The sequence below is a fragment of the Staphylococcus sp. 231237_7MaSpsaltlick genome, assembly GCF_043107035.1.
On sequence record NZ_JBICNX010000002.1, the window covers coordinates 519,045 to 614,101 of the forward strand.

Annotated in this window: 80 protein-coding genes and 2 riboswitches (1 of these 82 only partly in view); of the genes, 51 read left to right on the top strand and 29 right to left on the bottom strand. The window is 32.7% G+C overall.

Annotated features, from left to right (window positions below):
- The 4 genes from ACF91D_RS05515 to ACF91D_RS05530 all read right to left on the bottom strand — a co-directional run.
- On the bottom strand, positions 1-590 hold the 5' portion of the coding sequence (locus ACF91D_RS05515) for an ABC transporter ATP-binding protein (RefSeq protein ID WP_107548552.1). Its footprint begins 253 nt before the window's first position; the window shows 590 of its 843 coding nt (coding positions 1-590); it begins with the start codon at positions 588-590; its stop codon lies off the left edge, out of view.
- A 26-nt stretch (positions 591-616) separates the two neighbouring features.
- Entirely contained in the window at positions 617-1,336 is a 720-nt protein-coding gene (locus ACF91D_RS05520) for a DUF3169 family protein (protein WP_039068196.1), read from the bottom strand.
- Positions 1,333-1,536, bottom strand: a complete 204-nt coding sequence (locus ACF91D_RS05525) for a helix-turn-helix transcriptional regulator (RefSeq protein WP_039068195.1) — start codon at positions 1,534-1,536, stop codon at positions 1,333-1,335. The genes ACF91D_RS05520 and ACF91D_RS05525 overlap by 4 nt, the downstream gene beginning before the upstream one ends.
- Before the next feature lie 159 nt (positions 1,537-1,695).
- Positions 1,696-2,910, bottom strand: coding sequence for an MFS transporter (locus tag ACF91D_RS05530; protein ID WP_101094171.1), 1,215 nt, complete (start codon positions 2,908-2,910; stop codon positions 1,696-1,698).
- A gap of 542 nt (positions 2,911-3,452) precedes the next feature.
- Here ACF91D_RS05530 and ACF91D_RS05535 point away from each other — a divergent pair.
- From ACF91D_RS05535 to ACF91D_RS05545, 3 genes are all read left to right on the top strand, one after another.
- Positions 3,453-4,667: an MFS transporter gene (locus tag ACF91D_RS05535; protein WP_039068193.1), complete on the top strand. Its 1,215-nt coding sequence runs from the start codon at positions 3,453-3,455 to the stop codon at positions 4,665-4,667.
- 495 nt (positions 4,668-5,162) lie between these two features.
- On the top strand, positions 5,163-5,516 hold the full coding sequence (locus ACF91D_RS05540; RefSeq protein ID WP_039068192.1) for a hypothetical protein: 354 nt from the start codon (positions 5,163-5,165) through the stop codon (positions 5,514-5,516).
- Between the two features lie 437 nt (positions 5,517-5,953).
- Positions 5,954-7,660 (top strand): ABC-ATPase domain-containing protein, encoded by a 1,707-nt coding sequence (locus ACF91D_RS05545; RefSeq protein WP_107548551.1) that lies wholly within the window; start codon positions 5,954-5,956, stop codon positions 7,658-7,660.
- A gap of 745 nt (positions 7,661-8,405) precedes the next feature.
- Here the strand turns inward: ACF91D_RS05545 and ACF91D_RS05550 are convergent.
- Entirely contained in the window at positions 8,406-9,014 is a 609-nt protein-coding gene (locus ACF91D_RS05550; protein ID WP_069793374.1) for a GNAT family N-acetyltransferase, read from the bottom strand.
- 363 nt (positions 9,015-9,377) lie between these two features.
- On the opposite strand from ACF91D_RS05550, the gene ACF91D_RS05555 reads away from it, so the two are divergent.
- Positions 9,378-10,640, top strand: a complete 1,263-nt coding sequence (locus ACF91D_RS05555) for a putative glycoside hydrolase (protein WP_069793375.1) — start codon at positions 9,378-9,380, stop codon at positions 10,638-10,640.
- 111 nt (positions 10,641-10,751) lie between these two features.
- Here ACF91D_RS05555 and ACF91D_RS05560 read toward each other — a convergent pair whose 3' ends face one another.
- Entirely contained in the window at positions 10,752-11,933 is a 1,182-nt protein-coding gene (locus tag ACF91D_RS05560; RefSeq protein ID WP_107548550.1) for an MFS transporter, read from the bottom strand.
- A 525-nt stretch (positions 11,934-12,458) separates the two neighbouring features.
- Here ACF91D_RS05560 and ACF91D_RS05565 point away from each other — a divergent pair.
- Complete coding sequence (locus ACF91D_RS05565) at positions 12,459-13,406, top strand: glycosyltransferase family 2 protein (protein WP_327620836.1); 948 nt, start codon at positions 12,459-12,461, stop codon at positions 13,404-13,406.
- Between the two features lies 1 nt (position 13,407).
- Complete coding sequence (locus ACF91D_RS05570; RefSeq protein ID WP_327620835.1) at positions 13,408-14,895, top strand: DUF6056 family protein; 1,488 nt, start codon at positions 13,408-13,410, stop codon at positions 14,893-14,895.
- Positions 14,896-15,071: 176 nt separating this feature from the next.
- Here the strand turns inward: ACF91D_RS05570 and ACF91D_RS05575 are convergent, their stop codons facing one another.
- The 3 genes from ACF91D_RS05575 to ACF91D_RS05585 all read right to left on the bottom strand — a co-directional run bounded on the left by ACF91D_RS05575 (position 15,072) and on the right by ACF91D_RS05585 (position 17,020).
- Positions 15,072-15,245 carry a hypothetical protein gene (locus ACF91D_RS05575; RefSeq protein WP_327620834.1) on the bottom strand — a complete coding sequence of 58 codons (174 nt, stop codon included), beginning with the start codon at positions 15,243-15,245 and terminating at the stop codon, positions 15,072-15,074.
- 69 nt (positions 15,246-15,314) lie between these two features.
- A riboswitch (SAM riboswitch) is annotated at positions 15,315-15,425 on the bottom strand.
- Between the two features lie 119 nt (positions 15,426-15,544).
- Positions 15,545-16,699, bottom strand: a complete 1,155-nt coding sequence (gene chrA, locus ACF91D_RS05580) for a chromate efflux transporter (protein WP_392436631.1) — start codon at positions 16,697-16,699, stop codon at positions 15,545-15,547.
- Between the two features lie 18 nt (positions 16,700-16,717).
- Positions 16,718-17,020, bottom strand: coding sequence for a PadR family transcriptional regulator (locus ACF91D_RS05585; protein WP_069793380.1), 303 nt, complete (start codon positions 17,018-17,020; stop codon positions 16,718-16,720).
- A gap of 270 nt (positions 17,021-17,290) precedes the next feature.
- Between ACF91D_RS05585 and fadH the strand changes: the two genes are divergently transcribed.
- Together fadH and ACF91D_RS05595 are read left to right on the top strand one after the other, a co-directional pair.
- On the top strand, positions 17,291-18,055 hold the full coding sequence (gene fadH / locus ACF91D_RS05590) for a 2,4-dienoyl-CoA reductase (protein ID WP_327620832.1): 765 nt from the start codon (positions 17,291-17,293) through the stop codon (positions 18,053-18,055).
- Positions 18,056-18,384: 329 nt separating this feature from the next.
- Positions 18,385-19,224 carry a YitT family protein gene (locus ACF91D_RS05595; RefSeq protein ID WP_039068182.1) on the top strand — a complete coding sequence of 280 codons (840 nt, stop codon included), beginning with the start codon at positions 18,385-18,387 and terminating at the stop codon, positions 19,222-19,224.
- Between the two features lie 193 nt (positions 19,225-19,417).
- Here ACF91D_RS05595 and ACF91D_RS05600 read toward each other — a convergent pair whose 3' ends face one another.
- The 7 genes from ACF91D_RS05600 to ACF91D_RS05630 form a co-directional block, all read right to left on the bottom strand.
- Entirely contained in the window at positions 19,418-20,455 is a 1,038-nt protein-coding gene (locus ACF91D_RS05600) for a galactitol-1-phosphate 5-dehydrogenase (RefSeq protein ID WP_069793382.1), read from the bottom strand.
- 36 nt (positions 20,456-20,491) lie between these two features.
- Positions 20,492-20,647, bottom strand: a complete 156-nt coding sequence (locus ACF91D_RS05605) for a hypothetical protein (protein WP_172643878.1) — start codon at positions 20,645-20,647, stop codon at positions 20,492-20,494.
- A 51-nt stretch (positions 20,648-20,698) separates the two neighbouring features.
- Positions 20,699-21,730 carry a zinc-binding dehydrogenase gene (locus tag ACF91D_RS05610; protein ID WP_069793383.1) on the bottom strand — a complete coding sequence of 344 codons (1,032 nt, stop codon included), beginning with the start codon at positions 21,728-21,730 and terminating at the stop codon, positions 20,699-20,701.
- A 20-nt stretch (positions 21,731-21,750) separates the two neighbouring features.
- Positions 21,751-23,010: a PTS galactitol transporter subunit IIC gene (locus ACF91D_RS05615; RefSeq protein WP_039068179.1), complete on the bottom strand. Its 1,260-nt coding sequence runs from the start codon at positions 23,008-23,010 to the stop codon at positions 21,751-21,753.
- 128 nt (positions 23,011-23,138) lie between these two features.
- Complete coding sequence (locus ACF91D_RS05620; protein WP_017724017.1) at positions 23,139-23,417, bottom strand: PTS sugar transporter subunit IIB; 279 nt, start codon at positions 23,415-23,417, stop codon at positions 23,139-23,141.
- 74 nt (positions 23,418-23,491) lie between these two features.
- Positions 23,492-23,959, bottom strand: a complete 468-nt coding sequence (locus ACF91D_RS05625) for a PTS sugar transporter subunit IIA (RefSeq protein WP_069793384.1) — start codon at positions 23,957-23,959, stop codon at positions 23,492-23,494.
- Positions 23,960-23,978: 19 nt separating this feature from the next.
- The gene (locus tag ACF91D_RS05630) at positions 23,979-26,099 is read right to left on the bottom strand and encodes a BglG family transcription antiterminator (RefSeq protein WP_081325038.1); all 2,121 of its coding nucleotides are present in this window, start codon (positions 26,097-26,099) and stop codon (positions 23,979-23,981) included.
- A 307-nt stretch (positions 26,100-26,406) separates the two neighbouring features.
- On the opposite strand from ACF91D_RS05630, the gene ACF91D_RS05635 reads away from it, so the two are divergent.
- The 3 genes from ACF91D_RS05635 (at position 26,407) to eutH (ending at position 29,730) form a co-directional block, all read left to right on the top strand.
- Positions 26,407-27,825, top strand: coding sequence for a sensor histidine kinase (locus ACF91D_RS05635; RefSeq protein WP_256093222.1), 1,419 nt, complete (start codon positions 26,407-26,409; stop codon positions 27,823-27,825).
- A 1-nt stretch (position 27,826) separates the two neighbouring features.
- The gene (locus ACF91D_RS05640) at positions 27,827-28,393 is read left to right on the top strand and encodes an ANTAR domain-containing response regulator (protein ID WP_069793385.1); all 567 of its coding nucleotides are present in this window, start codon (positions 27,827-27,829) and stop codon (positions 28,391-28,393) included.
- A 98-nt stretch (positions 28,394-28,491) separates the two neighbouring features.
- Positions 28,492-29,730, top strand: a complete 1,239-nt coding sequence (gene eutH, locus ACF91D_RS05645) for an ethanolamine utilization protein EutH (protein ID WP_039068176.1) — start codon at positions 28,492-28,494, stop codon at positions 29,728-29,730.
- Between the two features lie 310 nt (positions 29,731-30,040).
- On the opposite strand, the gene ACF91D_RS05650 is transcribed toward eutH, so the two are convergent.
- From ACF91D_RS05650 to ACF91D_RS05660, 3 genes are read right to left on the bottom strand one after another with little or no spacing between them, the layout of a single operon-like run.
- A complete protein-coding gene (locus tag ACF91D_RS05650) occupies positions 30,041-30,808 on the bottom strand; it encodes an SDR family NAD(P)-dependent oxidoreductase (protein WP_039068175.1) in 768 nt (255 codons plus the stop codon).
- A gap of 37 nt (positions 30,809-30,845) precedes the next feature.
- Positions 30,846-32,237, bottom strand: coding sequence for a glutamine synthetase family protein (locus ACF91D_RS05655; protein ID WP_081325039.1), 1,392 nt, complete (start codon positions 32,235-32,237; stop codon positions 30,846-30,848).
- 22 nt (positions 32,238-32,259) lie between these two features.
- A complete protein-coding gene (locus tag ACF91D_RS05660; RefSeq protein ID WP_327620831.1) occupies positions 32,260-33,699 on the bottom strand; it encodes an NAD-dependent succinate-semialdehyde dehydrogenase in 1,440 nt (479 codons plus the stop codon).
- 223 nt (positions 33,700-33,922) lie between these two features.
- Here ACF91D_RS05660 and ACF91D_RS05665 point away from each other — a divergent pair, with 223 nt between their 5' ends.
- The 10 genes from ACF91D_RS05665 (at position 33,923) to ACF91D_RS05710 (ending at position 42,431) form a co-directional block, all read left to right on the top strand.
- A complete protein-coding gene (locus tag ACF91D_RS05665; protein ID WP_069793387.1) occupies positions 33,923-34,996 on the top strand; it encodes a M20 family metallopeptidase in 1,074 nt (357 codons plus the stop codon).
- Between the two features lie 108 nt (positions 34,997-35,104).
- Positions 35,105-35,548 carry a VOC family protein gene (locus tag ACF91D_RS05670; RefSeq protein WP_327620907.1) on the top strand — a complete coding sequence of 148 codons (444 nt, stop codon included), beginning with the start codon at positions 35,105-35,107 and terminating at the stop codon, positions 35,546-35,548.
- Between the two features lie 93 nt (positions 35,549-35,641).
- Positions 35,642-36,151: a YfiT family bacillithiol transferase gene (locus tag ACF91D_RS05675; protein ID WP_069793388.1), complete on the top strand. Its 510-nt coding sequence runs from the start codon at positions 35,642-35,644 to the stop codon at positions 36,149-36,151.
- Positions 36,152-36,473: 322 nt separating this feature from the next.
- Positions 36,474-36,917 (top strand): DM13 domain-containing protein, encoded by a 444-nt coding sequence (locus ACF91D_RS05680; RefSeq protein ID WP_069793389.1) that lies wholly within the window; start codon positions 36,474-36,476, stop codon positions 36,915-36,917.
- A gap of 84 nt (positions 36,918-37,001) precedes the next feature.
- Positions 37,002-37,454 (top strand): DoxX family protein, encoded by a 453-nt coding sequence (locus ACF91D_RS05685; protein WP_238347245.1) that lies wholly within the window; start codon positions 37,002-37,004, stop codon positions 37,452-37,454.
- Complete coding sequence (locus ACF91D_RS05690) at positions 37,429-38,112, top strand: response regulator transcription factor (protein WP_039068167.1); 684 nt, start codon at positions 37,429-37,431, stop codon at positions 38,110-38,112. The genes ACF91D_RS05685 and ACF91D_RS05690 overlap by 26 nt, the downstream gene beginning before the upstream one ends.
- Positions 38,113-39,141, top strand: coding sequence for a sensor histidine kinase (locus ACF91D_RS05695; protein WP_069793391.1), 1,029 nt, complete (start codon positions 38,113-38,115; stop codon positions 39,139-39,141).
- A 416-nt stretch (positions 39,142-39,557) separates the two neighbouring features.
- Positions 39,558-40,271, top strand: a complete 714-nt coding sequence (locus ACF91D_RS05700; RefSeq protein WP_107548543.1) for a transglycosylase family protein — start codon at positions 39,558-39,560, stop codon at positions 40,269-40,271.
- 614 nt (positions 40,272-40,885) lie between these two features.
- The gene (locus tag ACF91D_RS05705) at positions 40,886-41,632 is read left to right on the top strand and encodes a transglycosylase family protein (protein ID WP_107550234.1); all 747 of its coding nucleotides are present in this window, start codon (positions 40,886-40,888) and stop codon (positions 41,630-41,632) included.
- Between the two features lie 220 nt (positions 41,633-41,852).
- Positions 41,853-42,431 carry a dihydrofolate reductase family protein gene (locus ACF91D_RS05710; protein WP_039068163.1) on the top strand — a complete coding sequence of 193 codons (579 nt, stop codon included), beginning with the start codon at positions 41,853-41,855 and terminating at the stop codon, positions 42,429-42,431.
- A gap of 205 nt (positions 42,432-42,636) precedes the next feature.
- Here the strand turns inward: ACF91D_RS05710 and trhO are convergent, their stop codons facing one another.
- Both trhO and ACF91D_RS05720 read right to left on the bottom strand, forming a co-directional pair.
- A complete protein-coding gene (gene trhO / locus ACF91D_RS05715; protein ID WP_039068162.1) occupies positions 42,637-43,590 on the bottom strand; it encodes an oxygen-dependent tRNA uridine(34) hydroxylase TrhO in 954 nt (317 codons plus the stop codon).
- A 318-nt stretch (positions 43,591-43,908) separates the two neighbouring features.
- The gene (locus ACF91D_RS05720) at positions 43,909-44,127 is read right to left on the bottom strand and encodes a hypothetical protein (protein ID WP_039068161.1); all 219 of its coding nucleotides are present in this window, start codon (positions 44,125-44,127) and stop codon (positions 43,909-43,911) included.
- 145 nt (positions 44,128-44,272) lie between these two features.
- Between ACF91D_RS05720 and ACF91D_RS05725 the strand changes: the two genes are divergently transcribed.
- From ACF91D_RS05725 to ACF91D_RS05750, 6 genes are all read left to right on the top strand, one after another.
- A complete protein-coding gene (locus ACF91D_RS05725) occupies positions 44,273-44,743 on the top strand; it encodes a peptide-methionine (S)-S-oxide reductase (protein ID WP_069792677.1) in 471 nt (156 codons plus the stop codon).
- 188 nt (positions 44,744-44,931) lie between these two features.
- Positions 44,932-46,011 carry a GntR family transcriptional regulator gene (locus ACF91D_RS05730; RefSeq protein WP_039068159.1) on the top strand — a complete coding sequence of 360 codons (1,080 nt, stop codon included), beginning with the start codon at positions 44,932-44,934 and terminating at the stop codon, positions 46,009-46,011.
- 143 nt (positions 46,012-46,154) lie between these two features.
- Positions 46,155-47,777, top strand: a complete 1,623-nt coding sequence (locus tag ACF91D_RS05735; protein WP_069792675.1) for a xylulokinase — start codon at positions 46,155-46,157, stop codon at positions 47,775-47,777.
- On the top strand, positions 47,755-48,450 hold the full coding sequence (locus tag ACF91D_RS05740; RefSeq protein WP_069792674.1) for an L-ribulose-5-phosphate 4-epimerase: 696 nt from the start codon (positions 47,755-47,757) through the stop codon (positions 48,448-48,450). Before ACF91D_RS05735 ends, ACF91D_RS05740 begins: the two co-directional genes overlap by 23 nt.
- Before the next feature lie 12 nt (positions 48,451-48,462).
- Positions 48,463-49,884, top strand: a complete 1,422-nt coding sequence (gene araA / locus ACF91D_RS05745; RefSeq protein WP_069792673.1) for an L-arabinose isomerase — start codon at positions 48,463-48,465, stop codon at positions 49,882-49,884.
- Between the two features lie 71 nt (positions 49,885-49,955).
- A complete protein-coding gene (locus ACF91D_RS05750; protein ID WP_039068155.1) occupies positions 49,956-51,359 on the top strand; it encodes a sugar porter family MFS transporter in 1,404 nt (467 codons plus the stop codon).
- Positions 51,360-51,462: 103 nt separating this feature from the next.
- Here ACF91D_RS05750 and ACF91D_RS05755 read toward each other — a convergent pair whose 3' ends face one another.
- Together ACF91D_RS05755 and ACF91D_RS05760 are read right to left on the bottom strand one after the other, a co-directional pair.
- Positions 51,463-51,594 (bottom strand): beta-class phenol-soluble modulin, encoded by a 132-nt coding sequence (locus tag ACF91D_RS05755; RefSeq protein ID WP_017723991.1) that lies wholly within the window; start codon positions 51,592-51,594, stop codon positions 51,463-51,465.
- Between the two features lie 488 nt (positions 51,595-52,082).
- Complete coding sequence (locus tag ACF91D_RS05760; protein ID WP_069792672.1) at positions 52,083-52,649, bottom strand: TetR/AcrR family transcriptional regulator; 567 nt, start codon at positions 52,647-52,649, stop codon at positions 52,083-52,085.
- Between the two features lie 139 nt (positions 52,650-52,788).
- On the opposite strand from ACF91D_RS05760, the gene ACF91D_RS05765 reads away from it, so the two are divergent.
- Entirely contained in the window at positions 52,789-53,517 is a 729-nt protein-coding gene (locus tag ACF91D_RS05765; protein WP_069792671.1) for an ABC transporter ATP-binding protein, read from the top strand.
- On the top strand, positions 53,514-54,608 hold the full coding sequence (locus tag ACF91D_RS05770) for an ABC transporter permease (RefSeq protein ID WP_069792670.1): 1,095 nt from the start codon (positions 53,514-53,516) through the stop codon (positions 54,606-54,608). Before ACF91D_RS05765 ends, ACF91D_RS05770 begins: the two co-directional genes overlap by 4 nt.
- Before the next feature lie 69 nt (positions 54,609-54,677).
- Here the strand turns inward: ACF91D_RS05770 and ACF91D_RS05775 are convergent, their stop codons facing one another.
- A complete protein-coding gene (locus tag ACF91D_RS05775) occupies positions 54,678-55,223 on the bottom strand; it encodes a PadR family transcriptional regulator (protein ID WP_069792669.1) in 546 nt (181 codons plus the stop codon).
- Positions 55,224-55,315: 92 nt separating this feature from the next.
- On the opposite strand from ACF91D_RS05775, the gene ACF91D_RS05780 reads away from it, so the two are divergent.
- The 7 genes from ACF91D_RS05780 (at position 55,316) to ACF91D_RS05810 (ending at position 62,064) form a co-directional block, all read left to right on the top strand.
- A complete protein-coding gene (locus ACF91D_RS05780; RefSeq protein WP_039068150.1) occupies positions 55,316-55,849 on the top strand; it encodes a phenolic acid decarboxylase in 534 nt (177 codons plus the stop codon).
- Positions 55,850-56,004: 155 nt separating this feature from the next.
- Positions 56,005-57,105: an amidohydrolase/deacetylase family metallohydrolase gene (locus tag ACF91D_RS05785; protein ID WP_039068149.1), complete on the top strand. Its 1,101-nt coding sequence runs from the start codon at positions 56,005-56,007 to the stop codon at positions 57,103-57,105.
- Complete coding sequence (locus tag ACF91D_RS05790) at positions 57,083-58,189, top strand: DgaE family pyridoxal phosphate-dependent ammonia lyase (protein ID WP_039068148.1); 1,107 nt, start codon at positions 57,083-57,085, stop codon at positions 58,187-58,189. Before ACF91D_RS05785 ends, ACF91D_RS05790 begins: the two co-directional genes overlap by 23 nt.
- Positions 58,189-58,938: a 2-dehydro-3-deoxy-phosphogluconate aldolase gene (dagF, locus tag ACF91D_RS05795; protein WP_039068147.1), complete on the top strand. Its 750-nt coding sequence runs from the start codon at positions 58,189-58,191 to the stop codon at positions 58,936-58,938. Before ACF91D_RS05790 ends, dagF begins: the two co-directional genes overlap by 1 nt.
- The gene (locus ACF91D_RS05800; protein ID WP_327620830.1) at positions 58,931-59,947 is read left to right on the top strand and encodes a sugar kinase; all 1,017 of its coding nucleotides are present in this window, start codon (positions 58,931-58,933) and stop codon (positions 59,945-59,947) included. Before dagF ends, ACF91D_RS05800 begins: the two co-directional genes overlap by 8 nt.
- Before the next feature lie 7 nt (positions 59,948-59,954).
- On the top strand, positions 59,955-60,680 hold the full coding sequence (locus ACF91D_RS05805) for a GntR family transcriptional regulator (RefSeq protein ID WP_069792668.1): 726 nt from the start codon (positions 59,955-59,957) through the stop codon (positions 60,678-60,680).
- Between the two features lie 49 nt (positions 60,681-60,729).
- Positions 60,730-62,064 carry a GntT/GntP/DsdX family permease gene (locus ACF91D_RS05810; protein WP_327620829.1) on the top strand — a complete coding sequence of 445 codons (1,335 nt, stop codon included), beginning with the start codon at positions 60,730-60,732 and terminating at the stop codon, positions 62,062-62,064.
- Between the two features lie 106 nt (positions 62,065-62,170).
- Here the strand turns inward: ACF91D_RS05810 and xylE are convergent, their stop codons facing one another.
- From xylE to xylR, 4 genes are all read right to left on the bottom strand, one after another.
- A complete protein-coding gene (gene xylE, locus ACF91D_RS05815) occupies positions 62,171-63,643 on the bottom strand; it encodes a D-xylose transporter XylE (RefSeq protein ID WP_327620828.1) in 1,473 nt (490 codons plus the stop codon).
- Between the two features lie 20 nt (positions 63,644-63,663).
- Positions 63,664-65,154 (bottom strand): xylulokinase, encoded by a 1,491-nt coding sequence (gene xylB / locus ACF91D_RS05820; RefSeq protein WP_327620827.1) that lies wholly within the window; start codon positions 65,152-65,154, stop codon positions 63,664-63,666.
- A gap of 5 nt (positions 65,155-65,159) precedes the next feature.
- Positions 65,160-66,482 carry a xylose isomerase gene (gene xylA, locus ACF91D_RS05825; protein ID WP_327620826.1) on the bottom strand — a complete coding sequence of 441 codons (1,323 nt, stop codon included), beginning with the start codon at positions 66,480-66,482 and terminating at the stop codon, positions 65,160-65,162.
- Between the two features lie 209 nt (positions 66,483-66,691).
- Complete coding sequence (xylR, locus tag ACF91D_RS05830; protein WP_039068141.1) at positions 66,692-67,843, bottom strand: transcriptional repressor XylR; 1,152 nt, start codon at positions 67,841-67,843, stop codon at positions 66,692-66,694.
- Between the two features lie 573 nt (positions 67,844-68,416).
- On the opposite strand from xylR, the gene ACF91D_RS05835 reads away from it, so the two are divergent.
- The 3 genes from ACF91D_RS05835 to ACF91D_RS05845 all read left to right on the top strand — a co-directional run bounded on the left by ACF91D_RS05835 (position 68,417) and on the right by ACF91D_RS05845 (position 71,208).
- Positions 68,417-69,850: a YhgE/Pip family protein gene (locus ACF91D_RS05835; protein WP_069792664.1), complete on the top strand. Its 1,434-nt coding sequence runs from the start codon at positions 68,417-68,419 to the stop codon at positions 69,848-69,850.
- A 22-nt stretch (positions 69,851-69,872) separates the two neighbouring features.
- Positions 69,873-70,325: a MarR family winged helix-turn-helix transcriptional regulator gene (locus tag ACF91D_RS05840; protein WP_039068139.1), complete on the top strand. Its 453-nt coding sequence runs from the start codon at positions 69,873-69,875 to the stop codon at positions 70,323-70,325.
- 316 nt (positions 70,326-70,641) lie between these two features.
- Entirely contained in the window at positions 70,642-71,208 is a 567-nt protein-coding gene (locus tag ACF91D_RS05845) for a DUF4064 domain-containing protein (protein ID WP_107548838.1), read from the top strand.
- Between the two features lie 85 nt (positions 71,209-71,293).
- Here ACF91D_RS05845 and ACF91D_RS05850 read toward each other — a convergent pair whose 3' ends face one another.
- Positions 71,294-72,115: a helix-turn-helix transcriptional regulator gene (locus ACF91D_RS05850; protein ID WP_069792662.1), complete on the bottom strand. Its 822-nt coding sequence runs from the start codon at positions 72,113-72,115 to the stop codon at positions 71,294-71,296.
- Positions 72,116-72,448: 333 nt separating this feature from the next.
- Here ACF91D_RS05850 and ACF91D_RS05855 point away from each other — a divergent pair, with 333 nt between their 5' ends.
- From ACF91D_RS05855 to ACF91D_RS05910, 12 genes are all read left to right on the top strand, one after another.
- Complete coding sequence (locus ACF91D_RS05855; RefSeq protein ID WP_327620825.1) at positions 72,449-80,281, top strand: GA-like domain-containing protein; 7,833 nt, start codon at positions 72,449-72,451, stop codon at positions 80,279-80,281.
- Positions 80,282-81,020: 739 nt separating this feature from the next.
- Positions 81,021-81,944 carry an AEC family transporter gene (locus ACF91D_RS05860; protein ID WP_101050539.1) on the top strand — a complete coding sequence of 308 codons (924 nt, stop codon included), beginning with the start codon at positions 81,021-81,023 and terminating at the stop codon, positions 81,942-81,944.
- Between the two features lie 101 nt (positions 81,945-82,045).
- Positions 82,046-83,533: a xylulokinase gene (gene xylB / locus ACF91D_RS05865; protein WP_327620906.1), complete on the top strand. Its 1,488-nt coding sequence runs from the start codon at positions 82,046-82,048 to the stop codon at positions 83,531-83,533.
- A gap of 136 nt (positions 83,534-83,669) precedes the next feature.
- Positions 83,670-83,779: riboswitch (TPP riboswitch) on the top strand.
- A gap of 59 nt (positions 83,780-83,838) precedes the next feature.
- Positions 83,839-84,432: a thiamine phosphate synthase gene (locus ACF91D_RS05870; protein WP_392436667.1), complete on the top strand. Its 594-nt coding sequence runs from the start codon at positions 83,839-83,841 to the stop codon at positions 84,430-84,432.
- Positions 84,425-85,537 carry an NAD(P)/FAD-dependent oxidoreductase gene (locus ACF91D_RS05875; protein ID WP_327620905.1) on the top strand — a complete coding sequence of 371 codons (1,113 nt, stop codon included), beginning with the start codon at positions 84,425-84,427 and terminating at the stop codon, positions 85,535-85,537. Before ACF91D_RS05870 ends, ACF91D_RS05875 begins: the two co-directional genes overlap by 8 nt.
- Complete coding sequence (gene thiS / locus ACF91D_RS05880) at positions 85,527-85,727, top strand: sulfur carrier protein ThiS (RefSeq protein WP_011304055.1); 201 nt, start codon at positions 85,527-85,529, stop codon at positions 85,725-85,727. The genes ACF91D_RS05875 and thiS overlap by 11 nt, the downstream gene beginning before the upstream one ends.
- A gap of 1 nt (position 85,728) precedes the next feature.
- The gene (locus tag ACF91D_RS05885; RefSeq protein WP_327620824.1) at positions 85,729-86,496 is read left to right on the top strand and encodes a thiazole synthase; all 768 of its coding nucleotides are present in this window, start codon (positions 85,729-85,731) and stop codon (positions 86,494-86,496) included.
- On the top strand, positions 86,496-87,494 hold the full coding sequence (locus tag ACF91D_RS05890; protein ID WP_327620904.1) for a ThiF family adenylyltransferase: 999 nt from the start codon (positions 86,496-86,498) through the stop codon (positions 87,492-87,494). The genes ACF91D_RS05885 and ACF91D_RS05890 overlap by 1 nt, the downstream gene beginning before the upstream one ends.
- 229 nt (positions 87,495-87,723) lie before the next feature.
- The gene (gene nrdD / locus ACF91D_RS05895) at positions 87,724-89,574 is read left to right on the top strand and encodes an anaerobic ribonucleoside-triphosphate reductase (protein WP_107549874.1); all 1,851 of its coding nucleotides are present in this window, start codon (positions 87,724-87,726) and stop codon (positions 89,572-89,574) included.
- On the top strand, positions 89,571-90,107 hold the full coding sequence (gene nrdG / locus ACF91D_RS05900; protein ID WP_069793015.1) for an anaerobic ribonucleoside-triphosphate reductase activating protein: 537 nt from the start codon (positions 89,571-89,573) through the stop codon (positions 90,105-90,107). Before nrdD ends, nrdG begins: the two co-directional genes overlap by 4 nt.
- A gap of 385 nt (positions 90,108-90,492) precedes the next feature.
- Positions 90,493-91,476, top strand: coding sequence for a choloylglycine hydrolase family protein (locus ACF91D_RS05905; RefSeq protein WP_039069722.1), 984 nt, complete (start codon positions 90,493-90,495; stop codon positions 91,474-91,476).
- A gap of 185 nt (positions 91,477-91,661) precedes the next feature.
- Positions 91,662-95,057: GA-like domain-containing protein (locus ACF91D_RS05910; protein WP_392436653.1), on the top strand; the 3,396-nt coding region annotated here is incomplete at its 3' end.

Sequence of the window (95,057 nt, forward strand, 5' to 3'; positions counted from 1 at the left end):
AGCTGTTCTATGTCTTCTGAAATATGGGATGAAATTAGAATACCGTTACCTTTAGCAACGTAATCTTCTAAAATTTCAATGACTTCTTCACGACTAGAAACATCCATACCTGCAGTTGCTTCGTCTAAGATAAGAACCTTACTATCGTGACTTAATGCGATTGTTAAAGCAGCTTTCATGCGCATACCTCGAGAAAAAGAAGCTATTTCATTTGTAGTAGGTAATTCAAAATTTTTAATAATAGCGAAGAATTTCTCCGAGTCCCATGTTTTGTAAATTCTAGAAAAGACTTTATCTATATCTTGAATAGTTAATTTGTTTGGAACGCGTAAATCATCAAAGACGACACCAATATGCTCTTTATGTTGGTTATCATTTGCTGCTATAGGTTTATCAAAATAACGTATTTCTCCTGAATCTTTAAAACGGTTACCGACCAAGGTATTAATTAATGTAGATTTACCAGATCCGTTTTTACCAATTATGCCAATCACTTCATTAGGTTCAAGCGTTAATGAGATATCAGAAAGTTGAAAATCTGATTTTTTATATGATTTATTAAGATTCTGAATTTCTAATAAATTTTCCATAATATCCTCGCTTCCAAAATTTATTTTTATTTATAAAATTTACTGACTTTTAACAAATATCCAAAGGCATTGTAGATAAATAAGACAATCAGTATAACCAGGCCAACAAATTGATTGATTCCTGAAACCATAGAAAATATGCCTAAAATAATAGCTCCTATTATAATTAAAGTAAGGTTTACGTGATAAGTTTTGTACATAGAAATTAATGTAATGTGACGTTCACCTTCATCCATTATTTGTAAAGTTTTTTCAGTATATTGTGCTTCGCCTTGTTTAGGATAACGAGAATCATATTCTCTAACAAAGAAGCCAATCATTAGAGAAGGGAATATCGTAATTAAATAAGGAATAATAGCATAAAATGTCACTGTACTATCGGCGTCGACAGATACAATAACAAGCAGTGTAACTAAACTAATTAATACTTGAATATAATAAATAAAGCTAGAACGCATAAATTTTAAATTTGCTTTTTCTTCCAATTCGTCTGTTTGATAACCACCTAAATTTTCTTTCATTTTAGTCTTATATTTAAGCGCATCCTTGTGAATCTTATGAAGAAAAATGGTTAGTATTATATTTAGAATTGAAGCAATAATTGATGTGATAATGGCGATGTTATAACTTGGTAATTCAAAATTTAAGAAGGTTCTTGTACTGTCATATAAACCAATGAAAATACCTATAACACCTCCAACAATACCCCCTAATAAAGTTAATAGTAAATATCGTCCTACTTTCATAAATCCCTCTCCTCTATAATGAAAATATTTTCGACAGGTTCATCAAATATTCTTGCAATTTTAACTGCAGTTAAAATAGATGGCATAAAATCATTTCTCTCAATTAGGGAAATGGTCTGTCGTGAAACGCCTGCCTTTTTAGCAAGTTGTGTTTGATTATAGCCATCACGAGCACGCAATTCTTTAACACGATTTCGCAAATATTATCAACTCCTTGCGTACAATATATAATACTTTGATATATTTGACAACCATATTTGTCAAAATGACGTATATAGATGTCTTTTTCGAACAGTGAAAAAGCTACTAAAAGCACGTAGTATAGCCTTTAGCAGCTTATTAAAAAAATAAATTTAATCTTAGCAAGTTTGCTTATATTTTTCTTTTAATAATATAGTACATATAAATCCAATGATTAATAATCCAGCAGCGAGATAAAAACCAGTTGCCATAGCACCAGTTAAATCCGTTAAATAGCCAGTCACGTATGGAGCAAGTATAGATGCCGTCATCCCTATGAAATTATAAACACTAAAAGATGTACTTAGTGCATTTTTAGGAGCGTTATCTGCAACTACAGCTATTAAGACGGGGTTTGTACTTATCTTCCCAACAATTCCATAGCCAATTAAAGCAATATATAAAATCCATAAATGATCAAACATAACGATGGAAATTGTAAATATAAATGCTAAAGGTATCATTACTAATAATACTGGACGACGACGACCTAATCGATCAGAAAGCCAACTAAAGAATAGTGAGCCAGGTATAGCAGCCCAAGGAACTAATGAGGCTATAAAGGCTACTTGGGCGCCATTGATACCACGTTCGGTTTCTAAGTAATATGGTAACCACGTAATAATCATAAAGAAACCATAAATTGAGCAGAATATAATAATGTACGCCAATATCAAATTTCGATTTTTGAATAAACTAATGAATTTAAAAGGTACTTGTTGCTCAGTATGTGTTTGGATAAACCTAGGGCGTTCTGTAATTACTTTATACATTAACAAAGCTAGCAGAAGTATAGGTATTGCCATGATGAAAAAAGGTATATGCCAATTCATACCATATTCCTGAACGGTATAACTTGAAATAAAATAACCAATTGAAGTACCAAATGCCATACCACTATTGATTAATGCACTACCGAGTGTGATATGTTTTTCAGGAATGGCTTCTGAGGATAATGCGTATTGAGGACCGTAAAACATTCCTTGTGCTAACCCAACAATAAGCCAAGATAGCATAAATAGGAAAAATGTCGGCATTATACCAGTAATAACCATAAATACCCCAAAAACTATCATACTCGGGACAAGCATTTTCTTTCGGCCAATTTTATCTCCTAATATACCTGAAGGGATTTGAGTTAAAGTATAGCCAATAAAGAATACACTCATGATAATACCGAGTTGTGCATTGTTTAAAGAGAAAGTGCTTTTAATATCACCCATAATTGGGTTCAATATAGTACGTGCAGCATAGATCACTAACCATCCTAATGTAAAGATAGTAACTAATTTAATCCAGTAATGTTTACTAAGTTGTATTGATTCTTGTTGCATATCTCATTACTCCTTCCAAATACATAAATTCACAATTATAATAGCCCGAAATTCAGTAAAATACCTTGTTAAAAATGCCAAAAATAGACAGATGTTTTGATGAAAATGCTGAGACTAAAAAAGTGTGAAAATGATGCTTAACAACTTAGATTATATAGCTTAAATGTATCGGATTTTCCAAAAATGGTGGAGTATCAGTGTTGTTGAAATTAGAATAGTTAATGTGACGATTAGTATTCTGGCAGAAGAATTAATATAGATATAAATTTTAAGTAGATATATTTATAACTATATTGTTTTATTCTTTCTATTTTTTCTTCCTAGAATAAAAAGTGCAAATATAAATTATAAAATATAGATAATGTTTGTTATAATTATAACATGATAAATAAATTTAATAATAAAAAATGTGTAATTATAGTATTTGTCCTTTGAAATAGAATAAATAAGCCATACATGAGCAATTTAAATAAGCATCAAGATCTATTGGATTACATATCGAGAAACGGACAACATCTAATTGCAATTTAGGAGGAATAAAATTGACAACATCTAACAAACTTATATTCAATCGTACATACATGCTCATGTTAGCAGCAGGTATTTTTGCCATGATTGGATTTAGTACAATTTTAACAACGATTACATGGTATGCAGTTAAAGAATTACAATCGTCCATGGCATTAGGTTACATATTAGTATCGGCTACGGTGCCTAGATTACTAATGATGACATTTAGTGGTATGGTAGCTGATAAATTTAAGAAAACAACGATTATGTATTATTCAAATATTGCAGAAGCTGCTGTTTTGGTGATCCTCTATTTTCTTATTATTAATAATCAACTTTCATTAATTCCTTTAATGATTTTAGCTGCTTTTTTCGGTATGTTAGACGCATTTTTTGGTCCTGCATGTACCTCATTGATTCCTAAAGTAGTTAAACAAGCGCAACTCCAAAGAGCTAATTCTCTTTTCCAAGGGGGTACTCAAATATCATTTATACTTGGACCAATTGTTGCAGGTATGATTATGGAAAACTTTTCAATCGCAACAAGTTTTTACGTCGCGCTAATCTTTGTATTTTTATCAGCGATATTCGTTTTCCCGTCCTTTATCAAGGAAACGGAAGTACCAGAACGTTCCAATGAAACGCCGATTAAAGATATTATTGAAGGGTTCCGTTATGTAAAATCATCCCGTTTTTTAATTACAGGAATTATTATTCTTGTTACTGCTAACTTTTTTGGTCTGGGAGCTTTAAGTGTAGGTATACCTATATTAGTAGAAGCTTCGGGAGGTACGCCTATCAATTTAACTTACTTACAATCGAGCTTAGGTGTAGGTATGCTTTCAGGAACAGTATTACTAAGTATCGTCACTTTAACTAAAGTTAGAGGGAAAATAACATTATTTACATTATTAGCTATGCTTTTAATATTCTTAGCATTTACACAAGTAACAGATTTAATTTGGCAAATAGTATTATTATTCTTAATAGGGTTTTCATATACAATTGTTTATATTCCGTTTATTACCATGGCTCAAGAATTTTCAGATGAAAAGGTGACAGGCAGAGTCATGAGTTTAATCTTCCTTGCAATGACTGGTTTCGATCCAATTTCATATGTTGTTATTTCAGGATTAAATACAATGGATATTTCAATTTTTAATGTTTTAGCAATTTCAGCCACAGCCAGTATCGTCGTATGGTTGTTTATTCTAATGAACTCTAAAGTATATAGAACAATTGATTAATAAAGATTTGATTATCATAAAATTTTATATATAAGCGAGAGCCTCTCACTAATTATAATAGTGGGAGGTTTATTTTATGTTAAAAGTATTGTTAAAACAGTTGATTGTTCGAAATAGGTTTATTGAAAATATATGAATGTGTATTTGATAAAGATGATAAAAAATTTTAATTCTTATTAGGTTTCATTTAACAATAATTAATTTATTCGTTATAATACATTTTCGCTTTATTTATGTATAAATTTATACTATATTGAGTATTGTGTGTATTTCGAGGTGTATAAATACACAATAAAATGTGACATAAAACTTCAAAACTTACTGACGAGTACTTTTAAATTTAGAGGAGGAAAAGCAATAAGAACATTGACTTCTTAATTGATGTACTGCGAAAAATTAAAACCAACGACTTAATAATAGAAAAGTAACTATGGCATATATGATTTAAATAGTGAAAATAAAGAGAATAAAGAACAACAGACAAGGAGCTTGATTATGCTTAAATCTACAATTGAAAATGTAGAAAATGAAAAATATAAATTACAACCAATGAACACACATTACTTGAAAAGAATAGAAAAAATAAATCTAGAAGAGGTTTACTTTTGTATTGAGAAAAGTGATGTTGTAACAATAGAAGCTTTAGAAACACATATACAGCAGTCCAAAAAAGCAATCGCATTGATTGGTGAAGACAATGTGAGAACGACACTTCAAGATTGTGGCAACGGTTTATATCAAGCTACAATAATTTACTTTGAAAAATCACTTGATTCGCTCATGGATGCAACGAAACATTTAACGCTTTTAGAAACACAAGAGGCGAACAAATATATACTAGTAGATTAAAATAAAAACACTTTCGCATGATTTCATTTTAAAGATGAAATAAGCGAAAGTGTTTTTATTGTGGTTGGATAGCTACTAACATATGTGATTTTATTTTTTAATTATGCAGAAAATAGCGTTGTGATATGATGAAAAGTCTTTATATATGTAAAGTAATATATGGTGATAGATTCATATAACATAAAAAATAAAAAGCCACTTTTAAGATGACTTAAAGTAATTGTTCTTCTATCGGATCGCTGTAAATTGCATCTTTTCTTTCAACAATACTTTTTAAAAACAAAATATTGTGAATAGCAGAATAGGTTTGAACGTAATTGCAAATAGTTTTAGCATAAGATTAATTTTATTGTACACATCAATTTCATTGTCTTATACTTATCTTAAAATTATTTTGGAAATAAAAAATTCGTCTAACCACTTTAGGAGGTTTTCTAGTGAAAAATGCAACGGAGTTAGCGCAAATATTGAAATCCTTAGATGGACAGAAATATGGTGCTTATAAAAGACTTAAAGGTATATATCAATTCAAACAGTTTCGACTTGCGATAGACCATACCCAAGTGGATCCATACGCGCCTCCATCTAAAATGAGGGTAGTGATGAGTAGAGACACAGCGAATATCCCTAACAACTTATTGGACACCAAAGATAAAGTTATCGCCGTAGCAGACTTTTTAACGCGAACTTTTAATGAAAGTATAAGTTCATTTAAGCGAAACAGCCAAAATGCAAAAGCTGCATCAAACATTGCTATAGATCAATGTGGCCAAGAAATTTTAGAACGCACAGCTGTAGTAATCAATGAACATAATATCGAAGTAAGACTTGAAATTAGTTTGCCAGCGGCAGGAAGAAAAATTTTAGGGAAAGCTGCGGCAAATACATTAGTAGAAATACTGCCCAACATTGTACATGAAGCGTTGCTCTATAAAAATATTGATCATGCGAAATTAGATACACAGGTTACGTTAATGCTAGATCAAGCTTTTATTCGTGAGGAACTTGAACGTCGAGGTCTTGTTGCATTTATTGCGAATGGTTCGATATTACCGCGCAAAAGTGGCGTTTCAGATAAGCATTTAGCTAATGCAGTTGCGTTTACAAGTCCTAAAAATGTGGAAGTACAAATGGCTATGCCAAGTGGAAAGACAGTCACTGGAATGGGGCTACCTAAAGGTATTACATTAATTGTTGGTGGAGGCTTTCATGGCAAATCTACTGTACTTGAAGCGCTCGAGCGTGGTATCTATAACCATATTGATGGAGATGGTAGAGAATATGTTATTACATGTCATGATGCCATGAAGATTCGAGCTGAAGATGGTCGCCATATTGAGAAGGTAAATATTAGTCCATTTATAAATAATTTACCGGGAAATAAAGATACGCATCAGTTTTCCACTGAAAATGCGAGTGGCAGTACATCTCAAGCAACGAATGTTATGGAAGCATTAGAAGCGAGGACCTCACTATTATTGATTGATGAAGATACTTCAGCTACTAACTTTATGATTAGGGATAGCCGTATGCAACGCTTAATTGCGCCCGAAAAAGAACCTATCACACCATTTGCAAGTAAAGTAAAACCGCTGTATGAAGATCATGATGTTTCTACTATTTTAATTGTAGGCGGCTCAGGTGATTATTTTGAGGTTGCTGACCAGGTATTAATGATGGATGAATATGTCTTAAAAGATGTCACTGAAAACGCTAAAGCGATTGCCCAAACAACAGATAATACAACAAAGGCTACAAATAATAGCGAATTTGGCAATCTTCCTGCTAGAGTGCCGTTAAAATCTAGTTTTAATAAAAAAGGAAAAGACAACCGTTTCAAAGTAAAAGGACGTTATTCCATTTTATATGGCAAAGAGCTTATCGATATTTCCGGTTTGGAACAGTTGGTGGATACAAGTCAAACTCAATGTTTAGCAGCAATGATTAATTATTATCAAAGTCACTTGTTAAATGAGCAAGATACGTTATCTCAAGCTGCAGATAAATTATATACAGTTATTCAAGACCAAGGTTTAGATGTAATATCGTCATTTGAAGGGCACCCGGGTAACTTAGCGCTACCAAGAAAACAAGAGTTTTGTGCAGCACTTAATCGTTACCGTGGACTAAAAGTGAAAAATTAATAATTATAAAAAGGGTTGCCATTGTTAAATATTACGATGGCAACCCTTTAAAATTATAATAACTAGAGTAATAAAACGTGCAGCACATAAAAAAATATAACTCTAACTATGTATTTTTTATTTAAATTAAAAGGCTCAAAAATTAAACGTTTGAAAATATTATAATTAAAATAAAAAAGTTATGCTATATTTAAAATGAGTTATATTGATAGTTTTTTACTTAGAGGTGATAGTATAAATGACAAATAATTTTGTGGAATTTGGAGAACCGACAGCAAATGATAACCAATTAAAAATTAAACGGCAGTTATACTTTACAGCGAATAGCAAATAAGGTTTGAAAATTTATTTGAGTCCTAGAGATGTAAAATATGAATTTTCTTATATCTCTGAAGTAATAACTTGATTTTGGAAGTTTGCAATTATGAAAATAAATATTCTTATTATTTTGTTATGCATAATTATTAACTTTTCGTATTCAACATATATTTTTAGGACAAAGAATATTAACATTATTGCCTCAATTGAAGCAGATAGAGTTCCAAAACATAAAGTTAATCGTTTAGTTAAAATTTTTGTTTGTTGCCTGACTTGTGCCACGCTTATTATTATATGCTCAATACTTGTAATTGAGCAAAATTTTATATTATCGATGTTCTTGGTTTTTCTAAGTTTTATAGTACTTAGTTTTATTTATATATATTATTTAATGATTAAAAAGTAATAATGGTTGAAAATAGGAGTATTACTTAACCATTTTACGCATTTTATAAACTTTAGCATTACTATTTCCAGATTGACCGATAATTTTAAAGCCTTGTTTAGCATATAAGTGTTGGGCAGTAATGTTTTCAACTTCAACAGTTAACGAAATTTTTGTATAACCTTTATGTAACGCAAGTTGTTCAGCGTATTCAAGTAAAGCACGTCCCACACCCATACCTCTGAATTGAGAAAGTGTTGCTAACATACTCACATGATACTCATCTGTATTGCCTTCATCTAATCTTATAAGGGAGATTATATCTTTAAATGCATGTAAGAACTGAGGGACTAACTGCAACTTTTGAATTTTTGCAATTTGCCATACAGTAGTAAATGTTTGTTGCTGAAGATCATTGTAAGGCAAGCAGGATATAGCTCCTGCCACTTGCCCATCAATCATTGCAAGCATTGTATTCTCATAACTAAAACGGTTCCCAGGTTGTTCCCATAACTGCTGCATCTTTTGAATAAGTATTTTAGTGTCTTGTGTATAAAATAAAACTTTTGCCATATCATCTATGGCTAGTAGGTGAAAATAGCCACCATCTTGTAATTGTGGATAAGCTGGTATAATTTTTGAATTGTTCATTATTTATGCTCCTTAAAAAATAATTGTAATAAACTTATACCCATCTAATTAAAAAAATTTAGTGTAATTAATTAAGTTAGTATACTAATTTAAGAAGTGATTCATGTTGAGTTGATGCGAGGTAGTCATCGGGATGCGTGAAGGCACTCTTCTATACCCTGTAAAATAGAGTAGTGTCATTCATATTAGTTGTTTTATTTATTGGCGCTTATTAAATAAAATTAAGTAAGGTATACAGTCATAAAATTTCATTAATAAATATTGTTTTTAAAAAGACGTTTACAATACAAAGTACGTTAGTTAAACTTGGAATGTAGACGAATTAAGTGGCACAATATATATTAATTAAGGAGCTTATGCTAAATGAAGGGTAAATGGATTTTATCAACAGTTTTAACTGGTGCATTGGTAATCACGGGTTGTTCCAATAACGATACGAAAAATGAAGACAACGAAGCGAATAAAGAAAATAAGAAGAGCCAATCTGCTAAAAGCAGTAATGATGTGAAATATCCGAAAGATGGAGTGAGAGGGATATATGTAAGTGCCGATGCGACCAATGGTGAAAAATTTAAAGAGCTTACAAAGTTTATTGATGAAAGTGATTTAAATGCAATGGTGATAGATGTTAAAGATGATTCGGGTAACGTTACTATAAACTTTAACACTGGTAATAAAGAAATTGATAAACATACATTAGATATCGTAGATGCGAAGCCGTTACTTAATAAAATGAAAGAAAAAGATATTTATCCTATTGCCAGAATTGTTACTTTTAAAGATAAAAATTTAGCAGAAAGTCATCCTGAGTGGTCATTTAAGCAAACAGATGGTTCAGTATGGGAAAGTGATGGTGGCGATAAATTTGTTAATCCATTTGTGAAAGATGTATGGAAATATAACATTAATGTCTCTAAGGAAGCAGCAAAAGCAGGTTTTAGAGACATTCAATATGACTATGTAAGGTTCCCAGAAGCGTTTGAAAATGTAGAAAGCAACTTGACATATGATAAAGGCGACTATAAAAATAGTGAATTAAGTGATGTTGACCAACGTGTAGATACTATTACACAATTCCTAAAAACTGCTCGTAAAGAATTAAAACCTTATGGTGCTGAGATATCAGCTGACGTATTTGGTTATGCAGCAATGGTTGAAGAAGCGCCAGGTATAGGCCAAAGTTTTCCTAAAATAGCCGAAAATACAGATGCTATTTCATCTATGATTTATCCATCACATTGGAGCTCAGGTGATTTTGGTTTAGAAGCGCCAGATAAGGAACCTTATGAAGCAGTTGATCATTATTTAGATAAAGAAACGTCTGTTTTAAATAAATTAGGTGATAAAAAACCGAAGTCTCGCCCGTGGTTACAAGACTTTACAGCACGATATTTAGGTGAAGGTAAATATATAGAATATGACAGTAAAGCTGTTGAAGCACAAATACAAGCGCTTAAAGATCATGGAATTAAAGAGTACCTATTGTGGAATGCGGCCAATGATTATACTCAAGGTGTAGATTATACTCCTGAAGCAAATAAAGAAAAACTAGAACAGAATAAAGAAGAGTTAAAGAAAGAGGACAAGGACGAAGAAAGCAATAAAGACAATAAAAATGAAAAGTAATTTAGCCAGATAAAAATCTAGCTAGAACAATCATCTCACATTAAATTAAATACACATTAATAAAAAAGGCGCAGCACGTTCAAATTGATTTCAACGTGTTGCGTCTTTATTTTATATATTTAATTTTTTGTTTTGAATTAAGAAGAAGTACAGTATTCCAGTAATTATTATGATTATACCCATGATAGCATACATATTTCCATAGCCAGTTAAAGGCGTTACATAACCTAATAAGTATGGAGAGAGGCCTAAACCAGCATCAAAAAAGATGAAATAGGTTGACGTCGCAATACTTATACGAGAAATTGGTGCAGATTTAACTGCTAGAACTTGTGTTGCAGATTGTAAGTTACCGAAACCTAATCCCATAATGGCGCTAATTAATAGTAATATAATTCCGCTTGTAACTTGACTTAACATAAACATACTAATCGCGTAGAAAATGATTGCTGGATATACAACGATGTGGTTTCCTCTATTATCCATGAGTTTACCGGCAGCTGGGCGTGTTAGTAAAACAACAATGGCATAAACAACAAAGAATAAACTTGCTATACTTGTTAAATTTAATTGACTCGCATATAAATTCAGGTAAGTTAATACCCCAGAATATGCAAAACTTAATAATAAAATGATTAAACCAACAGGTATGACTCTTGGCTCAATGATATTTTTAAGAAACGATGTACCTTTTTCTAAATTAACGGAAGCCGTTTTGAATTCAGAACTTTTTGGTGCTTTAATAAAAATGCTCATGATTAAAGCGATACACATTATGATAAAACAAAAGCTGAATAGTATGGAAAATGAAATATAATGAATCATTAATATACCAAGAAAAGGGCCGAATGCAGTTGCTAAAGTCGTACTCATACTATAGTAGCTAATACCTTCAGATTTTCGAGATTCTGGGATGATTTGTGTAGCAATTGAGCTAATGATTGTTAATGCCATTCCATGAGGAATTCCATGTAGTAAACGTATTAAAATCAGGAATTGAACGTTGGTATTAATAAAATAAATACTGATGATAGCTAAGCAGATTATGATGGTGATTAGTAACAAGCGCTTAAGCCCGAACCTATTAATAAAATATCCAGCAAACAGCCGACCAATAACACCACCGATAATAAATATACCGCTGACGAGTCCTGATTGACTTATCGAAGATTGATAATGATTAATTGCAAAAGTTGCAATGGTAACCATAAGTAAGTAAAAGACTAAAGTTAGTAGAAAGTTAATCAACGATACACTGATAAATTGTTTAGTCCAAAGTTTATTGGTTTGCATAATGAATGCCTCGTTTCTATAAGTTTAAATTTAAAATTTATCAAAATTAACACAAAAAAGACACTTTGGTAACCAAAGTGTCTTTATATAATATATTGTTAAAATATACCAATCCAAGCAGGCATTGATAAAGATTTCAATAATAAAAATTGGTCACTGTCTTTGTATATATTGAATTAAAAAATGATAGACTACTCCCGAAACCACAGGTTTTTCATGTCTTAAATAATTTTTTAATCTAATAGGTTTTAAATATACAGTTACCATTGTTAAGTTGTCCTTTTAATAAAAATTTAATAACTAAATGATACATTCCCAAAACTCAAATAACAATACAATATATGATCAATTTAGAGAACTATTACATAAATCTAACTTCCCCCCGTTTGAATATTATTTTTCGAAGCGTCAAAAATTAAATGCAATATAATGTAAATAAAACTACATTACTGTATAAACGTATTGTATAATATAAAATAAGTTAATTTTAATATAAGTAAATATAAATGAGGAGCACGTTATTTTATGATTAGAATTTTAGTTCCGTGTTTTAATGAAGCAAGCGTTATTGAAAAAACATACGCTGAATTAACAGAAATTATGCAACAAGACAGTCGCAACAATAATTATAAATATGAATTGCTTTTTGTAGACGATGGGAGCAAAGATAACACTTTATCTATTATTCGACAATTGGCACAACAAGATTATGCAGTAAAATACATATCATTTTCAAGAAACTTCGGTAAAGAGTCTGCAATGTATGCTGGATTGAAGGCCAGTGTAGAAGCTGAAGCTTTAATTATTTTAGATGGCGATTTACAACATCCACCAACACTAATTCCACAAATGATTAAGTACTTTAGAGAAGGTGAAGATCAAATTGTGGCCAAAAGAGATAGAGCAGGTGAAAATTTAATTCGTAAACGCGTGTCACAATTATATTATACAATCATCAATAAAATGGTTGATGTTACATTAGAAGATGGTGTTGGTGATTTTAGATTATTAAGTCAGCGGGCAGTTAAAGAAATTGTGAATATGGGAGAGTATAATAGGTTTTCTAAAGGCTTATTTGCGTGGATTGGTTTTGAACCGAAAATCATTGAATACCAAAATGTAAATCGCGTAGATGGAGAGTCTAAATGGTCATTTAGCTCATTATTAAATTATGGTATAGATGGTTTGATTTCATTTAATAATAAGCCATTGCGTGCCATTATTTATTTAGGTCTTTTTATTTGTGGGATGAGTTTTCTCTATATTTTATTTAACTTTATTTACACGATAAATTATGGTGTTTCTACACCAGGATATTTTACAACAATTTTCTCTGTATTATTTTTAGGCGGGGTACAGTTAACTTCACTAGGAGTGATTGGAGAGTATATCGGAAGAATTTATTATGAAGTGAAACAACGACCACTCTATATTGTTCGTCAAACAAATTTGAATGAACAAGAGGTGGAATAATATGAAACCGATTAAGGTAAAAAAATCGTATCTTACAGTAACAGTTCTATTTATATTTTATATTTTTATGGCAATATTTACGCCATTAACACATGACGATTGGGATTGGTATAGTCATTATGGGATTCAAATGCTTCAAGAACACTTTGCAAATTTGAACGGGCGTTATTTAGGTAACATGTTAGAAATTATTGCTGTTCGGTTTGATTGGTTTAGATGGCTGACTTATGCCATTTTTAGCGCTTCGATTATATGGATAATTGGACGTTTTGTGAATGATAACAAGCGTGTTTATTATTATTTGTATGCATTTATCCTAATGGTTACGATACCAAGTGAAATATATAAACAAACTTATGGTTGGTTCGCCGGATTTTATAATTATGTTCCTGCAACTTTTTGTGTGCTGTTTATTATATGGTATATCTCAACAATTTTATTTAAGCAGAAAAGTTTAGATCCTGTAACTAATATTTTGTTTTATTGTGTCTGTTTTGTTGGACAATTTTTTATGGAAAATACAACATTATTCAATACGATGATTTTATTTTTAGCAATCATATTAAACGTATTACTTTATAGAAAGTTGAACCCTAAATTCCTAATAGGTTTGGCAATTTCATCACTAGGGATAATTTTGATGTTTATAAATCCTAATTACCGCAAAATATTTTTTGAGGGCAGTGATTATCAAAAAGTATCTAGTGACACCGGCATCGTTGATAAAGTGACAAACACAGTAACAACCGTACTGCCAGATTGGGTGGTTTTTAACCAAATAATGATAATCTTAATGATTATTGGTGTTGTTATTACGCTATTATTCAGAAGTGGTACGTTATTTACACGCTCTAAATTATTGCAAGTATTTGTTATAACTGGATTATTATTTTTGCCAATATACTACTTCTTTATTTATGAACAATTTGAGTTACAAAATTTTCATATACTTGTTATTGCTAATATAGTTAATACATTAGTTTGTATATGGTTTTTATGTGCGTTAATTTTAGCAATTCATATAGTGATTGAGCTGAAGGAAATAAAATATACATTATATTTATTACTGGCAGCTATTTTGTTAGTATGTGCGCCATTAATTATTGTATCTCCTTTAGGGCCAAGAAATTTTTATACAGCTTCTACATTGTATGTCATTATCTTATTGCTACTATTTTCACAACTAAATATTACTAATCAACTTTGGAAACAAATTGCGGTTGTGTTAGCAGTTGGTTGCGGAACCTTATATCTAGGAACGTTTTTCTATATTTATCAAAAAAATGAAACGCGTATTATACAGTTAAAAGAAGAGATAAAAGCGCACCCTAAAAACGAAGTTTATACGATGGAAAAATTACCTTTCGAACATTATTTGCATCATGCTACGCCTACAAGTGCAAGATACCAAGCATTATTTAACCAATATGAAGGTATACCAAAAGACACCAAAATAAAATATGTGCCTTTTGGTGGTAAACATAAATAGGATACTTAAGCGGAAAAGATATAAATACCAATCATAAATACAAAAAGGGAGTGGGTAGAAATCATATGTTATTGAAATGATTTCGTCATGCCACTCCCTTTTGTATTTCTATAACTTTTTAGTTATCAAAATATAAGTCAGACGAGAAATTTAGCTCGAGACAAAATAGTCATATTTTATAATTCTTTTTCCAATATAATTGCTTTATAGTCACGAATATCTATACGGCCCAAAATTTCACGCTTTAACTTTTTGATATGTTCTAGTTTAGCTACGTTACTCATCATGTTATTAGGTACATGATTTTCCCAACGTTCAAGTTCTATGAATAATTCGTGCAATGATTTCATAAAATTACCACCTTTTATTTTTTTACAAATAAAATAGCCCTTCTTAGATAAGAAGAGCTTCCGCACATCTTCTCATCTGTCAGTTCGTAAATTAAAAACTGTTGGATTTAGCACATCGCTCGTTTGAGCTGTTGCTGGAGTTTCATAGGGCCAAGTCCCTCCACTCACTCTTAATAAGAGAACTATTCTATTTTAAAACATTGTAACGAATGTTCACTCAATTAGCAAATAAATATATCGTAGAAAAAATTTTTATGACGGTATATTTATTTTAAATAGTCAAAGAACACACTTTTTAATTAATAAAAGATTAAGCCGATCAATAAACCTAAAATTACAATTAACCAAGATGGTGCTTTGCAATATGCCAATAATCCAAACAATGTAGCAGCAAATGCAAAGTCCATATTTGATTTTATTGAGGATGTGAATATTGGATCATAAAAAGCTGCAATTAAAATACCTACTACGCCAGCACTGACCGCTTTTAACATTGATTTTGCATAGCGGTTTGATTGTACGTGTTCCCAAAAAGGTAAAACGCCAACTAATAATAAAAAGGCAGGTAAGAAAATAGCTATTGTTGCAACTATTCCCCCTAAAACACCAGACATAACAGTTCCAATATATGCAGCAAAAGTAAATAACGGTCCTGGAACTGCTTGTGTTAATGCGTAACCTGATAAAAAGTCATTAGCACTAATCATATCAGTTGCTACAAATGATTGTTCTAACAAAGGTAAGACAACATGTCCGCCACCGAATACAAGTGCGCCAGAACGATAAAAGTTATCAATCATGTTAATCCATGAATTGTTAGTGACAAAATTCAATATAGGTAAGATTACTAAAAGACTAAAAAATAGTATAAGAGAGATGGCACCTACTATTCTTGGAATATTAAATATTTTTATCGATACTTTATCTTCATCGGTTTGTTTGAAAAGCGCTAATCCAACTATAGCCACTGCAATCAACGCACCTAATTGCGATAGTGGATGAATAACTGTTATAGCTACTACTAATGTGAACAACGCTAAAATTTTTGTTTTTAAATCGGGTAATAATTTTTGTCCCATGCCAATAATTGCATTTAGTACAATTGCAACGGCTACTAATTTTAGGCCGTGCGTCCAACCTAAATCATTGCTGTAAGCTAAGAGAAAAGTTGCGCAAAGCATTAGTACAATCACTGAGGGAAGTGTAAATCCAATAAATGAAATTATACCGCCGACCAAACCTACTTTAGTTATACCAATACCGAATCCAACTTGGCTGCTAGCAGGTCCGGGTAAAAATTGGCATAATGCTACTAAATTGGTGTATTGTTGTTCTGTAAGCCATTGCCTTCGTTTTACGTATTCATCATAGAAGTAACCAAGGTGTGCTGTTGGACCACCAAATGAAGTGCAGCCTAACCTTAGAGCTACGAGAAATACTTCAAGATATTTCATAACAAATCCCCTCCTAGATTAAATTTCTCCGACGATTTCTTTTAATTTCTGATGACTTTTTTCTAACATTTGCTTACCAAATGGAGTGATTTTATAGTTTTTACGTTGCTTACCGGCAACAACAGTTTTTTCACTAACAAGTAATGACTCATCTTCCATTCGGTGTAAGAGAGGATATAGTGTTCCAGCACTTATTGTATAACCATGTGTTATTAACTCTTCCATCATCCAGCTACCATAAATAGGATGTTCATTAGCATGATGCAAAATATGGATATAAATGAAACCAAGAAACATACGTCTTTCTAATTTAGAGTCGATATCAACCAGCCCCTTTAATAATTAATAACATAATCCGATATCGGTTTTCGATATCAAGGACAATATAGCATGTATCACGATGCTTTTGGCTAAATTTACATAAATTTTAAAAACTTATAATAATTATCAATTTATATATTTTTATAAGTGAAATTAACAACAATTAAGATGATTTACTAATGATAGATAAGTAAGGTACAATTATGTGTAAACGCTTACTTTAGAAATTTGACGTGTTGGTTTAAATCAGTTTTTAAAAGGAGAATGCACATGAAAGACAAAGTGATAATTGTGACAGGCGGTAGCATTGGGATGGGAAAAGCAATGGCGACAAGATTTGCGGATGAAGGGGCAAATGTAGTCATTACTGGTCGTTCTTTAGAGCGGTTGGAAGCGGCCAAAGCTGAAATGGAAAAGTTTGAAGGACAAGTGTTATGTATAGATATGGATGTGAGAGACCCTGAAAGGGTTCAATACACAGTAGATAAAACAATAGCAACATTTGGAAAAATCGATGGTTTGGTGAATAATGCGGCAGGTAATTTTCTATGTCCGGCAGAAGATTTATCACTCAATGGTTGGAATTCTGTTATAGATATTGTCCTTAATGGGACTTGGTACTGTACACAAGCTGTAGGTAAAGAATGGATAAAAAATGGCCAACAAGGGCGCATTATCAATATGGTGGCGACCTATGCATGGAGAGCTGGCGTTGGAGTAGTGCACTCAGCAAGTGCTAAAGCTGGTGTATTATCCATGACTAGAACGCTCGCAGTAGAGTGGGGAAGTAAATATGGCATTACAGTCAATGCAATTGCGCCAGGTCCGATTGATAATACAGGTGGATCAGGAAAACTAAGTTTATCAGAAGAAGCTAAGCAACAAACGCTTGATAGTGTTCCGTTAGGTAGAATGGGACAACCAGAAGAAATAGCAGGTTTGGCTAAGTTCCTATTATCAGAGGAAGCCAGCTATATAAATGGTGCCTGTATGGCTATGGATGGCGGCCAATGGCTGAATCAAAACCCATTTTAATTAAGGTATGACAAGAATAACTAATTAATATATACCATAAAACTAATTGTGAATATCGTTCTTACAGTATTTTAGTTAGCACATAGAACTAAAATATAAATTAGTTAACCGATACAATTTTAATTTAACCTCATTCAATTGAAATTACTGACCTTTTCTACTATGATATAGACTTGTGTTAAAAATTAATATAGAGCTTTAATTTACGAAACTTTTTGGTTCAATAACTAGAAAGTTTCTTTTTATATCGTCTAATTTTTTTAGAAAAAATGTAATACTGATAGATGTATGTGTGTTTTTAAATAATTGAGAAAAGAGGTGTTTAAGGGATGTGGTATAAAATCCATTTTAAAAATATATGTTTTTGTATTTTAGGTACGTTTCTTATTAGTATAGGTATCAATGCGTTTGTCATTGCTTCTAATTTAGGGGAAGGGGGGACAGTTGGTATTTCATTAAACTTAAAATATACATTAGGTTTATCGCCGGCACTTACTTCCTTGATTATAAATATGATATTGATTGCGATAGGTTGGAAATATTTAAGTAAAACTACTGCTATTTATACTTTAATCACTGTTATTTCGAGTTCAGCATTTTTAGGATTGACTGAATCATTTAATATGAATCTGGAATCTGATTTTATCAATACTGTATTTTCTGGTGTGTTAATTGGGATTGGAAGCGGACTAGTGATTTCCGCACGAAGTACATTAGGTGGTACTTCTGTCATCGCTAAAATTATTAACAAATATAGCGAGATAAAGACATCACAGGCATTGTTTATTTTAGATTCAATCATTGTATTATCTTTCTTAATTGTACTTCCGGTCCAAAACGTATTGTATACGATTGTAATGCTTTTTATTGTTGAAAAGAGTATGACATTTATTATAGAAGGGTTTAATCCGAAAAAAGCGATTACGATTATCTCAGATTATAATAAAGATATCAGTTTAGATATTAATAATGAAACAGGTAGAGGGTCCACACTATTAAATGGTGTGGGCGGCTATGAACGTAAAGAAACGAACGTACTTTACGTTGTCGTACCGCAAAACCAATTAGCTAGAATTAAAAAAATTGTTAACGCACATGATGAAAATGCATTTCTAGTTATCCATGATGTGCGCGACGTCTTAGGTAATGGATTTATGAAACTACAATAAATTTGGCATTGTAAAGCGTAAATCAACTTTTTATAAAACGATTGCGTTGTTTCAACTAGTTATTTATTGCTTATATGGTTCATATTTAGAAGACCCGTGGCTTATGTCGAAGCCTCGGGTCTTTTAAAGTTAAAAACAGCTGTAAATAAATCTATTGGTATAGATCTCATTACAGCTAAAGTTAATGTATTAATTATGGATGGAAAATCACCTTGTTAAAATGTTTCTTGTTATTTACTATTGCATCAAATATTGCAGGGCCTTGCGCCAAATCTAGATAATCTGAAATCATAGCATGTACTTTGATTTTCCCAGTAGACATATAATGTAGTGATGCATGCCATTCTTCGCCTGGAAATGGCGCAGATAAGCCATTCCAAGAACCAATCACATTGAGCTCATTACGTAATATTTTTTCAAAGTGTTCACGGTTTATTTCAATATCTGAATAAGGTATACCAAGTAGTAAGACTTCCCCGCCTTTAGATGGTAATGTTAAGACTTGTCCTATAGTAAATGGTGAGCCAGCTGATTCCACGGCTACATCTATGTTATAAGGGAGTGTTTTAATAACGTCATTTAAATTTTCCTCTTTAGAGTTAATTATATAATCAACACCAAGTGTTTTAGCAATTTCTAGTTTGTTGGGGTCTATATCTATAGCAATAGTCTTAGCAGCACCAAATATTTTAGCCCATTGTAATGCCAGTAATCCAATACTTCCGCAACCGATGACAGCCACAGTCGCACCGGGCTTCATAGTTGTTCTATAAAACCCATGTGCTACCACTGCAGACGGTTCAACCATAGCGGCCGTATCAAAATCTACATTATTAGGTAACTTTAAGACGTTATGAGCTGGGAGTTTAACGTATTCTGCAAAACATCCGGGTTCATAAGAACCTATGACATATAAATTTTCACATCTAGAATACGCACCTTTTTCACATTGTTCACACTTGTGGCATACAATCGCAGGGCATCCTGTCACGGCATCACCAATAGATAAATGTTTTACATCATTCCCTACACTATGAACAGTACCTGAGAACTCATGGCCAAATGGTGTACCTGCTCGGTAAGGTCCTAATTTTTTATAACGCGAATTGTCGGAACCGCAAATGCCCGTTGCTACTACTTTGATAATAACATCATTGCTGTTGTCAATTTCAGGTGGTGTTGTTTCTTCATATCTTAAATCTTCAATGCCATATAAGTTTAAAGCTTTCAAATGTTGTCACCTCTTAACTTGTAAATATGAAATGAATTAACCTTGCTCAGAAGTTGTTTTTCTCTTTTTAAAAAATTTAACGACAAAGTAACTGAGAATGACGATGGTATTCGCGTATAGTAAGTTGTTCATATATAAATCTGTAATATTTCTCAAGGGTCCAAGCATGAAATCCAACATTAGTTCTACCATATTTTTACGCTCCTTTTATCGTTTGTATATTAACGATGACTATTTTGAGAATTATTCGATAGGGCGAAGTAATACTTTGATACCTTCACCACTCTTTATATGGTCGTATCCTTCTGTCCATTGTGTAATATCAAGTTCGTTTGTAATAAGAGATTCTGCGTCGACTTCTCCACAGCTTAGTAGTTGTAAAGAAGGCTCCCAATCTGCTGGTTTTTGGCTTCTAGTACCTACAACACGTAATTCTTTTTGAACTATTTGCTCTAAATTGAATGGGATTTCGCTATCTTTAAAGATACCAACTTGAACATATTGTCCTTTTTTACGTAAAATATCTAATCCTTGTTTGGCGGCAGGTATTGCGCCAGAACATTCTAATACGACATTTGCACCATAACCATTAGTGACTTTATTTACATATGATTTCAAATCAGTATTTTGAATATTAACTACATGGTCTAAGTTAAGCTCATTTGCTTTATTTAATCTTGCTTGATCATTATTCAATCCAGTGATTATAACTTTAGCGCCTTTACTTTTAACAACTTGAGCGACTAACAATCCAATAGGACCAGGGCCAATAACAACGACAACATCTTCAGGTTGGATGTCAATTTTAGAGACGGCATGGTGCGCGCAGGCTAAAGGTTCAGTCATCGCAGCAGCTTTGTAAGAAACATTGTCGGGTATGTGATGGACGCTAGTTGCTGGAGTAATTAAGTATTGCGTGAAACCACCATTTTGTTGAGTACCCAAGCCTTTACGATGATTACATAAGTTATAATCACCGTTTTGGCAATAGTCACATTCCCCACAAATGTAATATGTTGTTTCTGAAGTAACACGGTCTCCGATTTTAAAATTTGTAGTATTTGTACCGACTTCTACAACTTCTCCTGAGAATTCGTGGCCTAGTATAACAGGAAAATTCACTTTATAATGTCCTTCGTATGTGTGAATATCTGTACCACAAATACCTGCATAATGGACTTTTATTTTTATTTCATCTTCATTCGGGGAAGGCGTTTCTGTATCTAATAATTCTAGGTTTCCAAAACCTTCTTTAGTTTTAACGAGTGCTTTCATGTTTAGTCAGCTCCTATAAGTTAATTAAATAAGCCAAAGAATTTGAATATAATATAGTTTAAGATGTTACCGCCTTGGTCTATACTTGAAATTTGTGATGAACCGGATGGCATTTTCACATTTGTACCTTCTGCCATACTTGTGAATATCGGTGCGACATCAGTTGCGATATATAAGGAAACTGCAATCATGATTGTGCCAACAATAACTGAGTGTATAATGTTTCCTCGAGCAGCACCTACAATAAAAGCGACAACAAACGGAATGGTTGCTAAGTCACCAAAAGGTAGCACTTGGTTACCAGGCAAAATAACAGCTAACAATACGGTGATAGGTACTAGAATTAAAGCGGTTGCGATAACTGCTGGATGGCCTAATGCAACAGCTGCATCTAAGCCAATGTAGATTTCGCGATCACCAAAACGTTTGTTTAGCCATGTACGTGCGGATTCTGAAACAGGCATTAAACCTTCCATCAAAATCTTAACCATGCGAGGCATCAGCACCATAACTGCAGCCATTGACATACCAAGATTTATCACGTCGCCAGCGTTGTAGCCTGCTAATAAGCCAATTGCTAAACCTAGTACTAAACCAACGAATATAGATTCACCAAATGCACCGAATCTTTTTTGAATCGTTTCAGGATCTGCATTTAAGTTTTTAATTACAGGTACTTTTTGCAATCCTTTTACTAAGAAAATACCTGGAGCATATGAAATGGTACTACCTGTTGCAATAGACACGCCAGGTAAGTCATAAAACTTACTCATCATTGGCGCAGTCCAATCAGCCACTTTTAGACAAACAATTTGGAATACTGCAGCGGCTATTAAAGATTGCCAAATACTGCCAGATATTGCATAAACCATGGCACCCATAAAGGTATAGTGCCAGAAATTCCAGATATCTACGTTCATAGTACGTGTTGTTTTTGTTAATAACATTGCGATGTTAACGACAATGCCTAAAGGAATAATAAATGCAGCAATTGTAGAGGCCCATGCAATAGAAGACGTTGCTGGCCAACCTACATCAATGACATTTAAACTAACCCCTAAGTTTTTAACCATGGCTTGAGCAGCAGGGCCAAGGTTGTTAACTAGTAAGTCAATAACTAAGAAAATCCCAACAAATGCAACACCAATTGTCAGGCCTGACCTGAATGCTGCGCCCACTTTTTGCCTAAAGAACAATCCTAATAGGAATATAACGATAGGAAGTATAACTGTTGCCCCTAAATCTAAAAAAGCTTGAATAAAATCTACAAATCCACTCATCCCTTACACCATCCTCTTTATATAAAGTACTATTGGTATAAATTAAGATGTCACTTTGTTATAACTATAAAAAAATTGTTACGGTATTTATCCCAACAGTTCGTATGATTATTTTAATAAATGGTTCATTAGCTTTGTAATGCATCTAAAATTTCTTTTTTAGTGTCTTCAACCCCAATACCAGTTAAAAAGTTACGTGCATTAATAACAGGAAAATCGTATTCTTTTTGCGTCATAGCAGTTGTAACTAATAAGTCTGCTGTATCAACATACGAACCTACCTCAGAAATCTTTATTTGTTTTAAATCTACTTTGATGTTGTGTTCTTTCGCCATTTCTTCAATTGCACTGTTCACTACCGTTGATGTTGCAATACCTGCACCACATGCTACTAATACTTGTTTCATAATAAATTCCTCCTAATTTTTGATCTTAACTTTTTAAATATATCCTTAAAATGTTTCATTTTTTTAAAGGGTACTTATACTTCTTTGATTTCATGTTCAATAATATTTATGATTTCATTGCCATCTGCTGAATTTGCAATGGCTTCAAGTATTTTATTGTTTTGAAAAATTCCCATTAACTTTTGGAGTAATGATAGTTGTGCATCTTCTTTATCCATTGCGAGCATAAAAATTAATTTTACATCTGTTGTTGCTTCAAGTTCCCCCATAATGACAAAAGGTACGGTTTCTTTAAGTACAGCCACGCCGATAGACTTTGAATTAACGTGTTGAATGTCCGTGTGTGGAATTGCTACCGAACAATACACTGTAGGTAAGCCTGTAGCAAAGGATGCTTCTCTTTCAATAACTGCATTTTCATAAGACGCTTTTACGTACCCATTGTTGTACATACGTTTTGCTAGTTGACTTAATGCATCTTCTTTTGTCGCAGCCTCTAATCCAATAATGATGTTAGATGTATCTAATTTTAAACTTTCCATATGGCCCAACCCCTTTGATTTACTCTATAATTGAAAAGTGTTTAATGACTTCGAAAACTTGTGATTTTGAATCAGTTTTTATAATTTTTTGTACCATTTCAGTGTCTTGAGCCAAGTCTCGTAATTGTAATAGAGGTCTTAAATGTTTAAATTTATCTGTTGCTGCAATAATTACAAATATATTTACATTATGTCCTGTTTTTAGTGTTAATGGTTCATCTAATACCAACATACTCATAGAGGTGCGATTCACATTTTGTTCGTTTTCTGCATGTGGTATTGCGATATTTTGATTAATAACCATGTACGTTTCATCGAAATATTGAATCATAGAATCAATGTAATTAGCATCTATATAATGCTGACTATAAAGTGGTTTAGCAGCAACTTGTATGGCTTCCTCTATACTTTCAACGTGCGAGATTAGTTGAATATGATTTATAGGTAACAAATCCTGCAAATTTAAGTGATAATCTAACGATATTGAAGACGATTCGATTGATGTATAAGCATGAATCGAATCGAACTGTTGTTTAATTTCATTCAATAAGCTGTCCTCATTATGAATATCAGCGTGTTCACGTATCATTGCTACCATTTTTTGAGCGTATATATCAGTGTCGAACGTATTATTAAGTTGACCAAATACGTGTTGACGTAGATGATGTTTTTCTTTAGCGGTTAATATCGTTTTAGTAATATATAATCTCTTATTCGTCATGATGTGCATTGGAGAAAAGACTACATCAAAATCGAGAGTATAGTGGTTAAACTCGCGTAGTGATAACGCATCTAAAAATATAAATTCAGGAAATACACTTCGTAGTTCTTGTAACATTAATTGAGAAATTGAGGTTCCTTGTGTACAGACAACAACTGCTTTCACTTTTTTATCAATGTCTTCATCTTGCCTTCTTAAAATGCCCCCGATAATAATGGTTAAGTATGCAATTTCATTATCGGGCAGAGGTTGTCGTAATATTTTTTCCATTGGTTTAGAAGAGAGTTTTACAAGGTGAAACAATTCTTTATAATCATCTTTCAGAGTATTCTGTAAACTTTCGACGTCAGATAATTGATATCTAATTCTGTAAAAAGCTGGCTTCATATGAAACATTAATTGATTAAGTAATGTTTCACGCTCTTTAAAGGTGATAAAAGTGATTTTTTCAAATTGATCAAGCATAGACTGAAGTGCTACTTTTAATTCTGGTAAAAACGTTGAATCATCTAGTTCTGACCATTGCACACTTGTTGATAAAAGTTGTAATGCTATAAACAGTTTTTCTTGTCGAGGTATATCAGAGTAATTTGAAGTAAGTATTTCTGTTGCTCGATATTCCTCAGTGTCAGAGAGATCATCATAGCCAATTGAGAAGGGTGAAACAATTTTATTATGTTGGATTCTTCTAATAATAAAATAGAGTTTATAACGTAACGTTTGTGTACTTTGATCTATAAAATTGCTCTCTAAATACTGTTCGATTTTATTAATTTGTGTATCGATTATTTGAAGTTTGTCTTTGTGTAAGCCTAAAACATCCAAAATATCATCATTTAAAATGTTTAGTGTATATGCTTTATCAATTAAATTAGTTAAAAGTTTTCTTATTTCAAATTCATTACCTTTTAAATGATAGCCCTTTTGTCGTGAGTATTTCAGCGTAATATTATATGGTTCTAGTAGTGACTTTAATTGTTTTAAATCGTTTAATACAGTGTTCTTACTAATTTTTAAATCGATAGAAAAGTGATTTAACGATAACATTTCATCTTCTTTAAACAACATCAGTAAAATGAGGTGCGCGCGCTGCCAAGCAGTATATACTTGCTCATTTTCCTGTGGTAAAGGCTCAATATATACATTAAGAAAATGCTTTATTGCGTCATCAACGATGAAGAAGCCTTGGCTAGTACGCTCTATCGTAGGTAAATTTTGTTCAGTTAACCATGTATTGATTTTTTGGATTCTATAGCCAAGTTGTCTACGAGATATATTGAACATTAATTCGAGATCTTTGCCTTTAAGCCTAGGGTTTTTAATCAATTCTGTAATGACGCTAAAGTTTTCTGTCTGTATATTGAATCCCTCCCTTGTTGTTGATTCTAATTTAGCACATAGCATCAAAGAGTTGTACATTCATCAGACACAAATCCAATTTCATTTTATGTACATCATTGTGATAAACATTGCAATATTCAATGAACATCATTGGTCTAAGATTTTCATTAGATTGTGAAATTAATAAACATATAAAGAGTTTTCTGTATTTATGAGCAGTGGGAGAGGTGTTTTAATGATTGCAAGGATGACATATTCATCGCCTAGTGTGAAATTACTATAAAATTTTGAATTATTGCGTTTTGAATTGACATATTTTTGACAAAATTTCATAATAGTATATGAATATAAAAATCAAAATATTCACATAAATATGTTTGGAATGATGCATATCGATGAAGTAAGCATAAGATGTAAAGCAAGGACAATGTTGTCAGAGGCAGCAATAAATAAGATTTCAGAGGTATCAGAACAATTACAAATGATTGCCAACTTGAATCAGGCAAACGTTTTTATTGATTGTCCAATAGAAAAGCATGGTGAAGTTATTGTTGTTGCAGAAGCAGTTCCGGTGAATTGTAAAAGCTTGTATCAAGGGTCTGTAGTAGAAGCTAATGTTTATGAAAAGTTTGAGCCAGCTGTATTTGAAGTACTTTCAGGTAGTGAATTTGCACAACATCGCGCTATTTCGCAAGAGGGTAAAGTAGTAGAACAGAGCGCTACGCCAATTAAATTAGCTAATGAAATTATTGGTATTCTAATAATGGAAATAGATGTCAGTAATAAAATTATGGAAGAAAAAAGATTGAAAGCATTAACACAAGCAACCAGTACTTTAAGTGATTTGGTGTCGAATTCAGAGAGTGATCCAATTTTTGTACCAGACATGATTGAGGAAAGCTTGTTTGATTTAGATAATGAGTTGAACATACGTTACTTTAATTTAGCAGGAGAAGCAATGGTAAGTGAACTTTTACATTTGGACTGTGAAGCAGGATTGAATTTCATAGAATTGTTTCCATCTATCGAAAATATGTTAACAGATGGACGAATTATCACAATTGAAGAGCGTGCTCTAAAAGGACATTATTTTCAAATTAAATGTATACAGTTGCTTGAAGATGGTGTGATGACCGGTCATTTAATTTTGTTAAAAGATATTACAGATTTAAAAGAAAAAGAACGTGCATTAATATCTAAATCAGTCGCTATCGGTGAGATACACCATCGTGTGAAAAATAATTTACAGACTGTTGCTAGTTTATTGCGTTTACAGATGAGACGAGGATTACCCAATGGAAGTGAAAAGTATTTCCAAGAAAGCCTTAATAGAATTTTAAGTATCGCATCTGTTTATGAAGTGATACTAGATGAATCATCCACAGACTCTGTAAATATTGATAAATTAATTAAAAAAATTGGAAATATGATAGTTTATAACGAAACTCCTAATAAAAGGATACATATTGATTATAAAACAGATGAAAACATCCACTTAGTTTCAAATATTGCAGTGTCTATCGCATTAATTGCAAATGAACTTATAACGAATTGCTTAACACATGCTTTTAATGGACAAACAAAAGGGGTAATCACAGTTTGTCTATCATACAATGCTCAATATGAATTAATTAATTTAAATGTACAAGACACGGGCAAGACTGCGTGTGAATTCAAACAATCATTTGGTTTGAAAATTGTAAACACAATTACGGAAAATGACTTAGACGGGGCATTTATAATTGAACGTAACAGTGTTGGAACGAATGCGAGAGTGGAGTTTCAATACAAAGGGGAGAATTAAAATGACATCTATTATAGTTGTTGAAGACGAGTCAATCGTTAGGATGGATATCGTAGAAATGTTGGCAGCTGCGAATTATAATGTAGTTGCTGAAGTTGGTAATGGAGAAAAAGCATTAGAAGCTACTGATAAGTTTCGGCCAGATTTAATCATTATGGACATTAAAATGCCGAAAATGGATGGTTTAAAAGCAAGCAAAATCATTTCGAAAAAATATAATATTCCAATATTGCTACTGACGGCATATAGTCATTGTGAATATGTAGAAGAGGCGAAACAAGCTAATATAGTAGGCTATATTGTGAAACCTATTTCCGAAGCGCAATTATTACCAGCTGTTGAGATTGCAATGAGGCAAGCTCAAAATATTGCTGAATTAAGATTTGAAGTGGATCATACTAAAAAACAAATGGACGATAGGAAACTTGTTGAAAAAGCAAAAGGCATGTTGATGAAGCAATTAAATTTAACAGAAGAAGCAGCTTATCAGAAACTCAGGCGAAAGAGTATGGATAAGCAAGTGGGTATTGAAATTGAAGCTTCTAAAATCATAGAAAAATTGAGATAACAAAACAAGTGAATATAAAAAGCAAAGGTGCTTATTTGAATTAATCAAATAGGTACTTTTTTGTTTTTTTTATAGCCTTTAACAATGGGGGAATCATCATGGAGCATATTGGAACGGTAATTATTTATATTATTATGGCATGCGCAGTGTTAGGTGCATTTGGTGCGATTCGTAATGCAGATAAAGGTATAGGTAAAGAGTTTATGGAAGGAATTTATACTATTGGGCCTATTTTTGCTAATTCAGCAGGTATCATGGCATCAATTCCTTTTATTTCAAAATTCATAGAACAAGTTTTTGGACCACTATTTGACAAGATTGGTGCTGATCCAGCAATCGCAGCTACCTCTATACTTGCAACAGATATGGGAGGATATCAACTTGCAGATGTTTTAAAGCAAAGTTATGAAGGATGGATAATGGCGATGATTGTTGGTTTTATGGCAGGGGCAACGATTGTGTTTACAATACCGCTAGGGTTGCCAATGCTAGATAAACGAGATCATAAGTATATGGCGTTAGGAATATTGTCAGGGCTATTGGCTATACCATTTGGTGTTTTTATTTCCACGGTAATAATTCTATTAAGCCATACAAAAATTAGAACAGTTATTGATACAACAAGTGCAGCAACACATATATTTCAAATTAGCATGTCTACGGTATTTATTAATCTGTTACCATTAATTCTATTTGTATTAATCACAGCAATAGGGTTGTATTTCTTTTCTGACATTATGATTAAAATATTTATTGTCTTTGGTAAAGTTCTAGATACATGTATTAAATTAGTATTTGTCTTTTCTGTAGTAGAAATATTTACAGGTTTGTTTACCACTATATTTGGTAGTTGGGGATTTGATCCTATTATGGCTGATAAGCAAGACAATTTTAGAGCATTAGAAAATGCAGGTAATATCGCTATTATGTTATCAGGCGCTTTTCCGATGGTATATTTAATTCGTAAATATTTTTCTAAAGGACTGCACAAAGTTGGAAGTAAAGTAGGGTTAAGTGAGGTAGGAAGCGCAGGTTTTATTGCAACAATTGCGAACATTTTAGCAATGCTAAAACTTGTAAGAGATATGCCACCAAAAGATAAGGTGCTCAATATTGCATTTGGTGTATGCTCGGCATTCTTGTTAGGAGATCATCTTTCTTATACAGCAAATTTTCAACCTACACTGATACCTGCTGTAATGATTGGTAAGTTGAGTGCAGGTATTATTGCGATTATATTTGCATATATATTATGTATTCCAAAAGCTAAAAAACTAGAGGAAATTGATAGACGTGCCGGCATTATTGGTGAAAATGAATACCTAAAAAATAAGTAATAGTAATAGCTCGAGTCTATAAATCCAGAATTTTCATTATTCAGGATGATTGTTTCGAATATAATTCTTACAAAGTTGATAAAAAAATAAGAATGTCACAGTTATTGTATATAAAATTAAAAATCCCGAGACTTATAATGTCTCGGGGTTAATTTATGTCTTATTAAGCAAATTTGATTGAAAATACTTTAAGTTAATAGTTAACTTAAAGTATTAGTGTATGTCTATTTCTAAATGTGTACTAAAAGGCCATGAAGTACATGGTTTTTTACGTAAGCATTCTAAAGTATTTATATCAATGTGTAATTATTTAAAAGTAGTTTGCAGTGATACCACCATCTACGTTAATATTTGCGCCGTTCGTCCAGTCTGATTCATCTGACGCCAAGTATAACGCACAGTTTACAATATCTTCTGGTTTCCCGAAGCGGCCAGTTGGTTGTCTGTTTAATCTAGTGTTTTTAGCTTCTTCATCTGAGACTAACCACTCCATTAGTAATGGTGTTTCGATTGGTCCGGGACTTATTGCGTTAGTTCTAATACCTTTAGGCCTAAATTGTATAGCTAAGGATTTAGTTAAAGAAACAACAGCGCCTTTTGATGCGGTATAAGCATCTTGTGGTACAGAACAACCCATTTCGGCGACAAATGATGCAATATTAATAATAGAACCAGAATTACGTTTCTCCATTTCAGGAATTACATACTTTGTCATAAAGAAAATGCCTTTAACATTGATATTCATGACTAAGTCCCAAACATCTTCACTTGTATTTACTACAGAATTATCTGCTTCAGGCATAACACCTGCATTATTGTATAGTACATCAATTTTTCCATAAGATTGAACAGTGTCTGCAACTGCATTTTTAACATTCTCTTCGTTTGCAATATCTACTTTGAACAATGTAGCTTCGCCACCATTGTCTTTAATTATTTGCACAGTTTCAAGACCAGCTTGCTCATCTCTTTCAAAGACTGCAACTTTAGCACCTTCTTTGGCAAAGGTTTGTGCTGCAATTTTCCCCATACCGCCACCTGCACCGGTAATAATACATACTTTATCTTTTAGTCTCATAAATTGTTCCTCCTTATAATAATAGTTTTGCATGGTATTAGCTCTGTTCAAAATAACGTGAACGTTCCCAAGTAGTGACGTAAGAATCGAAATCATTTTGCTCTGATTGTGCAGCTTCTAAATAGTGATTTGCGACATCTTCACCTAATACTTCTGTGACAACTTCACTATTTTTCCATTGCAAGATAGCTTCATGTAATGATGATGGAATTCGAGTGATACTGTCTTGTTCATAGGCATTACCAAGCAATTCTTCGCTTAAAGGAATCTTGTTATCAATACCATATAGTCCTGCTCCTATAAGTGCGGAATATGCTAAGTAAGGATTCATATCTGCACCTGAAATACGTGATTCAAAGCGTAATGAATTGCCATCACCAACTACACGGTAACCTGCTGAGCGATTGTCTCTGCTCCATGCGATGCTAACAGGCGCCCAAGAGTTAGGGGCGAAACGTTTATATGAATTGACGTAAGGTGCAAACATTAAAGCAAAATCTTTAGTATATTTTAAAATGCCAGCTAAGAAATGTTGCATGATTTCAGATTTAGGTTCGTCGGCGTCATCACCAGCGTAGAAGGCATTTGTTTTTGTTCCTTTTTTCATCATGCTGAGATGTATATGACCACTCGATCCAGTCCACTCTTCGTAAGGTTTGGCCATAAAGGTTACGGATTTATCATTTTGTATACAAATTTCTTTCATTCCATGTTTGAACATGATGTGTTGATCAGCTGCATTTAAAGCATCAGAATATTTTAAATTGATTTCATGCTGTCCTTTGTATGCTTCACCTTTTGAAGATTCGACAGTGATTCCCATGAGGTGCATTTGGTGTCTTATTTCTTGATAAATAGGCTCGTTTTTACTGCCTTGTAGTAAATTGTAATCTTCATTTAAATGTCCAGCAGCTTCCAAATTGTTGTAACCTTGTTTTGAAATTTCTTCGAAAGAATTATTGAATAAGTAGAATTCTAATTCACTAGCCATATGTGGTGATAAACCATGTGATTCAGCCTTTTGGATTTGATGTTTTAATATATTTCTTGGTGCAATACAAATAGGTTCACTACCATCTACGGAATAGACATCACAAAAGACCATGGCAGTTTTTTCTAACCATGGCACAACTTTTAACGTATCTAAATCAGGTACTGCTAAATAGTCGCCATAGCCTTTATTCCAATTCATAAATTCAAAGTTTTCATTTGTATCCATTTCGAAATTTGTACCTAGTAAGTAGTTACAAAAGTGTGTGCCATCTGAAATATCATTTTCTAAAATAAAGTCTCCTGTAATTCGCTTACCCATGAGCCTTCCTTGCATATCACAAAATCCCATGATTATAGTGTCAATTTCATCTGATTTGACTAATTCAATTAATTTATTTTTTGTTATATTTCCAGTTACTCTATTTTTGTTTTGCATGTGTGACATCCCCTTAGCTATTTTATTTAAGTAAAGATAGTGAAATATATTTTAATTCTAGGAAGCCATCTAGACCGAAGTGACTACCTTCGCGTCCCATCCCGCTTTCTTTAATACCGCCAAATGGTGCTTGAGGTACACTTAATTGAGTTCCGTTAACGCCAATCATTCCAAATTCTAATTGCTCACTAATTTGATATACTGTATTGATGTTATTAGAGAAAAAGTAAGCTGCTAGTCCATAAGGTGAGGCATTTGCTATTTCTATTGCTTCTTTAGTAGATTCAAAAGTAATAATTGGCGCTACTGGTCCAAAAATTTCTTCTTGAGCGATCGACATAGTTGGCGTGACATCGGTTATAACAGTAGGTTGATAAAAAAGTTTAGATCCTGCTATATCAGCTTTGTGGCCACCTGTTTGAATAGTTGCACCATTTTTCTGAGATTCTGCTACTAATTTTTCAACTTTTTCAATAGCCTGTTGGTTAATTAATGGACCAACTTGTGCACCGGATTCATTACCAGGAGCTACTTTTAATTTATTGACTCTACTAATGATTTTTTTGGTCATTTCTGATTTGATATCTCTGTGTACGAGTATGACGTTAATTCCATTACACATTTGACCACTATTTTCAAATTTATTATCGACTATAGCGTCGGCTGCGTTATTTAAATCAGCGTCGGGTAATACGATTGCAGGCGCGTTACCACCAAGTTCTAGAGATATATGTTTTATTTGTTTGGAAGCTTCGCTCATTAAGGTTTTTCCAATTTCGGTAGAACCAGTGAAGGACATTTTTTTAACACGTTTATCGCTAAATAGTTTGTCAGATATTAATGAAGAGCTACCTGTAACAATATTAGCAACGCCTTTATCGATGCCAGTAGCTATTAGTTCTTCAAAAATAGCAATAGCAATTCTAGGTGTTTCACTAGACGGTTTCACAATAACTGTACATCCTGCAGCTAGTGCAGGCGCAACTTTACGTGCCACCATTGCACCTGGGAAGTTCCAAGGTGTAATTAGGCCACAAATACCTACGGGTTGTTTAATTACTGAAATACGTTGGTTTTCAGATGATGGTGGAATAATTTCCCCATATATACGTTTACCTTCTTCGGCAAACCAGCGAATGAATTTAGCACATACACCAATTTCACCAAATGCTTCGTTATATGGTTTGCCTTGTTCTTCACTCATAATAGCTGCAAGTTCTTCCTGTTTGTTAAGCAAGTTCACTGCCCACTTTTCTAAAAATGATTGTCTAGTTTCAGCAGTATAATTAGACCAACTTTCAAAAGCATTAGCAGCGCTATCAATTGCTTTTTGAACGGTTGAACCATCTACACTAGGAACTTCTCCAATAGTTTTACCACTTGCAGGATTGACAACTGATAAAGTTTTTTCAGTTTGAATTTGCTTCCCATTTATCCAATTGTAATTTAAATTTCGTGTCATAAAATCGCCCCTTAACGTGTAAAAAGGCGCTTATATACACAATCAACGAGATTGAGATATAAGCGCCTTTGCTTAATTTATATTTACTTGTGAAAATTCAAAATAATATTACCTGTTACTTTTATATATTGATATAAATAAAGATTACTAAAATTTTTAAATCTTGTCAATATTCAGATAATATATTATACTTTTTCACAATTAAAGGCAGGGGGTATGGTCAATGCAAGATATATTAGATTTACTAGAACATTTGATTCAATTTGATAGCTCTAGTCAACATACTGCAAATGAAACGATAGACTACTGTGCGGAATGGTTACAAAAAGAAGGTTTGGAATCAGAAATAATAATAAATAATGGTTATAAGATGCTTGTTTGTAACGTAGGAGAAGGTAATAAAAAACTTGTTTTAAATGGTCATGTTGATGTTGTTAGTGGTAAAAAGAACCAATTTACACCACAAATTGAAGAGGGCAAGATTTATGGGCGGGGCTCAGCAGATATGAAAGCAGGTGTCGCTTCATTTATGGTAGCGATGCGTGATTTGAAGAATATTAACTTAGGGGATGTCTGTGTTCAGCTTCAATTAGTAACGGATGAAGAAATCGGAGGATATAATTGCGCTTCATATTTAACGGATCAAGGTTATTTAGGTGATTTTGTAATTTGTGCTGAACCAACACAAATAGGGATCGGTTTTCAAGCTAAAGGTATTTTGCAATTTGATATTCAATTTAAAGGGAAATCAGCTCATGGTAGCAGACCTTGGGAAGGGGAAAATGCAATTGCTAAAGCAATGGAAGTTTATTATAAGATACTCGATTTGCCCTTTGCTAAAGAGTCTACTGATATATTTGACGCGCCTTCAATTAACCTCGCAAAAATTAAAGGTGGTGAAGTATATAATAAAGTTCCAGACGAGTGTTTGATTTCATTTGATATACGTTATTTACCGAATCAAGATAAAGAAGATATTTTAGCACAAATTAATGATGTTACTGATGGTGAAATTTCCTTGAACTTGACTGGTTCAAGTGTTAAAAACGAAATAAGCAATCCTTATATTCAAAAACTGATACAACATATAAAAACTGTTGGAGATAAAAATCAAGTTGAGTTGTTTGGCCAACATGGTTTTGCAGACACAAGGTATTATTCAAGGTATGATGTTCCCGCTATTGAATTCGGCCCATCCGGTGGAGAGTGGCATGGAGATGGTGAATATGCAATTATTGAATCATTAGAGACATATAAAGACATTATTATTTCATTTAGTAAGAATTTTGCTCATTAAAAAAGAATAACTTATTGATTGCGAGGGTAAAGTCTTACTGTAACGAAAATTAATTATAACCCTGGAAATAATATGCAATTAAATTACAATAATAAATGAGGAGATTTAATAAATAGAATCAATTTAATCACGCTAGGTGTTAAAGATTTGAAGACATCACTTCAGTTTTATAAAAATATTGGTTTTAAAAGAACTGCCGAGGTAACAGATGACAATTTAGCAATCGTGTTTTTTAATAATGACGGTACAAAATTAGAAATTTTCCCTATTGAAGAATTAGCAAAAGATATTAATGCAGATAATCCTCCTACAATAACCACGGGTGGTTTTATAGGTATTACTTTAGCTTATAACGCCAAATCTAAAGAGGAAGTCGATTCAATTTTAGAACAAGTCGAGACATTTGGCGCAATAGTTGTTAAAACAGCTCAAGATTTAGATTGGGGCGGTTACGGTGGTTATTTTACAGATATCAATGGTTACTATTGGGAAGTTGCATATGGAGATATGTGGGAATTTGATGAACAAAATATGTTGATTATACCGGATTAAATTTATGAGATTTGGTAATACAACTATTGAGGATAGAATTTATATAGTAGTCATAAGTAGAATCAAAAATAACTAATAATTAGGTGATTTAATATGGATGTAAAATTTCCGAGAGGTGAATTAGATGTGCCAGAAAATGTAACGCTAGATGATGTTCAAAAATGGCTAGTAGAAATCGACAATTATACACATCGTTTAAGAGATGTAGTTGGAAATATCACCAAAGAAGAATTAAATAAAACATATCGCGAAGGAAGTTGGAATGTACGACAATTGGTCCACCACATTGCAGACTCACAACTCAATATGTATCAAAGATTGAAATTAGCATTGACGGATAATAATCCAATAGTTCCGCCGTTTGATCAAGAAAAATGGGTGAAGTTGGAAGACAATTCAGTATCCATCGATTATTCTATTCAAATGTTAGAGGGTATTAATGCTCGTATTGTGGCCTTGGGTAAGCATATTGATAAAGATCAATTAGAACGTAAATTCACGCTTAAAGGTAGTGGCGAAATCACAGTTGCTACAAAATTAGCTAAATTGTCATGGCATGAAAACCATCATTTAGCGCACATAAAAATTGCATTATCTAAATAACTGCTAATATAGTCATTGGTAAATGAAAGAGACATCAGCTAACTTTATAAATTATCACATTTATCATGAAAAAAGAAGCGCTATGGAATCAATTAAATCAGTTGATTTCATAGCTTTTTTATATGCGCTTATTTAGAAAACGGCTAGACAACTATAAGTTTAATTGCCTAGTAATTTAAATATTTATATTAAAGTCTTAACTGAAACTTTCATTATATTTAAGAAAGAGTTAAGAAAGGTTAATAATCAGTTAATGTTAAATGATTTATATGCGCCGTATTATTAAACTATGAAAAAAATAAATTGAGAGTAGGTATATATTATGAACATAAAAACATTATTTATTTCGGGAACGGTAGCGACATCATTATTACTAGGAGCATGTAATAATATGGACACTAAGAAAGAAGATATGGAAGAAGAAACAAAATCTGAGACAAAAATGGATAATAAAGATATGGGTGAAAGTAAAAGCATGAAGGAAGGTATGTTTAAAGGCGAAAATAAAGAAAAAGTGGAAGGTAAGGCGATGATTCATGATAATAAATTGATGTTAAAAGATTTCCAATCATCTAAAGGCCCAGATTTACATGTATATCTCACTAACGATGGCGATATTAAAAAAGGGAAGAAAATCGACAAAGTTGATTATGATAAATCAGAGCAAACATTTGATTTAAAAGGTATTAATACTGATGAATACAATACCGTAACAATTTATTGCGATAAAGCCCATGTAACCTTTGGCTCAGCAGAACTAAAATAATAATTGGTTAGTATGTGGATTGGCTTCTAGAATAGATGACGAGTCAATCCACGTAATATTTTAAAGGAGTGGATTAATGAGATGATATCGAAAATTATATTGCTTATCATTCGATTAGGATCAGGCTTTTATATGCTATTCCAAGGCTATGAAAAATTGACAGGCGGTTTTGCAATAGATGGATTAGTATCAGTAATTAAAGAAAACCAAGATTCTCCGAGGTGGTTTAAATTTTTCTTTGAGGCTGTTGTGGCGAATCATTTAGAAATATTTAAATGGATGGTGCAACTTGGAGAGATTGCTATAGGCCTTAGTCTGATTCTTGGTGTACTTTCATATACAGCAAGCTTTTTTGGTGTTTTTATAATGTTAAATTATATTCTTGCAGATATGATTTTCACATACCCAATTCAATTGTTTTTCTTTATAATTATATTAATGAATAAAGAGATAATAAATTCAATAAGCTTAAATCATTTTATAAAAAGAAAACAATTAAGGAATGATGAAAATGACTCACATACTTATAGCGGATGATGAAAAAGATATTAGAGAAATCTGTAAAACTTATTTTGAATTTGAGGGGTATCAAGTGACGCTTGCAGAAAATGGTAAAGAAGCACTTGAATTCTTAGATGAAGCTATAGACTTATTAGTGTTAGATATTATGATGCCTGAAGCGGATGGCTATGACGTAGTTAAAGAAATGAAAGCTCAACAGCTAGACATTCCATACATTTATTTAACGGCTAAAACAAGCGAGTCAGATACAATTTTTGGGCTAATGTTAGGCGCAGATGATTATGTAAAAAAACCATTTAGTCCACGAGAACTTGTGATACGAGCGAAAAATTTATTGAATAGAGTAACAACTAAACCTACAAGACATGAAGTTATCAATTGTGGAAATCTTAAATTAAATAATATGACTAAAATTGTAGAAATTAATAGTAAAGTTATACCGTTTCGTATTAAAGAGTTTGAGTTACTTTGGTACTTTGTGACGCATGAAGATGAAGCTATTTCAAAAACTTCATTAATTGAAGAAGTTTGGGGTTATGAATTTTACGAAGATGTCAATTCACTTAATGTCCATGTTCATCGTATTAGAGAGAAATTGGAAAGTAATCATTTTAATGAGTATACTATTTCGACAGTTTGGGGACTTGGTTATAAGTTTCAAAGGAGTGTTTAAATGACGATTCGAAAACAATTAATTTATTCATTTATGGGGTCATTATTTATAACGACACTTCTAGTTTTTATATTATACAAATTAATGTGGTTTGACGTTCATCAAACTATATTACTCACACTTTGTTCCTTTGTATCGAGCTTGATGACTATGGCCATCGCAATATTCTTCTCTGTTCCAACGATTCACAAAATTGAAAGATTAAATGATCGTACTGATCAAATTGCCAAAGGAAATTATAAAGTAGAAGGTTTAAACATTCAATCACCGAAAGAATTAAAAGAATTAAGTGATGCTTTTAACCAAATGACCATAAGAATCGACAAACAAATGAATCAAATTAAAGCAGAACAAGATGAAAAGTTATGTATGGTTCAGAATTTAGCGCATGATTTAAAAACGCCGTTAGCTAGTATTAAGTCATATTCAGAAGGACTTAATGATGGCATGATTTATACTGAATTGGCTAAGCAAGATGCTTATCAAGTGCTTATTAGACAAGCAGGCCGTTTAAATCAAATGTTTGATGACTTAACAGATGTCATGTCTGTAAATAATAAACGTTCCGATACGCGAATAAATATTGATCAATTGTTAATGCCCATTTTAGAATCATATCAACAGTGTTTGAAAAAGAATAAGCGACACATAGAAATTAATATTTCTCCTAATATAAAACCTTTTTATCAAGATAAAATTGCATTAGAACGGATTATTACGAATTTTATAGATAACGCATTGAAATTTTCAGATACTGATAAAGTAGTGACAATTACTGTATTTGAACATGAACGTAATATGCTAGGAATTTCAATAAAAGATGAAGGTATAGGTATAAAGCAAGTACATTTAAAATATATTTTTGATAGAACTTATAGAGTAGATAACTCGAGAAATAAAGAAACTGGTGGTTCGGGGTTAGGTCTTTACATTGCGTCGACATTAGCTAAACAAATCGGGGGAAGAATTTCTGTTGATAGTAAGTTTGAAGAAGGTACGACGATGACAGTCTATTTTCCGATAAATTAAAGCATTTAATTTATATAGTCATTCGACAAAAGGTACGGTGTTTAGATAACTAAAGCAACGTACCTTTTGCTATGTTTATTCAAATATAAATCGATATTCTAGTCTAAAAAAGACCCGAATTTTCGCACTAATTACATTAATATTACAAAGGTATAAATTGGTAGATAAAGTATATGAACTTTCATGACAGTTTTTTAAAAGGATTTTATAATAAAAATAACTTTATTGTATGTAATTAGGATGTAAAAAAGACGTCGTTTATTTTAATTTCATTGTAACCTACAAGAGTTTTATGGATGTTATAGTACTATTTGTGAATTCATTGAAGCAGTAAATTATCTTTGTTTAGATAATTGAAATTCAATAACAATTTTAAAAATAAAAACGAAAATTATCTTCTGGGAGGATTATTAATAATGAAAAAAACAGTAGTAGCATCAACATTAGCAGTAGGATTAGGTGTAACAGGATTAGCAGCAGGAAATTCAGCAGACGCTTCAGAGCAAGGTGTAGATAAAGCACAATTAGCTCAACAAGCACAAACTAATCCAGAGTCATTAAACGCAGCGCCAGTACAAGAAGGTGCTTATAACATTGACTTTAATCATAATAATTTAAACTATAGCTTCCAATCAGACGGCCAATATTGGACTTGGAGCTATGGACAAGGTAATGCTTCAGCAGAGCAACCAGCACAAGCTGAACAACCAGCACAATCACAACAAACAGAGCAAACTCAACCACAACAAACAGAGCAAGCATCAACTGAGCAACCAGCTCAACAAGCTGCTCCACAAACTGAACAAACTCAACAACCAAAACAAGAAACAACTACACAAGCTTCAACTTCTTCAAATGAGTCAAGCTCAAGTGAAGCTTCAGAAGGTTCATCAGGTGTGAATGCACACTTACAACAAATCGCGCAACGTGAATCAGGTGGCGATATTCATGCTACAAACCCATCATCAGGTGCTTCAGGTAAGTTCCAATTCTTACAAAGTACATGGGATTCAGTAGCACCAGCTGAATATCAAGGTCAACCAGCTGCTAATGCACCAGAAGCAGTACAAGACGCTGCAGCACAAAAATTATATGATGAAGTTGGCGCTTCACAATGGGTTACTGCATAATATAATTGAAATTCAAATTTTAACTATATAAATTTTAAGAGGTTAGACATTAATAAATGTTCTAACCTCTTATTTTTTATGTTTAGTTAATGGGTTTATTGAGATAAATTTTATTTAAATATTAATGAATGGTTTAGTTTTTCAATATATAGAAGGAGATTATTTTATGATTTGGTATTTTTAAATATCATAAAAATGTTTTGTGAAAAATTAATGTTTAAATAGTTTTATAGTTAGACAGAATGAAACATTCTATCTATCAGTATATTCTAAAATGATTTATCTTAAATTTGTGAAAAATAAAAGTTATATACGTTTAATTTTCACACTAATTACAAGCATATTACACAACGCAAAAGTGTATTTATACACCTTTGTACCTCCATGAAAGTTTTCCACCGCTAATCTACATATGTTTATCATGCTTTTTAACGTAATGACGATGTAAAAAATCGATTGCTTTTTTAATTTGGCTGTAACCTACGCGCTTTTTATGGGTGTTATAGTAGTAATTACAAATTAGTTGTAAAAAGTAAACAACTTCAATTGTTGAAATTGCGATCTAATTTTTAAATTTAAAATATGGAAATTATCTCTTAGGAGGATTATTAATAATGAAAAAAACAGTAATTGCATCAACATTAGCAGTAGGATTAGGTGTTACAGGATTAGCAGCAGGAAATTCAGCGGATGCATCAGAACAAAATTTTGATCAAGCAAATTTAGCGCAACAAGCTCAAAATAACCCAGAACAATTAAATGAATCAGCATTACATGATGGTTCATATAACTATAATTTTAATCAAGACGGATTAAATTACAATTTTAATTCAGATGGTGAAAACTTTACTTGGAGCTATGGTGAAGGATCAGGAGAAGGTTCAACTAGTTCATCAGCACAAAGTGCAGACAATAGTGGACAACAAAACGGACAAGCGTCACAAACTGAACAAGCTTCAAGTGAACAGTCTGCTCAAGCACAACAATCAACTCAACAAAGTGCACCACAACAAGAGTCAACAAAACAACAACAACCACAACAATCACAACAACAAGAAGCAACTACACAATCTTCAGCTAGCTCAAACGAATCAAGCTCAAATGAAGCTTCAGAAGGTTCATCAGGTGTGAATTCACACTTACAACAAATCGCGCAACGTGAATCAGGTGGCGATATTCATGCTACAAACCCATCATCAGGTGCTTCAGGTAAGTTCCAATTCTTACAAAGTACATGGGATTCAGTAGCACCATCTGAATATCAAGGCCAACCAGCTGGTAATGCACCAGAAGCAGTACAAGACGCTGCAGCACAAAAATTATATGATGAAGTTGGCCCTTCACAATGGGTTACTGCATAATATAGATATTCAGTAACAAAAATAGTATAAATTTTAATAATGAAGATAGCGGTTGGGGCATTTAAATGTCTCAGTCGTTATTTTTTATTTTGATAAATTCTTTAAATATCGATAAATCATTGATGTAAATATGGGTATACATAAAATAATAAAGATTGTAGTTTTTAATGAAAATTTCAAGCAACATAAATATTTGGGAATTTAGTTAGGGGCAATTAATATGAGAAAACTTGTAGTGTTTTTACACAGTTCTTTGGATGGATTTGTTGAAGGTTCTCAAGGTGCTATGGATATTGATTGGATTGCTTATAATAACGAATTAGAAAATTTTGCTGATGAAGTGTTGCAAACTGCTGACACAATTGTTTGGGGGCGCAAAACCTATGAAATGATGTATGATTACTGGCCGACAGTTCCATCAGATAAACATGCTTCTGAACATGAACTGAAACACGCTAAATGGATTGAAAATGTTGAAAAAGTCATATTTTCAAAAGCTTTGAATAGTGTCGATTGGCATAATTCACGTTTAGTTAAAAAGAATGTTAAAGATGAAATTATCCAGATGAAGCAACAAGAAGGTAAAGATATTGTAGTATTGGGAAGCCCTCGACTCGCACATTATTTGATGCAATTAGATATAGTGGATGAATATAAAATTACCATTTCGCCTACATTGATTGGTAAAGGATTGCCATTATTTCAAAATATACATGAACGAGTAGAATTGAAATTACTTGATAGTAAAACATTTAAATCGGGTGCTTTAGGCCTTATTTATCAAAAAAATAAAGAATAAACAAAAGGTAGAAGTTGGCTAAGTTGCTGACCTCTATTTTGAAAAATAACTATACAAATATAAATAAACCTTAGGTGAACCATCGCCTAAGGTTTGTTTCAGCTTCAAATAACGATATTAAAAAAGTCGATTAAGTTGAAAACATACTTATAGTTAGTCTGTCAGTTCAATCGATTTTTTAGTACGTGTACGCGCTTAATGAGATTTATTGATTTACTAGTTCTTTAAAATTATCTAAGCGATTCGCTTTTTCTTCGTCACTAATATCATGTTTTTTTACGTAACGATTATTTTCATGAGCTGCACATTCATGAGAGCAAGCACCTAAGTAACGTGCTTCATTTTCTTCTGATACTAGTATTTGTTTATTACATTCAGGATTGCTACAGTTTATATAACGTTCACATGGCGTGCCGTCAAACCATTCTTTACCTACAACTGTTTTATCTACATGGTTTACTTCTACACTGATACGTTCATCGAAAACGTACATTTTACCATCCCAGAATTCACCTTTTGTTTCTGGGTCTTTTCCATAAGTAGCGATACCGCCTTCAAGTTGACTCACATTTTCGAAACCTTCTTTTAATAAATAACCTGAGAATTTTTCGCAACGAATACCACCAGTACAGTAAGTTACAATTTTTTTATCCATAAATTGGTCTTTGTTTTCTTTAATCCAGTCAGGTAAATCTCTAAATCTTGTAATATCAGGACGAACTGCACCACGGAAATGGCCAAGGTCATATTCATAATCATTTCGTGCATCAATGACGATTGTATCGTCGTCTAATAACGCTTCTCTAAATTCTTTTGGAGATAAATAATCACCTGTTAGCTCTCTTGGATTTACGTCATCTTCAAGATCTAAAGCTACAATTTCTTGTCTTGGGCGTACATGCATTTTCTTGAAAGCATGTCCTTCAGCTTCATCGATTTTAAAAGTAATGTCTTTAAATCTTTCGTCAGATTTTAATGCAGCCATATATTTATCGGTAGCTTCAATCGTACCAGAAACTGTACCATTAATGCCTTCTGTCGATACTAAAATACGGCCCTTAAGTTCTAACTCTTTACAAAAATCTAAATGTTCTGTGGCAAAAGTTTCGGGGTCTTCAATAGTTGTATAATTATAATACAATAATACTCTGTAATCCATAATACTATTCTCCTCTAATTGATTTTTTCTCTTATAGTTTTTATATAAAATTATTAGTTTGACGATATTCGTGCGACAGTAGTTCATAATAAATATGGTTAAATTAACATCGATTAATTATTTTTATAAAATGACGAAATTATCCTCACTATATTGTAACAAAAAAAGGACAATATTCAATTTAAAAATTTCGCAAAATCAAATATTTATATAACCGTTTTAAAACTATATTTATGTAACCAATATGAAAAAATGCTCTGTTCAAGCATAGCATCTTCAAAAGATGATAATTGAAAAGAGCATAAAAATGAATATGAATTATTTATTTTTATTAGTAAATATAAGTGACACGATTAAACTAATTGTACTGACTGCAAAAACGATATTCATAATTGCTAATATCTCTATAATAACAACATCTTTACCTAATCTTTCAAAAGCATTTTCTTGCAGTTCTTTCTCAGAATTAAAGTTACTATCAGTTCGAGAAGGTTTTTCCTCGATATCCTCTAATAATCTTTCTTTAACCTTAGGCATATAATACCTCCTTATCGTCTATTTAATTTTCCCTTTTTAAATTAAAATCAATCATCTGAAAATATGAAACATTGAATTGTGTAACTATGGTTACTATACTTTCATTAACTGACGGAAAAAATAAAATTAAACAGGAGAGATGAGTATGGAAACAGTATACTTAGCAGGTGGATGTCTATGGGGTGTACAAGCCTTCGTCAAAACACTTCCTGGTGTTGTTAATACTGAGGCGGGTAGAGCTAACGGTATTTCGAATACGTTAGATGGCGAATATGACGGTTATGTTGAAGTTGTTAAGACGGATTTTGACACCGAAAAAGTAACAATAGCAAAGTTAATGGAGTACTTATTTGAAATTATTGATCCATACAGCGTAAATCAACAAGGGGAAGATATTGGTTTAAAATATAGAACTGGTTTATATAGTGAAAATCCTAAACATTTGAAAGAAGCTCAAGATTTTATTGATTTATATGAAAATAATCATTTAATTGCAACAGAAGTGTTACCTCTAACAAATTACGTAAAAAGTGCGACAGAACATCAAGATCGTTTATCAAGATTTCCAAATGATTATTGTCATATACCTAAAAAACTTATGGCTAAATACACTTAGTTGAGTAGTTATAAAGTGCATTTTGGAGATATAAATATGAATACTAGACATGTGGATATTTTTAGTTTATCTATATAATAAATGGCACAATTATATTTTTTTATAGCGAATGATTCAGATAATGAATTAGACGTATGCTATAATATACGTTATTACTAAATATTGGTGCGATTAGGAGATTTTTAATTATGAATAAGCCCAAATATCAAATTGTAGCGAATGAAATAAAGGAAAAAATAATAAATAAAACGTATCAAGTCGGAATGTTGTTACCGACAGAAAAACAATTTCAGGATAGATATAATGTAAGTCGCTATACGATAAGACAGGCGATGGATCTACTTGTTAAAGAAGGATTTATAAGAAAGAAAAAGGGTTCAGGGTCTTATGTAAGCTATAGTTATTTAAATACACGCCAAGCGAATGAAACTAAAAAAATAGGTGTCATCGTGACGTATTTATCGGACTATATTTTTCCGAGTATTATTAGAGGTATAGAAAATGTATTTAGAAAAAATGGCTATTCCTTAATACTAGCAAGTACGAATAATAACCACGAAGAAGAACGTAAATGCTTAGAAATGATGTTGAATCAAGGTGTGACTGGACTAATTGTAGAACCTACTAAAAGTAACGTTTATAATCCAAACCTATCTTATTATTCACTATTTAAACAACGTGATATTCCAATTTTAATGATAAATGCAAAATATGATGAATTGAATTTACCTTATACAGCAATTGATGATGTGAAGTCTGGTTATTTAGCGACTAAATATTTGATAGATCATGGGCATGAGCACATTGCATTGATTACGAAAATTGATGACAATCAAGGTAAACTAAGAATGAAAGGGTATTTTAACGCTTTTGAAAGTAATCATATTTTATTTAAAGGTGAACATATCTATACATTTGATACTGAAAGTAAACCACAGGTAATTGAACAAATTGTAGAACATATTTGCAATAAAAAAATTAACATAACTGGCTTAGTTTGCTATAACGACGCTATCGCATATGAGGTCATGCAGGAATTGAAAAAACGAAATATGCGAATACCGAATGACTTATCTGTTGTAGGACAAGATAATTCAGTGTTAAGTAAATTGAATGAAATGGATTTAACAACAACGTCTCATCCGCAGGAATTGCTAGGTAGTAGAGCAGCTGAATGGATGATTAGTACGATAGATAAAGATAAACAACAAACCTCGCAACTCATAGATACATATATTATAGAACGTAATTCAGTGAAAAAAATTTAAATACTGGCTCAAATCAATAATTACATTGGTTTGAGCCCTTTTTATATCCTTTAATATGTACGGACATAATATAATTTTTGTTGACATGTACGGACAAATAATATAAGGTGTATTTGAAAACGGTTTCAAAGGGGCGATAAAACATGAATGATTTGAATCGGAATTTAAAAAGTGAAGATATTTCAATAGGTATTGAATTAGGCTCTACTAGGATTAAAACCGTAGCTATAGATCAGAATTTGAGCACAGTTGCATCTGGCCATTTTGAGTGGGAGAACCAATTCATCGATGGATATTGGACATATTCGATTAATGATATTTGGGTAGGGTTGCAGAAGAGTTATAGTGCAATGACGACGGAAATAAAAGAAAAGTATGATTTAACCCTAAGAAAAGTGAAGTCTATTGGGGTGAGTGGTATGATGCACGGTTATCTGGCTTTTGATCAAAACGAAGACTTGCTGGTGCCATTTAGAACTTGGAGGAATGGAAATACAGCTAAAGCGGCAACATTACTTAGCGAAGCATTTCAATTTAATATACCTGAACGCTGGAGTATTGCACATTTGTCTCAGGCTATATTAGATAATGAGTCACATATAAATCGAATAACTTATTTAACTACATTAGCTGGATATGTACATTGGTACCTAACTGGTGAAAAAGTTTTAGGTATTGGTGATGCTTCAGGCATGTTTCCGATAAATATTGATACAAAGGACTATAGGATAGACTTGTTAAATGAGACAAATAACATATTTAAAGCAAAGGGTTTTGGACAGTCAGTTGAAAAGTTATTACCTGAGGTTAAATTAGCAGGGGAAAGTGGAGGGATACTTACAAAAGATGGTGCAACGTTATTAGATCCTTCTGGTAACCTTGAAGCTGGCATTTTGATGTGCCCACCAGAAGGAGACGCTGGTACAGGTATGGTTGCAACAAATACGGTTGCTCAGAATACAGGTAATATATCTGCTGGCACAAGTGCGTTTGCCATGATTGTATTATCAAATACTTTGAAAGATATGTATCCGGAAATTGATGTTGTGACGACTCCTGATGGCAGCGAAGTAGCTATGATTCATACTAATAATTGTACTTCAGATATTAATGATTGGATGAATTTGTTTGGTGAAGTATTAAACGTCATGGGTGTTGATTTTTCATCAGATGAGTTGTACGGACATATTTTCGAGCGTTCATTAAGTAGTGATGATAACATAGGCGGTCTGCTTTCATATAATTATGTATCTGGAGAGAATATTACAAATGTACACACAGGCTATCCATTATTTATCCGCGAACCTAATTATCAGTTCAATTTAGCAAACTTTATGAAAATGCATTTATTTAGTGCATTTAGTACTTTGAAAATTGGCATGGATTTACTTAAGGAAAATGAATATATCAACATAGATAAATTGATTGCTCATGGTGGAATATTTAAAACGAAAGACGTTGCTCAACAGATACTAGCTTCTGCACTTGAACAGCCCATAACGGTTATGGAAACTGCAAGTGAAGGAGGGGCATGGGGCATTAGTGTTTTAGCGTTTTATGCCGCATTAGATACTGAAGTACCGCTAGATGAATTCCTTAATGAATCCGTATTTATAAATACGAGAGCTAGCACATTACACCCAGTAGAACAAGAAGTTATTAATTTTAATAATTATGTAGAAAAAATGAAAAAAGGATTATCGATTGAACAATCCATAACTAAATATTTAGGAGGCGATATGAATGCTCGAAGCGTTAAAAGCTGAAGTATATCAAGCGAATTTAGAATTGCCTAGTAGAGGCCTAATTAAGTATACCTGGGGTAATGTTAGTGCGTTCGATCCAGAATCACAGTTATTTGTTATTAAACCAAGTGGTGTAGATTATGATGAAATGAAGCCTGAGGATATGGTTGTTTGTAACTTAGAATGTGAAGTTATTGAAGGGGATTTGAAGCCATCTTCAGATATGCCAACACATGCAGTGCTGTATAAAAAATTTGATGGCATTGGTAGTGTGGTCCATACACATTCACCTTGGGCTACTACTTGGGCACAATCTGGGCTGCCTGTGCCTGCAATGGGTACTACACATGCGGATACATTTTATGGTGATATTCCTTGCGCAAGATTTTTAACAACAGCAGAAATAAATAAGGATTATGAGTATGAAACAGGTAATGTCATCGTTGAAACATTTGATGAAAAAGGGATAAATCCACATGAAGTACCTGCTGTTTTGTTACATGGACATGCACCATTTATATGGGGAGAGAATTGTGACAAGGCTGTTATGAATGCAGTTGTTTTAGAAGAAGTATGTAAAATGAATATATTTACGCGACAGTTAAATCCTTTTGCAGAAACATTGCCTAAAGCAATACTTGATAAGCATTTTGAAAGGAAACACGGAAAAAACGCCTATTATGGTCAAAATTAAGGGGGAAGTAAAATGACAAATGTTAAAAAATTCTGGTTTGTAGTTGGATCACAAGCACTATATGGTGAAGAGGCTTTAAATCAAGTTAAGCAAAATGCCCAAAATATCGCTGATGGGTTGAATGAAAGTGGGCAATTACCTTTTGAAATTGAATTACAACCGAAATTGGCAGTTTCAGCAGATGTGATAACTGAAATTATGAAAGAAGCTAATTATCGTGACGATATTTTAGGTGTTCTTACTTGGATGCACACATTTTCGCCAGCAAAAATGTGGATAAGAGGTACTAAATTACTACAAAAACCGTTATTACATTTAGCGACACAATATAATGAAGATATTTCCTGGGAAAACATCGACATGGATTATATGAACCTACATCAATCGGCACATGGTGATAGAGAATACGGTTATATTAACCGTCGCTTGAATAAAAATAATGAAGTTATATTTGGGCACTGGAAAGACACAAACGTTCAACAGCAATTAAGAGATTGGATGCTTATAGCCAATGCTTATAGCGAAAGTTTTAATTTAAAAGTCGCTAGATTTGGTGACAATATGCGCAATGTGGCAGTAACAGAAGGAGATAAAATAGAAGCGCAAATTCAATATGGTTGGACTGTTGATTACTACGGTATCGGTGATTTAGTTGAATATATTAATCAAGTTACTGATGAAGATGTAGCTGCATTATTTAAAACATACGAAAACTTATACGAATTTGATTATAGAGATTATAGTAAAGCGGCATTTAACAGTTCTGTAAAAGAACAAATTAAGTACGAAATAGCGATTAAGCAATTCTTAGATGAAGGTGGCTATACTGCTTTCACTTCAAACTTTGAAGATTTACATGGTATGCAGCAATTACCAGGTTTAGCAGTACAAAGGTTAAATGGACAAGGTTATGGATTTGCTGGTGAAGGTGACTGGAAGACAGCAGCTTTAGATCGTTTATTGAAAATTGCTGCAGAAAATGAAGCAACAGGATTTATGGAAGATTATACGTATGATTTAAGAAGCGGCCATTCACATATTCTAGGCTCACATATGTTAGAAGTTGATCCGACACTTGCTGAAACGAAACCTAAACTTGTTGTGAATCCGCTTGGTATAGGGGGTAAAAATGACCCGGCAAGATTAGTATTTGATGGTAAATCTGGTGAAGGCGTTGTTGTAACGATGCTCGATTTAGGGACACGCTATAAATTTATTATTAATGAAATAGAAGCTAAAAGCCTCGATGAACCAGCTCCTCATTTGCCTGTAGCTAGAGTGCTTTGGGAAGTGAAACCATCATTAGAAAAAGGTGTAAAACGTTGGATAGAAGAAGGCGGCGGACATCATACTGTACTTTCTCTAAAATTAACACGTTCACAAATAGAAATACTATTGAAAATGTTTGATGCCGAATACACACTAATTAACTAATTTTCAAAAAACGTTTGTCGTAAATCTATGCATAGGTGATTAAGTTTTTCATTAAAAAGAGGGTGAATGGGATGAAAGTTAATAGTAAGGTTTCAAATCGTTTTATCTATTTCTTCGGAGCTTTTGGTGGTATATTATTTGGTTATGATATTGGGGTTATGACAGGAGCGCTACCGTTTTTAAGAGAAGACTGGGGTATTGAAAGTGGATTTATTATAGGTTTAATTACATCTTCAGTTATGTTAGGTGCGATATTTGGTGGTATTTTAGCTGGCAAACTGTCGGATAAACTAGGTAGAAGAAAAATGATATTAATTTCAGCGATTATTTTCGTTATTGGTTCAATCTTGTCAGGTATTGCGCCACATGATGGTAATTACTTTTTGATTATATCTAGAGTTATACTTGGTTTAGCAGTGGGTGCAGCATCAGCTTTAGTTCCTGCTTATATGTCTGAAATGGCACCAGCAAAATATCGTGGTCAATTATCAGGAATGAATCAAACTATGATTGTATCTGGAATGTTATTATCTTATATTGTTGATTATTATTTAAGAGGATTACCTATGGAAATTGGTTGGAGACTAATGTTGAGTATCGCAGCAATTCCGGCACTGATTTTGTTTTTAGGTGTCTTAAAACTACCAGAATCCCCAAGGTTCTTAATTAAAAATAATAGGTTTGAAGAAGCTAAACTTGTATTAAGTAATCTTAGAAATAATTATAAAGTCGATGAAGAATTTGAAGAAATTAAAAAAACAATTCAAAAAGAGAATAATGTGAAAAATAATCAGTCATTAGCCACATTATTTAATGGTAAATATAAATATTTAGTAGTTGCAGGATTAGGTGTAGCAGCATTTCAACAGTTTCAAGGGGCGAATGCAATATTTTATTATATTCCATTAATTGTAGAACAAGCCACTGGAAATTCTGCGAGTGATGCACTTATGTGGCCTATTATTCAAGGTGTCATACTTGTATTAGGATCATTACTCTTTATTTGGATAGCGGATAAATTTAATAGAAGAACATTGCTTATGCTAGGTGGTACCGTAATGGGATTATCGTTTATATTGCCTGCTATTATTCATATATTTTTACCCAATGCGAATCCGATATTGATAGTAATCTTTTTAAGTATTTATGTTGCCTTCTATTCCTTTACATGGGCACCACTTACATGGGTTATTGTCGGTGAAATATTCCCGTTAGCAATTAGAGGTTTTGCTTCGGGTAGCGCATCATCATTAAATTGGATTGGTTCTTTCTTAGTTGGGCTTCTATTCCCAATTATGACAGCTTACTTTTCACAACAAATTGTTTTTGCAATCTTTGGTGTTATCTGTATTCTCGGTGTATTATTTGTGAAAAAATTTGTTCCGGAATCAAGAGGGCGTACGCTTGAAGAGATTGAAGCAATTGGAGAGTCACGCGATTCGAATAAGGTTAATGCGCAAGTGAAAAATATATAATAATTTAAATGGAAAACAATCTGGTAAATAATAAAAGACCTTTTCTATGAAACTCCTCAATTAAGAAGGGGTTTCTAGAAAAGGCCTTTTTTCATGCATATGTTTATTTAAAGAAACCTAAAATGAAGTCTACACCTTTACCTAAAACCTCTGCGATGCTTACGCCCATTGTAGCCCAGTCATGTGCTAAACCTGCATTTACTGCGTTGCCAATTGCTTCTACGATTCCTGCCATGTGAAACACTCCTTTTTTTAGAAATTTAAAATTAAAACATTTGCTTTAATTTGTTAAATACAATATAACTTGTTTTATTAATTAATTGCATAAAAATGCCTAACTAAACGTTTTTTATGCCTAAGTGTAATAATAGTTTTTTTATAGGAATTGTAAGTATAGTATACAAATTTTAATTATTTGTAAAATTTTTAATATTGCGTAGCACTTTTATAGAGACTGTGGCATAATGGTAAGTTATGCAGCTGAGTTTATAGTGAATAAGGTTGAAGTTAATGTAGTGAAGTATAAAAAATAGGAGTAGGGCAATGGAATCATATTTTCAAAAATCGGTTCCGTTACCTCTTTTGTTTTTGTGAAAAGTGGTGGGAGAATTTTTAACATTGTTGTTAGTGAACATATGATTAGTATTAAATGTGCGTGGTTGGAGACGATGATTTTATTAAATAAAGGTCTAGATAGCAATAAGAAAGGAGGGCAGAAAAATTTCAGCCCAACAACGAAGCGGGGATAATCTTATTAATAATAATTGATAGTTCCTCTATAGTTTCTGGTTTTCCGTTATCTACCCAGTCTTGAATAATACCAAAAATCGCATTGCTCAAAAAAATCACAAAATAATGTTGTTCTCTTTCACTTAAATTAATCGTTTTTACTGAAGGTAGAATATTTTTTTCTGCATTTTTTTGCAACATTGATTTTACTTGATTTTGAATTTCCGTAGAGCCATTTTTAGATATGAGCAATAATAAAAGTTCGGCTTCATTATTCCAAAAATTAAGCATGTGATAAAAAAATAAACGACGGTCTGAGTTTAAAAATTCATGAATTTTCTTACTGCCACTTTTTATAATTTCTGTCTGATATTGATGGACTAAATCATATTTATCTTTGTAATGTAAATAAAAAGTTCCTCTACTTACATTAGCTTCATTACAGATATCTTTTACCGAGATATCATCGAATCTTTTAGTTTTTAAGAGCGTTATTAAAGCTTCGCGAGTATTTTTCTTCGTCTTCAATATGCGGGCATCGGTAAATAATTCTTTAGTCATTCGTTTCACTCCTAATATTATTAGACATATTTTTTAAATGTGTTCAGTAACGATAACCTTTTTATTGTTTTTATATTTTATAGGTATATAATCGCATTATGAATGATAATTGACACTTTGTCTAATAAGGGGGCTAAACATGTCTGAAGTTGCAGCTAAACTAATAAGTGCGACAAAATGTTATGGCAAAAAGAAAGTTTTAGACCATATTGATATTGAATTACCATTTGGAAAAATTTTAGGGTTAATAGGCCCAAGTGGTTCGGGTAAAACGACGACGATTAAGTGCCTTATGGGTATGGAGAAATTGGATAAAGGTCATGCTCAAATATTCGATACTAGTATACCTAACCGTAAAATTCTTCATGAAATTGGTTATATGGGGCAAAGTGATGCGCTATATGAATCGTTAACTGCTCGAGAAAATTTAGTGTTCTTCGGTAATTTGATGAGTTTAGGTGGCGCTAAGCTAAAACAAGCAATTGATAAGAATATGAAGCTAGTTAATTTAGAGAATGAATTACATCAAATTGTGAATACATTTTCAGGTGGCATGAAGCGCAGATTGTCTTTAGCGATTACGCTATTGTCAAATCCTAATTTAATTATATTAGATGAGCCAACAGTGGGTATTGATCCGAACCTTAGAAAAGATATATGGAAACAACTTAACATACTCACAGAGGAAAATAAGTCAGTAATTGTGACAACGCACGTCATGGGAGAAGCGGAACGCTGTGATTACATTGGATTGATTATGGAAGGCCGTTTATTCACTATGGGAACGCCAAAAGAACTGAAAGAAAAATTCGGTGTAAATTCTATAGAAGAAGTGTTTATAAAGGCTGAAGCGGAGATGAAATCATGAGATTTAAAGCCGTTTTTATAAGAGTTGTTAATGAATTGTTAAGAGATAAAAGAACATTGGCTTTAATGTTGTTCGCACCGATTTTAGTATTAACATTGCTGTATTTCGTTTTTGATACAAATTCAGAAACAAATTTGAAAATAGGTGTTACTGACAATGTGCCTAACAAAATTGTAAATGAATTACCTTCAGATAAAGTGGATATAGAGAAGGTTGATTCATTAGATTCTGTAAAAGATACGATGGTAGATTCAGAGCTGGATAGTTATATTACGAAAGATGGGTCTAAAATAGAAGTAACATATGCTAATGAAGACCCTAGTAAAACTGATGCTACGAAACAGTTACTTGCTAGTGCACTTCAGAAAAATAAAATGCAAGGTATGATGAAAATTGTAGAAAAAATTCCAGATAATATGCAACAAGGAAATAATCAAGCCTCAGAGAACGTGGAGTTGGATAATCATTATCTATATGGTGATGCGGATAGTACGTACTTTGATAAAATGTTCCCAATTTTAATTGGTTTCTTTGTTTTCCTTTTCGTATTTTTAATATCTGGTATTGGATTACTTAGAGAGCGTACTAAAGGTACACTTGAACGTTTATTAGCAACGCCGATTAAAAGAAGTGATATTGTGTTTGGCTATTTAGCAGGTTATGGTTTGTTTGCTATATTACAAACGTTACTCATCGTGTTTTATGCGATTATTATATTGAATATAGAACTTGCAGGTAGTATATGGTGGGTATTATTGGTTAATATTTTAATCGCATTGGCCGCATTGGCTATGGGAATATTCGTTTCAACTTTTGCTAATTCTGAGTTTCAAATGATTCAGTTTATACCAATTGTAGCAATCCCTCAAATCTTTTTCTCAGGTATTATTCCTTTAGAAAATATTGCTAATTGGGTAAGTTTCATAGGTTATCTATTTCCTTTAAGATATGCAGGTGATGCATTGACGCACATTATGATAAAAGGACAAGGATTGGAATATATTTGGTTTGATATTTGTATATTATTCGTCTTTATTATTGTGTTTACCATTTTAAATATTATTGGGCTTAAACGTTATAGAAAAGTTTAATTTTATGTTAACTTGAAAAATCAAAAGCTCCTTTCTTAACAGTGTTACTGTTTGGAAAGGAGTTTTTTTTTAATGCTTAAAATTTTGGTGACAAGCTTTCAACCAATTGATATTATGTGTTTCTCTTTCAATAGCATAATCTAATACAAGGTAATGCCCGTAATGTTGTTCTTGAGATGCTTCATTGCTAAATAATGCTACACGTCTTTCTTTTAAATGTTCTAACTTTACTTCATGTAAATGAATTTGCTCGTCGAACATTACTGGTAATATAGGGTCATTTTTGTCATTGATAAAATACAATTTTAAATTGAATTCATTTTTATGAACTGACAACTCAGGTGTTGGGGAAACTAGCCAATCATTTAGTAATTGTCGTCCTGCATCTGTAATAGCATATATCTTTTTTTCTAACTTTTCTCCTGTTATTTCAATCGTTTTATCAATTAAACTACGCCCGTATAATTTTTTTAATTCAGGATAAATTTGACTGTGATTTGCTTGCCAAAATTCACCAATATCACGTTCAAAAGCTTTCTTTATGTCATAACCAGACATGTGCTCATTTTTCAAAAGGCCTAACAGTACATATTGTAATATGTTTTTTTGTGCCATAACATCCTCCTTGACGTTTTATCGAATAAAGTATAGCATTTATATGTAATCAAAAACATGTAATTAATTACATGTTTGGAAGGAGCTTTTTTATGACTAATAATTTTGAAACATTAGAAGATTTTTTAGGTACACATCTTATATATACTTATGATAATGGTTGGGAATACGAGATGTATGTGAAAAATGAAAATACGATTGATTATCGTATACATGGTGGTATGGTAGCTGGTAGATGGGTTAGAGACCAAGAAGCTAATATCGTGAAATTAACTGAGGGTGTCTTTAAAATAACTTGGACTGAACCAACAGGTACAGATGTAGCATTAGATTTTTTACCTAATAAACAGATTATGCACGGTACAATTTTCTTCCCTAAATGGGTTGAAGAACATCCAGAAATTACAGTGACTTACCAAAATGATCACATTGATTTAATGGAAGCATCCCGTGAAAAATACGATACTTATCCTAAATTAGTCGTACCTGAATTTGCGAAGATTTCATATGTTGGTAACGCAGGGCAAAATAATGAAACTGTTGTTAATGTCGCGCCATATGAAGGCATTTTAGAAGATATTAGAAGCGGTAAGTTTTTTGATGAAAATTATCAACATTCAAAATAGTAATTACATTAATTAAATAAGAAACATTAAATACTGATTCTGTCTTTTTAAAGAGAAGAATCAGTGTTTTTTATTAAATTTAATCATTATAACGTTATAATGATTGCGCTTACAAACATTATAATGTTATGATGTTTTTCGAGAGGTGAAATACATTGAAAAGCACAGGTATTATTAAAAACATTGAAACTTTAAATAAAAAAAGAATTGATATATTGCTTGAAAAAGGGGTTATTAAAGAAATTTCAGATGGAAATACATTACAAGGAAAAGTAATTTTCAATGGTTCAAATTCTTTTGTTTCAACTGGTTGGATTGATTTACATGTTCATGCTTTCTCTGATTTTAGTCCTTATGGAGATGAAATAGATGAAATAGGCGTTAAACAAGGGGTTACTACAATCGTAGATGCAGGGAGTTGCGGTGCTGATAGAGTTAGTGAGTTACACGAAAGAGCGCAACAAAGTTTAACTAATGTATATTCATTTTTAAATATATCTAAAATAGGACTTGAAAGAATAGATGAATTATCAAATTTGAGTTGGATAAATCAACAAGCGTGTATTAAAGCTGCTCAACAATTTGAAGATATGATTATCGGATTAAAGGCGCGTATTAGCAGTAGTGTAGTTAAAGATAATGGTGTAGTGCCTTTGGAGAGAGCTATAAAAATTAGCGAGCAATTAAAATTACCAATTATGACACATATTGGATCCGCACCTCCTAAAATACAAGATGTAATTCCGCTACTTAGAAAAGGCGACATTATTACACATTTTTTAAATGGTAAGTCTAATAATCTATTTGATCAAAATGGAGAGCCTTTAACAGTTTTAAGAGAAGCCATAAGTCGAGGAGTGAAGTTAGATGTTGGTCATGGTAATGCAAGTTTCTCATTTAAAGTAGCACAACAGGCGCAACGCAACCATATTCAATTTAATAGTATAAGTTCAGATATTTATAAAAAAAATAGAATAGAAGGTCCAGTATTCAGCTTATCTAATGTACTTACTAAATTCTTGTACCTCGGTTATACATTAGAAGAAATTATTAAAGGTGTCACAGAAAATCCAGCCCAAATTATAAATAAACCTGACTTAGCAAAACTTAAAGAGGGAATGACAGCTAACTTAACCTTATTTGACGTTATAGATTCGCAGCAAAATATTATAGATTCACATGGACACGAAATTACAATTACAAAAGTAATTAAAGAAAGAGGCGTGGTAACAAATGGAAAATTCATTGAATTATAAATACGACTTAAAACAAGTTATAAATGCAAGTGGGAGAATGAGTATTCTGGGTGTGTCTTCTCCAACAAACTCTGTAATGGATGCTATGAAATTTGGAGGACAAAACTATGTAGAAATTGCAGATTTAGTTGATAAATCTGGCGCTTATATTGCTAATAGAATTAATGCTGAAGATGCTGTAGTCGTAAATTCAGCGTCTAGCGGAATCGCATTATCTATTGCAGGTGTTGTTACTGAAGGAAATGAACGTAAAAGTCAAAAGCTTCACAACGAAAGCATAGATAAAAATGAAATCATATTATTTAAAGGACACAATGTTCAATATGGTGCACCTATTGAGACAATGATTTACTTAGGTGGCGGTCGTGCAGTTGAAGTAGGGTATGCAAACGAAGGCAAAGAAAATCATGTACAAGAAGCAATAAATGAAAATACAGCAGCCATTCTTTATGTGAAATCGCATCATGCGGTGCAAAAAAATATGGCCTCTGTTGAAGAAATATATCAAGTAGCTCAAAACTATAATATCCCGTTAATTGTGGATGCTGCTGCAGAAGAGGAGCTGACGAAATACATCCAGTGTTCAGATTTAGCCATTTATAGCGGTTCAAAAGCAATTCAAGGTCCAACCACTGGTATAGTCGCTGGTAAAAAACAATTGATTGAATCTGTGAAAACTCAATTACATTTTATAGGACGAAGTATGAAAGTAGGAAAAGAATCAACTTTTGGGTTATTACAAGCATTAGATGAATACTTCGATAAAGTTGATAATTCAGAAGCAGAAAAAAGTGAATTAGAGAAATTGTCACCCATTAACAACTATGAAGGTATTCGATTAGAAATTGTTCAAGATGAAGCAGGAAGAGAAATTTATAGAACACGCGTACATGTAGATTCATCTATTTTAAATATGTCTGCAGAAAAATTTGTTGGAAAATTGAAAAATGCTGATGTTGCAATTTATACACGCGATTATGGAGTGAAACAAGGGTTCTTTGATATTGATCCAAGGCCATTAAAACAAGGTGAAATTGAAATTATTTATGAAACAATTGTTCAAATTATACAGGGGGAAATTTAATGAAAATACATGATAGATTTTATAAAGATAGAGTTGCTTTGAATGTCTTAGCTAAAGGGGAAGAGAATATCAAAGCAGTATATCAAGCAGCTGATGAAAATATCGTCATAGGTGTGTTATCGAAAGATTATGATGATGTAAATAGTGCGGTTACAGCGATGACACAATTTGGAAAGGAGGTTGACGACGCTATTTCGATTGGCTTAGGTGCTGGAGACAACCGACAAGCTAAAGTAGTAGCTGAAATCGCAAGATACTATCAAGCTGCACATATTAACCAAGTATTTACCGATGTAGGACAAACAACTGCCAAAAATAATGAACAATCTTGGGTCAATGCATTAGTCTCTCCCACAGGTAAACCAGGCTTCGTAAATATTTCTACTGGTCCTATTAGTAGTGAAGGAGAAGAGAAAGCAATTATACCTATTGAAGCAGCAATTAATTTAATTAAAGATATGGGGGGCTCTTCAATCAAGTTTTTCCCTATGAAGGGCTTAGAAACAGTTGAAGAATATAAAGCAGTAGCCGAAGCTTGTGGAAGAGCAGAATTTGGGTTAGAGCCAACGGGTGGCATCACTAAAGATAATTTTGAAGATATCGTGAAAATTGCTTTAGATTGTAAAGTTCCGAGAATTATACCGCATGTTTATTCATCTATTATTGATAAAGAAACAGGTCTTACAAATATAAATGATGTAGAATGGCTTACTTCTAAAATTAAGCAATTAGTGGATTTATATGAATAAGCACATTGCAGCTTATGGGGAAATTATGATGCGGTTAGAAGTCCCCGATAATCTGTTATTGAGACAGGCGGAAAATTTAAAATACTCTTTTACTGGAACAGGAGTTAATGTTACGGGATTATTGTCACAATTTGGCTATGACACGAGCCTAATCAGTGCGGTACCAGAAAATTCAATTGGTACAGCTGCTATTGGTGCGATAAGAAGATTAGGTATTCACAGTGATTTTATTATCAAAAACAATGATAACTTGGGTATGTATTTCTTAGAGCAAGGGTTTGGTAATCGTCCTAGTAATGTGACATATACAAATAGACAGCAAAGTAGCTTTAACACAACAGATATCTCAGAATATGATATTGTTCAATCCATGAAAGGCGTTGATGTGTTGCATATTTGTGGTATATCTTTAGCTATGAATAATCTAACTCAGAACAATATTCTTACTATTGTGAAAGTGGCAAAAGAACAAGGTATTAAAATTGTTTTTGATTGTAATTTTAGGCCTTCTTTATGGGGTGATAATGGTAATCAGCGTGCAAAACCATACTATGAAACCATTTTAAGAGAAGCAGATATTGTAATTATGAGTGAAAAAGATGCAATTAACACACTCAATTTAACAACTACTAAGGAAAGTAAAGAAGAACAATTAGAAGAATTATTACTTGTTGTAGCTGAAAAATTTAATATAGATATTATTGCTGGTACTATCAGAACAATTCAAGGAAGTAATAAAAACAACATCAAAGGATATTTATTAAAAAATGGAACAATGTATTATTCGGAATCTTTTGAAGTTAATATCTTAGACAGAATTGGTACTGGAGATGCGTATACATGTGGCGTAATCCACGGTGAATTATCAAATATGGATCCTCAAGAAATGGTTACATTTTCAACCGCAGCTTGTGTATTGGCACATACAATTTCCGGAGATACACCATTATTTGATACTGATGATATAATAAAAATCGTAAATGAAGAAAAAAATGATATTGAGAGGTAATTGATTTATGACGAAATTATCATCAGATAAAGGTCCATTATATTTACAAATAAAAGAAATTATTGAAGACCGTATTATTCATGGTATCTATACTATTGGAAACTATATACCAACTGAAATTGAATTTGAAGAAGAGTTTAATGTAAGTAAAGTAACAGTTAGAGCGGCTATTAAAGAATTAGTTACGCTAGGCTACTTGGAGAGAAAAAGCGGTAAAGGTACAACAGTCATTAACCACAAACAAATGAGTAATGAGACCAATAATAAAAATTTCACAGAAAAACTTGTAGAACAAGGAAATAAAATTCATAAACTTATAAAAGACATTGTAGTAGAGACACATGAAAAAAATAGTGAGTTATTTCAAATGTTTGGCGAGAAATCTTATAAAATTACAAGAGTCTATTTATTAAATGATAAACCATACATTCTATTTAATCATTATTTACCACATCCATTAAGTAGTTTGGACGAGTATGGAGAATTAAAGGAGAATAATGATCTTTCTATATATAAAATTTTAGAAGATGAGCAAATAGAAATAAAAGATATTGAGGATAACTTCTCTGTAGGTTTCAATGAACAAGCCACAGCGTACTTGAATCTTCAAACATCAAATCCTTTACTTGTAAGGGAGAGAGTGTCGTATTCAGAAAATCATCAAATTGTTGAATACAGTATAGGTTATTACAATAGTGAATTGAAAAAATATAGTATCAGTTTGAAAGGATAAGCAATCTCTTGTTATTTATTGGTAGCGCCAACATAATTGGGGGAAAAAGATGGATTCTAATATATATTTATTAATCATTACGCTACTTTCGATCGTTATTGTCATATTAGGCGTTGCATGGTGGAAATGGCATGCATTTATAAGCTTAACAGTGGCAGGTTTATTTTTAGCTATCATGGCAGGTTTATCTCCTGAAAAGATAGTTACAGCATATGAAACGGGTGTAGGAGATGTTTTAGGCCACTTAGTAGGTATTTTAGCGTTAGGAACAATTTTAGGAAAACTAATGTCTGATTCTGGAGCAGGTATGCAAATATCTGATTATCTTGTCAAAGTCTTAGGTTATAAAAAATTACCATGGGCTATGATGCTATCGGGCTTTATTATCGGAATACCTGTATTTTTTGAAGTGGGGATTGTAATTTTATTACCACTTGTGATTTCAATTCATAAAACGACTAAGACGAATATATTACTTATTGCTATACCACTATTAGCAGGATTATCAATTGTGCATGGTATTGTACCACCACACCCTGGTGCTATGACAGCAATTGGCATATATGAAGCAAATTTAGGTAAAGTATTGTTATACTCGCTGCTTATTGCATTACCTACAGCAATCATTGCAGGACCTGTTTTTGGCAAATTTATAAGTAAAAAGGTAATACCAGAAAAAGAACCAAATATTATTAAAGTAAACAATAAAACAAATGGTTTACCAAGTGTTATTGTTTCGTTTTTAGTAATTATTTTACCAGTATTTTTAATGTTGCTATCTATCTTGACACCTTATTTAGGAGATATTCCTAGCATATTAAAAAATACATTGTTATTTATAGGTAATCCAGTAATAGCATTATTAATATCTTGCTTTGCTGCATTCTATTTATTAGGATTCAAACAAGGTATGACGAAAAACGTAATTAAAGATTTGGTTGAAGAGTGTATCTTACCAATTGGTTCTATTATTTTAATTATAGGTGCTGGCGGGGGCTTTAAACAAATACTTATTGAGACTGGTGTAGGAGATTCAATTGCACAGATGACAGAAAATCTCTCACTATCGCCATTACTATTAGCCTTTTTAGTAGCAGGCTTAATACGTGTCGCTACAGGCTCTGCCACTGTTGCTTTAACCACAGCTGCGGGAATAGTATCACCAATTATCCAACATATGTCTGGTGTGAATTTAGAATTGTTGGTAATAGCTACCGGAGCAGGGTCATTAATGCTCTCTCATGTGAACGATGCCGGATTCTGGATGGTTAAAGAGTATTTAGGTTTAAATGTAAAAGAAACTTTTAAAACGTGGACAGTCATGGAAACTTTATTGTCATTTGTGGCATTTACAATTGCTTTTGTAATAGATGGTATTATTTAGGTGGAAATCGTTTATAACATCGATATAAAAAGTCAGTCACCAGTAAGAGTGGCTGACTTTTTGATTTACAGTAAAATTAGCACGTTATAAAACTGGGATTCAATTTTTAGCTTGTTGAGTTAGATTGACTTTGAATTTTTTCTGAATTACTTTGAACTTTATCGTCTTGATTTGAAACAGATGTCACGCTTTCCTTTTTCCAAACGTTCTCTAGTTCTTCAAGTGTTTTACCTTTGGTTTCAGGAATGAATTTCCAAACGAATAGTCCTGATAAAATACTCATCAGTGCATAAAAACCATAAGTCATGGCGCCGCTAACATCCATCATAGTTGGATAAGTGGAAGTAATCGTAAAGTTAGCTAACCATTGAACTGCTACGGCTATTGCCATAGCACTACTTCTAATTCTATTAGGGAATATTTCTGATAATAATACCCAAATGATAGGTCCCCAACTCATCATAAATGAAGCAGTATAAAGTACTAAAAATATTAAAGTGATAACACCGAATGCACCGTTTGCAGCTAAGACACTCATACCAATCATGCCGATTGCCATACCAGTTGATCCAATTATTAGTAAAGGTTTCCGTCCAAATTTGTCTACATATAATATAGCAATGATTGTGAAGATTACGTTTACTAAGCCCATGACAACGGTTTGTATCATAGATGTGTTGCTACCTGAACCTAAATTTTCAAAAATACGAGGTGCGTAATATAAAGCAACATTGATTCCAATAAATTGTTGGAAAACTGATAATAAAATACCTACGATAATAACAGTCTTACCAAAACTGAAAAGTGGCGCTTTTACATCTGTTAACTTATTTTTAGTAGCTAAAATGTCATTTAGCACATTTTGAGCATGATTCTTTGAAGAATATATTTTATTAAGAACCGAGAGGGCTTCTATATTTTTATTACTTAATGATAAGAACCTAGGTGTCTCAGGTACTAAAAATAATAAAAAGAAAAATGCTATTGCAGGAATCGCTTCAGTAATAAACATATAACGCCATCCAATATCTTGAATCCAACTTTGGGATCGGCCGTATGTAATACCGTAATTTACAAAATATACTACTAACATACCGAATATAATGGCAAATTGATTCCATGAAACGAGTTTACCTCTAATTGACGAAGGGGCTATTTCACTAATGTACATAGGAGAAATTGCAGAAGCTAATCCTACGCCGATACCGCCAATAATACGGTACAGATTAAATGCAATGAGTAGGCCAAGGTTAGATCCAGTTGAATCAAAAAATAAAAATTCGGGAAAGCCTGACAGAATTGCAGAAATAATAAATAGGATAGCAGCTACTTGTAATGATTTTTTTCTGCCTAAGCGACTTGAAAAACTTGAAGACAATAGACCGCCAATAATACAACCGATTAGCGCACTAGAAACTGTGATGCCGTGAATGAAACTACCATAATCTTGCGTTAAATATTGCTGTAAAGATTGTTCAGCTCCAGAAATAACTGCTGTGTCATAGCCGAATAATAAACCACCGAGCGTTGCGATTAAAGCTATTTTAAAAATAAATTTCTTATTATTATAAGTTGACATATATCCATCCCCTTGATAGATCACTTAAATTTATTAAGTTTTTGAGTTACTGGCTGCGTAGCGTCATAAATTGTTTTATATATATTAAATAATTCTTGATAAGATTTTGTGTTTTCTTCAATGGGATATACTTTTTGATGGTATGCTATCCATGCTTCGCTCATGTCATTGAAAGTATTAAACCATTGTTCTCCCATAGCGGCTAACATTGCTGCACCATAGGCTGGACCTTGTTCTTCTGTTCGTGTAGAAATAGTTGTATCGAAAATATCTGCTTGAATTTGTAACCATTGATTATTTTTAGCTCCACCACCGATTGATACAATTTCATTAATGTTAATAGCGTTGTTTTTCATAATTTGAATACTTTCATTAATAGAGTAAGTAATACCTTCTAGAACAGCACGTTTCATATCGAGCAGTGTCGTATTTGCATCTAAACCGATGAAACTACCTCGTACTGAAGCGTCATTGTGTGGCGTACGTTCACCTAATAAATAAGGCGTGTATATTAATCCATTAGCACCAACTTCTGAGTGATTAATATCTTTTAAGAACGTAGTGAAATTTTCATCAGGAGAGATAAGTTGCTTAAACCATTTTAGACTATATCCAGCAGATAAAGTCACGCCCATAATGTATTTTTGGTTTGGCACGCAATGATTAAAGTAATGTACACTCCCATCATTTTCATAATCAATACGATTTTCAATAGACAATGCTACTCCCGAAGTTCCGATACTGACAAGTTGCTTTTGTTCGTCGGTAATACCTGAACCTAAAGCGCCACAAGCATTATCTGCGCCGCCTTGGTACACATTAATGTTCCAGTCAATACCTAAAATATTTTTTACTTTTTCAGTTAATTGGCCACTTTTTTGATGTGAAGCAATAATTTCTGGACAAATGGATGAATCAATGTTTAAACGATGTAATAATTCTGTGGACCAATTTTCATCTTTTACGCTAAACATAATTGTACCTGCAGCGTCTGAAGGTTCTGTATAAACATTACCTGTCAATTTATACACGATGTAGTCTTTAGGAAGCATAAACTTAGCGATACGCTTGTAGTTGTTTTGCTCATTATTCTTTAACCACATAAGCTTAGGTAAGGTGAACCCTTCTAACACTGTGTTTTGTGTTAATTCTAATAACGAATTAAGGCTTAGCTTTTGTTTAATATCTTCAACTTCTTGAGATGTTCTTGTATCATTCCATAAAATGGCTGGTCTAATTGGATTGCCTTCTTGATCAATGACTACTAGACCGTGCATTTGCCCAGAAAAACTGATACCAGTAATATCATTTTGAGTATAATGAGTTAATATATGTTTTAGACTCTCCAACGTTGCTTCATACCAAATTTCAGGATCAATTTCGCTGTATCCTGACTTAGGATGCACCGTATTATAAGAGACGCTGTAAGATTCTACAACGTCACCACTTTTATTTACTACCAGCGTTTTTAAAGCACTCGTGCCAATATCTATACCAATTACATAGGCCATTTTTATCAATCCTTATTATTAATATTTAAGATATATTGATTAATTTGTGATTTAATGACTTCTAAATGATCAGAAGCGTTATTAATTGTGTTAATGTTGAAAGCATAATCTTCTAATTCTTTAAATGAAGTCTCTCCTTCAACTATTTTCTTACCTATACCTTCATTAAATGATTTATATTTTTCATCTATAATGTTTTCAAAGAAATTATCTTCAATCATCTTATAAGCAACACGTAGGCCTAATGCGAAAGTATCCATACCTGCAATGTGAGTTAAAATTAAGTCTTCTTGTTTAAATGATGTTCTTCTAGGTTTAGCATCAAAGTTTAACCCGCCTGGAGCCAACCCACCATTTTTAAGTATTTCGTACATTGCTAACGTAGTATCATATACATCAGTTGGAAATTCATCTGTATCCCATCCTAACAGGGGATGTCCTTGGTTAGCATCTACTGAACCCAACATATTATTATCACGTGCATATCTTAATTCGTGTTGGAATGTATGGCCAGCAAGTGTCGCGTGGTTAGCTTCAATATTAAATTTAAAGTCTTTATCTAAATCATATTTTTGTAAGAAAGCGTGTGCTGTTGCAACATCAGTATCATATTGATGTGTGGTAGGTTCTTTAGGTTTTGGTTCTATTAAAAATTGTCCTGTATAGCCGATTTCATCTGCGTAACTTTTTGCCATTTTAAAGAAAGTAGCTAAGTTATCTAACTCTAATTTCATATTAGTATTTAATAAACTTTCATAGCCTTCACGACCGCCCCAAAAAACAAAGTTTTCGGAACCAAGTTTTTTAGCAATTTCTAATGATTTTTTAACTTTTGCAGCTGCATATGCAAATACTTCAGCATTTGAAGACGTGGCTGCACCATGAACAAAACGCTCGTGAGTAAAGTTGTTGGTTGTATTCCAAAGTAATTTCTTACCAGTTTGATCCATTTTTTCTTTAATAAGTTCTACGATGACATCTAAATTTTCATTAGATTCTTTTAAAGATGCACCTTCTGGAGCAATGTCTACATCGTGAAAACAAAAGTAATCAATACGTGTTTTTTCCATAAATTCAAAAATTGCTTCTACTCTTGCTTTTGCTTTTTCCATCTCGTTTAATGAATCCCAATCACGTTCCGCAGCACCTACACCGAATGGATCGGAAAGGTCAGCGGTAAATGTGTGCCAATAAGCGACGCTAAATCTTAAAAGTTCTGACATGGAGTGATTATCCAATTTTTCTTCGGGATTGTAATACTTAAAACTAAAAGCGTTATTTGACTTAGGACCTTCGTAATTTACTTTATTGATATCAAAATAAGACATAATATTCCTCCTACATTTTAGTTGGTTAATTTAATAAACAAACTAACTTTAGAGGTAATATAGCATATCGTTTATTTTTTGTAAACGCTTTCTAAAATAAAAAAAGAGTGGGACAGAAATCAATTTAGTTCGAAAGATTCCATTTACCCACTCAAGTAAGGAACAATAAACAGTTCGAGACAACTATTTTATGCCTCGGACCGCTGTAATTATTTAATGTTCATTTGAATGTTATTTATATTTAATGTTTTTTGCATTATTGCTAAGGTACCACCCAACAAAGTAGCCTGTTTTACATTAGTGGTTAGATGTATTTGAATTGGACTAGCTTGAGAAAAATAGGAGAATTGTTTTTTAATTTCATCTAAAATATTTGGTAATTCATTAATTAAAGGACAGTTAATATAAATAGCGTCTGGATTAAATTGTGTGTTCAAATTATGAATCAGAACTGCCATTTTGTTTATAAATTGTTCAATTTCCTGAGCAACAATTGAATCCCCCTCATTATGATATTGAATTAGTTCTGTAAATGTAAGTTTGACGCCTAACCTATTATTTATTTTCTGTATTAAAGCATCTTGAGAGCATATATCTTCGATTTTATAATATTTGTTGCCATTATCATTTATAGATTCCGAAACCAATGTCTTACCTATCTCTCCAGCCTCTCCGTTTGAGCCACGATAAAGTTTTTTATTTATTATAATGCCAGCACCTATACCTTTGTGAATACTTAAAGTAATCAAATTATTTATGTTTGAATTTATATATAGACTTTTTTCATATAGCGCTGATAAATTTGCTTCATTTTCTATAACGACAGGAACATTTGTGAATGACTTTAATTCATCAGTAAATGTACTACGTTCATTTTTATGGAAAGGAAGGTTGATAATGCTTTGCTCATCGTCGACGATACCATGTATGGATATAGATATGCCAAGTAACCCATGTAACGTATCATATTTTTCTGACACATTTATATTAGATTCTAAAATTTGTAATATACTGCTTACATTCTTATCTTTTAATTCGTAGGAATCTTGCTTTAATATAGTGGCATCAAAGTAGTTGTACATTAATTCAACAGAATCATATGTTAAATCCATGGAAATATAGTAGCCATATTTTTGGTTGATTTCGAGTAAAATAGGCTTACGTCCACCACTTTTAGTACTATTACCTTCTCCTACTTCATTAACTAAACGCTTATGTTTTAAGTTGTTCAGAATGTTAGAAATAGTAGCTTTATTAAGTTCTAAATTCTTCGATATTTGTGTTCGTGAAATATTACTGTTATTGAATATTTGTTTTAATACACGCTTCTCATTTTCATTTACTATAAAATTATTTTCCATTTATTATTACCTCTTATCTAATTTGGACAGGGGAAGTTCGGTTAATATTACAAGTGTAACATAGTGTAATGTGAGTACCAGATGTTGGCAAACGATATAAGCAACATTATTCTATAATCAATTATATATTATAAAGTGGAAAATATAAATTTAAGTTATAGACGTAGAATATTGAGCAAGAATAGATATTAATATACGTTACACTTTAATAATGAAAATAAGTGAGTTTATAAAATTATAATTTAATTTTAATGACGACAATATAAATGGTTAAGCCTAAGTTCGAATTAATTTACTAATTGATTGTTATATAATAAAAATAAATTCGATATAATATATTTATCAATTTCACAATAATAGAATTTATCTAATTATAATAACTTCGATTGACAACTGATTTTGAAGCGAGTATGATATAAAAATGTATAAGGGGTGTACTGTTTTGAAGATTTATATATCCCCATAAATTTAAATAGTTATAAACGCTCCGAAATAAGCATTTTAGCATTTTTCGGTTTTTAAAATTCTAATAGTACACACGGTGTACAATTATAAAAAGGAAGGTAAGAAAAGATGTTTAATGAATTTAAATTTATTTTTAGAAACAAAATGTTAATTATAGCACTTATAGCAATCGCAGCTATCCCATTGCTGTACGTTGCATTATTTGTAGGTTCTATGTGGAGCCCATATGATAAGACAGACCAATTAAAGCTCTCGATTGTTAACCAAGATGAGACTGCAAAATTAAATGGTGAAAAAGTTACAATCGGTGATGATGTAGTAGATAAATTAAAAGATAATGATAAGTTTGATTTCCAAGAAGTTTCTAAAAAAGAAGCCTATGACCAACTTGAAAGAGGTAAAAGTGTTGGTACAATCATTATTCCTAAAGATGCTTCAAGTAACGCAACTACATTATTAGACGAAAACCCTAAAAAAATAAATTTAGAAACACAAGTGAATCCAGGTTCAAGTTACACTGGTAGTCAATCAGCTCAAAAAGCAATTAATACAGTAACAGACTCAATCAAAGACAACATTCGTTCTAATTATTTAGACCAACTATTTGATAGTGCTAAAAAATCAAAATCTGGCTTCCAAGATACTTCTGAAGCTTTAGGCGAAATGTCAGACGCTGAATCTCAACTTATTGATGGAAATCAACAAGTTACAGATGGCTTGAAACAGTTGGAACCCGCAGTAGGACAGCCTGCGCAACAATTGATTTCTGGAAACCAACAAGTTACAGATGGTTTAACTCAATTACAACAGAATAATAATCAATTAAAAGAAAAAATTGACCAATCAGTTTCTCAACAAGAGGGCGTCGCATTCGAAGGGGATAACGAAAAAGCTCTAAATAATGTGACGAAAGTGAATGAAAATAACGCTACAGAAGCTGATAAATATGGTGAGACAATTGTCCCATATATGGCAAGTGTTAGTTTATTTGTAGGCGCAGTTTCATTTAGTGCAATTTATCCTTTGAGAAAAGTATTAAGTAAAGAGATGACATCAATCAAACAAGCATTTGGCAAACTATTATTGTATCTCGTACAAGGTACAATATCAGCATTACTAATGAGTAGTTGGGCAATCTTTGCACTTAACATGTCTATCGATGACATTGGTAAATTTATCTTAGTAGGACTATTATGGGCTATCGCAGCAATTACCATTACAACGTTCCTAAGTTTATTACTTGATAGAATCGGACTATTTATATCAATGGTCTTACTGATACTACAATTAAGTTCAAGTGAGGGTATGTTCCCAATAGAATTATCTGCACAATTCTTTAGATGGATTCACCCATTCTCACCAATGTCTTACGCAATACAAGGTTATAGAGAGGCAATCTTTACTCATGCTGGACATTTTAATTTTGGTTTTGTTGTAGCCTTACTCATTGGTATTATTGTAGTAATGATGATTTTACAATATATAGTTATATTATGGTTTAACAAAAGACAAAGAGTACCATTCTCAATAGAGTTTAAATAAGTGTTATTCGGAGGTGGCTTATTTGGAAAACGTAGATAAGACAATTGAAGAAGCGATTATTAAATTTCAAATAGTAATGTTGCATTTAAATAAAGAGATTGTAGATATCGTTAAAGAGACTGGGTTAAGTAATTTGCTTTCAAGAGAACAAATTGAGGCAATGAGAATTATAAAAACTGAAGGCAAAGTAACAATTAACGAATTGGCTCGTTTACAAAATATTTTTAAAACGGCTGCATCAAAGCGCATAGCGAAATTAGAAGAAATGGGCTATGTACAACGTGCACATTCAGATAATAAACGTATAAAACTCATTAAATTGAGTGATGAAGGTGAAGTATTTTTGAAGAAAGCAACAGCTGTTATGACAGAAGCAGTGAAAGATCGCCTTGGAAACAAATTTACGGCCGAAGAAGTTCATCATTTCGTAGATCAACTTACACATATTGATAATGCTTTTAGAGAACACAAATAAATTACAAAATAATGGCCCAAGACATACAGAGATGTTTTGGGCCGTTTTTTATATAGCATTCTTAGCGAAAATTAATCAATAAAATTAAATCACTTTAAGCAAGCAGATTTTCTGGATTATTCTCTTAATTTTTTCCTAACAATAGTAAGAATGAAATTTGAATAACTATAATTTTGAAATTGCTAATACTTATAAAATATAGACTTAAATATTCACAATTAGTACAATTAACATTGTAATTAAGTATTTTTTATATTATGTTGGTAAAGATTATTGTTTTAATAAATTTAATTTTATAAATAGGAGGAACATTGTTATGAAAAGAACAACTGAACGCGTACTAACGTGGATTGGTATTGCGCTACAATTAATTGCTGTAGTAATATTGGCTGTTATAATACCGATGTTAGGAAATGGTGAGGCCAAAGATGCATTTATTAATCAAATGAGGCAAGAAGATGCTAGCATTACACATGATGAGGCTAATGCATTTTTTAGTACCTTAAGCGGACTTGTAACTACAGGCTTAGTAATAGGTATTATAATCTTAATTATTGCATTGGTCGCAGCATTTTTAATTGGTAAAAAAGCGAAAATAGCAGGCGTTTTACTAATTATTGCAGGTGTGATTTCTTTATTAGGTAATTGGATTAATGCCGTACTATGGATTGTTGCTGGTATCATGTTATTAGTGAGAAAGCCCAAAGGACCTGTTTATAGTAAAGATAATGATGAGGACATAAATCCATATATTAAAGATGGTTCACAAGTTAACGAACACAATAATTCATTTGTTTTGTCAGAAGAACAAAAAGAAAATGAAAAAGATGCTATAAAAGACGAGTATACAAAATCAGATGAAGAGAACAAATATAAATACTAAAGATTAAGTATATAAATTCAAACACCAAGTCGGTTTAAGTTAAAACTGACTTGGTGTTTTTTTGTATATAAAGTGTACTTTAAATTCAGTCACTTTTTATTAAATCGAGTATCTGCTGTAAGTATTTATACAACTCATGCTGCTCAATTGATTCATTCACTTGGTTAGTAGGAGGTTGATTGATAAATTCTTTAGGCGACATGTGCATTATATTTTTAAAATCGCGTAAATAAGTATTGTAAGAACGAAAACCATATTCTCTCCAAGTAGATTCCCAATTACCATGTAATAAAAGTTCCCTAGACAAATTGTAAATCTTCACCTTTTTAATATATTTTAATAAAGAAATATTCATTTTCTTTGAAAATTCACGTGAAAGATAACTACTGTTAACATAAAATTTCTTTGAAATGTAAGATAAAGTTAAAGGTTCTTTATAATTTTTATTGATATATTCGACTACGCTTTTAATTAATTTGTTTGAATAGGACATATTTACATACAAATTATCTTTTGAATGATTAAGGTAATTAATAAGTTTTATAACTCCAATATCTGCATTAAAAAAATCTCTCTCTAAAATCGCTTTTAATGTCTCAATATAGGTTTCAGTTATCACTTTTGGCGGCGGATAGTTGTCTGAAGTTCCGTCTCTATAAACTAATGAAAAGCGATGATAAGTTATGTTGTTTACAGAAATACAAGCAATTGTGGCTTGCTTACTAATTATTAAATTTTCTTCGAAGTCATAAACTATGAAAAATTCACCTTGTTGGAAAGTATATGTAGCAGTCAATTTTTGAAAGGAAATTTTACCTGCTATGACTAAATATATATTCGCAAAGTTAGGTGTATTTAGATAGTTAAGTTTGTCATGTTGTTTATAAATAACTAGGTTGAAATTCACTATGCTCCCCCTGACATTTTTATAGTGAAATGTAATCCGCAAATTAATTTCAGCGGTAAAAGCATATATTATATTAAAAATATTACATCTAATTTATATTATGGTCAATTATTAAAACCTATTTAAATAAAAAATAACTTAATAATATAAAGCGCTCAACTAAATCCCCGCTTTGACGTACTTTTGAAAAGAATTTTTGCTTAGAAATATCATTATTTTACTCTGATTTTTAGATTTGAATCCAAGGATAGAAGCATATGGTATCTTTTGATTAATAAAGAAATAAAAATAAAAAATAAATTTCAAATTGAAGAAGGAGGATTAAATATAAGAATGAAAAAAGCAAATTCTTTATTTAATGAAAAACAAAGATATTCTATCAGAAAGTACCATATAGGTGCAGCGTCAATTATTATTGGATCAGTTATTTTTATGAATACCGGGTCAATAAGTTATGCAGCAGAAGTTGATAATAATACTTCGGAACTAATTGAAAATAAAATACATAGTAATAAAGAAAAATTGGATAACAATAATGCAGTAGTACAAGAGAAAGAAAGTAATGTAGTGAATGATTTAGACTACAATCAAAGTAGTAATTCTAAAGACACAAAAGAAATAAATAAAGAGGTACCACTATCATCCGAAACGTCAACAATAGCGCACGGATATGAGGAAAATAATTTAAAAAGTACTATAAGTGTGAACAAAGATAACGGAAGAAATCAACAATTAAATAATCAAATGACTAAAGAGGAATCACAAAATCAAATTGAACATAATAGCAAGAAAAATCAAACTACTCAAAGTAACAAAGATAACAATCATATTAACGAACTTGTCGTAAAAGAGAATACAAACCAACAGCGTACTGAGGTAATTAATAAAGAAGATACAAGGCAAGATAACTTAAAAGTGGATTCAATTAGTGATGAAAATAAAATGAAAATAAACCAAAATGAAAATCGTCAAAAAGTAAGAAGAAAAAGAAATGCTGTGAATCCAACAAATAACCCTAATATTGCAAATGATACTTATAATAGAACTGCAAATAATGTTAATACATATATCTCTTCTGATGGAACCATAACATACAAATGGTATCCAGTAATTGGAGGATTATCTAAACAAGAAAGAACATGGATGACAAATGGTGTATATGGCGATAATGAATTCAGAGCGCGCAAAAAAGCTACCATGCTTTGGTTAATTGCTAACTTTAATTTTACTGAAGAACAACGACAAAACTTTAGTATACAAGATTTAAATAGTCCTATTTTCGGAGATGATGTTTATAAATGGCTAGAAGAAGCTAAGAAAGGTAACATCACACCTAAACTAGAAACAATGAACTTAGGTAGAAGACGTGAAATGATTATAAGTGGTAATAATATCATTTTAAGTGATCATAAGGCCTTTGATAGAGGGATTATAAATTTTGGAGATAATAAAAATTTTGTATTTTCTAATGATGACAGCACTTCAATGGTAACTAATTCTAATATTGATTACGGTTTCAAAATAAAACCGCCATTTGAAAAAGTTGGGGTTAATAATACTTGGGCTATAAGTGAAAATGAAAAAGAAGAGATTAGACGTGCGATAAAAAAAGCAAATAGCGATATTAACTTTGTTAGAATTAATATCGCATATAATGGTAATGTTTTTGCTCAAGCTTTAAATAGTTCAGGAAAGATTGTAGGATCTGCAGACTTAGATGGTAATGAAGTAGTTATTGAGAAAATATTCATAGAGAAAAAAGAAAAATTGGATCAATTAATCAGTTTAGTTGAAACTAGCAAATTACTTGATGAAAACCTATATACTCCATCCAGTTTTAATTATTTAAAAAATGAATTGAACTACGCATCCATAGTTATAAAAGATAGTTACGACCCGGAAACGAATAATATACCAGATATAATTTCAGCTACAAATCGTTTAGATCATGGTATTAACTCCTTGGCTAGAAGAGCAAATATAACAGAATTGCAAATTGCCATTAACAACGCAAAAGCACAAGAGCCATTTGATAATAGTAAAGAAGAAGATCAAGCGATTATATCGGCACTTGAAGTTGGTGAAAATACAGTAGGGAATGCGAATGCGCCGCAAGATGTCGTAGATAGCGCAACAGCAAACATTAATAATGCATTAAGTCGAAAATCGCAAGTTAAGAACTTATTACAAGATGTAGAGAATCTTGTTAGTGAAGCGGAAGAGAAAAATAGAAATGCCTCAAATATGTTATTAACAGCGCTGTTAGATGGAATATTTATTAATGATGAGAAAAATGCATTAATTGAATTAGTAAATAGTGCTAATGATAAAAAAGCTGAAGCTCAAGATAAAGTTAATTTGTTACCTGATGATAAAAAAACACCATTCCAAAACCGATTAGATAAATTACCAATTATTTCTATACCAGAAGTGAATGATACCGATGGCAATGGTATCGCAGATGACGTAGATCAAGCTAAGTCCCAAGCCGAAAGTAAAGTAGCAGAAGCCGAAGCAGCGGATCAAGCAGCGAAAACAAAATTAGCAGAGTACCAACAAGATGATCTGATCACCCCAACAGAAGTAGCAGACTTAGAAAATTTACAGGCAACAGCACAAAGTAAGAAAGCAGAAGCGCAAGGATTAGTGGATGCATTACCAGATGCGTTGAAAGACGACTTACCAGAACGTCTAAATAATCTTACAGGTATCCAAATACCAGAGGTAAATGATGCCGATGGTAATGGCATCGCAGACGAAGTAGACCAAGCTAAGTCCCAAGCAGAAAGTAAAGTAGCAGAGGCCGAAGCAGCAGATCAAGCAGCGAAAACAAAATTAGCAGAGTATCAACAAGATGGTGTGATCACCCCAACAGAAGTAGCGGAATTAAATAAATTGTCAACAACAGCGCAAAATACAAAAGCAGAAGCGCAAGACTTAGTAAATAAATTACCAGATGCGTTGAAAGGTGATTTACTAACACGCCTAAATAATCTTACAGGCATACAAGTCCCGGCAGTAAACGACACTGATGGCAATGGCATCGCAGATGAAGTAGATCAAGCTAAGTCCCAAGCCGAAAGTAAAGTAGCAGAAGCCGAAGCAGCGGATCAAGCAGCGAAAACAAAATTAGCAGAGTATCAACAAGATGGTCTGATTACCCCAACAGAGAAAACGGACTTAGAAAATTTACAGTCAACAGCGCAAAATACAAAAGCAGGAGCCCAAGATTTAGTAAATAAATTACCAGATGCGTTGAAAGGTGACTTACCAACACGTCTAAATAATCTTACAGGCATTCAAGTACCAGAAGCGAATGATGCCGATGGCAATGGTATCGCAGATGAAGTAGATCAAGCTAAGTCCCAAGCAGAAAACAAAGTAGCAGAGGCCGAAGCAGCAGATCAAGCAGCGAAAACAAAATTAACAGAGTACCAACAAGATGGTCTGATTACCCCAACAGAGAAAACGGACTTAGAAAATTTACAGTCAACAGCGCAAAATTTAAAAGCAGAAGCGCAAGATTTAGTAAATAAATTACCAGATGCGTTGAAAGGCGACTTACCAGCACGTGTAGATAATTTAACAGGCGTACAAGTTCCAGCAGTGAATGATGCCGATGGTAATGGTATCGCAGATGAAGTAGATCAAGCTAAGTCCCAAGCAGAAAACAAAGTAGCAGAGGCCGAAGCAGCAGATCAAGCAGCGAAAACAAAATTAGCAGAGTACCAACAAGATGGATTAATCACATCAACAGAGAAAACGGACTTAGAGAATTTACAGTCAACAGCGCAAAATACAAAAGCAGAAGCGCAAGATTTAGTAAATAAATTACCAGATGCGTTGAAAGGTGACTTGCCAACACGTCTAAATAATCTTACAGGTATCCAAATACCAGAGGTAAATGATGCCGATGGCAATGGCATCGCAGACGACGTAGATCAAGCTAAGTCCCAAGCAGAAAGTAAAGTAGCAGAGGCAGAAGCAGCGGACCAAACAGCGAAAACAAAATTAGCAGAGTACCAACAAGATGGATTAATTACATCAACAGAGAAAACGGACTTAGAAAACTTGTTGGCAACAGCACAAAATACAAAAGCAGAAGCGCAAGGATTAGTGGATGCATTACCAGATGCGTTGAAAGGTGACTTACCAACACGTCTAAATAATCTTACAGGTATCCAAATACCAGAAGTAAATGATGCCGATGGCAATGGTATCACAGATGATGTAGATCAAGCTAAGTCCCAAGCAGAAAACAAAGTAGCAGAAGCCGAAGCAGCAGATCAAGCAGCGAAAACAAAATTAGCAGAGTACCAACAAGATGGTCTGATCACCCCAACAGAAGTAACGGAATTAAATAAATTATCAACAACAGCGCAAAATACAAAAGCAGAAGCCCAAGGATTAGTGGATGCATTACCAGATGCGTTGAAAGGCGACTTACCAGAACGTCTAGATAATTTAACAGGCATTCAAGTACCAGAAGCGAATGATGCCGATGGCAATGGTATCGCAGATGATGTAGATCAAGTTAAGTCCCAAGCAGAAAACAAAGTAGCAGAAGCCGAAGCAGCAGATCAAGCAGCGAAAACAAAATTAGCAGAGTATCAACAAGATGGAGTAATTACGGCATCAGAAAAAACAGACTTAGAAAACTTGTCAACAACAGCTCAAAATAAGAAAGTAGAAGCGCAAGATTTAGTAAATAAATTACCAGATGTGTTGAAAGGTGATTTACTAACACGCCTAAATAATCTTACAGGCATACAAGTCCCGGCAGTAAACGACACTGATGGCAATGGCATCGCAGATGAAGTAGATCAAGTTAAGTCCCAAGCCGAAAGTAAAGTAGCAGAAGCCAAAGCAGCGGATCAAGCAGCGAAAACAAAATTAGCAGAGTACCAACAAGATGATTTGATCACCCCAACAGAAGTAGCAGAATTAGAAAATTTACAGGCAACAGCACAAAGTAAGAAAGCAGAAGCGCAAGGATTAGTGGATGCATTACCAGATGCGTTGAAAGACGACTTACCAGAACGTCTAAATAATCTTACAGGTATCCAAATACCAGAGGTAAATGACTATGATGGTAATGGTTTTAAAGATGATATAGACGATAGAAAAGGCTTAGCAGAAAGTAAAGTGATTGATGCAGAGCAAGCAAACGCAATAGTAAAAGATAAGCTAGCAGAGTACCAAGAAGATAGTCTGATTACCCCAACAGAATTAGTAGAATTAGAAAACTTACGGGCAACAGCGCAAAGTAAGAAAGCAAAAGCGCAAGAATTAGTAGATACATTACCAGATGTGTTGAAAGCGGATTTACCAGAACGCTTAAGTCAATTAAAAGATATACAATTACCGAATATAAATGATTACAACGGAAATGGCATCAACGATGAAACTGATCGATTAATATTGAATGCAGAAAAAAGTGTGATAAATGCAGAAGAAACAGACAAAGCTGTTAAAGCTAAACTAGGGGAATATCAAAAAGATGGGTTAATTTCAACGAATGAGAAAAGAGAACTGATAAACTTACTGACAAAAGCTCAAAGGTCCAAAACAGAAGCACAAGGTCTTGTAGATGCATTACCAAATGAATTTAAAGGTAATCTACTATTACGTTTGAATAATTTAACAGGTATTGAAATACCAAAAGTAAATGACGCTGATAATGATGGTAAGAAAGACGATATAAATCAATTAAAAGCATTGATAGAAATAAAAGTACAAGAAGCAGAAGTTGCACATCAAAATGCGACATCCAAGTTAACTGAGTATACACGAGATGGATTAATTAATCAGTGGGAGAAAAATGACATGATTAACTTAACTCATGAAGTATTTAGTAGAAAAGTACGTGCATTTGCTTTAATGGAGGGATTACCTAAGGAACAACAAGGGGAATTCTTAAACAGATTAAATAAATTAGAAAATATATCAATACCAGAAATAAATGATAAGAATAATAATGGTATAGCAGATGATGTAGACCAAGCAATAGCGCTTGCAGAAATAAAAGTACAAGAAGCAGAAGCTGCGCACCAAATTGCGAAAAATAAACTGTTAGAATATCAACAAGATGATTTGATTTCGCCTACAGAAAAAGCAGAATTAGATAAGTTAGTTACAGAAGCACAAAATATCAAAGCAAAAGCACAAGAATTAGTAGTTAAGCTTCCGGACGCAATGAAAGGTGACTTACAAAATAGATTAAACAACTTATTAGATATTCAAGTACCAGAAATAAATGATTTCAATGATAACGGTATAATGGATAATTCAGAGCCAGAGAAAGTACAGGCTGAAAGTAGAGTTGCTCAAGCAGAATATCTAGACCAAGCAGTAAAAGATAAGCTTTCAGAATATCAACAAAATGGATTGATAACACCAACAGAAAAAGCAGAATTAGATAATTTGGCAAAAATAGCACAAAATACTAAAGCAGAAGCCCAAGATTTTGTAGATGCATTACCAGACGTGTGGAAAGGAGATTTACCAACGCGTTTGAACAAATTAACAGGAATACAAGTCCCAGCAGTGAACGATGCCGATGGCAACGGCATCGCAGATGAAGTAGATCAAGCTAAGTCCCAAGCCGAAAGTAAAGTAGCAGAGGCCGAAGCAACGGACCAAGCAGCGAAAACAAAATTAACAGAGTACCAACAAGATGGATTAATCACATCAACAGAGAAAACGGACTTAGAAAATTTACAGTCAACAGCACAAAGTAAGAAAGCAGAAGCCCAAGATTTAGTAAATAAATTACCAGACGCAGTGAAAGGCGACTTACCAGCCCGTCTAAATAATTTAACAGGCATACAAGTACCAGAAGTGAATGATGCCGATGGCAATGGTATCGCAGATGAAGTAGATCAAGCTAAGTCCCAAGCCGAAAGTAAAGTAGCAGAAGCCGAAGCAGCAGATCAAGCAGCAAAAACAAAATTAGCAGAGTATCAACAAGATGGTGTGATCACCCCAACAGAAGTAGCGGAATTAAATAAATTGTCAACAACAGCCCAAAATACAAAAGCAGAAGCGCAAGACTTAGTAAATAAATTACCAGATGCGTTGAAAGGCGACTTACCAGCCCGTCTAGATAATTTAACAGGTATCCAAATACCAGAAGTGAATGATGCCGATGGCAATGGTATCGCAGATGATGTAGATCAAGCTAAGTCCCAAGCTGAAAGTAAAGTAGCAGAGGCCGAAGCAGCAGATCAAGCAGCGAAAACAAAATTAACAGAGTATCAACAAGATGGAGTAATTACGGCATCAGAAAAAACAGACTTAGAAAACTTGTCAACAACAGCTCAAAACAAGAAAGTAGAAGCGCAAGATTTAGTAAATAAATTACCAGATGCAGTGAAAGGTGATTTACCAACACGCCTAAATAATCTTACAGGCATACAAGTCCCGGCAGTAAACGACACTGATGGCAATGGCATCGCAGATGAAGTAGATCAAGCAAAAGCCCAAGCAGAAAGTAAAGTAACTGAAGCAGAAGTAGCGTATCAAGTAGCTAAAACAAAATTATCTGAATATCAACAGGATCGTGTGATTACACCAGTAGAAAAAGCGAACTTGGAGAACTTAATATCAACAGCAAAAAGTAAGAAAGTAGAAGCCCAAAAATTAGTTAATGCTTTACCAGATAATGTTAAAGAGGTATTGCAAAGCCGTCTGAATAAATTAGAGGATATTGTAATTCCATCTATTAGCATGAATAACCAAAATAGTCAGTTATCTAGTTCACATAATACGCAAGGTAAAGATGATGAAACTAAAGTTAAAGATATATTGCAGAAGTTATCCGATTTGAATAATGATTCTCAAAAATCATTAAATAGTAAAGATGATACATCAAATGAATCGAAACATACTCATATTACTACTGCAAATAGTCATACTATCAATACTAATAGCGTTAGTGTTAATAGTAATAATACTAAGCGCGTTAAAGATAATAATGCTAAAGTTTTATCACCAAGTAAAGTTTATGATACTAAGAAAACTAAAGAAGTTGATTCTAAAGTTTTACCTAATACTGGTGAAGAAACTACTCAAAATACGACGCTATTTGGAACTTTATTAGCTTCTCTAGGTTCACTAATGATTTGGAGAAGTCGTAAAAAAGAAAATACAAATGAGACTAAGTAATACTTAACAAGGTCTATTATAGTGAATTAGGTTATTTGAAATTGTTTTACAGACCCAGGATATATTAATATCCTGGGTTTCCTTATTTATACATATTGAGAATGGAGGAGTTGCAAAGTGCCATCGCTTTATAGATTCAAGGTTAAGTCAGTAAGATAGCAGTTCATATAAATGTATTTCAAATTATGTAAATCATCTTCACTTGTAAAGAAACATTTTTCTATAACCTTACGCTTGTATTTTTAATGTTCCTTAAATAAAACATATGGATTAAACTAAATTGTTTTATTGAGGAAGATGTTTAAAAGGTGTAAATTAATAATTAAGAATACTATCTGATTTGTTATCTATTCTTAAAATTTATTTTTCAAAATATCAAATAATGAGGTGAAATAAATGTTAATAATGGTTGCAGTTCTTACGCCCATATTACTTGTAGGTTTTATAGTAATGTCAATTTTAGAAGAAAAGAAAAACAATAAGAAAAAAGGCAAGAAAAAATAAAGTTATTACTATAAATTAATAAGTAAAATTTGATTAGCCAATGCCAAGACAACGTCGTTTAACGTGAAACATACATTACTAGTGTTTGGTATGTACAGAATTTCATAGTATAAATCGTATTGATAGTTTTAACATGCAATAAGCATTATTGATTTTTAAGGGGGCTTATGTAAATTTCTTATAATTTCATAAGTATAAAAAATTACAGGAATTAGACAAAGGGGGCAAATTTACAATGCACGAAATGTTAGTTATATTAGAAACTGTATTATTGCCTATTTTCATTATGATTTTAATAGGATATATATTGCAGAAAAAATTCACATTAGACTTGAAAACATTGGCGAAGTTAAACATATACATATTTGTGCCTGGATTCATATTTGTGAAATTCTATAAGACGAATTTTGAAATCAAGTTATTATTGTATATCGTATTATTCTTTATCATATACATAATCATTCTTTATGGAATTGGTAAGCTATTATCACATTTTGGCACAAAAGATAAGGGTGAAGCTACGACATTAACGAATAGCGTATTATTTTTTAATTCAGGCAATTATGGTGTCCCAGTAAATGATTTAGTATTTAAAGGTGACCCTTTGGCGATGTCTGTTCAAGTCATTGTGCTTTCTTTACAAAATATATTTACTTTTTCATATGGTATATTTTCAATACAAGCCGTGCATATTGGGAAGCTTAAAGCATTATTAGGTTACTTTAAAATGCCTGTTTTATATGCTTTGGTATTCGCCATTATTTTGAATTATGGTAATGTCGGTATACCTAAATTTATATGGACGCCGGCAAACTATATTGCGGATGCAATGATAGCAATTGCATTAATATTATTAGGCGCACAAATTGCTAATATTAAATTTAGTTTTAAGTGGTCAAGTTCATATGTGTTTATATTTGTGCGATTAATTGTTGGACCGATGATAGCTCTAGGCATTATCAAACTAATGGGGCTTGAAGGTATCATAGCACAAGCGTTATTTATTACTTCAGCTATGCCGACATCAGTTAATAGTTCAGTCATTGCACAGGAATATGATAATCATCCTGAACTTGCGGCGGAATTAGTCTTTTTATCAACATTACTGAGTGCGATCACAGTAGTAATCGTTATTTATTTTTCGAAAATATTATTCTAAATCGTGATTCATTATAATATCATATTATTGGAAATTTATAAGGCATTTCAATATGATACAGTTGTTGAATATTTAAAATCTGACAAAAGGAATCGATGATATTGAATGAAGCAGTGTTAGGCATAGATATAGGTACAAGTTCAGTTAAAGTTATAGCCGTAAGTAAAGAAGGAGAAGTGCTAGCTAAAGTTAGTGAAGGACTTGATATAATACAACTTCAATCTGGGTGCAATGAGCAACAACCAGACGAATGGTTTGAGGCAACCAAGTCATGTATTAGACAAATATTAAGTGCTAGCGCGTTAAGCGACATTTATATTAGAGGCTTATCGTTATCTGGTCAAATGCATAGTTTAGTGGTATTAGATAGCACTAATAAACCGCTTCGAAATGCAATTTTATGGAATGATACTCGTTCGACTCCTCAATGCACAACAATCGAACAACAATTTGGTGATTATATATTATCAAACCCAGTATTAGAAGGTTTTACATTAACGAAATTGCTTTGGATAAAAGATAATGAACCTAATAATTGGAACAAGATAGCAACGTTCCTATTACCTAAAGATTACGTGAGGTTTAAGCTAACTGGTAAAATAAATATGGAATATTCAGACGCTTCGAGCACATTATTATTGGACCCAAAACAAAAAAGTTGGTCAAAGACAACCGGCTCACAATTTCGCATTCACGACATTTATCCCTCACTTGTATCATCTGGAGATTTTATTGGATATGTAGAAAGCAGCCTAGCTAAATCATTAGGATTAACAGGTGAGGTAGCTGTTTTTGCTGGTGGTGGCGATAATGCATGTGGTGCACTTGGTGCAGGCGTTATCAAATCCAACGATACATTATGCAGTATTGGTACTTCTGGTACGTTATTAACTTGTGAATCAGGTGAAGGAAAGACGTATCGTCATAATTTGCACTATTTCAATCATGTTGTAGAAGATAAATCATATGTAATGGGCGTGACGCTTGCTGCTGGAGATAGTTTGAATTGGTTAAAAAAACATGTGTTTCCCGGTTTAACTTTTAACCAAATTTTAAGCTTAGCAAGTAACTCTACAATTGGTAGTGAAGGGTTGTTATTTGCCCCATACCTATCAAGTGAACGTACACCACATGGTGATTCGCAAATTAGAGGTAGCTTTATCGGGCTAAGCACTTTACATACAAATGCAGACATAGCGAGATCAGTAATTGAAGGTATTACTTATTCATTATATGAAACTTTGGTACATTTACGTGAACAAGGGAAGGACATAACGCACATTACATCAATCGGTGGCGGCGCAAAAAATGATTTTTGGTTACAATTGCAAGCAGATATATTTAATGCAAAAGTCAGTAAATTGAAATATGAAGAAGGGCCTTGTATGGGGGCGGCAATGCTAGCTATTGTCGGTTTGAGTTGGTATGAAAGCCTAGAAGATGTAGTTGATCAATTTATCGTCTATGATAGAACTTTTCTGCCGAATGAAGCGCATCATGAACGCTATGCTAAATACTTTGAAATATATCAAGAAGTCTATCGTCAGACACGACCGATAACAGCACGGTTGTTAGAGTTGTCTCTATAAGCGTGATTATGCACGATTAAGCCAGCTGACTTTAGGATACATGTTGTCAAAGTTGAAGTGAGACTTGAAAAGTAAATGATTATAAGTTAGATTGTAAGTAATCACTAAAACATTATGAAACGAAAATTTAATAGATAGAAACCACTGGAAGCGCCTTTGATAAAGGCTGAGACCGAAGTAATAACTGAGGGATTCCTAGAACCTGATCCAGTTCGCACTGGCGTAGGAAAGTGGCGTTTTCTATGATAAATGTAATCATACAACGTTATTTTTCCACCAGGAAAAGTAACGTTTTTTTATTTGGGGTGAAAATATTGTTTATTGCTATTACACCATATCAAGATTTGTCTAAATCACATATTAAGCATTACTGTGAAATCGAAGGCGTTATCGATTACTTATTAATAAGAGTGCCAATGAATACTGAAGAAGTCATTCAGTGGGTTCATGAATTAATAAAAAATGAGTTCCCTAAGGATAAGATTATTATTCATAGCGATATCAACGTAATCATACAATGTGACTTGTCGGCAATTCATTTTAGGGAAAGTGACCCTTATATTGAGGAGGTACAAGCTAGTTATCCCGATATACAAGTGAGTATGTCTACGCACCATAAAGATACTATTGCTAACGCTAAATATTTAGGGCTAGATTTTGTATTATTTGGACACGTATTCGAGACGTCATCTAAACCTCAGCAAACACCTAGAGCAAAGTCGGAGGTTGAAGAAGCGCTACAAATTGATATTCCGATTATTGCAATTGGAGGTATTAATCAACATACTTTATCTTCTTTACCTAATGGATTTTCAGGAATAGCCGGTATTTCTATTTTTAATCAATATTCGAAAGAAAAACTTATAAACATGAAGGAAGTGTGGGATGGACATGTATGATGTCATTATTATTGGATCGGGAGTCATGGGCATGTCAATCGCACGTGGGTTAAGTCAGTCTTTTGCGAATATAGCTGTGATAGATAGAGATGAAGCAGGTAAGCATGCATCTTATAAAGCAGGTGGGATGTTAGGCGCGCAAAATGAATTCACCAAAAATAGTGCTTTGTTTAGTTTGGCAACAACTTCTCAAAAGATGTTCAAACCTCTAAGAGATAGTTTGTTGGAAGAGGTTGGCGTGGATATTGAGTATTTAAATAGTGGGTTAATAAAATTGGCTACGAACCATTATGATAATAAAAAGATTGAACAGCAATATCAATTTTTAAGACAACATTTTGCATCTGTAGAACGTCTTAGTCCTACTGATGTTCAACACATGTCCAACGGTGCTATAACTTCAAAACATACAAATGGTATTTATATGCCTGAAGATAATCAAATCAATGCAAACCGCTATACTAAAGGGTTGTTGAAGTCATTATCAAATAGACATATAGATAGAATATACCAAACAACTGTAACCCATATTGAATCTATAAAAGATGGGTACCGTGTGGAGACACGAAATGGAGCTTATTATACTGAAAAGTTAATTGTCACAGGAGGCGCTTGGACAGGAAAACTTTTACAGCAATATTTACCTTGTGAAGCGGTTATGGGGGTAAAAGGAGAAGCGCTATTGGTAGAACAACCTGATTTAAACTTGAATATTACCATGTTTCTGACTAATGGTTGTTACGTCATTCCAAAATTAAAAAATAGATATTTAATCGGTGCAACAAGTTACTTTAATGATTATTCAGTTGGGGTGTCTAATTCTGGTAAATCATGGCTTAAATCACAAGCTTTGCACTATATACCAGATTTGAAAAATGGAAAAATCATAAACCAATGGTCAGGTATACGGCCTTATTGTCAAAACGAACAGCCTATTATGGATGAAGTGGATAAAGACTTATTTGTCATTGCTGGCCATTATCGCAATGGAATTTTACTTTCGCCTTTAATAGGTGAGTTGATGAGTCAATGGATTATCAGTGGGCATAGGCCAAAACAATTGTATGATTTTCAGATTAGGAGAGGTGAACGAAATGAAATGTAAGATTAATGGTGACGTATTTAACTTTGAACAACCAATTAATATACAAGAAATAATTCAATCATTGGGACTGGATGAAACACGTATTATTGTAGAGCATAATGAAACATTAATTAAGCGAGAACAATTTACATCTCGCATAGTCAATGATGAAGATAACTTAGAATTATTAGAATTTGTAGGAGGCGGTTAATATGTTTAAAATAGGCAACTTTACATTAAATTCAAGATTATTATTAGGTACAGGAAAATTTGATAATGAAGAGATACAAACTCAGGCTATTGCAGCAGCAGAAACAGAAGTATTAACTTTTGCAGTGAGACGCATGAATTTATATGACAAAGATTTACCAAATCCATTAGCAAAAGTTGATTTATCGAAATTCATCACATTTCCAAATACAGCTGGAGCTAAGACAGCTAAAGAAGCAGTTCGTATAGCAGAAATTGCTAATCATGCAGGTGTTTGTGACATGATTAAGGTAGAAGTCATTGGTGATGACGAAACATTACTGCCAGACCCATTAGAAACATATGAAGCATGCCAAGTATTACTGGAAAAAGGTTACACGGTCTGTCCATATATATCTAATGATGTTGTCTTAGCGAAACGCTTAGAAGAGTTAGGCGTTTATGCAATTATGCCACTTGCCTCTCCTATTGGTACGGGGAGAGGAATCAATAATCCATTAAATTTGCGCTATATTATTGAACGTGTCAATGTACCAGTAATCGTAGATGCAGGTATTGGCTCACCTAAGGATGCTTGTCATGCAATGGAATTAGGTGCTGATGGTATTTTACTTAATACGGCAATATCAAGTGCAGCGGATCCTGTGAAAATGGCAGAAGCAATGAATAAAGGGATTAGTGCCGGAAGATTGAGTTATGAAGCAGGAAGAATACCTGTGAAGTATACAGCACAAGCATCGAGTCCAACTGAAGGAATTGGGTTCTTATGATAGAGCGCTACAATCGACAAGTAAGATATCATCAGTTTGGTGAGTACGGTCAAAGCCAACTTCAAAAAACTCACGTCATGATTATGGGTGCAGGTGCACTTGGTAGTCACAGCGCAGAAATGTTAGTAAGGATGGGGGTAGGCTCACTTACTGTAATAGATATGGATATTGTTGAATTATCCAATTTACATAGACAAGCGTTATATGATGAGTTGGATGCAGAAAAGATGTTACCTAAAGTTGAAGCATTAAAGCATAAGTTGAATCAAATAAATAGTAACGTACAAGTAACAGCAATTGATCGTGAAATAACAAATTTAAATATTGAAAATCTATTATCGACATATCATCCGGATATTGTTATAGATGGTATGGATCATTTTAAAATAAGATATTTAATTAATGAATCTTGTAACAAGCAAAATATACCTTGGATTTACGGTGCTGCAGTTGGTAGTAAAGGTACTGTTTATGGTATCGATGATCAAGGGCCATGTTTGAAATGTCTACTTGAAACAATGCCAAGTACTGGTGAAAGTTGTGCAATAAATGGTGTGCTGCCACCAGTGGTTTATCAAGTAGCTAGTATGCAAGTTTCCGAGCTAATGAGATGGGTCTCTGGCGAAGCATTTTCAAAGAAACTTATAACTATAGATTGTTTTAATATGCAATATAAGTCGATGGATATTAGTGCTTTAAAACAAAGTGATTGTAATGTTTGTAAGAAACATGAGTATGCATTGTTAAACGATAAATACGACAACAAGATAGAGAAACAATGCGGAGACATGTTCTTATTACGCTTTAATGCCGATATTTTTAACCATACTGATTATTTACCTGTTACGGTAAAAAAAGCTAATAATTTTGTGAAACTATTGTCCTATAAGCCTTATGAAATTACACTGTTCAAAGACGGAAGAATGCATGTCTATGGAGTTGAAAACGAAGGGGAAGCTGAGAAGCTTTATAGAGAAATTGGAAAGAGTTTGAGTTGAATATAAAATAATTTAAACACTGACTAAACAATAGATTGATGAGCTATTGTTTAGCAGTGTTTTGCGTGTTATTAGTTTGTTAATATATATTTTTTGAAAACGCAATCAAAGTTCACAAAAACTTCAAAATGGTTTTACGAATTTGTGAACGGCTAACCCACTCATTGAAACACTATATATTGTGTTATAAATTAAAAGTAAATACAATATATAGAAATGAGGGGATAAAATGAATAAACTCGAACAAGATTTAAAGAATTTAATAACCAAAGATCCTACAGTAATAAATGAAAACGCCAATAAGGATAGCGCCACATTTTCAACGATGAGAGATTTAACAGCAGGTGTAGTATCTAAATCATATGCGCTAAATTACTTATTACCAGAACATGTTGCAACAGCTCATAAAGAAGGGGATATACATTTTCATGATTTAGATTATCATCCATTTCAACCACTTACTAATTGTTGTTTAATAGATGCAGAAAGTATGCTCAAAAATGGTTTTCAAATTGGTAATGCAGTAGTCACTTCACCTAAATCAATTCAAATAGCTTCTGCCCAACTCGTACAAATTATTGCCAATGTTTCTAGTAGCCAATACGGAGGGTGTACAATCGATCGGGTTGATGAATTACTGAGCCATTACGTTCAATATAATGAAGCTAAGCATCGTGAATTGGCTAAAAAATTTGTACAACCACAAGACATAGAAACGTACGTTGATTATCAAGTTTCACAAGATATTGGCGATGCTATAGAAAGTTTGGAATATGAAATCAACACATTGTATACATCTAATGGTCAAACACCATTCGTAACATTAGGCTTTGGCTTAGGAACAGATACATATAGCCGTAAAATTCAACAAGCAATTCTTAACACTAGAATCAAAGGTTTGGGCAAAGATCGCATTACTGCCATTTTTCCAAAACTTGTATTTTCAATTAAAAAAGGCGTGAATTTTAGTTCAAAAGATCCAAATTATGACATAAAACAAATGGCATTAGAATGTTCTACGAAAAGAATGTATCCTGATATTTTAAATTATGATAAAACGGTAGAAATATTAGGTGATTTTAAAGCTCCGATGGGCTGTCGTTCATTTTTACCAGCATGGAAGAACGAAGATGGAGAATTTGAGAATAATGGAAGATGTAATCTAGGTGTTGTGACACTAAATGTACCTAGAATGGCAATTGAATCTAATGGTGACATTGAAATGTTTTGGAAGATATTCCATGAACGAATGACAGTAATGCATGATGCGCTAGTATATCGAATTCAACGCATTTCTGAAGTAACACCTGATAATGCGCCTATTTTATATAAAAATGGTGCGTTTAAACATCGATTAACTGATGAAGAAGATATTACGACGTTGTTAAAAGGCAAACGAGCTACATTATCCATGGGATATATAGGTTTGTATGAAGCAGCTACATTATTTTATGGTCCTAATTGGGAAACGCAATCCATAGCTAAAAAATTTACGCTAGATATATTAAAAGCGATGAAAGTTTACCAATTGAAATGGACTGAACAATATGATATTTGGTTCAGCATTTATAGTACACCAAGTGAGTCTCTAACTGATCGTTTTTGTAGGCTTGATAGGGAAAAATATGGTGAAATACCACACATCACTGACAAGGGATATTACCAAAATTCATTTCATTATGATGTGAGAAAAGATATTACGCCATTTGAGAAAATTGATTTTGAAAAAGAATATCCGTTTTATGCAAGTGGTGGTTATATCCATTACTGTGAATATCCGAAGTTAAATCATAATTTAAAAGCGTTGGAAGCGGTATGGGACTATTCATACGATAAGGTCAGTTATTTAGGTACGAATATCCCGATTGATCATTGTAGAGAATGTGATTTTAGAGGTGATTTTAAAACGACAGCAACGGGCTATCAATGTCCTGAATGTGGTAATGATGATCCTACTACAGTTGATGTAGTAAAACGTACATGTGGCTATCTTGGTAATCCTGTTCAACGACCTACGATTGAAGGACGACATAAAGAAATGTGTGCGCGAGTGAAACACTTGAAAGACCAAGCAATATGACAATATTAGATATTAAAAGAGGACAAGGTTACATTGCCAAAATTGAGTCACAAAGTTTTGTTGATGGAGAAGGTGTCAGGTGCAGTTTATATGTCTCAGGGTGCCCATTTGCCTGTGTAAATTGTTATAACAAAGTAGCGCAAAATTTTAGATACGGTGAAAAGTTTGACGATTTAATCTTAGAAGAAATATTAAAAAACTGTGAACCTGATTATATTTCTGGATTAAGTATCCTAGGTGGAGAGCCATTTTGTAATTTGGACATAACATTAAAGTGCGCTCAAGCATTTAGGGATAGATTTGGTCATTCAAAGACATTGTGGGTTTGGACAGGTTTTTTATTTGAATACTTAATGGAAGATAACGGGGAAAGAAATGAATTACTTAATTATATTGACGTGCTTGTCGATGGTCCTTTTATTAACCATTTATACCAACCTAATCTTCCTTATAAAGGTTCTTTAAATCAGCGAGTAATTGACGTAAAAACATCTTTATCACAAATGCATGTACGAGAATTACAATTAACATAAAAATGTCGTAACAAGTTCAAAATAAGTAAAGGCTCAATCAAGATTATGATATTAACTAAATAAACTATTATTACCATAGCGAGAATATCAGCCATTAAAGTAGCATTAGAGTAAAGATAAGTCGAATTTTCATTAATAGTAATTTTTATAGGGATAGGGCAACACAATCACTTTTTTAAAGATGATTTCTGTCCTGTCTCTATTTTCTTTTTTATATAGGTCGTTATATGGTAAAAGCTTGTTAAAGACATTAGCTTTTTAATAAGTACATGTATATCACAAGCGAAATACTATTAATATAGAACATAATTAACTAAAATAAATATTGATAAAAAATATAAATTAATTTTTGACATAGTGAAGATGGAAAAGGAGCGAATCAATCATGTGCACTGGTTTTTCATATTTATCGAAAAGTAGCCAAGTAATATTAGGGCGTACAATGGATTTTGTATATCAATTAAAAGGCAATCCTGCTGTACAACCCCGTAATTTTTATTGGGAGTCTCGTGTAGCTTATAAAGGTAAAACAAAATATGGTTTTGTTGGTTCTGGTAGTGATATGGAAGGTTTCTTATTTGCAGACGGCGTCAATGAACATGGCCTCGGAGCTTCAATACAGTATTTTAGAGGATATGCAACCTATGCCGCAGATGTACGAGAGGGGTATATGAACATTGCTCAAAGTGAAGTGATTACATGGGTGCTAGGCTATAATAAAAATATAGAAGATTTAATAGAAAATGCTAAAGCAGTCAATGTTGTCGCACATACGCTTAATGATATAGCTGAAGTTCCTCCACTGCATTATCATATTACTGATGATTCAGGTAGAACGATTGAGCTTACTTTTAAAGATGGCAGTATGATAGTAAATGAAAATCCAGTCGGAGTCTTAACTAACAACCCAGATTTGAATTGGCATTATGAAAATTTAAGGAATTATATTAATATTACACCGCAACGACCTCAAGCAAGCAAAATCATGAATACTACTTTTCCAACTCTGGGAAATGAAGGTGGAACATACGGATTACCTGGTGGATACACTTCAGCAGAACGTTTCGTGCGTATGGCCTACTTAAAAAATAATTTAGAAGAAACAAGTAATGCAGAAGAAGATATACTCAATGCATTTAAGCTTTTAGAAATTATAAGTATACCCAAAGGTGCAGTTCGTGACGAAGAAGCGGCATTACATTATACTTTGTATCAAACAGTATTAAATTTAACAACTCGCACAATGTATATTAAATGGTACGACTCAAATCAGGTTACAGAATTACAACTCACTGAGACTTTATTAAATAAAAAAGATTTAACGATATTTGAACCAGTTTCAGGTTTAATAACAAACTCCTTGAACTAACAAATGTTATAAATGGTTGAACGCCTTTCGCTTAAATTGAAAGGCGCTTTTTTTCGTTACAGTTAAAAATTTTACTATGAAGAAACACTTTTTTACTCAATATATAAAGCTACTACTACTCCTTATACAAAAAAATATAATTATAAATGGTATTTATAATTTCAACAAAGGAGAAGTAGACAGTCATGAGAGCACTCGCAGAATATATTGCTAGAAGAAACAACAGGTACTCTATTCGAAAATTTACTATTGGAACAGCCTCAGTGCTATTAGGATCAATACTATTTATCAATCAAAATAGTGAAGCAGAAGCACATATGGTAAACGGTAAAGAAACAACCGAATTATATAATGACATTGCGACGCAAGATATCTCGAAAACAAGTAAATCCGATATAGAGAAGGTAGTAGAAAAGAATCAGGAAGAAGAGCAATTTATAGAAAATGATTCCGAGGTTATGCCACAAAAATCACCGAAAAATGAAGAAATAAATCAACAACCACAAGAAGTTGAACAAAATATTAGTAATAATAAAGAAAAAGAAGAAAATGAACAAAAGCAAAATGAAATTTTAAATATTGATAAAGTAGATGATATAAAAAATAATAATTTTGAAAAAGAACAAACAAAGAATAGCGAAAATAAAATAAATGAACAAAATAATAAAAATGGTGAATCATCTGATTCATCATCTCAAGTAAATTTGGAAAATAATAATTCTATAGCTTTAGTAGGCGAACAATCTTTTAAAGAAGAGAAAGATAAAAAAATCACTCAAATTATAGATAACAACATAGAAGAGAAGCGTTATGTTGATGAGAAACAAAACAAAGTAAATGTAGTTTCACAAAAAATAGAAAGTAATAGTGATAATAATCAAAATAATAATTTAAATGTAGTTGATTTAAACAATGAAATAAAACAAAAAGAAATAAAAAGACCTAAAACTCGAATGGCAAGGAGTTTGGATAGATTATTACACTTTAACAATATACGAAAAATAGGCTACAATCCTAAGTTGAATTATACCTCTGTACAAGCAGGTGATTTTATTACAACAGCTATAAGAGAGGTTGAAAAAAATAGAAATGAGTTAACTGAAGAAGAAAGAAAGTTATTTTTAAGAAATATCATTAGGCAAACCATACTTAAAAACAATAAATTTTCTTATGATGCTATTTTTAACGGTAATTATGGAATAGCTACTAATAAAAAGATTAACGTATACCAAGCCAATAATATCAATCAATTATTGTATAAAATGAAAGACCTGACTTTGAACAGAGATAATGATGATTATCGCGCTGTTTATACATTTACGAACCAATCTGACGTGACGAAAAACCATTTTGGTATAGTTCAAGATGATATTTTTTATGACGATGGTGATGTGCTCATTGCGACTATGGTTTTATCGAAAGAAAAAGGTCGAGGTACATACCGATTTGAAAATTATGCTATAAGACCAAATGAAAGTTTAAATAAAAAAATCAAAAAAGTTTTTGCTGAATATGAAGGTAGACAAAGAGTGATGTTAGAACAAGACCATTTAGGCTACTATTCATATACACGTCCTCATAGTGGTTCTAACGGCAACCCAAATACTGGTGGCGGGTCTGGTGGTACAGTTAAATTCTATATATCGTTTGATGCTAACCATTATATAGATGTTAAGAAAGATAAACTATTTGGTTATATACTTAGTGATACAATAGACCCTAATGTGTTTAGAGGCGTGAATATAACAAACCAGTCTGTTGATATCGATGATGTAGCTACAAGGATTAATAAAGCTTTAACTAAATCTAAGAAAAAAAAGGCTGAAGAAGCAATACAAACAGCGGAACAAGCAAAACAATATGCTGAGCAACAATTGTCAAAAGTATTAGCAGATGGAGCTGTAAGTCCTGCAGAGAAGCGAAAAGTAGATGAAGCAAACAGCGCCCTAGAAAAAGCAAAACAAATAGCTATAACTAAATTAAATAGCGTGTTAAGTGGCACAGCAGGTAAAAATCAGTTACAAGGTAGGCTAGACCAAATCAGCGCAGTAACTTCACCTGAAGTAAATGATTTAGATAGTAATGGTGTAGCAGATGATATTCAATTATCAGAAGCGGCCCAAGCTGTTCAAAAGGCTGAACAAGCAAAACAAACTGTAGACCAAAAGCTGGTAGAAGTAACAAGAGATGGTTTGATAAATCCAAACGAGAAGAACGAAATAGACCGCTTAAATAAAGCACTAAAAGTGGCTAAGACTACAGCTAGTGAAAAAGTAAATAACTTACCAAATGGTATTAAAGATAAAATTAAACTTCAGAAAAAATTAGAGAAAATTGACACAGTGACATTACCAGAAGTAAATGATGTAGATAGTAATGGAGTTCTTGATACAGAACAACTGTCACAAGCCAGTCAAGCTGTCCAAGCAGCAGAACAAGCTAAACGTGATGTAAATCAAAAACTGGAAGAAGTAACAAAAGATAGGTTAATTACACCAAGTGAAAAAGCCCTAGTAGATAAATTAAATAATGATTTACAGATAGCTAAAAGCACAGCTGCAGAGAAAATCAACAACGTACCAAATAGTATGACAGGTAAAGGTGAGTTACAAACTCGTTTAGACCAAATTGGTACAGTGACATTACCAGAAGTAAATGATAGAGATAGTAACGGAGTCTTGGATACGGAACAATTACTACAAGCGGAACAGGCCATTCAAGCAGCAGAACAAGCCAGACGAAATGTGGCTCAAAAGGTAGCGGAAGTGACTAATGACAGCTTAGTTAATCCAAGTGAAAAGGCAGAAATAGATAGGCTAAATCAAGTATTAGAAACAGCTAAATCAACTGCATTAGAGAAGTTAAATAGTGTGCCTAATGGGACACCGGGCAAAGCGGATTTACAAACACGTTTAAACCAAATTGGTTCAGTGACAACACCGGAAGTAAATGACCGAGATAGTAATGGGGTTAAAGATACAGAACAGTTATCAGAGGCAGCACAAGCAATTGAAGCAGTGGAAGAAGCTAAAAAAGCAGCAGCTAACAAGTTGTCTGAGATTACGTCTGATAACTTAGTAAATCCAAACGAAAAAGCAGAATTAGATCAACTTATCGGAGCGTTAGAAACAGCTAAGGCAGATGCTTCGACGAAATTGAGTAATGTACCAAACGGTACACCAGGAAAAGATGGGTTACAAACACGTCTAGACCAAATTGATCCAGTGACAGCGCCAGAAGTGAATGATCGAGATAGTAACGGTGTTTTAGACACTGAACAATTATCTGAGGCAGTACAAGCAATTGAAGCAGTAGAACAAGCTAAACAAGCTGCAGATAATAAGTTGTCTGAAATCACATCTGATGGATTAGTAAATCCAGAAGAAAAAGCCGAATTAGAACAACTCATCGAAACGTTAGAAACAGCTAAAGTAGAAGCTTTGACGAAATTAAACAATGTACCAGATGGTGTAACAGGCAAAGATGCACTACAAACACGCCTAGATCAAATTGACTCAGTAACAGCACCAAAAGTAAATGATAGAGATAGTAATGGCGTGTTAGACACAGACCAACTGTCT

What these genes read in the sequence shown, in the direction of transcription:
- ACF91D_RS05520 (WP_039068196.1), bottom strand. Translation starts at nt 1,336, where the DNA reads ATGAAAGTAGGACGATATTTACTATTAACTTTATTAGGGGGTATTGTT.
- ACF91D_RS05530 (WP_101094171.1), bottom strand. Translation starts at nt 2,910, where the DNA reads ATGCAACAAGAATCAATACAACTTAGTAAACATTACTGGATTAAATTA.
- ACF91D_RS05540 (WP_039068192.1), top strand. Translation starts at nt 5,163, where the DNA reads ATGCTTAAATCTACAATTGAAAATGTAGAAAATGAAAAATATAAATTA.
- ACF91D_RS05550 (WP_069793374.1), bottom strand. Translation starts at nt 9,014, where the DNA reads ATGAACAATTCAAAAATTATACCAGCTTATCCACAATTACAAGATGGT.
- ACF91D_RS05555 (WP_069793375.1), top strand. Translation starts at nt 9,378, where the DNA reads ATGAAGGGTAAATGGATTTTATCAACAGTTTTAACTGGTGCATTGGTA.
- ACF91D_RS05560 (WP_107548550.1), bottom strand. Translation starts at nt 11,933, where the DNA reads ATGCAAACCAATAAACTTTGGACTAAACAATTTATCAGTGTATCGTTG.
- ACF91D_RS05565 (WP_327620836.1), top strand. Translation starts at nt 12,459, where the DNA reads ATGATTAGAATTTTAGTTCCGTGTTTTAATGAAGCAAGCGTTATTGAA.
- ACF91D_RS05570 (WP_327620835.1), top strand. Translation starts at nt 13,408, where the DNA reads ATGAAACCGATTAAGGTAAAAAAATCGTATCTTACAGTAACAGTTCTA.
- ACF91D_RS05575 (WP_327620834.1), bottom strand. Translation starts at nt 15,245, where the DNA reads ATGAAATCATTGCACGAATTATTCATAGAACTTGAACGTTGGGAAAAT.
- chrA (WP_392436631.1), bottom strand. Translation starts at nt 16,699, where the DNA reads ATGAAATATCTTGAAGTATTTCTCGTAGCTCTAAGGTTAGGCTGCACT.
- fadH (WP_327620832.1), top strand. Translation starts at nt 17,291, where the DNA reads ATGAAAGACAAAGTGATAATTGTGACAGGCGGTAGCATTGGGATGGGA.
- ACF91D_RS05595 (WP_039068182.1), top strand. Translation starts at nt 18,385, where the DNA reads ATGTGGTATAAAATCCATTTTAAAAATATATGTTTTTGTATTTTAGGT.
- ACF91D_RS05605 (WP_172643878.1), bottom strand. Translation starts at nt 20,647, where the DNA reads ATGGTAGAACTAATGTTGGATTTCATGCTTGGACCCTTGAGAAATATT.
- ACF91D_RS05610 (WP_069793383.1), bottom strand. Translation starts at nt 21,730, where the DNA reads ATGAAAGCACTCGTTAAAACTAAAGAAGGTTTTGGAAACCTAGAATTA.
- ACF91D_RS05615 (WP_039068179.1), bottom strand. Translation starts at nt 23,010, where the DNA reads ATGAGTGGATTTGTAGATTTTATTCAAGCTTTTTTAGATTTAGGGGCA.
- ACF91D_RS05620 (WP_017724017.1), bottom strand. Translation starts at nt 23,417, where the DNA reads ATGAAACAAGTATTAGTAGCATGTGGTGCAGGTATTGCAACATCAACG.
- ACF91D_RS05625 (WP_069793384.1), bottom strand. Translation starts at nt 23,959, where the DNA reads ATGGAAAGTTTAAAATTAGATACATCTAACATCATTATTGGATTAGAG.
- ACF91D_RS05630 (WP_081325038.1), bottom strand. Translation starts at nt 26,099, where the DNA reads ATGTACAACTCTTTGATGCTATGTGCTAAATTAGAATCAACAACAAGG.
- ACF91D_RS05635 (WP_256093222.1), top strand. Translation starts at nt 26,407, where the DNA reads ATGCATATCGATGAAGTAAGCATAAGATGTAAAGCAAGGACAATGTTG.
- ACF91D_RS05640 (WP_069793385.1), top strand. Translation starts at nt 27,827, where the DNA reads ATGACATCTATTATAGTTGTTGAAGACGAGTCAATCGTTAGGATGGAT.
- eutH (WP_039068176.1), top strand. Translation starts at nt 28,492, where the DNA reads ATGGAGCATATTGGAACGGTAATTATTTATATTATTATGGCATGCGCA.
- ACF91D_RS05650 (WP_039068175.1), bottom strand. Translation starts at nt 30,808, where the DNA reads ATGAGACTAAAAGATAAAGTATGTATTATTACCGGTGCAGGTGGCGGT.
- ACF91D_RS05655 (WP_081325039.1), bottom strand. Translation starts at nt 32,237, where the DNA reads ATGCAAAACAAAAATAGAGTAACTGGAAATATAACAAAAAATAAATTA.
- ACF91D_RS05660 (WP_327620831.1), bottom strand. Translation starts at nt 33,699, where the DNA reads ATGACACGAAATTTAAATTACAATTGGATAAATGGGAAGCAAATTCAA.
- ACF91D_RS05665 (WP_069793387.1), top strand. Translation starts at nt 33,923, where the DNA reads ATGCAAGATATATTAGATTTACTAGAACATTTGATTCAATTTGATAGC.
- ACF91D_RS05675 (WP_069793388.1), top strand. Translation starts at nt 35,642, where the DNA reads ATGGATGTAAAATTTCCGAGAGGTGAATTAGATGTGCCAGAAAATGTA.
- ACF91D_RS05680 (WP_069793389.1), top strand. Translation starts at nt 36,474, where the DNA reads ATGAACATAAAAACATTATTTATTTCGGGAACGGTAGCGACATCATTA.
- ACF91D_RS05690 (WP_039068167.1), top strand. Translation starts at nt 37,429, where the DNA reads ATGACTCACATACTTATAGCGGATGATGAAAAAGATATTAGAGAAATC.
- ACF91D_RS05695 (WP_069793391.1), top strand. Translation starts at nt 38,113, where the DNA reads ATGACGATTCGAAAACAATTAATTTATTCATTTATGGGGTCATTATTT.
- ACF91D_RS05700 (WP_107548543.1), top strand. Translation starts at nt 39,558, where the DNA reads ATGAAAAAAACAGTAGTAGCATCAACATTAGCAGTAGGATTAGGTGTA.
- ACF91D_RS05705 (WP_107550234.1), top strand. Translation starts at nt 40,886, where the DNA reads ATGAAAAAAACAGTAATTGCATCAACATTAGCAGTAGGATTAGGTGTT.
- ACF91D_RS05710 (WP_039068163.1), top strand. Translation starts at nt 41,853, where the DNA reads ATGAGAAAACTTGTAGTGTTTTTACACAGTTCTTTGGATGGATTTGTT.
- trhO (WP_039068162.1), bottom strand. Translation starts at nt 43,590, where the DNA reads ATGGATTACAGAGTATTATTGTATTATAATTATACAACTATTGAAGAC.
- ACF91D_RS05720 (WP_039068161.1), bottom strand. Translation starts at nt 44,127, where the DNA reads ATGCCTAAGGTTAAAGAAAGATTATTAGAGGATATCGAGGAAAAACCT.
- ACF91D_RS05725 (WP_069792677.1), top strand. Translation starts at nt 44,273, where the DNA reads ATGGAAACAGTATACTTAGCAGGTGGATGTCTATGGGGTGTACAAGCC.
- ACF91D_RS05730 (WP_039068159.1), top strand. Translation starts at nt 44,932, where the DNA reads ATGAATAAGCCCAAATATCAAATTGTAGCGAATGAAATAAAGGAAAAA.
- ACF91D_RS05735 (WP_069792675.1), top strand. Translation starts at nt 46,155, where the DNA reads ATGAATGATTTGAATCGGAATTTAAAAAGTGAAGATATTTCAATAGGT.
- ACF91D_RS05740 (WP_069792674.1), top strand. Translation starts at nt 47,755, where the DNA reads ATGCTCGAAGCGTTAAAAGCTGAAGTATATCAAGCGAATTTAGAATTG.
- araA (WP_069792673.1), top strand. Translation starts at nt 48,463, where the DNA reads ATGACAAATGTTAAAAAATTCTGGTTTGTAGTTGGATCACAAGCACTA.
- ACF91D_RS05750 (WP_039068155.1), top strand. Translation starts at nt 49,956, where the DNA reads ATGAAAGTTAATAGTAAGGTTTCAAATCGTTTTATCTATTTCTTCGGA.
- ACF91D_RS05755 (WP_017723991.1), bottom strand. Translation starts at nt 51,594, where the DNA reads ATGGCAGGAATCGTAGAAGCAATTGGCAACGCAGTAAATGCAGGTTTA.
- ACF91D_RS05760 (WP_069792672.1), bottom strand. Translation starts at nt 52,649, where the DNA reads ATGACTAAAGAATTATTTACCGATGCCCGCATATTGAAGACGAAGAAA.
- ACF91D_RS05765 (WP_069792671.1), top strand. Translation starts at nt 52,789, where the DNA reads ATGTCTGAAGTTGCAGCTAAACTAATAAGTGCGACAAAATGTTATGGC.
- ACF91D_RS05770 (WP_069792670.1), top strand. Translation starts at nt 53,514, where the DNA reads ATGAGATTTAAAGCCGTTTTTATAAGAGTTGTTAATGAATTGTTAAGA.
- ACF91D_RS05775 (WP_069792669.1), bottom strand. Translation starts at nt 55,223, where the DNA reads ATGGCACAAAAAAACATATTACAATATGTACTGTTAGGCCTTTTGAAA.
- ACF91D_RS05780 (WP_039068150.1), top strand. Translation starts at nt 55,316, where the DNA reads ATGACTAATAATTTTGAAACATTAGAAGATTTTTTAGGTACACATCTT.
- ACF91D_RS05790 (WP_039068148.1), top strand. Translation starts at nt 57,083, where the DNA reads ATGGAAAATTCATTGAATTATAAATACGACTTAAAACAAGTTATAAAT.
- dagF (WP_039068147.1), top strand. Translation starts at nt 58,189, where the DNA reads ATGAAAATACATGATAGATTTTATAAAGATAGAGTTGCTTTGAATGTC.
- ACF91D_RS05800 (WP_327620830.1), top strand. Translation starts at nt 58,931, where the DNA reads ATGAATAAGCACATTGCAGCTTATGGGGAAATTATGATGCGGTTAGAA.
- ACF91D_RS05805 (WP_069792668.1), top strand. Translation starts at nt 59,955, where the DNA reads ATGACGAAATTATCATCAGATAAAGGTCCATTATATTTACAAATAAAA.
- ACF91D_RS05810 (WP_327620829.1), top strand. Translation starts at nt 60,730, where the DNA reads ATGGATTCTAATATATATTTATTAATCATTACGCTACTTTCGATCGTT.
- xylE (WP_327620828.1), bottom strand. Translation starts at nt 63,643, where the DNA reads ATGTCAACTTATAATAATAAGAAATTTATTTTTAAAATAGCTTTAATC.
- xylB (WP_327620827.1), bottom strand. Translation starts at nt 65,154, where the DNA reads ATGGCCTATGTAATTGGTATAGATATTGGCACGAGTGCTTTAAAAACG.
- xylA (WP_327620826.1), bottom strand. Translation starts at nt 66,482, where the DNA reads ATGTCTTATTTTGATATCAATAAAGTAAATTACGAAGGTCCTAAGTCA.
- xylR (WP_039068141.1), bottom strand. Translation starts at nt 67,843, where the DNA reads ATGGAAAATAATTTTATAGTAAATGAAAATGAGAAGCGTGTATTAAAA.
- ACF91D_RS05835 (WP_069792664.1), top strand. Translation starts at nt 68,417, where the DNA reads ATGTTTAATGAATTTAAATTTATTTTTAGAAACAAAATGTTAATTATA.
- ACF91D_RS05845 (WP_107548838.1), top strand. Translation starts at nt 70,642, where the DNA reads ATGAAAAGAACAACTGAACGCGTACTAACGTGGATTGGTATTGCGCTA.
- ACF91D_RS05855 (WP_327620825.1), top strand. Translation starts at nt 72,449, where the DNA reads ATGAAAAAAGCAAATTCTTTATTTAATGAAAAACAAAGATATTCTATC.
- ACF91D_RS05860 (WP_101050539.1), top strand. Translation starts at nt 81,021, where the DNA reads ATGCACGAAATGTTAGTTATATTAGAAACTGTATTATTGCCTATTTTC.
- ACF91D_RS05875 (WP_327620905.1), top strand. Translation starts at nt 84,425, where the DNA reads ATGTATGATGTCATTATTATTGGATCGGGAGTCATGGGCATGTCAATC.
- thiS (WP_011304055.1), top strand. Translation starts at nt 85,527, where the DNA reads ATGAAATGTAAGATTAATGGTGACGTATTTAACTTTGAACAACCAATT.
- ACF91D_RS05885 (WP_327620824.1), top strand. Translation starts at nt 85,729, where the DNA reads ATGTTTAAAATAGGCAACTTTACATTAAATTCAAGATTATTATTAGGT.
- nrdD (WP_107549874.1), top strand. Translation starts at nt 87,724, where the DNA reads ATGAATAAACTCGAACAAGATTTAAAGAATTTAATAACCAAAGATCCT.
- nrdG (WP_069793015.1), top strand. Translation starts at nt 89,571, where the DNA reads ATGACAATATTAGATATTAAAAGAGGACAAGGTTACATTGCCAAAATT.
- ACF91D_RS05905 (WP_039069722.1), top strand. Translation starts at nt 90,493, where the DNA reads ATGTGCACTGGTTTTTCATATTTATCGAAAAGTAGCCAAGTAATATTA.